The organism is Methanofollis sp. UBA420, assembly GCF_002498315.1.
Classification (GTDB): domain Archaea; phylum Halobacteriota; class Methanomicrobia; order Methanomicrobiales; family Methanofollaceae; genus Methanofollis.
On record NZ_DAGX01000003.1, the window covers coordinates 46786 to 157176 of the forward strand.

General features: G+C 61.5%; 121 protein-coding genes and 2 tRNA genes (1 of these 123 only partly in view). 64 read left to right on the forward strand and 59 right to left on the reverse strand.

Annotated elements, in window-relative coordinates:
• Positions 1–173: 173 nt before the first annotated feature.
• Positions 174–1166, reverse strand: a complete 993-nt coding sequence (ilvC, locus tag BP869_RS05090) for a ketol-acid reductoisomerase (RefSeq protein WP_342677527.1) — start codon at positions 1164–1166, stop codon at positions 174–176.
• Between the two features lie 138 nt (positions 1167–1304).
• Here ilvC and mptA point away from each other — a divergent pair, with 138 nt between their 5' ends.
• The 6 genes from mptA (at position 1305) to BP869_RS05120 (ending at position 7131) form a co-directional block, all read left to right on the forward strand.
• Positions 1305–2240 (forward strand): GTP cyclohydrolase MptA, encoded by a 936-nt coding sequence (mptA, locus tag BP869_RS05095; protein WP_342677529.1) that lies wholly within the window; start codon positions 1305–1307, stop codon positions 2238–2240.
• A gap of 384 nt (positions 2241–2624) precedes the next feature.
• Positions 2625–3992, forward strand: a complete 1368-nt coding sequence (gene frhA / locus BP869_RS05100) for a coenzyme F420 hydrogenase subunit alpha (protein WP_342677531.1) — start codon at positions 2625–2627, stop codon at positions 3990–3992.
• Positions 3993–4000: 8 nt separating this feature from the next.
• Positions 4001–4522: a coenzyme F420-reducing hydrogenase, FrhD protein gene (gene frhD / locus BP869_RS05105; RefSeq protein ID WP_342677533.1), complete on the forward strand. Its 522-nt coding sequence runs from the start codon at positions 4001–4003 to the stop codon at positions 4520–4522.
• 283 nt (positions 4523–4805) lie between these two features.
• Entirely contained in the window at positions 4806–5585 is a 780-nt protein-coding gene (gene frhG / locus BP869_RS05110; RefSeq protein ID WP_342677535.1) for a coenzyme F420 hydrogenase subunit gamma, read from the forward strand.
• Between the two features lie 11 nt (positions 5586–5596).
• On the forward strand, positions 5597–6460 hold the full coding sequence (frhB, locus tag BP869_RS05115) for a coenzyme F420 hydrogenase subunit beta (RefSeq protein ID WP_342677537.1): 864 nt from the start codon (positions 5597–5599) through the stop codon (positions 6458–6460).
• 470 nt (positions 6461–6930) lie between these two features.
• Positions 6931–7131: a hypothetical protein gene (locus BP869_RS05120; RefSeq protein WP_342677539.1), complete on the forward strand. Its 201-nt coding sequence runs from the start codon at positions 6931–6933 to the stop codon at positions 7129–7131.
• Here BP869_RS05120 and BP869_RS05125 read toward each other — a convergent pair.
• Positions 7122–7604, reverse strand: coding sequence for a DUF2124 domain-containing protein (locus tag BP869_RS05125; RefSeq protein ID WP_342677541.1), 483 nt, complete (start codon positions 7602–7604; stop codon positions 7122–7124). The genes BP869_RS05120 and BP869_RS05125 overlap by 10 nt on opposite strands.
• 254 nt (positions 7605–7858) lie before the next feature.
• Here BP869_RS05125 and BP869_RS05130 point away from each other — a divergent pair, with 254 nt between their 5' ends.
• A complete protein-coding gene (locus BP869_RS05130) occupies positions 7859–8101 on the forward strand; it encodes a PspC domain-containing protein (RefSeq protein WP_342677543.1) in 243 nt (80 codons plus the stop codon).
• Positions 8102–8167: 66 nt separating this feature from the next.
• Complete coding sequence (locus BP869_RS05135; RefSeq protein ID WP_342677545.1) at positions 8168–9316, forward strand: PLP-dependent aminotransferase family protein; 1149 nt, start codon at positions 8168–8170, stop codon at positions 9314–9316.
• Between the two features lies 1 nt (position 9317).
• Here the strand turns inward: BP869_RS05135 and BP869_RS05140 are convergent, their stop codons facing one another.
• From BP869_RS05140 to BP869_RS05150, 3 genes are read right to left on the reverse strand one after another with little or no spacing between them, the layout of a single operon-like run.
• A complete protein-coding gene (locus tag BP869_RS05140; protein WP_342677547.1) occupies positions 9318–10508 on the reverse strand; it encodes a cation:proton antiporter in 1191 nt (396 codons plus the stop codon).
• Positions 10509–10550: 42 nt separating this feature from the next.
• On the reverse strand, positions 10551–10793 hold the full coding sequence (locus BP869_RS05145) for a hypothetical protein (RefSeq protein WP_342677549.1): 243 nt from the start codon (positions 10791–10793) through the stop codon (positions 10551–10553).
• 20 nt (positions 10794–10813) lie between these two features.
• Entirely contained in the window at positions 10814–11413 is a 600-nt protein-coding gene (locus tag BP869_RS05150) for a hypothetical protein (protein WP_342677551.1), read from the reverse strand.
• 90 nt (positions 11414–11503) lie between these two features.
• Between BP869_RS05150 and BP869_RS05155 the strand changes: the two genes are divergently transcribed.
• A complete protein-coding gene (locus BP869_RS05155) occupies positions 11504–11764 on the forward strand; it encodes an RNA recognition motif domain-containing protein (protein ID WP_067046921.1) in 261 nt (86 codons plus the stop codon).
• 231 nt (positions 11765–11995) lie between these two features.
• Here the strand turns inward: BP869_RS05155 and BP869_RS05160 are convergent, their stop codons facing one another.
• The gene (locus tag BP869_RS05160) at positions 11996–14644 is read right to left on the reverse strand and encodes an HAD-IC family P-type ATPase (RefSeq protein WP_342677554.1); all 2649 of its coding nucleotides are present in this window, start codon (positions 14642–14644) and stop codon (positions 11996–11998) included.
• Positions 14645–14712: 68 nt separating this feature from the next.
• On the opposite strand from BP869_RS05160, the gene BP869_RS05165 reads away from it, so the two are divergent.
• The 5 genes from BP869_RS05165 to BP869_RS05185 are packed head-to-tail and all read left to right on the forward strand — an operon-like array spanning position 14713 to position 22052.
• A complete protein-coding gene (locus BP869_RS05165; protein ID WP_342677556.1) occupies positions 14713–15435 on the forward strand; it encodes a DUF432 domain-containing protein in 723 nt (240 codons plus the stop codon).
• A 3-nt stretch (positions 15436–15438) separates the two neighbouring features.
• Positions 15439–16320, forward strand: coding sequence for a mechanosensitive ion channel family protein (locus tag BP869_RS05170; protein WP_342677557.1), 882 nt, complete (start codon positions 15439–15441; stop codon positions 16318–16320).
• An 8-nt stretch (positions 16321–16328) separates the two neighbouring features.
• Entirely contained in the window at positions 16329–16838 is a 510-nt protein-coding gene (locus BP869_RS05175) for a HEAT repeat domain-containing protein (RefSeq protein WP_342677559.1), read from the forward strand.
• A 31-nt stretch (positions 16839–16869) separates the two neighbouring features.
• Positions 16870–18135, forward strand: a complete 1266-nt coding sequence (locus BP869_RS05180; RefSeq protein WP_342677561.1) for a HEAT repeat domain-containing protein — start codon at positions 16870–16872, stop codon at positions 18133–18135.
• Between the two features lie 47 nt (positions 18136–18182).
• Positions 18183–22052, forward strand: a complete 3870-nt coding sequence (locus tag BP869_RS05185; protein WP_342677563.1) for a DNA-directed DNA polymerase II large subunit — start codon at positions 18183–18185, stop codon at positions 22050–22052.
• A 329-nt stretch (positions 22053–22381) separates the two neighbouring features.
• On the opposite strand, the gene BP869_RS05190 is transcribed toward BP869_RS05185, so the two are convergent.
• The gene (locus BP869_RS05190; RefSeq protein WP_342677565.1) at positions 22382–22645 is read right to left on the reverse strand and encodes a hypothetical protein; all 264 of its coding nucleotides are present in this window, start codon (positions 22643–22645) and stop codon (positions 22382–22384) included.
• On the opposite strand from BP869_RS05190, the gene BP869_RS05195 reads away from it, so the two are divergent.
• Positions 22644–22847, forward strand: coding sequence for a hypothetical protein (locus BP869_RS05195; protein WP_300166082.1), 204 nt, complete (start codon positions 22644–22646; stop codon positions 22845–22847). The two genes, BP869_RS05190 and BP869_RS05195, sit on opposite strands and share 2 nt — an antisense overlap.
• Positions 22848–23026: 179 nt before the next feature.
• Positions 23027–23182, forward strand: a complete 156-nt coding sequence (locus tag BP869_RS05200) for a DUF1328 family protein (protein WP_300166080.1) — start codon at positions 23027–23029, stop codon at positions 23180–23182.
• 61 nt (positions 23183–23243) lie between these two features.
• Here the strand turns inward: BP869_RS05200 and BP869_RS05205 are convergent, their stop codons facing one another.
• Entirely contained in the window at positions 23244–23366 is a 123-nt protein-coding gene (locus BP869_RS05205) for a hypothetical protein (protein ID WP_300166078.1), read from the reverse strand.
• Positions 23367–23376: 10 nt separating this feature from the next.
• Between BP869_RS05205 and BP869_RS05210 the strand changes: the two genes are divergently transcribed.
• The 13 genes from BP869_RS05210 (at position 23377) to BP869_RS05270 (ending at position 28796) form a co-directional block, all read left to right on the forward strand.
• Positions 23377–23610 (forward strand): hypothetical protein, encoded by a 234-nt coding sequence (locus BP869_RS05210; RefSeq protein ID WP_342677568.1) that lies wholly within the window; start codon positions 23377–23379, stop codon positions 23608–23610.
• 36 nt (positions 23611–23646) lie between these two features.
• Positions 23647–24009, forward strand: coding sequence for a hypothetical protein (locus BP869_RS05215; RefSeq protein ID WP_342677570.1), 363 nt, complete (start codon positions 23647–23649; stop codon positions 24007–24009).
• A 312-nt stretch (positions 24010–24321) separates the two neighbouring features.
• A tRNA-Pro gene (locus tag BP869_RS05220) sits at positions 24322–24396 on the forward strand.
• A gap of 247 nt (positions 24397–24643) precedes the next feature.
• Positions 24644–25468, forward strand: a complete 825-nt coding sequence (locus BP869_RS05225; protein WP_342677572.1) for a MerR family transcriptional regulator — start codon at positions 24644–24646, stop codon at positions 25466–25468.
• A gap of 63 nt (positions 25469–25531) precedes the next feature.
• Complete coding sequence (locus tag BP869_RS05230; protein ID WP_342677573.1) at positions 25532–25753, forward strand: hypothetical protein; 222 nt, start codon at positions 25532–25534, stop codon at positions 25751–25753.
• 53 nt (positions 25754–25806) lie between these two features.
• The gene (locus tag BP869_RS05235) at positions 25807–26262 is read left to right on the forward strand and encodes a GNAT family N-acetyltransferase (protein WP_342677575.1); all 456 of its coding nucleotides are present in this window, start codon (positions 25807–25809) and stop codon (positions 26260–26262) included.
• 66 nt (positions 26263–26328) lie between these two features.
• The gene (locus BP869_RS05240) at positions 26329–26664 is read left to right on the forward strand and encodes a cupin domain-containing protein (RefSeq protein WP_342677577.1); all 336 of its coding nucleotides are present in this window, start codon (positions 26329–26331) and stop codon (positions 26662–26664) included.
• Between the two features lie 5 nt (positions 26665–26669).
• Entirely contained in the window at positions 26670–26948 is a 279-nt protein-coding gene (locus tag BP869_RS05245; protein ID WP_342677579.1) for an NAC family transcription factor, read from the forward strand.
• Between the two features lie 9 nt (positions 26949–26957).
• Entirely contained in the window at positions 26958–27404 is a 447-nt protein-coding gene (locus BP869_RS05250) for a C-GCAxxG-C-C family protein (protein ID WP_342677581.1), read from the forward strand.
• 124 nt (positions 27405–27528) lie between these two features.
• A complete protein-coding gene (locus BP869_RS05255) occupies positions 27529–27999 on the forward strand; it encodes a GyrI-like domain-containing protein (RefSeq protein ID WP_342677583.1) in 471 nt (156 codons plus the stop codon).
• Positions 28000–28072: 73 nt separating this feature from the next.
• Positions 28073–28237 carry a hypothetical protein gene (locus BP869_RS05260; protein WP_342677584.1) on the forward strand — a complete coding sequence of 55 codons (165 nt, stop codon included), beginning with the start codon at positions 28073–28075 and terminating at the stop codon, positions 28235–28237.
• A complete protein-coding gene (locus tag BP869_RS05265) occupies positions 28228–28674 on the forward strand; it encodes a protein-S-isoprenylcysteine O-methyltransferase (RefSeq protein WP_342677586.1) in 447 nt (148 codons plus the stop codon). Before BP869_RS05260 ends, BP869_RS05265 begins: the two co-directional genes overlap by 10 nt.
• 38 nt (positions 28675–28712) lie before the next feature.
• Positions 28713–28796 (forward strand) — tRNA-Leu (locus BP869_RS05270).
• Between the two features lie 32 nt (positions 28797–28828).
• Here the strand turns inward: BP869_RS05270 and BP869_RS05275 are convergent.
• Complete coding sequence (locus tag BP869_RS05275) at positions 28829–29632, reverse strand: 4Fe-4S binding protein (RefSeq protein WP_342677588.1); 804 nt, start codon at positions 29630–29632, stop codon at positions 28829–28831.
• Between the two features lie 146 nt (positions 29633–29778).
• Between BP869_RS05275 and BP869_RS05280 the strand changes: the two genes are divergently transcribed.
• A complete protein-coding gene (locus tag BP869_RS05280) occupies positions 29779–30675 on the forward strand; it encodes a hypothetical protein (RefSeq protein WP_342677590.1) in 897 nt (298 codons plus the stop codon).
• Between the two features lie 44 nt (positions 30676–30719).
• On the opposite strand, the gene BP869_RS05285 is transcribed toward BP869_RS05280, so the two are convergent.
• The 6 genes from BP869_RS05285 to BP869_RS05310 form a co-directional block, all read right to left on the reverse strand.
• On the reverse strand, positions 30720–31715 hold the full coding sequence (locus BP869_RS05285; RefSeq protein WP_342677592.1) for a hypothetical protein: 996 nt from the start codon (positions 31713–31715) through the stop codon (positions 30720–30722).
• 68 nt (positions 31716–31783) lie between these two features.
• Positions 31784–32374, reverse strand: coding sequence for a GNAT family protein (locus BP869_RS05290; protein ID WP_342677832.1), 591 nt, complete (start codon positions 32372–32374; stop codon positions 31784–31786).
• A gap of 195 nt (positions 32375–32569) precedes the next feature.
• Positions 32570–33199, reverse strand: coding sequence for a uracil phosphoribosyltransferase (gene upp / locus BP869_RS05295; RefSeq protein ID WP_342677594.1), 630 nt, complete (start codon positions 33197–33199; stop codon positions 32570–32572).
• Positions 33199–34434, reverse strand: coding sequence for a uracil-xanthine permease family protein (locus BP869_RS05300; protein WP_342677596.1), 1236 nt, complete (start codon positions 34432–34434; stop codon positions 33199–33201). The genes upp and BP869_RS05300 overlap by 1 nt, the downstream gene beginning before the upstream one ends.
• A 231-nt stretch (positions 34435–34665) precedes the next feature.
• Positions 34666–35067, reverse strand: a complete 402-nt coding sequence (locus BP869_RS05305; RefSeq protein WP_342677598.1) for a hypothetical protein — start codon at positions 35065–35067, stop codon at positions 34666–34668.
• A 391-nt stretch (positions 35068–35458) separates the two neighbouring features.
• A complete protein-coding gene (locus tag BP869_RS05310) occupies positions 35459–36178 on the reverse strand; it encodes a head GIN domain-containing protein (RefSeq protein WP_342677600.1) in 720 nt (239 codons plus the stop codon).
• A gap of 196 nt (positions 36179–36374) precedes the next feature.
• On the opposite strand from BP869_RS05310, the gene BP869_RS05315 reads away from it, so the two are divergent.
• Both BP869_RS05315 and eif1A read left to right on the forward strand, forming a co-directional pair.
• A complete protein-coding gene (locus BP869_RS05315; RefSeq protein WP_342677602.1) occupies positions 36375–37466 on the forward strand; it encodes a DMT family transporter in 1092 nt (363 codons plus the stop codon).
• 124 nt (positions 37467–37590) lie between these two features.
• Positions 37591–37902, forward strand: a complete 312-nt coding sequence (gene eif1A / locus BP869_RS05320; RefSeq protein WP_067052807.1) for a translation initiation factor eIF-1A — start codon at positions 37591–37593, stop codon at positions 37900–37902.
• Positions 37903–37923: 21 nt separating this feature from the next.
• Here eif1A and BP869_RS05325 read toward each other — a convergent pair whose 3' ends face one another.
• Genes BP869_RS05325 through BP869_RS05350 form a run of 6 tightly spaced genes read right to left on the reverse strand, consistent with a single transcriptional unit; the run spans position 37924 to position 41369 of the window.
• Positions 37924–38721, reverse strand: a complete 798-nt coding sequence (locus BP869_RS05325) for a DUF7289 family protein (protein WP_342677604.1) — start codon at positions 38719–38721, stop codon at positions 37924–37926.
• Between the two features lies 1 nt (position 38722).
• Positions 38723–39172: a hypothetical protein gene (locus BP869_RS05330; protein WP_342677606.1), complete on the reverse strand. Its 450-nt coding sequence runs from the start codon at positions 39170–39172 to the stop codon at positions 38723–38725.
• Positions 39150–39521: a hypothetical protein gene (locus BP869_RS05335; protein ID WP_342677608.1), complete on the reverse strand. Its 372-nt coding sequence runs from the start codon at positions 39519–39521 to the stop codon at positions 39150–39152. Before BP869_RS05335 ends, BP869_RS05330 begins: the two co-directional genes overlap by 23 nt.
• The gene (locus BP869_RS05340) at positions 39509–40012 is read right to left on the reverse strand and encodes a DUF7288 family protein (protein WP_342677610.1); all 504 of its coding nucleotides are present in this window, start codon (positions 40010–40012) and stop codon (positions 39509–39511) included. Before BP869_RS05340 ends, BP869_RS05335 begins: the two co-directional genes overlap by 13 nt.
• Entirely contained in the window at positions 40006–40926 is a 921-nt protein-coding gene (locus tag BP869_RS05345) for a hypothetical protein (protein WP_342677612.1), read from the reverse strand. Before BP869_RS05345 ends, BP869_RS05340 begins: the two co-directional genes overlap by 7 nt.
• A gap of 23 nt (positions 40927–40949) precedes the next feature.
• The gene (locus tag BP869_RS05350) at positions 40950–41369 is read right to left on the reverse strand and encodes a hypothetical protein (protein ID WP_342677613.1); all 420 of its coding nucleotides are present in this window, start codon (positions 41367–41369) and stop codon (positions 40950–40952) included.
• Between the two features lie 374 nt (positions 41370–41743).
• Between BP869_RS05350 and BP869_RS05355 the strand changes: the two genes are divergently transcribed.
• Positions 41744–42352 (forward strand): FmdE family protein, encoded by a 609-nt coding sequence (locus tag BP869_RS05355; protein WP_342677615.1) that lies wholly within the window; start codon positions 41744–41746, stop codon positions 42350–42352.
• 18 nt (positions 42353–42370) lie between these two features.
• Here the strand turns inward: BP869_RS05355 and BP869_RS05360 are convergent, their stop codons facing one another.
• Positions 42371–43642 (reverse strand): DUF1015 domain-containing protein, encoded by a 1272-nt coding sequence (locus tag BP869_RS05360; RefSeq protein ID WP_342677617.1) that lies wholly within the window; start codon positions 43640–43642, stop codon positions 42371–42373.
• 78 nt (positions 43643–43720) lie between these two features.
• On the opposite strand from BP869_RS05360, the gene rimI reads away from it, so the two are divergent.
• A complete protein-coding gene (gene rimI / locus BP869_RS05365; RefSeq protein ID WP_342677619.1) occupies positions 43721–44182 on the forward strand; it encodes a ribosomal protein S18-alanine N-acetyltransferase in 462 nt (153 codons plus the stop codon).
• A gap of 166 nt (positions 44183–44348) precedes the next feature.
• Here rimI and hmgA read toward each other — a convergent pair whose 3' ends face one another.
• Entirely contained in the window at positions 44349–45557 is a 1209-nt protein-coding gene (gene hmgA, locus BP869_RS05370; RefSeq protein WP_342677621.1) for a hydroxymethylglutaryl-CoA reductase (NADPH), read from the reverse strand.
• Between the two features lie 31 nt (positions 45558–45588).
• Here hmgA and BP869_RS05375 point away from each other — a divergent pair, with 31 nt between their 5' ends.
• On the forward strand, positions 45589–46515 hold the full coding sequence (locus BP869_RS05375; RefSeq protein ID WP_342677623.1) for a methyltransferase: 927 nt from the start codon (positions 45589–45591) through the stop codon (positions 46513–46515).
• A 166-nt stretch (positions 46516–46681) separates the two neighbouring features.
• Here BP869_RS05375 and BP869_RS05380 read toward each other — a convergent pair whose 3' ends face one another.
• From BP869_RS05380 to BP869_RS05395, 4 genes are read right to left on the reverse strand one after another with little or no spacing between them, the layout of a single operon-like run.
• A complete protein-coding gene (locus BP869_RS05380; protein WP_342677625.1) occupies positions 46682–47071 on the reverse strand; it encodes a Zn-ribbon domain-containing OB-fold protein in 390 nt (129 codons plus the stop codon).
• Position 47072: 1 nt separating this feature from the next.
• A complete protein-coding gene (locus tag BP869_RS05385) occupies positions 47073–48239 on the reverse strand; it encodes a thiolase domain-containing protein (protein WP_342677627.1) in 1167 nt (388 codons plus the stop codon).
• Positions 48236–49291, reverse strand: a complete 1056-nt coding sequence (locus BP869_RS05390) for a hydroxymethylglutaryl-CoA synthase (protein ID WP_342677629.1) — start codon at positions 49289–49291, stop codon at positions 48236–48238. The genes BP869_RS05385 and BP869_RS05390 overlap by 4 nt, the downstream gene beginning before the upstream one ends.
• Positions 49285–49995 (reverse strand): helix-turn-helix domain-containing protein, encoded by a 711-nt coding sequence (locus BP869_RS05395; RefSeq protein ID WP_342677631.1) that lies wholly within the window; start codon positions 49993–49995, stop codon positions 49285–49287. The genes BP869_RS05390 and BP869_RS05395 overlap by 7 nt, the downstream gene beginning before the upstream one ends.
• A 112-nt stretch (positions 49996–50107) precedes the next feature.
• On the opposite strand from BP869_RS05395, the gene BP869_RS05400 reads away from it, so the two are divergent.
• The 3 genes from BP869_RS05400 to BP869_RS05410 all read left to right on the forward strand — a co-directional run bounded on the left by BP869_RS05400 (position 50108) and on the right by BP869_RS05410 (position 52233).
• Positions 50108–50776, forward strand: coding sequence for a DUF120 domain-containing protein (locus BP869_RS05400; RefSeq protein WP_342677632.1), 669 nt, complete (start codon positions 50108–50110; stop codon positions 50774–50776).
• Positions 50769–51440 (forward strand): 3,4-dihydroxy-2-butanone-4-phosphate synthase, encoded by a 672-nt coding sequence (gene ribB, locus BP869_RS05405; protein ID WP_342677634.1) that lies wholly within the window; start codon positions 50769–50771, stop codon positions 51438–51440. Before BP869_RS05400 ends, ribB begins: the two co-directional genes overlap by 8 nt.
• Before the next feature lie 142 nt (positions 51441–51582).
• Complete coding sequence (locus tag BP869_RS05410; protein WP_342677636.1) at positions 51583–52233, forward strand: helix-turn-helix domain-containing protein; 651 nt, start codon at positions 51583–51585, stop codon at positions 52231–52233.
• A 553-nt stretch (positions 52234–52786) separates the two neighbouring features.
• Here BP869_RS05410 and BP869_RS05415 read toward each other — a convergent pair.
• Together BP869_RS05415 and BP869_RS05420 are read right to left on the reverse strand one after the other, a co-directional pair.
• The gene (locus BP869_RS05415) at positions 52787–53365 is read right to left on the reverse strand and encodes a nucleic acid-binding protein (RefSeq protein ID WP_342677637.1); all 579 of its coding nucleotides are present in this window, start codon (positions 53363–53365) and stop codon (positions 52787–52789) included.
• A complete protein-coding gene (locus BP869_RS05420) occupies positions 53355–54590 on the reverse strand; it encodes a nucleotide-binding protein (RefSeq protein ID WP_342677639.1) in 1236 nt (411 codons plus the stop codon). Before BP869_RS05420 ends, BP869_RS05415 begins: the two co-directional genes overlap by 11 nt.
• 116 nt (positions 54591–54706) lie before the next feature.
• Between BP869_RS05420 and BP869_RS05425 the strand changes: the two genes are divergently transcribed.
• Entirely contained in the window at positions 54707–54898 is a 192-nt protein-coding gene (locus BP869_RS05425; protein WP_067046820.1) for a DUF1858 domain-containing protein, read from the forward strand.
• Positions 54899–54901: 3 nt separating this feature from the next.
• On the opposite strand, the gene BP869_RS05430 is transcribed toward BP869_RS05425, so the two are convergent.
• On the reverse strand, positions 54902–55807 hold the full coding sequence (locus tag BP869_RS05430; protein ID WP_342677641.1) for an adenosylcobinamide amidohydrolase: 906 nt from the start codon (positions 55805–55807) through the stop codon (positions 54902–54904).
• Positions 55804–56166, reverse strand: a complete 363-nt coding sequence (gene nrdD / locus BP869_RS05435; protein ID WP_342677643.1) for an anaerobic ribonucleoside-triphosphate reductase — start codon at positions 56164–56166, stop codon at positions 55804–55806. The genes BP869_RS05430 and nrdD overlap by 4 nt, the downstream gene beginning before the upstream one ends.
• A 137-nt stretch (positions 56167–56303) precedes the next feature.
• Here nrdD and BP869_RS05440 point away from each other — a divergent pair, with 137 nt between their 5' ends.
• Positions 56304–57929, forward strand: coding sequence for a hypothetical protein (locus tag BP869_RS05440; RefSeq protein WP_342677645.1), 1626 nt, complete (start codon positions 56304–56306; stop codon positions 57927–57929).
• Between the two features lie 210 nt (positions 57930–58139).
• Here BP869_RS05440 and pyrF read toward each other — a convergent pair whose 3' ends face one another.
• The 4 genes from pyrF to npdG all read right to left on the reverse strand — a co-directional run bounded on the left by pyrF (position 58140) and on the right by npdG (position 62280).
• The gene (gene pyrF / locus BP869_RS05445; RefSeq protein WP_342677647.1) at positions 58140–58775 is read right to left on the reverse strand and encodes an orotidine-5'-phosphate decarboxylase; all 636 of its coding nucleotides are present in this window, start codon (positions 58773–58775) and stop codon (positions 58140–58142) included.
• A complete protein-coding gene (locus BP869_RS05450) occupies positions 58768–59715 on the reverse strand; it encodes a deoxyhypusine synthase (protein ID WP_342677649.1) in 948 nt (315 codons plus the stop codon). The genes pyrF and BP869_RS05450 overlap by 8 nt, the downstream gene beginning before the upstream one ends.
• A gap of 316 nt (positions 59716–60031) precedes the next feature.
• The gene (locus BP869_RS05455) at positions 60032–61180 is read right to left on the reverse strand and encodes an iron-containing alcohol dehydrogenase (RefSeq protein ID WP_342677651.1); all 1149 of its coding nucleotides are present in this window, start codon (positions 61178–61180) and stop codon (positions 60032–60034) included.
• Positions 61181–61632: 452 nt separating this feature from the next.
• Complete coding sequence (gene npdG / locus BP869_RS05460) at positions 61633–62280, reverse strand: NADPH-dependent F420 reductase (protein ID WP_342677653.1); 648 nt, start codon at positions 62278–62280, stop codon at positions 61633–61635.
• A 434-nt stretch (positions 62281–62714) separates the two neighbouring features.
• Between npdG and nuoE the strand changes: the two genes are divergently transcribed.
• From nuoE to BP869_RS05485, 5 genes are all read left to right on the forward strand, one after another.
• Positions 62715–63248: an NADH-quinone oxidoreductase subunit NuoE gene (gene nuoE, locus BP869_RS05465; protein WP_342677655.1), complete on the forward strand. Its 534-nt coding sequence runs from the start codon at positions 62715–62717 to the stop codon at positions 63246–63248.
• A complete protein-coding gene (locus BP869_RS05470; RefSeq protein WP_342677657.1) occupies positions 63229–65103 on the forward strand; it encodes an NADH-ubiquinone oxidoreductase-F iron-sulfur binding region domain-containing protein in 1875 nt (624 codons plus the stop codon). Before nuoE ends, BP869_RS05470 begins: the two co-directional genes overlap by 20 nt.
• Positions 65104–65105: 2 nt before the next feature.
• Positions 65106–65873 carry a 2Fe-2S iron-sulfur cluster-binding protein gene (locus BP869_RS05475; RefSeq protein WP_342677659.1) on the forward strand — a complete coding sequence of 256 codons (768 nt, stop codon included), beginning with the start codon at positions 65106–65108 and terminating at the stop codon, positions 65871–65873.
• A 168-nt stretch (positions 65874–66041) separates the two neighbouring features.
• The gene (locus BP869_RS05480; protein WP_342677662.1) at positions 66042–66530 is read left to right on the forward strand and encodes a 4Fe-4S dicluster domain-containing protein; all 489 of its coding nucleotides are present in this window, start codon (positions 66042–66044) and stop codon (positions 66528–66530) included.
• The gene (locus tag BP869_RS05485) at positions 66531–68342 is read left to right on the forward strand and encodes an aldehyde ferredoxin oxidoreductase family protein (protein WP_342677664.1); all 1812 of its coding nucleotides are present in this window, start codon (positions 66531–66533) and stop codon (positions 68340–68342) included.
• Positions 68343–68458: 116 nt separating this feature from the next.
• Here BP869_RS05485 and BP869_RS05490 read toward each other — a convergent pair whose 3' ends face one another.
• Entirely contained in the window at positions 68459–69853 is a 1395-nt protein-coding gene (locus tag BP869_RS05490) for an MFS transporter (protein ID WP_342677666.1), read from the reverse strand.
• A gap of 120 nt (positions 69854–69973) precedes the next feature.
• Complete coding sequence (locus BP869_RS05495) at positions 69974–71197, reverse strand: tRNA(Ile)(2)-agmatinylcytidine synthase (protein WP_342677668.1); 1224 nt, start codon at positions 71195–71197, stop codon at positions 69974–69976.
• Between the two features lie 52 nt (positions 71198–71249).
• On the opposite strand from BP869_RS05495, the gene BP869_RS05500 reads away from it, so the two are divergent.
• Entirely contained in the window at positions 71250–72161 is a 912-nt protein-coding gene (locus BP869_RS05500) for a transcriptional regulator (protein ID WP_342677670.1), read from the forward strand.
• 59 nt (positions 72162–72220) lie between these two features.
• On the forward strand, positions 72221–73870 hold the full coding sequence (gene thsA / locus BP869_RS05505; protein WP_342677672.1) for a thermosome subunit alpha: 1650 nt from the start codon (positions 72221–72223) through the stop codon (positions 73868–73870).
• Between the two features lie 516 nt (positions 73871–74386).
• On the opposite strand, the gene BP869_RS05510 is transcribed toward thsA, so the two are convergent.
• Positions 74387–74857, reverse strand: a complete 471-nt coding sequence (locus tag BP869_RS05510; protein WP_342677674.1) for a chemotaxis protein CheW — start codon at positions 74855–74857, stop codon at positions 74387–74389.
• 11 nt (positions 74858–74868) lie between these two features.
• Positions 74869–76479, reverse strand: coding sequence for a methyl-accepting chemotaxis protein (locus BP869_RS05515; RefSeq protein ID WP_342677676.1), 1611 nt, complete (start codon positions 76477–76479; stop codon positions 74869–74871).
• A gap of 214 nt (positions 76480–76693) precedes the next feature.
• Between BP869_RS05515 and BP869_RS05520 the strand changes: the two genes are divergently transcribed.
• Positions 76694–77065, forward strand: coding sequence for a hypothetical protein (locus BP869_RS05520; protein WP_342677678.1), 372 nt, complete (start codon positions 76694–76696; stop codon positions 77063–77065).
• A 3-nt stretch (positions 77066–77068) separates the two neighbouring features.
• Here BP869_RS05520 and BP869_RS05525 read toward each other — a convergent pair whose 3' ends face one another.
• Positions 77069–78493, reverse strand: coding sequence for an MFS transporter (locus BP869_RS05525; protein ID WP_342677680.1), 1425 nt, complete (start codon positions 78491–78493; stop codon positions 77069–77071).
• 454 nt (positions 78494–78947) lie between these two features.
• Between BP869_RS05525 and BP869_RS05530 the strand changes: the two genes are divergently transcribed.
• From BP869_RS05530 to BP869_RS05570, 9 genes are all read left to right on the forward strand, one after another.
• Positions 78948–79739: a 2-amino-3,7-dideoxy-D-threo-hept-6-ulosonate synthase gene (locus BP869_RS05530; protein ID WP_342677682.1), complete on the forward strand. Its 792-nt coding sequence runs from the start codon at positions 78948–78950 to the stop codon at positions 79737–79739.
• A complete protein-coding gene (locus BP869_RS05535) occupies positions 79736–80518 on the forward strand; it encodes a 2-amino-3,7-dideoxy-D-threo-hept-6-ulosonate synthase (protein WP_067046740.1) in 783 nt (260 codons plus the stop codon). The genes BP869_RS05530 and BP869_RS05535 overlap by 4 nt, the downstream gene beginning before the upstream one ends.
• Entirely contained in the window at positions 80515–81489 is a 975-nt protein-coding gene (locus tag BP869_RS05540; protein WP_342677686.1) for a 3-dehydroquinate synthase II, read from the forward strand. The genes BP869_RS05535 and BP869_RS05540 overlap by 4 nt, the downstream gene beginning before the upstream one ends.
• 1 nt (position 81490) lies before the next feature.
• The gene (locus BP869_RS05545; RefSeq protein WP_342677688.1) at positions 81491–82315 is read left to right on the forward strand and encodes a prephenate dehydrogenase/arogenate dehydrogenase family protein; all 825 of its coding nucleotides are present in this window, start codon (positions 81491–81493) and stop codon (positions 82313–82315) included.
• The gene (locus BP869_RS05550) at positions 82297–83106 is read left to right on the forward strand and encodes a prephenate dehydratase (protein WP_342677690.1); all 810 of its coding nucleotides are present in this window, start codon (positions 82297–82299) and stop codon (positions 83104–83106) included. The genes BP869_RS05545 and BP869_RS05550 overlap by 19 nt, the downstream gene beginning before the upstream one ends.
• Positions 83097–84362: a 3-phosphoshikimate 1-carboxyvinyltransferase gene (gene aroA, locus BP869_RS05555; protein WP_342677692.1), complete on the forward strand. Its 1266-nt coding sequence runs from the start codon at positions 83097–83099 to the stop codon at positions 84360–84362. The genes BP869_RS05550 and aroA overlap by 10 nt, the downstream gene beginning before the upstream one ends.
• Positions 84359–85708 carry a shikimate kinase gene (locus BP869_RS05560; protein WP_342677694.1) on the forward strand — a complete coding sequence of 450 codons (1350 nt, stop codon included), beginning with the start codon at positions 84359–84361 and terminating at the stop codon, positions 85706–85708. The genes aroA and BP869_RS05560 overlap by 4 nt, the downstream gene beginning before the upstream one ends.
• Complete coding sequence (locus BP869_RS05565) at positions 85705–86703, forward strand: chorismate synthase (RefSeq protein WP_342677696.1); 999 nt, start codon at positions 85705–85707, stop codon at positions 86701–86703. Before BP869_RS05560 ends, BP869_RS05565 begins: the two co-directional genes overlap by 4 nt.
• 206 nt (positions 86704–86909) lie before the next feature.
• A complete protein-coding gene (locus BP869_RS05570; protein WP_342677698.1) occupies positions 86910–87869 on the forward strand; it encodes a hypothetical protein in 960 nt (319 codons plus the stop codon).
• 153 nt (positions 87870–88022) lie between these two features.
• On the opposite strand, the gene BP869_RS05575 is transcribed toward BP869_RS05570, so the two are convergent.
• The 3 genes from BP869_RS05575 to BP869_RS05585 form a co-directional block, all read right to left on the reverse strand.
• Positions 88023–88322 carry a type I 3-dehydroquinate dehydratase gene (locus tag BP869_RS05575; RefSeq protein ID WP_342677699.1) on the reverse strand — a complete coding sequence of 100 codons (300 nt, stop codon included), beginning with the start codon at positions 88320–88322 and terminating at the stop codon, positions 88023–88025.
• Positions 88323–88472: 150 nt separating this feature from the next.
• Positions 88473–89243 carry a winged helix-turn-helix transcriptional regulator gene (locus BP869_RS05580; RefSeq protein WP_342677701.1) on the reverse strand — a complete coding sequence of 257 codons (771 nt, stop codon included), beginning with the start codon at positions 89241–89243 and terminating at the stop codon, positions 88473–88475.
• Positions 89244–89277: 34 nt separating this feature from the next.
• Positions 89278–89760: a hypothetical protein gene (locus BP869_RS05585; RefSeq protein ID WP_342677703.1), complete on the reverse strand. Its 483-nt coding sequence runs from the start codon at positions 89758–89760 to the stop codon at positions 89278–89280.
• A 268-nt stretch (positions 89761–90028) separates the two neighbouring features.
• Here BP869_RS05585 and BP869_RS05590 point away from each other — a divergent pair, with 268 nt between their 5' ends.
• Both BP869_RS05590 and BP869_RS05595 read left to right on the forward strand, forming a co-directional pair.
• Positions 90029–90517: a hypothetical protein gene (locus tag BP869_RS05590; RefSeq protein ID WP_342677705.1), complete on the forward strand. Its 489-nt coding sequence runs from the start codon at positions 90029–90031 to the stop codon at positions 90515–90517.
• 55 nt (positions 90518–90572) lie between these two features.
• Entirely contained in the window at positions 90573–91067 is a 495-nt protein-coding gene (locus BP869_RS05595) for a hypothetical protein (protein WP_342677707.1), read from the forward strand.
• Between the two features lie 80 nt (positions 91068–91147).
• On the opposite strand, the gene BP869_RS05600 is transcribed toward BP869_RS05595, so the two are convergent.
• The 3 genes from BP869_RS05600 to BP869_RS05610 all read right to left on the reverse strand — a co-directional run bounded on the left by BP869_RS05600 (position 91148) and on the right by BP869_RS05610 (position 92695).
• Positions 91148–91783: a type I 3-dehydroquinate dehydratase gene (locus BP869_RS05600; RefSeq protein ID WP_342677709.1), complete on the reverse strand. Its 636-nt coding sequence runs from the start codon at positions 91781–91783 to the stop codon at positions 91148–91150.
• Positions 91784–91879: 96 nt separating this feature from the next.
• The gene (locus tag BP869_RS05605; protein ID WP_300164599.1) at positions 91880–92221 is read right to left on the reverse strand and encodes a carboxymuconolactone decarboxylase family protein; all 342 of its coding nucleotides are present in this window, start codon (positions 92219–92221) and stop codon (positions 91880–91882) included.
• 132 nt (positions 92222–92353) lie between these two features.
• Entirely contained in the window at positions 92354–92695 is a 342-nt protein-coding gene (locus BP869_RS05610) for a carboxymuconolactone decarboxylase family protein (protein ID WP_342677712.1), read from the reverse strand.
• A 182-nt stretch (positions 92696–92877) separates the two neighbouring features.
• Here BP869_RS05610 and BP869_RS05615 point away from each other — a divergent pair, with 182 nt between their 5' ends.
• The gene (locus tag BP869_RS05615; protein WP_342677714.1) at positions 92878–95385 is read left to right on the forward strand and encodes a U32 family peptidase; all 2508 of its coding nucleotides are present in this window, start codon (positions 92878–92880) and stop codon (positions 95383–95385) included.
• Here BP869_RS05615 and BP869_RS05620 read toward each other — a convergent pair whose 3' ends face one another.
• Positions 95386–95670: a chorismate mutase gene (locus BP869_RS05620; RefSeq protein WP_342677716.1), complete on the reverse strand. Its 285-nt coding sequence runs from the start codon at positions 95668–95670 to the stop codon at positions 95386–95388.
• Positions 95671–95746: 76 nt separating this feature from the next.
• Here BP869_RS05620 and BP869_RS05625 point away from each other — a divergent pair, with 76 nt between their 5' ends.
• Positions 95747–96349 (forward strand): peptidase M50, encoded by a 603-nt coding sequence (locus BP869_RS05625; protein ID WP_342677718.1) that lies wholly within the window; start codon positions 95747–95749, stop codon positions 96347–96349.
• Here the strand turns inward: BP869_RS05625 and BP869_RS05630 are convergent.
• The 7 genes from BP869_RS05630 to BP869_RS05660 all read right to left on the reverse strand — a co-directional run bounded on the left by BP869_RS05630 (position 96324) and on the right by BP869_RS05660 (position 101202).
• Positions 96324–96947, reverse strand: coding sequence for a flavodoxin family protein (locus BP869_RS05630; protein ID WP_342677720.1), 624 nt, complete (start codon positions 96945–96947; stop codon positions 96324–96326). The two genes, BP869_RS05625 and BP869_RS05630, sit on opposite strands and share 26 nt — an antisense overlap.
• A complete protein-coding gene (locus BP869_RS05635; RefSeq protein WP_342677721.1) occupies positions 96937–97554 on the reverse strand; it encodes a flavodoxin family protein in 618 nt (205 codons plus the stop codon). Before BP869_RS05635 ends, BP869_RS05630 begins: the two co-directional genes overlap by 11 nt.
• An 8-nt stretch (positions 97555–97562) precedes the next feature.
• Positions 97563–99716 carry a PAS domain S-box protein gene (locus BP869_RS05640; RefSeq protein ID WP_342677723.1) on the reverse strand — a complete coding sequence of 718 codons (2154 nt, stop codon included), beginning with the start codon at positions 99714–99716 and terminating at the stop codon, positions 97563–97565.
• 107 nt (positions 99717–99823) lie between these two features.
• Entirely contained in the window at positions 99824–100462 is a 639-nt protein-coding gene (locus BP869_RS05645; RefSeq protein WP_342677725.1) for a peroxiredoxin, read from the reverse strand.
• Between the two features lie 21 nt (positions 100463–100483).
• Positions 100484–100825 (reverse strand): carboxymuconolactone decarboxylase family protein, encoded by a 342-nt coding sequence (locus BP869_RS05650; RefSeq protein WP_342677727.1) that lies wholly within the window; start codon positions 100823–100825, stop codon positions 100484–100486.
• 4 nt (positions 100826–100829) lie between these two features.
• Positions 100830–100955, reverse strand: coding sequence for a desulfoferrodoxin FeS4 iron-binding domain-containing protein (locus BP869_RS05655; protein WP_300167229.1), 126 nt, complete (start codon positions 100953–100955; stop codon positions 100830–100832).
• 22 nt (positions 100956–100977) lie between these two features.
• Complete coding sequence (locus tag BP869_RS05660; protein ID WP_342677729.1) at positions 100978–101202, reverse strand: zinc ribbon-containing protein; 225 nt, start codon at positions 101200–101202, stop codon at positions 100978–100980.
• A 116-nt stretch (positions 101203–101318) separates the two neighbouring features.
• Between BP869_RS05660 and BP869_RS05665 the strand changes: the two genes are divergently transcribed.
• Entirely contained in the window at positions 101319–101921 is a 603-nt protein-coding gene (locus BP869_RS05665) for a flavodoxin family protein (RefSeq protein ID WP_342677731.1), read from the forward strand.
• Positions 101922–102274: 353 nt separating this feature from the next.
• On the opposite strand, the gene BP869_RS05670 is transcribed toward BP869_RS05665, so the two are convergent.
• On the reverse strand, positions 102275–103153 hold the full coding sequence (locus tag BP869_RS05670) for a cation diffusion facilitator family transporter (protein WP_342677732.1): 879 nt from the start codon (positions 103151–103153) through the stop codon (positions 102275–102277).
• A gap of 11 nt (positions 103154–103164) precedes the next feature.
• Positions 103165–103821, reverse strand: coding sequence for a RadC family protein (gene radC / locus BP869_RS05675; RefSeq protein WP_342677734.1), 657 nt, complete (start codon positions 103819–103821; stop codon positions 103165–103167).
• 161 nt (positions 103822–103982) lie between these two features.
• On the opposite strand from radC, the gene BP869_RS05680 reads away from it, so the two are divergent.
• On the forward strand, positions 103983–104483 hold the full coding sequence (locus BP869_RS05680; protein WP_342677736.1) for a rubrerythrin family protein: 501 nt from the start codon (positions 103983–103985) through the stop codon (positions 104481–104483).
• A gap of 504 nt (positions 104484–104987) precedes the next feature.
• The gene (locus tag BP869_RS05685) at positions 104988–106139 is read left to right on the forward strand and encodes an FAD-dependent oxidoreductase (RefSeq protein ID WP_342677738.1); all 1152 of its coding nucleotides are present in this window, start codon (positions 104988–104990) and stop codon (positions 106137–106139) included.
• Between the two features lie 3 nt (positions 106140–106142).
• Here the strand turns inward: BP869_RS05685 and BP869_RS05690 are convergent, their stop codons facing one another.
• The 3 genes from BP869_RS05690 to tfrA all read right to left on the reverse strand — a co-directional run.
• A complete protein-coding gene (locus BP869_RS05690) occupies positions 106143–108134 on the reverse strand; it encodes a cation:proton antiporter (protein ID WP_342677740.1) in 1992 nt (663 codons plus the stop codon).
• Positions 108135–108250: 116 nt separating this feature from the next.
• On the reverse strand, positions 108251–109711 hold the full coding sequence (gene tfrB / locus BP869_RS05695) for a fumarate reductase (CoM/CoB) subunit TfrB (RefSeq protein WP_342677742.1): 1461 nt from the start codon (positions 109709–109711) through the stop codon (positions 108251–108253).
• A protein-coding gene (tfrA, locus tag BP869_RS05700; protein ID WP_342677745.1) for a fumarate reductase (CoM/CoB) subunit TfrA crosses the window boundary here: on the reverse strand, positions 109708–110391 show its final stretch. The gene runs 939 nt beyond the window's last position; only the last 684 of its 1623 coding nucleotides appear in the window; its start codon lies beyond the right edge, outside the window; the stop codon is at positions 109708–109710. The genes tfrB and tfrA overlap by 4 nt, the downstream gene beginning before the upstream one ends.

Below are 110391 nucleotides of genomic sequence, written 5' to 3' on the forward strand. Positions count from 1 at the left end.
GTCCCCCTGCCATTAGGATAGGGAGGTGGAGGGCAGTCTCCTCTTCAAAATGCAAGTTTGCCCCTTTGAGGTCCAATCCTGAGCGGGGGTTCGGGGGCGTAGTCCCCCGACTAGATTGTGAGGAATCGTTCCCCGGCACAGGCGGTAGAACAGGATTTTCCCAGATCCTGAAATTATTTTTTCTGGAACTGCGGCATCAGGGCCCTGATCTCCTTCCCCACACACTCGATCTCGTGCCCCTCGTCGGCACGGGTGAGGGCGGTGAAGACGGGCCTGCCTGTCATGTTCTCCAGGATCCACTCCTTTGCAAAGCGGCCGTCCTGGATCTCGTCCAGGATCTCCTGCATCGCCTCATAGGTTTCCGGGCCGACGACCCGCGGCCCCCGCGTCAGGTCGCCGTACTTCGCGGTGTTCGAGATCGAGTCCCGCATCCCCGAGAACCCGCCCTCGTAGATGAGGTCGACGATCAGTTTCAGCTCATGGAGGACCTCGAGGTATGCCATCTCCGGGGCATATCCGTTGGCGACCAGGGTCTCGAACCCGGCCTTGATCAAGGACGTGCACCCGCCGCAGAGCACCGCCTGCTCGCCGAAAAGGTCGGTCTCCGTCTCCTCCCTGAATGTCGTCTCAAAGACCGCGGCCCGCGTCGCCCCGATACCCTTCGCGTACGCCAGGGCGATCGCCTTCGCATCGCCTGTTGCGTCCTGCTCGACGGCGATGAGCGCCGGGACGCCCTTCCCCTCCTCGTACATCCGCCTCACCATGTGACCGGGCCCTTTCGGCGCGACCATCACGACGTTCACGTCTGGCGGCGGGACGATCTGGCCGTAGTGGATGTTGAACCCATGGGAGAACATCAGGGTCTTGCCCGCGGTGAGCCCCTGTCTGACTGCGCTCCGGTAGACTGCCGCCTGGTCCTCGTCAGGGAGGAGGACCTGGATGACGTCTGCCTCCCGCGCTGCGTCGGCGACCTGGAAAACCTCCAGGCCATCTTTGATCGCAATTTCCCAGCTTTTTCCCGGCCTGACTCCGATGACCACATCGAGGCCCGAGTCCTTCAGGTTGAGGGCCTGCCCGCGCCCCTGCGACCCGTACCCGATGACGGCAATCTTTTTCCCTGCCAGCACGCCCATATCGGCATCGGCATCAAAATATTTCTCGACCATACTCTACCGTTTCTTAGTGATAACGAAGTTCATAAATAACTATAGGGGGTACCTTTCACCACTACATCATGGCGCTCGTCGATATATTTCCCCTTGCGCCACGCTTCGTAGATCAGTTTCCAATTGAGGTTTACGAGAATGGAACTGCCAGACGTACAGTCGACCACCCCTGATGTCCGCATCAATCTGACAAGGGTCGGCGTAAAAAACGTTAAAAAACTGGTTGAAGTCTCCCGTCCGGGCAAGCGCCCTGTGATCTTCATTTCGAACTTCGACGTTTTCGTCGACCTCCCCGGCAGCCTGAAGGGGGCCAACCTCTCCAGGAACTTCGAGGTTATAGATGAGGTTCTCCAGGAGGCCATTGATGGAAAGGTTTCCGAGATCGAGGAACTCTGCAGCGTTGTTGCGCGCAAACTCCTCGACCACCATGAATATGCCGAAAGGACCGAGGTCCTGATGCGTAGCGAGTTCATGGTCCGCCGCGAGACTCCGGTCTCGAAGACGAGCTGTCACGAGGTCGTGAAAGTTCACGCCCGTGCGGTCGCCAGGCGGAACGGTCACCACCCCATCATCAGGAAGAGCATCGGCGCTGAAGTCACCGGAATGACTGCCTGCCCCTGTGCCCAGGACATCATGAAGGACCATGCGGTCCATGTGATGCAGGACCTGGGTATCGAGCAGGAGAAGATCACTGCCTTCTTTGAGGAGGTGCCGATGGCCACCCATAACCAGCGGGGCCGCGGCTTCCTCTGCATCGAGACCGACGACGACCAGCATGTCTCCCTGGAGACGATCATCAAGGTCCTGAAGGACTCGATGAGCGCTTCGATCTTCGAGCTTCTCAAGCGTGGCGACGAGAACTATGTCGTGATGCAGGCCCACCGCAACCCCCGCTTTGTCGAGGACTGCGTCAGGGAGATGGCACGGCATGTCGTCGCTCGTTTCAGCGACCTCCCCGGCGACTCGATGATCCTCATCCGGCAGACGAATGAGGAGAGCATCCACCAGCACGACGCCTACGCGGAGCGGAAGGCGACGCTTGCCGAGTTGATCGCAGAGCTGAACGGAGACTAAATCCCCCAACACCCCCCTTTTATCCAATATCCTTCGGGACGCCTTCGATGGCGGTGCCGATGCCGTTCTGGCTGCCGAAAACTGTGGAGCATATCGCTCTGTGGGGTCAGGGTTTCGTATTCCTCCGGGTCTGTTCTGGAAACTGTCCTTTCATGCTATCCCCCGGGTCTATTCTCCTGTCCTGATTGATCTCGCTATTTTATCCGGTATTATCGTATCCCTGAGTTAATCCACCTTGATTGATCGGTACCGAATCGAAAGATATAACTAAAACGGCGAAGTAATTGCTTCTGACGTACTTCTGTGGTACGTGTCACACCTATTGCACAGGTTCGAAACACGGTATCGCTGTTTGAACAACTCAACTAAAATGAGGCGATATATTTGTCGAAAGTTGTAGAGATTTCCCCAACCACGAGGCACGAGGGCCACTCCAAACTCGTCCTGAAGGTAAATGACGAGGGTATCGTCGAGCGTGGTGACTGGCTTTCCATCACCCCGGTGAGGGGTGTCGAGAAGCTCGCCGTCGGCAAGACGATGGAGCAGGTGCCCAAGATTGCCTCCCGTGTGTGCGGTATCTGTCCGATCGCCCACACGCTTGCAGCGACTGAGGCCATGGAAGCATCCGTCGGGTGTTACATCCCCGAGGACGCGATGCTTCTGCGGTACATCCTCCAGTGCGCAAACAGGCTGCACAGCATCGCCCTGCACGACATCCTTGTCCTGCCGGACATGTACCTGCCGGGTACAGACACGAAGATCAACCCGTTCACCCCCGAGGAACCGGTGAGGTCTGTCGCTCTCCGGATCCAGAGGCTCCGTGAGATCGGCCAGACCATCGGCGAGATCGTCGGCGGCGAAGCGGTTCACCCGTCGAACCCGCGTGTCGGCGGTATGTACAAGAACATCTCCCCGCGGGCGAAACAGAAGATCTACGACCTCGCGAAGGAGGGCAGGATGCTCGCCCACGCGCAGCAGGAGTTCATGGTCTCGATCTTCCGGAACTACCAGAAGCGTGACTGGGCAGAGGTTGCCGGCCGCCAGATCCCGATCCCGAAGAACCTCGGCTACCACAACCAGGGCTACATGGCCGCGGCTCCGATCTACGGCAGCAGCAGCCTTGACGACAACCCGACCTGGTTCCCCGAGCGCTGGACCGAAGTCCGGCCCTGGGACTGGTACATGGGCGAGGAAGAGATCTCCCTCGAAGACAAGGACTATCCCGTAGGCGGCACCACCCCGGCAGGCGAGAAGGCCTGGCCGCAGATGCAGGCCTGCACCGGCGTGCCCCTGTACGACGGCCAGCCTGTCGAAGTCGGTCCGCGTGCCCGTCTCGTCCAGTTCAAGAACTACGACGAGAAGGGTGCCATGGGCCTGAACATCGCCCGTGAGATGGAATACGAGGGATGCCTGTACGGCATTCTTGAGGCTGTCGACGCCCTCAACACCTCCGGCAAGGTCCTTGCCGACGAGATCCCCGGCGGCGACGGAAGCCTCGGCTGGGCTGCCAACGAGGCCCCGCGTGGCTGCGACGTCCACCTGGCAAAGGTCAAGGACGGCAAGGTCCGCTGGTTCTCCATGCTTGTCCCGACCACCTGGAACTTCCCGACCTGCAGCCGCGCCCTGACCGGCGCTCCGTGGGAACTCGCAGAAGTCATTGTCCGGGCCTATGACCCGTGCGTCTCCTGCGCCACCCACATGCTGGTCGTGGACGAGAACAAGAAGATAGTGGCCCAGAAGCTCCTCGAGTGAGATAATACATGTTATACCCGGAAATCGTGATTGTGGGATGCGGTAACCCTCTCTTCGCCGACGACGGCCTCGGGCCCGAGGTGATCGAGGAGCTGAACCGCATGCAACTTCCCGACAATGTCAAGGCCGTCGACGCAGGGCTTGGAGCCCCGCACTTTATTTTTACGCTGATCGACCCTGAGGTCACGAAAAAGATCATCATCGTCGATATAGCGGATTTCGGTGCGGAGCCGGGCACGCTTGCGAAGTTGTCCCTTGAAGACCTGCCGCCAGGGAGCTACCGGGACGCCCATTCATGGGACCTTACCGAGCCGCTCCAGAGGCTGAAGGACAGAGTCGAGATCACGATCCTCGGCGTCCAGCCGAAACGGGTAACATCACCCGAGATGGAAATCGGGCTCACCGAAGAGGTTCAGAAGGCCATACCCAAGGTAGTACGTCACGTACTTGCCGAGATTGGGGTGGATTATGGGGCTACTAGCGAAGCTAAAAGGGATCATCTTTGGAAGGAAGGAGCCACCCAGACCTGAGACGGCCCCGAAGGTAGAGCCTGCGCCGGTAACGGCGCCGGTCCAGCCCGAGGCAAAGCCATCTGAGGATAAGGGGACAGTAAAATGGGTGAAAAAGCCCGTGCCAACTCCGGCGCCAAGGCCTGCACCCGTCAAAGAGGCCCGGCAGGCACCCGCTGCCGGAGAGCCAGCCAAAGCGGTTGTGGCCAAAAAAGAGGCCGCACAACCGGCACCCAGACCTGTAGCGAAGCCTTCTGAGATCGAAGTGGAAAAATCATCTGAGATAATTAAGGAGGAAAAGCCTGTGGTAGAGAAGATTACCGTGGGGCACGTGCACATGAGCGGCTGTACCGGATGCCTTGTGTCCTTTGCAGACAACTACGAAGGACTCTTCAAGATTCTGGACAACTATGCAGACCTCGTCTATGCACTGACCCTTGTGGATGTCAGGCATGTCCCTGAGATGGACGTCGCCCTCGTCGAGGGTTCCGTCTGCCTCCAGGACAAGTGCTCTGTTGAAGAGATCAAGGAGACCAGGGAGAGGGCGAAGATCGTCGTCGCCCTTGGTGGCTGTGCGGCATACGGGAACATCACCCGGTTCTGCCGTGGTGGCCAGTGGAACCAGCCGCAGATGGAATCGTTCGTCCCGATCGGAGACCTGATCGACGTCGATGTCTACATCCCCGGCTGTGCGCCGACCCCGCAGCAGATCAGGAACGTCTGTCTCATGGCGTACCTGCTCCTGAAGGGTACCGACGAGCAGAAGGAGCTTGCCGGTGCATACCTCAAGCCCCTCATGGCCCTTGCAAAGCGCGGCTCGAACGCCGAGTTCAGCAGCGAGGCCTGCGGCTGCGACCTGATGGTCGGTGTCGTGAACCAGGGCCTGTGCATGGGCTGCGGTTCCTGTGCCGCCGCCTGTCCGGTCCGTGCGGTCAGCATGGAATACGGCAAGCCGCAGATCGAGCGCGACCTGTGCATCAAGTGCGGCGCCTGCTATGCCCAGTGCCCGAGGAGCTTCTTCAACTTCGATGTGATGAATGAGTTCGAGGGTATCAGCGAACTCATCAAAGAGGTCATGCAGTGAGGTGAAGAGAAATGGTACTCGGTAACTACAAGACCTGTGTCGCTGCACGCAGCACCGACAAGGAAATTCTGAAGGGAGCCCAGGACGGCGGTATCGTCACCCAGCTCTTTGCGTATGCGCTCGAAGAGGGCATCATCGACGGTGCCATCGTAGCAGGGCCGTCTGACGAGCCCTGGAAGCCCGAGCCGATGGTTGCAACCACGAGGGCGGAACTCCTTGCAGCCCGCGGCACGAAGTACAACCTCTCCCCGAACCTCTCCCTCCTCAAGGAGGCGACCCGGAGCTATGGCCTTGACAAGGTCGGCATCGTCGGCACCCCGTGCCAGATGCAGGCTGTCAGAAAGGCCCAGCTCTACCCGATCGGGATGCGCGACGTCCCTGACAAGATCGCCCTGGCCATCGGGATCTTCTGCATGGAGAACTTCCCGTACCAGTCGATTGAGGCGATCGTCGAGGACCACTGCAACCAGAAACTCGAGTCCGTCACCAAGATGGACATCGGCAAGGGCAAGTTCTGGGCCTACACCGAGCGCGGTGCGGTCTCCCAGATCCCGCTGAAGGTCACCCACAAGTACGAGCAGCCCGGCTGCCACGTCTGCCTGGACTATGTCTCCAACCTCGCCGATGTCTCGACCGGATCGGTCGGCACCCCCGACGGCTGGAGCACTGTCTTTGTCAGGACGAAGAACGGCGAAGATGTCTGGGCCAAGGCCATCACCGCCGGTTGCTTCGAGACCCAGGACATCGCCGGTGTCAAGCCCGGCCTTGACCTCGTGACCAAGCTCGCCACCGACAAGATCACGAAGAACCAGAAGACGCTCGACGCCCGTGCATCCTTCGGCGTCGGCAAGGGTCTGCGCAACCCTTACCTCTAAATATTTTTTGCACGTTTCTCTCGGGCCGGAAGACTGCACTCCTGCACTCTTCCGATTTCCGGGTATTCGGTTCTGTGAAAATCCTTTTCTGAAGTGCCTGCTCTGAGGGACCACCTTGATTTCATGCTCGCTATCGCTCGCACCTCGAAGACCCTCTTCTCGACCCCCTCCGGCTGTCTCCACATTCGGATTGGGGGTGGGATTGTTTTCTCCGCTCAGGATATTCTGTTCGCTCTTCCCCGGTCCAATCCTGAGTGGGGGTTCTGGGAATGTGACCAAGGTCTAAATTGTGGGGAAGGCATCGGATCCGCGCTTCCTTCCAGGGGTTCGGGAGGATACATCGGCCCGGGCATGAGGGTTTCTCCAGAGCCCGGCGATCAGTTCTTTTATTCCTCAAAATTCGTGATCCGCTCACGGACCGTACCGGAAATATTTATATCTTGAAGGCCGGTATGGAGGGTGGGGGGACCATGAAAACAAAGATCACCTTTGAAGAGCTGGCGCAGTTGCCTTTTTTCGAGGGAGTTGCGACGCTCTCACTTGTGAGGGGGGGCGAGATCGAGCTTTTCCTCGGCGAGGTGCCGCTGACCGTGTGGCAGGTCGAAAAAGTTGTGGGGGAAGTGGTCAGGGCCCTGCAGGGAGCGCCGCAGCTCGCGGAGATCTACCGGTAGATGGTGACCGGGTCGAGGGTGGCGTCGATCAGGAGGTCGAAGGCGACCTGATCGAGCCAGCCCGCCTTCTCGAACATGCTCATAAAACAGACTCCGACTCTCTTTGCCTGCGGGTGGCGTGCGAGGAGTGCCGCCGCATCTTTTGCTTCCACCGGGACATTCGGCATCGCAAGCCCGCCCATCAGGACGATGACCGCAGGGTCTGGGCCGGCAGGCGATCCGCCGACCTGCATGCCGACGCCGGGGACAGCATGGATCGCCTGCGCCTTCCCCTCGTCGAGGTACGGCACGAAGACGTGCTCGAAGGGGAGATCGCGGACGGCGAAGGCGAGCAGTTCGATGAAAGGCGTGCAGGTTCCGGGAACGCCGCAATATATGATGCGGGCGCCGTCAGGCAGGCCGGCGCCGGCAAGGTACTGTTTGAAAGGCCTGAGCATGCCAGGGACACCGGAGAGAGTCTCGATTTTTTCCATACTTTCCGATGGATCCGGTCCTATAAATGTGTGGCGGCGCATTCTCCCGGCCCCTGGCCCTCCTATGCCGGAACAGTCCCGCCGAGCATACCGACGGTGAAAACGATGAGGACTAGCAGCATGGCGGCACCGACGGCAAACAATGCACGGTCGAGATTACGCGTATCCATATTCTCATAATCCTGTCATGGATAGATAACCCTTCCCATTTTTTGTCCGCAAGGTCTATCCCGAAAAGCGTCTAGATATGATCGATGGCAGAGAAGAGACTTGTCCGTCCGAAGAATGACCGCATGATTGCCGGGGTCTGCAGCGGAATAGCCAGGTATCTGGGCATCGACCCGGCGATCGTGCGCATTGCGTGGGTTATCCTCTCCTTCTTCGGCTATATCGTCTTCGGGGTCCTTGCCTATATCATCGCCGTGATCATCATCCCCGAGGAAGAGGAAGGTGTTCTCGACGCGGATTTCACGGTGAAAGAGGAAGGGAAGGCCTGATCCTTCCCAAAATTATTTCTGCGGCGACCCGTATGGTTCAGTGTGACGCGTCGGTATGCTGCAAGAATGGCGAAGACACCCCGGTCCTTTATCAGGGAGATCCTGAAGGTTACCGGGAACCCTGAGGTCATCTCTTTTGCCGGAGGCCTCCCGAACCCCGCTCTTATCAGGGTTGAAGAGATTGCGGAGGCGTCCCGATCTGTTTTTGAAGACGGAGGTGCCGCCGCCCTTCAGTATTCTACGACCGAGGGCTACCTGCCTCTCAGGGAGTTCATCGCCGACCGGTACAGGCAGAGGCTCGGCCTTGAAGTTGGGCCCGACGAGATTCTCATCACCAGTGGTTCGCAACAGGCCCTCGACCTTATCGGCAAGGTCTTCCTCGACCCCGGTTCTGCCGTGGCGATCGAGCGCCCCGGTTATCTTGGTGCGATCCAGGCCTTCTCCCTGTACGAACCCCGTTTCTGTCCTGTCACTCTCGAAAAGGACGGGCCCGATATCGCGGCCCTGGAGAGGGTGCTCGAAGAGCGGGATGTCCGGTTCTTCTATGGTGTCCCGAACTCGCAGAACCCGTCGGGGATCACCTGGTCGCGGGAAAAAAGGGAGGATGTGGCCTCTCTCCTCGAAGGGACCGGCACTGTCTTTATCGAGGACGACGCCTACGGCGAACTGCGGTTCTCGGGCCGGCCTCTGCCGCCGGTGAAATCATATCTCCCCGAATCGACAGTCCTGACCGGGTCCTTCTCGAAGATCGCGGCGCCGGGACTGCGCATCGGCTGGATCTGTGCGGAACCCGGGATCCTCGACCGCCTCGTCGTCGCGAAGCAGGCATCAGACCTCCATTCCAGCACCCTCGACCAGCGGATTCTCGCCCGGTACCTTCGGGATACTGATCTCGATGCGCATGTCGGGGAGATCTGCCGGGTGTACGGCCGGCACTGCAGCCTGATGGCCTCCCTGATAGACGAACTCTTCCCTGATGGTGTCGCCCGCACCAATCCGGAGGGTGGGATGTTCCTCTGGGCGACCCTCCCTCCCGGCCTCTCCTCGATGGCCCTCTTCGAGCGGGCCCTTGCGGAGCATGTTGCCATCCTGCCCGGCCTGCCCTTCTACGTGGACGGTGGCGGGGAGAACACGGTCCGCCTCAGCTTCTCGAATGCCGATGAGGAGAGAATCGCCGAGGGGATGCACCGCCTTGCGCGGGCCCTCGGCGCATAGTTCAGGCGGTTTCCCCGATCCTTTCGCCCCTGTATAACCAGTTCCGGTAGACGATCGGTGTCACCACCGTTGTCAGAAGGCTCATCAGCACGATCGCCAGATAGATGCCCTGGTCGATGAGGTTCAGGTTGAGGCCGATGAGGGCGACGATCATCGCCACTTCGCCCCGGGGCACCATGCCGAAGCCGAGGATCAGGCTGTCCTGCCACCCTATTCCCATGAAGCGGGCGGGAATGCCGCAGCCGACGATCTTGGTGATCACAGCCATCACCGTCAGGGCGGTGAGGAGGACGAGGATGTCCGGCGTGAGAGCCGAGAAATCGGCGAGGATTCCCAGGGATACGAAGAAGATCGAGGCGAAGATGACATGGAGATACTCGGCCCCCTCCTTCAGGTCGCGGGAGTTGACGATATTGACCCCGTGGAAGGAGACGCCTGCGATGAATGCCCCGATGATCGCCGATATTCCGACGGCCTCCGCGCCGAGGGCGTAGAGAAAGGCGAACATCATCGCTGTGATGAAGAGGAACTCCGGGTACTTCCGGGAGAAGGGGGTCCGGTCGATCCATTCGAGGAGAGGGGCGACGATCTTGATGCCGGCAAATCCGGCAAGAACGATGAAGACAACGTCCTTCATGACGACCGCGGTGACCGAGAGGGGTGTGAATGTCCCGGCGACGACGTCGATGGTCATCGAGAGGGCCATCAGGGAGAGAACATCGTCGATGACCGCCGTGCCTATGATCGCCCGCGCCACGCCGGTGTCGAGTTTTCCCATCTCCCGCAGGACATTGGCGGTGATCGCAATGCTCGTCGCCGTCATCGCCGTCCCGACAAAGACGGCGCTCTCGAAGCCGTAGCCGAGTGCGGCGGTGAGCCAGTAGCCGCCAATCCAGGGGACGATGACCCCGAAAAGTCCGATCACGGCGTAGCGCAGATCAAGGATGTCCCGGAGATCGAACTCCAGGCCGATGACAAAGAGAAGGATGACGGCGCCGAGAGCGGCGAGACTCCGCACGAAATCAGTGTACGTGATCAGGCCGAGGATGCTCGGCCCCACGATGATCCCGACCAGGATCTCCCCGATCACCGCGGACTGGTTGATCCTGGACGCCACCAGGTAGCCCGCGAGGGCGACGAAGAGGAGGAGGCTCATCTGGAACTCGATGGTCGAGGCGATTTCTGCGGACATGGGATCGATCTCGTCGTCGGCGTTTTTAACCCCGCCGGCTGTTCACCCCTCCTGCCATCCCGGGTTTTCCGCGAGGAATGCCCTCTCTTTCTCTTCCATCTGCTCTGCCGTGAAGGACGCGGGCATATGGATGCACCGGTGTTCCCTGAAGACGCCGCAGAGGAATGCCCCCTGCCTCTCGTCAGCCGGACAGGCCCCGTAAGTGCCGGCGTCGAAGTCGTGGTAGACATATTCGAGGCCCTCGCGTTCTGCGATCTCCTTCGCCTCTCTCCATGACCCTGCCATACCCTTCCCGTGCGCGGGTATTATATGTACATTTCCCGGAGCACCTGCCGGCAGGCGCCGCCAGTGCCGACGCGGCAGAGGACTGCGCCCTCTGCTGTGAAACGGTATGGCAGGGGGAGGGCGGTGTCCCTTTCAGAGGCTTCGCCCCTGCCGAGGGTGATATGGGGGGAGTACCGGGCGCGCAGGAAATCGCGGGCATACGCGGCCATGGACGGTTCGTCCTCCTCTCCGTCCCTGAGGAGGAGGGCAGGTTGTTCGTCAACGGCGACTTCCCCGAGGGCCTTTGCCGCCGCGCGGTGGAGAGCGAGGAGCGGTCCGTCGGTGGCGAGGTCGAATCCTGCGACCCTCTGCCCCGACCCGGTTGTCACCGTGGAGATGCCGGTGACAGTGATATCGAGGGGAAAGTGAGGCACGAGGCTCTCCAGAGAGATCCCTGCAAGGTCTCCCTCCGGCACCGCGGCCATCGCGAGGGTGATGTGGGGGACGGCGTCAGGCCCGAAACAGATGGTTCTGGTGTTTGAATGCCCGACGAGGAGACGGTTGATCCGGGCCGCCTCGTCCCTGATCCCGGCAGGGAGGACGACCGCGATATCGACGGCGAGGGGATGCGCATGGTGCATGAAGAAGGGTGGATCGCAGGGGTGATATGCCTGTCTCAGTCGGCAGAAAGATAACCATGTCCAGCATATAGCTAACCACAGGAGTTACCCATGGAAAGCAATACTCTCTATGTCGGGAATCTCAACTACGAGACAACCGAAGAACAGCTCACCGAACTCTTCTCTGAATACAGCGAACCCACCTCCGTCAGGATCATCCCGCGCAAGGGCTTTGGTTTTGTTGAGTTCTCCTCCCCTGAGGAAGCCGAGAAGGTAATGACCGCCCTGAACGGCACCGAGTTCATGGGCCGTGCCCTGCGTATGGATGAGGCGAGGCCGCGCGAGCCCCGTACCGATTCCCGCAGATACTAAGAATACTCCTTGCCGGGGACACCCCGGTCTTTTTTTCCGGGGATAATCCCCCGGAAAAGTTATTCCTGCAGACCTTCAGGTTTCGACTCCTTTGCGATCATGGTCTTCTTCGCTCATGGCAGGAGACGTATCTTTCATTCTCCGCTCTCTTCTGATCAGACACGGGAAGGCAGAAGAGAAGGTCGTGAAGGGCGAGTCTGCCGTTCCTCTCCGTCCTCACCGATTGTGTTCTCACCCGCTTTTTTCCCGCCGCTTCACCGCCCATTTCCAGCCCTCCCCTGCAGCGAGGAGGGGCAGGCTGATGAGGACGAGGAGGGCCCAGTCTCCTACACTGAGGGGGACGGTCCTGAAGGCCGCCTGGAGGATGGGGTGGTAGACGGCCGCCACCTGGAGGGCAAGGCTCCCGGCGACCGCTGCGACGAGGTACCTGTTTGAGAAAGGCCCTATCTCGCGGAGGGTCGATGAGAATGACCTGAAGTTGAAGACATTGATCAGTTCGAAGACCACGAAACCGGTGAAGGCGAGGGTTCGGGCTCTGTCGAGGTCGGCCTCCTGGAGGAGGGCGAAGATGAGGAGGACGACCGCACCGATCCAGCCGCCGATCAGGAGGACCGCGGTCATGGCGCGGGAGGAGAGGATCTCTGCACCCGGGTCTGCAGGCGGCCGGCGCATGATCCCCCTCTCTGCCGGTTCGACCCCGAGGACGAGGGCGGTCGCACCATCGGTCACCAGGTTCACCCAGAGGATCTGGGCCGGCAGGAGGACGAGGGGCAGGCCGACGACGAGTCCGCCCGCGACGGCGACGATCTCACCGACGTTCGAGGAGAGGAGGTACCGCGTGAACTTCGCGATGTTGTCCGCCTCCCGTCGCCCCTCTTCGACTCCGGCGACGATGCTTGCGAAGTTGTCGTCCACGAGGACGATGTCGCTCGCCTCTCTGGCGACGTCCGTCCCCTTGACGCCCATCGCGATCCCGACATGCGCCTTTTTCAGGGCGGGGGCGTCGTTCACTCCGTCGCCGGTCATGGCGACGATATGGCCGTCCCCGGTGAGGAGGCCGATCACCCTGAGTTTATGTTCAGCGGTGACCCGTGCAAGGATATTCGCAGATTTCAGTGCGGCAAGGAGACTGGTGTCGTCCATCCCGTCGATATCTGCGCCGGTCAGGGCTTCACCCTGCCCGAGCCCGACAGCCCGGCCGACCGCCGCCGCCGTAAGGGATGCGTCTCCGGTGATCATGATCACGTTTATCCCCGCCTTTCTTGCCCGTTCCACTGCTTCTCTCGCCTCTTCACGCGGCGGGTCCTGGATGCCCGCGGCCCCCAGATAGACGAGCCCCTCCTCCGGGTCTTCGCCGTCGTCGAAAGGGCGGTATGCCGCCGCGATCACCCTGAGGCCCTCTCCTGCCATCCCCTCGACCCCGGCCGCCAGCACCTCCAGTGTCTCCGTGTCGAGAGACCTGGCCGCCCCGTCAGCGAGCACCGCAGTGCAGCGGGCAAGGACGATCTCTGGCCCTCCCTTCATGTATGCGATCCGTCTCTCTCCTTTCCCCACAATGACGGTCATCCGTTTCCTCGCCGAGGAGAAGGAGAGTTCCTCTTCGATCCCCGGGAGACCGTCGCGCCCGATCCCGGCCTTTGCCGCGGCGACGACGAGCGCTCCCTCGGTCGGACTCCCGATGATCCCGCCGTCTGGCGTGAGTGAGGCGTGGCTGCAGATGACGGCGGCCCGGAGGAAAGCTGAAAGCCCGGGCACTTCTGCAGGATCGACGGCCCTCTCCCCCACGAAAAATCCTCCCATCGGGGCGTAGCCGGTGCCACTCACCCTGATATCCCGGCCTGGCAGGGCGATCGCCGTCACCGTCATCTCGTTCTTCGTGAGAGTGCCGGTCTTGTCCGTGCCGATCACCGAGACCGCCCCAAGGGTCTCCGAGGCCGGCAGGTGACGGATGAGGCAGTTTCTCCTGAGCATCGCCCGCACCCCGATCGCCAGGGTAAGGGTCACCACCGCGGGCAGACCCTCCGGGATCACGGCGACGGCCAGGGACACCCCGATCAGGACGAGCTCATAGGCCCCGCGCCCCTGGAGGAGGCCGGCGAGCACGACTGCCGCAGCGACGAAAAGCGCGATCTGGCCGATACGTGTCGAGAGGACGGCGAGCCGCCGGGCAAGAGGTGTCTCGATATCCCTGACCGTGCGGGAAAGCCCTGCGATCCGCCCGAACTCGGTCGCCATCCCGGTGGCGACGGCAACCCCCCTCCCCCGCCCGTTCACGACCGCCGTCCCCATGTAGGCCATGTTCGCCCGCTCCATCAGAGGGGTCTCCTCCGGGAGGGGAAGGACGGCCTTGCCCACCGGCACCGACTCCCCGGTGAGCGGTGCCTCGTCGACCTGGAGACTTGTCGCCGAGATAAGGCGGAGGTCGGCCGGCACCTTCATCCCTGTATCGAGGACGACGATGTCCCCGGGTACGACCGCCGCCGCATCGATCCCGGTCTCTGCCCCGCCCCTCACCACGACGGCCTGCAGGCCGAGCATCCGCCTGAGCGCTTCCATCGCCTTCTCTGCCTGCCACTCCTGGGCCGCGCCGAAGGCTGCGTTCATGAGAACGATGATCAGGATTGCGACGGCATCGACAGTCTCTCCGATAATGAGGGAAAAGACCGCGGCGGCGATGAGAACGGCGACGAGGGTGCTCCTGAACTGGCGGATGATGATCGCCCCCGGGCCAGGCGCCTCCTCCCTGTCGAGGCGGTTCTCGCCGTAGCGTTCCAGCCGTACACCTGCCTCTGCCGGGGACAGACCCTCCTCGCACGACCCGAGGGTCAGGAGGGCCTCGGCCTGATCGCGGGCATGCCAGGGGGCAGAAGAGTCCGCCATTGCACCGCGATTCTCTCCCCCGCTATATAGAGGGATCGACCGTACCCCTTAGATACCCTTAATACCGCATGCCCGAGACATTTACCGTGTACGGCACTTACGACCTTTCCTTCAGGTACGAGAAGGACGGCCTCGATCTCTCGATCGAGCCAGAGGATGGGAAGTATCTCTACCGCCGCACCCTGAACGGGCAGACGAAGACGCGGACCATCCTTTCCTCTGGCGGTCGGCTGATCATCAACCCGGTCGAGCCCCTCAACCTCCCCAAGGAGATCTGCCGGAATCTCCTGGTTGAATTCGAACCCCTCTCGATCGAACCGGGCGCCGAGCAGACTGTCTACCTCACCTTCCCTGTCGAGATCGGCGTTTTTGTCGCCGGCCGGGGAAATCTCGAACTCCTGGATATCTTCTCCTGGAATAGCCAGAAGTACACTCTGTACGGCTCGTCAGAGAAAGGGGTGATCGCTCGGTGGTGGCCGAGCACCGCCCGCTCTGCCCCTCCTGATCTCGATCCCCTGAATGAGGGTCTCCTGTCCCTTGAGATCTCCAATACGACGCGGGAATGGGTCGAAGTCTCGAAGATCGTCCTGGACGGTTTCGGCATGAAGATCTACTATGGCGACCTTGTTTCCGTACAGGCGTGGATGCGTGTCCTCAGCACGATGGTGGCGGAGACCGGTTTTTACGACCGGTCTGCCCGTGAGGGGCAGAAGAAGGCGGTCGAACTCTTCACGGTGCATCGACTTGCGGGGGTCGAGCGCCAGCGTTTCCTGATGGACCGGGGGCTGTGAGCAGTGTTTGGCTTCGACTTTGGCCTTGACGACCCCATCTTCTTCTACCCCTCCCTCAGCTGGGGGCACCTCGTCTACATCGTCCTCGTCATCCTCATTGCGGCGACGGTAGCGAAGGCGGCGACCCTCTACCTCAGGAAAACCCTCACCGACAAGATCAAACTGAGCCAGCTCGACCTCCTCCTCAAGGCCGTCAACTACTCGGTGCTCATTATCACCGTCCTGATCATCGTCCCCTTCTTCAAGATTGACCTCGGCGGCCTCCTCGTGGCCGGCGGGTTCGCTTCGATCGTCATCGGTATCGCCAGCCAGAGCGTGCTCGGGAACCTGATCTCGGGTCTCTTCCTCATTCTTGAGCGGCCAATCACCATCGGTGACAACATCAATATCGGGAGCGTGAGCGGGAACATCACCGACATCAACATCTTCTCGACGATCGTGAAGACCTATGACGGCGTCTATGTGCGGATCCCGAATGAAAAGGTCTTCACCTCTGAGATCACAAATTATGTGGCCCACGAGGCGCGGCGGTTCGAGTACGTCATCGGGATCCCGTACGACGACGACGCGAACGAGGCGATCAGGATCATCAGGGAGGTCGTCTGGAGCCACCCCTTCGCCCTGAAGGATCCGTCGCCCTCCGTCTATGTCGACGAACTCGCCGACAGTTCGGTGAATATCAAGGTGCGGATCTGGGCGCCTGCCACCGAGTGGTGGGACGTCCGGACCGATCTCCTCTGGAAGATCAAGGAGGAACTCTCGAAGAACGGTATCGAGATGCCCTTCCCGCAACAGGCGATCTGGTTCCAGAACGAGCTGCAGGGGCGGGTCGCGTTGAGTTCGGGCGATGGTCGGTCGCGGGCCGGCCCTGACGAGGATACCTGAGGTGCATGATGGCAGACGAGATGACAGATCTGATCCTGGCGCTTTCTTCGCAGGATCTCGATAAAAGGCACGAAGCAGAGGAACGCCTTGTGGCGATCGGGGAGGATGCGGTCCTCCCCCTGATCGAGGTGCTGATCGATGAGGACGCCGGCGCCCGCTGGTACGCCGGCCGGGTCCTCGCCAGGATCGGCGCACCCGTGATCAGGCCCCTGATCCTCACGATGATCGTGGAGCAGGACACGCAGTTCAGGCGCTACGCGGCGGCGGCCCTGGGTTCGATGGGTGAGACTGCGGTAGAGCCTCTCATCGAGGCATTTTCAAGCGAAGACCGCGAACTCCGCGGCTTTATCGCCCTCGCCCTCTGCCGGATCGGCGAACCAGCGCGGGGGCCGCTGAAGCGGCTTGCCAGCGAGGGTGATGAGGTGCAGCGGTCCTGCGCCCGCCTCACCCTCTGGAAAATGGGGGAGGAGGGGATCAACGACCTGGTTGGTTCCCTCGATGCCGGGAAGGCCACATAATTTTTTACGTCCTGCAGGCGACTCCGGTGTGATGACAGAGATCACCGGGATACGCCCTGTCCTTCTTGCCCTGGCATGTGCCGGGTCATTCGCCCTCGACGGCATCCTTCATGCAGACCCGGTAGCCGGTGCCGTGTACCCCCACCTCTTCTATCTCCCTATCGTGCTTGCAGCCCTCTGGTACGGGCGTGTCTCCGTCCCTGTCGCGGGCGCCCTCGGCCTTGTGCACGTCCTTGTCTGGTCTTTTGCGCCTGCTGCCGTCCTGCGGGCCGGGATATTCCTTGCCGTCGGTCTTCTCGCCGCCCTCATTGCCATAAGGGCCGCGGCGCCTGTCCCGGCACCTGAGGGCGGCGCCCGTGACCTTGCTCCTCTCCTCCGGAGCCGGAGTCCTGAGAGGCGGTATGGGGCTGCGGTCTCCCTCGGACGGACCGGCGACCCCGCGGCTGTCCCTGCCCTGGAAAAGGCCCTTTCCGACCCTGATCCCGGTGTCCGCTGGATGGCGCTCGAAGCCCTCGGTGCCATCGGCAACCCGGCCCTCCCTGTCCTCGTCGGCCTCCTCGGTTCCGACGACATCGACCTCCGCTGGGGCGCTGCGGTTGCCCTCGGCGATATCAGCGATCCCGTGGCAGTCGAACCCCTTGCTCACGCTCTTGAGGACGGAGACAGGTACGTGCGGACGCGGGCCGCCCTTGCCCTTGCGGCGATCGGGGCCGCGGCCCTGCCATCGCTTGCAGCCGCGGCAGGACACCGGGACGCCGGGGTGCGGTGGGCGTCTGCCCTCGCCCTCGGAAAGATCGGGTCTCCCGACGGTATCCCGGCCCTTTCTAATCTTGTCGCCGATCCCGATGCCGGCGTCCGCTGGAAGGCGGTCGAGGCCCTCGGCGCCATTGGCGGGGAGGACGCGGTCGGCCCCCTTGTCATGGCCCTTGATGACAGGGACGAAGAGGTCTGCGGGGTGGCGACCGCGGCCCTGACGGCGATCGGGGATCCTGCGGTCACCTCCCTCATCGACGCCTTGCGGACAAAGGGGCGTTGGTTCTGTGCGGTGTCGGCCCTCAGGGAGATGGGGACGGCGGCGGCCCCGGCCCTCCACTCGGCCCTCTCCCGGAAGAACAGGTGGGTGCGGATCGGAGCGGCGATGATTCTGGCGGAGGAAGGGGACAGGCAGGGGACGGACGCCCTTGTCGCCGCCCTCTCCGATGCCGACCCCGACGTGCGGGAGGCGGCGAGAGAGATCCTGGAGGTGGGGCTGAAAAAAGGCCCAGAAGGGGGGAAAAACCAGAATTCATCCGTTTAACCGGCCAGACAAAAACCTCTATGTCTCACCCCGCCCATTGTATCCTCATGGTTGCGGTCTCCCCGGCAATGGCCGAGTACTTCAAAAGACTCGAGGTGAACCTCAACGCGGCCCTGGCGGTAGCGGAGGCGGCGCGTGCGGAGGGGTACGACCCCACCACCGAGGTCGAGATCCCGCGGGCGAACGACATCGGCGACCGTGTCGAGGCCCTGATCGGGATCAAGGGCGTCGCCCAGAGGATCCGGGACCTTGAGGCGGGGATGTCCCGGGAAGAGGCCGCCCTCAAGATAGGCGACGATTTCGTGGCTAAAATGTTCGGGGAGACGACACGCGAGGAGATCGCCGACCACGCCATCAGGACGTCGATGGGCCTCCTGACCGAGGGCGTGGTGGCGGCGCCGACCGAGGGGATCGCGAAGGTCGGGATCGGTAAGAACGACGACGGCACCGAGTACCTGAAGATCTATTATGCCGGGCCGATCCGCTCTGCAGGCGGCACGGCGCAGGCCCTCTCCGTGCTCGTCGGGGACTATGTCCGCCGGGGTATCGGGATCGACCGGTACAGGCCCAGGCCCGAGGAGGTGGACAGGTACGTCGAGGAACTCCAGCAGTACAACAACATCCAGTCGATGCAGTACATGCCGAGTGAGGCCGAGATCAGGCTGATCATCGAGAACTGCCCGGTCTGCATCGACGGCGAACCGACAGAGAGGGAGGAGGTCTCAGGACACCGGAACCTGGAGAGGGTGGAGACGAACACGGTGCGGGGCGGCATGTGCCTGGTGGTCGCCGAGGGACTGGCCCTTAAGGCCCCGAAGGTGATGAAGAACGTCAAAAAGATGAAGATGGAAGGCTGGGACTGGATCCAGCAGATCATCGACGGTGCCGCCTCGAAGTCGTCCGACGAGGAGGAGGAACCCGGCGTCCACCCGAAGGACAAATACATCCGCGACCTCATCGGCGGCCGCCCGGTCTTCTCGTACCCCATGAGGGCCGGGGGATTCCGCCTGCGGTACGGCCGGTCCAGGAACACCGGCTTTGCGGCCGCGGGCTTCAACCCGGCGACCCTCCATATCCTCGGCGACTATCTCGCGGTCGGCACCCAGATGAAGACCGAGAGGCCGGGGAAGGCCGCGGGCGTCGTGCCCGTGGACACGATCGAGGGCCCGACCGTCCTCCTTGCCTCGGGCGAGGTGAAGCGCATCGACGACGCAGCGGAGGCAAAAAAGATCGCCCCCCGCGAGATCGCCCGTATCCTGGACATCGGCGAGATCCTGATCAGTTACGGCGAGTTCCTGGAGAACAACCACCCTCTCATCCCCTCTGCCTACTGCGAGGAGTGGTGGCGGCTGGAGGGCGGCACGAAGACGCCGGAAAACGAGATGGAGGCGATCGAGATGGCCCTCTCCGGCGTGCCCCTCCACCCGGCGTACACCTGGATCTGGGACGACCTCGACCCTGCGGAGGTCAGGGCCCTCGCGGAGCACGTCTCTGCCCGGGGCAGGATCGCGGACGGCGCTCTCAGGGTGAAGAACGACCCCGCGATCAAGCACTCCCTTGAGATCCTCCTCATCCCCCAGACAGTGGAGGGCGACGAGGTGGTCCTGCCGACCTACCTTGTCCTCCTTGCCTGCCTGGGCCTGGGCCTCAACCTGAAGATGCGCCCGGCATGGGAGGACGCCCCCGCGGGCCCGTCCCTCCCCCTCGTCTCCCACCTCTCCGGCTTCACGATCCGGTCGAAGGCCGGGACAAGGATAGGCGGACGGATGGGCAGGCCAGGCAAGTCGAAGCCCAGGGAGATGAAGCCCGCACCCCACGTCCTCTTCCCTGTCGGCGAAAACGGCGGTTCCCGGCGGTCTATCCTGGAGGCCGGGGCCTACAAGGCGCGGAGCAATGCAGACGGCGGCACCATTCGTGCCGAGGTCGGGGAGAGACGCTGCCCGCAGTGCGGTGCGGTGACCTTCAAGAACAAGTGCGAGGCCTGCGGCACCCACACGAACCCTGTCTACCGCTGCCCCCGCTGTAACAGGGAGGTCGCCGGCGCCGTCTGTCCCCAGTGCGAGGGGCCGACGGTCTGCCTTCAGGAACTGGACCTGAAGATCAGGGACGAGTACGCCGCCGCATGCGCCCGCCTCCAGATGCGGGAGAACAGCCTCAAACTCGTGAAGGGCGTGAAGGGCATGATCTCGCGCGACAGGACGATCGAGCCCATGGAAAAGGGGCTTATCCGGGCCACCCACGGCCTGTACGTCTTCAAGGACGGGACGGTCAGGTACGACATGATCGACCTGCCGGTGACCCATTTCCGCCCGCGCGAGGTCGGCGCCACGGTTGAAAAGTTGCGGGAGATCGGCTACACCCTTGACTACAATGGCGAGGAACTCGTCTCCCCCGACCAGGTGCTGGAACTGCGCTGCCAGGACATCATGGTCTCGGCCCTCTGCGGCGACTGGCTCCTGAAGGTCTCCCGGTATATGGACGACCTGCTGGAGAAGTTCTACGGCCTGCCCCGTTTCTACAACGCGGAGAAGCCCGCAGACCTCATCGGCCAGATGCTCATCGGGCTTGCCCCCCACACCTCGGCCGGGGTGCTCTGCCGCTTGATCGGGTTCACGAAGGCGAGCGTCGGCTACGGCCACCCCTTCTTCCACGCGGCGAAGAGGCGGAACTGCTTTGCCGGCGACACCCTGATCCGGATACTCGCGGACGGGCGGTGGCAGGAGGTAGCTGTCAGGCAGTTTGTCCTCGAAAACTTCGACATATCTCAACCTGGCCTGGACCATGCCGGCACCCACTGGTCCGAACCGAGATGCCCCTCTGCCGTGCAGGCCGTGGACACGCGGGGCGAGGTCCATCTCCGCCGGGTGACCGCGGTCTCCGTCCACCGGGCGCCCGACCACCTGCTCAGGATCGAGACCTCCCGTGGCAGGGCCCTGGAGGTGACGCCCGACCACACGATGCTCGTCTGGGAGACCGACTACCTCAGGAAGATCATGGCGATGGAGGTGCGTGTCGGCGACCGTGTGCCTGTGGCAGAGGGGGGACAGGTGATCGCGGACACGATCTGTGCGGTGACCCATATCAGGTGCCCTGACGAGGCCGTCTACTGCCTCACCGTCGCCGACGACCACACCCTCGCCGCAAACGGGATCTTCTGCGGCCAGTGCGACGGCGACGAGGACTGCGTGATGCTCCTCCTGGACGGGCTCATCAACTTCTCCCGCTCCTTCCTCCCCGAGACCCGCGGCGGCTCGATGGACGCCCCCCTTGTCCTCACCTCCCGCCTCGACCCCAAAGAGGTGGACAAGGAGAGTCACAACGTCGATGTCGTCGACCACTATCCCCTCGAACTCTATGAGGCGGCGCAGCGCTTTGCCCCGCCGAAGGAGCTTGAGAAACTGATCGACCACGTGGACCTCCGCCTGGGCAAACCCTCCCAGTACGAAGGTTTCCGCTTCACCCACGACACCGCCGACATCTCCGCGGGGCCCCTGGAGTCAACCTACACCGTCCTCGGCACGATGTTCGACAAGATGGAGGCCGAACTCGAACTCGGCGACAAGATCAGAGCTGTGGACGTCGACGACGTAGCCGAGCGCGTCCTGAACACCCACTTCATCCGCGACCTGATGGGCAATCTCCGGGCCTTCGCCTCCCAGACAGTGCGGTGCACGAAGTGTACCACCAAGTACCGCCGCATGCCCCTCGCGGGCAAGTGCCCGAAGTGCGGCGGCAAGGTGAACCCGACTGTCCACGAGGCCTCGGTGAAGAAATACCTCGAAATGTCCCGGAGGATGTGCGAGAAGTACGCCATCTCCGAGTACACGAAGCAGCGTGTCGAGGTGCTGGACAAGGCGATCCTCTCGACATTCGGGGAGGAGAAGGAGAAGCAGTTGGGGCTCGCGGATTTTATGTGAAATTCCGGCAATCCATCTGGGCGACCGGGGGGCACCCTTAAAAATATGGGGTTCTTCGCTGTTTCATGTGGGTAACCTCCCGGCACCGGCATGTCCTCCCCTCACGCTATAGGCCGCGAAGAAACGATTCCTCCCTATCATTCCGATGCCTTCGCGTCTTTGCGTGAGATTCTCCCGGAAAACCCTGCGATCGTCCTGAAACGCTCCCCCCATTTTCACGGCCTGTTGTGTACGATCATCCCCAATGTGCCCTGAGTCATCCAGAGAAGGTAGACGAAGGTGTCCTGGCCACCCACACACAGGAGCGAAGAGCCAAAGATGGGGGCCCTTCAGGAGGATTCTTCGCCGACCGCTGCTTTCTCTCTGGTCGGCATATATTTTAAAAACCGTTTGTGGAAGGGCATGAGTGCGCTGGCAAGAGCGATCGCCCAGACAAACACGGTCATGAGCGGCCAGAATGCGACGGTGGCGATAAGGAAAATTGTACCTATGAGCAGCAACAGTTTCTGATCTTCACTGATCGTCAAAAACCCCGTAGAGATAAAACTGGATTCGGGTAAATATAAATAATGTGCCGGGAGATCAGCCCGCATGGCATCAGAGGACAGTCTCCGTGTCAAGGCCCATAAGACCGTTGACGACGCCAAGGTGGCCGCTCATGAAGTGGTGGACGATGCGAAGGTTGCAGTGAGCAACGCAATCGACGACGTGAAGATCGAAGCCCACAAAACCGGTGCGGACGCGAAGATCAAAGCGCACGAGGCGCAGGCGGAGGCGAAGAAGAAGAAGATCTGAACAGAAAAAAACTTCAGAGCGCCTCATACGCCCGTCGGGGGGTTCTACGGGGCGGCAGGCGAGACCGGGGCGCCGCCTTCCCTGCGTATCCCACCGGGTATTTCCCGCTCGAAGCCCTGCCGGGACAATACTATTATCATCTCCGCCCCCTATCTGCCGATTACCGGAGGGATTGAATCATGGCAGACCTGATCGGACTTGCGATCATATTTCTCATCCTGGCGCTGGTCGCCTACGTGCTGGGAGCAAAGGGCGTTGCAGGGCTTTCGATGACCATCGCGAAGTGGCTTGTGATCATCTTCATCATACTCGCCATTATAGCGTTCTTCCTGTAGTGGCACCCTCTCTTTTTTGAGCGAAAGGGGGGAAATTACGAGCGAGAGGCGGGGCGCCGCCTCACTCCCTGTACAGAAACGCAAACTCCTTTCCCATCAACCTCTTCTCCACGTAACCGGCCGCGGCCAGCCGCAGCAGGTCGCCCCTCGCCGTCCCGTAGGCCACGCCGAATACCTCCTTCACCTCTTGTTAAATGAACAAAATTGTGGTCTTCTTCGCGGCCCTGGCACTGTGCATCCTGGCAGTGCCGGCGATGGCCTCGGAAGAGGGATCCGGCGATCCGAATGCCTTCGCTTCGCCCGGAGACAACATCCGGATCTCCATCTCGCCGATGGAGGCCCATCCGATGTACATCGACAGGCTAGCACCTGTCATCCCGACGATACCGGGCTACCCGATCCGGGTGGCAGTGTACAGCAATCCGTAAAAATACACGACATTCGATGATGACGGCAACGCGATCGTGGTAGAGATCTACGACGAGGAGGCACCGAACTTCACGGTCTCTTCACTGGACGATGTCCCGAAAGAGGACATCACTTTCGGGCTTCCTGACCCTGATGACCCTGCATCCCCTGCAGCGGATGGTGCGGTCTATGGCAAGGTGCACACAGAGAGCGACTATAAGTACGAGTATGTCTTCTATGTCAGAGACCTGGCATACCTCGATACAAGCGTCGAACGGTTATTATTCGTTGCTGAAGGCGACGATGGAACGTACCCGGGACTCGGCCTGATTAAAGTGACTCAGACCCGCGGCGGCGGCGGTCGTCCTGACAACACGGGCGGTGGAGGATCGGGTCACAAGGGAGGGAGGGGGAAATAACCCCTCTTTCCAATTCTGCACCGGAAATTGTCATTCTCCCTGATCTGTGCGCCTCCGGTGCCCGAGATTTAGACGCGATAACTGGAGTGGTCGGTGTGTACAGGGGGGTATGCGCCCCCCTCCCCTGCACGCCCGCGCCCATTCCCGGGAGGAGGGTGCGGTGCCTCTCTCCCTGCCCTGAATATCCCCCTGATCCCGGCCAGACCGGCCCCTCACCTCACTCACGAACAGAATCCCTCAAATACTGTGAGCACACACCTATGATGCACTCTTTGAGGTGTACGGATGTGTCCTGCACCGCGGGGAGGATATGGGATCGTAGGGTAGCCTGGTCCATCCTAGGGCGTTCGGGACGCTCTGACCTGAGTTCAAATCTCAGCGATCCCATCCATTCTCATTGATGCCTTCTCTTCTCTGGTTTCCTCTGTCGGTAGCCGTGCCCGGGCCTGCAGCGATCTGTTCTTATATCCTCGTGCCGACGATACGCGGGAGCAGCGGTGCCGCCCTGACCTTTCCCCGGGGCAGACTGCGGCATATGATGACAGACGGCCGCCTACTCTCAGGTGAATCGCCCATGAAATGAAACTTCAAGCGGTTCTTTGAAAACTACCTCAGTGGTTTTCATGGTAACACCATGACCATCGACCAGATCCCCATCGGGACATTCTCAAGGACCGTGCACCTCACCCAGAAGGCCCTCCGCCTCTACGACAGGAAGGGCATCCTGGTACCCGGGGCAAAGGACCCGATCACCGGCTACCGCAACTACACCATCGGCCAACTCGAGGCAGCGGTGCGGATCAGGACCCTTGCCAGACTTGGCTTCTCTCTCGAAGAGATGCAGGCGGTCCTCGATGGCGACGACGGCGTGGACGTGGTGGAGAGGCGCCTTGCCGCGGTGCGGCAGGAGATGGCGCATCTCAAGAAGATCGAGGAGGTTCTGCGTGCCAGGCCCTCCCTTCAGGAGTTGTTTGCAATGTCGCTGTCCGAACCAGTCATCAAGGAGATTCCCGCAATGCGGGTGATCAGCAAGCGGGAGAGAGGGAGTTATGAAGACGTCTGTCGCCGGCTCATCGAGGAACTGATGGCCGCCGTGTTCAGCCCGGAAAACCGGCGGAACGGTGTGCGGATCACCGGCCCGGTGATGATGCTCTGTCACGACGGGGAGTACAGGGAGACCGACGCCGACATCGAGGTTGCGGTCCCGGTCGCCGGCCGGGTCAGCGTCGGTGAAGAGGTGGAAGTGAAAACTCTCCCGCCGGTTCAGGTCGTTTCCGTCCTCTCTACCGGGCCGTATTACAGTCTCAACCTGGCCTACGGCAGGATCCTGAAGTACGCCGGGGCGCACAGTCTCGCCCTCCGTGGGCCAGACCGTGAACTCTACTACAACAGCCCGCACGAGGTTCCGCCTGAAGAACTCAGGACCGAGGTGCAGTACCCGGTCGTGCGGGCCGACTGAAAAACTCTCTTTTTACCCCTGCCCCGCGAAGAATTGATATGCCGCGGCCGCATGGGATGGGCCATGGAAGAGATTACCGGCGCAAGAAAGATGGCGAACGGCGTTCTCGTCGAGTACAGGCGGGGCGGCGTCTCCCAGATGGTGGGATTCACCTACGAAGACCTCATCGCCATGGAGATCAATGTCCTCGACCTCGTCGAAAATCCGCGGGACTATGAGGTCGACCCCGAGGGGAAGGCGATCTTCGCAAACCCGGCGAAGTGCGAACAGCCGCCAGCAGGGTAGCGGAAAGGGCCTTCCCATGCTACGCCCCACGCGTGGGCATGGTGGACGGAGAAATGGCTGGCGCCAGCCTCCGCAGGGCGGTCCTGACCGATGCCGGCATCATCGCCGCATATAACATCGCCATGGCAGAGGAGACCGAAGGGAAGGCCCTCGGCCCGACGACAGTCCGGACGGGTGTCGAGGCACTGCTCGCCGACCCGGCAAAGGGCTTCTACCTCGTCGCCGAGATGGGGGGCCGGGTCGTCGGGCAGGCAATGATCACGTATGAATGGAGCGACTGGCGGAACGGCTCTTTCTGGTGGGTCCAGAGCGTCTATGTCCATCCCGACGTCAGGCGTCAGGGGATCTTCGCCGGGATCTTCCGGGAGATCGAGAGGGAGGCGCGGGAACTATCCGGCGTGGTCGGCCTCCGCCTGTACGTCGATGCGGAAAACCTGCGGGCGCAGGAGACCTACCGGAACCTCGGGATGGACGAGTCGAACTACCTGATGTTCGAAAGGGAGTTTTGACGATCCTGTCCCCGGACCGGTGACGGCAGTATTTTATCTGCAGGCGTGAAAGTGCCTGATATGACCATGGCCGACGAAAAACGTGCTGAACTGAAAGGGAAGGTTCTCCACCTCAAGGGCCTCGTCGAGTACCAGGACGGGACAGTGGCAAGCCGGATGCTCGTCAACAGGCCTGCAGGGAGCATCACTCTCTTCTCCTTCGATGAGGACGAGGGCCTCTCCGAGCACACGGCGCCGTACGACGCGGTGGTGACGATCCTGGACGGCGAGTGCGAGGTCTGGCTCGCGGGCGAGACCCACCAGATGAAGGAGGGCGAGACGATCATCTTCCCGGCGAACGCCCCCCATGCCCTCTCCGCGGTGACGCGGTTCAAGATGATGCTGACCATGATCAGGGAGTGAGAGAGATGCCGGACGAAGGGAGATACTGCACCATCTGCGGCGGCGTCGTGCCCGAGGGGCCGGAGATCAGGACGGTCCTGGTCGACGGCAAGGCGACCGGCATCGACCAGCTCTACCGCATCCTCTGCGATGTGATTGCTCTCGACCTGACGCGGGAGGACGAGATCCGGGAGGAACTCCTCAAGAGGGTGAAGGCCTTCAACTATGTCCCGACGAAGAAGACCGACGCCTATGCCGACGCCCTGATGGCTGAATACAGAAAATTATCTGCCGAAAAGAAATAACAGGTCCGCATGTCTGATCGATCTGAATGTGCTGCACGGGCGTTCTCCGGCGGCCTGAACTGTGCCCAGGCGGTCGCCGGTGCTTTTGCCGGGGATTATGGCATGGACGAGGCCGTGGTCAGGAAACTGGCCTGCGGATTCGGCGGCGGTCTCGCCCACACGGACCGGACCTGCGGGGCGGTGAGCGGCGCTGTCCTTGTCCTCGGCCTGGCCCGCGGCACCGCCGTGCCCGGTGACAGGGAGGGGAAGGAGCGATGCTACGCACTGGTGCGGGAGTTTCTCCGCCGTTTCGGCGACCGCCACGGCTCGGTGGACTGCACCGCTCTTCTGGGCTACGACCTCTCGGATCCACGGAGCCTTGACGCGGCCAGGGAGGTCGGAGTCTTTTCCGTGCGGTGCACCCTCTATGTCCGGGATGCGGTGGAGATCCTGGAAGATATCCTGCAGGGATCCTGATCTCGGGAGTCTGTGGCTGTCTGCGGCCGTGTCAATGGTGCCCTCGACAGATCCTCCATCCTGCACCTTCGCCCCATCCGGCGCATGTTTATCTCTCCCCTCCTCCCTTTTCCGCGCGAAGACCATGGAAGAGATCGCTCTTGTCGATGTCGAACCACAGCATGTCGTCGGCATACGGAAACGCGGGAAGTACGAAGAGATTCCCGACATGATCAGGACCGTGTACGAATATGTCCTCTCGCAGGGCGCCGCATCCCCGGGTTGCCCGATCTTTGTCATGCATGAGACGAGCGAAGAGGAGGCGGTGAAGGCCGATCTCGAAGGTGCCGCCGATATCGAGATCACCGTGCCTGTTACGGAACGACTTGCCCCCGCTGGCGGCATCGCCTGCTACGAGCTTCCGGGAGGCAGGATGGTGCGTGTCGTCCACAGGGGACCGTACCAGGAGTGCGGGCCGACCTATGAGAGACTCTTTGCATGGCTTGCCGAAAATGGGCTGGAGATCGCCGGCCCTATCAGGGAAGTCTACCTGAACGACCCGCGTGAGGTTCCCGAAGCGGAGATCCTCACCGAGATCTTTGTGCCGGTGGCCTGAAGGCTCGGGTGCGGAAGGGTTATACCCCGGCCCTGCATGATGCCGGTGCGACGATGGTCGGGGTGTGTGCAGGATGACCGGGATGTCTGTCTGGACGGCGTGCTATCTTGGAGGCCTTGGCATCGGCACTCTCATCAGGGCCGCGTACGGCCGGGGCCTGCGGGAGAGGGGGGCCTGCGGGAGAGGGGGGCCCCCGACCTCGGGTCAGACCCCCTCGATACGGCCCTCATGGCCCTGAGCGGCCTCGGCCTCCTCATCTTCCCCCTTCTGTACGCCTTCACCCCCCTCCTCTCCTTTGCCGACTACCGCCTCCCTGACACCGCAGGCATCGCCGGCGTCATCATCTTTGCCGCCGCACTCTTGCTTTTCTGGCGCTCCCACGTCGACCTCGGGGAGAACTGGTCGCCGGTCATGACCGTCGCCGGCGGGCAGAGGCTCGTCACCGCCGGAGTCTATGGACACATCCGCCACCCGATGTACCTGGCGCATCTCCTCTGGGCGCTCGCCCTCCCCCTCATCCTCTGGAACGGCGTGGCCGGGTGGACGATGCTCGTCGCCCTCGTCCTCCGCCGGATGCCGCGGGAGGAGGCGATGATGCTCGACCATTTCGGCGAGGATTACGGGGCATACATGGCGAGGACAGGGCGTCTCGTCCCCCGACTGTGGCGGCGATAGATATTCAAGGAGGCCGAGCGAAAAATCATCTGCACCGTGCGAGAGTAGCCAAGCTGGCCAACGGCGACAGACTCAAGATCTGTTCCCGCAGGGGTTCGTCGGTTCGAATCCGGCCTCTCGCATCTGTTTTTAGGGGGATGTCCCTTCCCACCTGTTACTTCGTCCCGTACGACTGCACGTGCTCCCATGCCTGCCCAAGGTCTGGCCGCAGCGAGGGATCGCTGTAGATCCCGATATTCTTCCTGCCATAGCGTGTGCGGTCCCTCCCTATCGGGCAGACCCTGACGCATATGCCGCAGGGTGCGAGACGGCGCTTCTCAAGTCTGGCACTGTTTTCGGCACAGGCCCTTTTGTCGGTGAGACCCGCAGGGTACCCCTCGTCATTGAGGGCCGAGACCGGGCACATCCGCACGCATGCCATGCAGCGGGTGCAGAGTTCCTCCTCCATGAGAGGATCGGGCGGGAGTTCGGCGGCGGTGATGACAGAACCGAAACGCACCCTCGGCCCGTACTCCGGAGTCAGGAGCATGTTGTTAACCCCGAAGGTTCCGAGTCCTGCAAGGAAGGCGGCGTGGCGGTGGGAGAAGAAGGCGACCGGCTTTTCGAGGAGGACTTCGATGCCTGTGTAACCGTCCCGAGGCACAAAAACGGACGGATACCCCTGCTCGGTGAGGTGTGCGGCGATCCGGTAGGTGTACTGGTCGAGGAGGGTGTTCATTGTTCGGTAGAGTTCCCTGTACCAGATCGACGGTGCGGTTTCGATGACAGGCAGGGGGACGGGCAGGCCGATCACAATCACCGACCTAGCCTCCGGAAAGATCGATTGCGGGTAAAAGGCCTCTGACATCCAGGGCTGGAAAGGTGGGTTCTCCCACCGCCCGACATCTGCCACCCCCACAAGGGGGATCTCCATCGCCGTGCACCTCTCCAGTATCGCCTGTTTCAGTTCCTCTGTCATAGGTCTCTGGATCTCTTGGTCGGCACCTGGTATGAATAACCCCGGTTTTGCACAGGTGACGGACTCCAGAATAGGAATTCTCATGAACCATAAGATAGACCCTTTACAGGACTGTGCGGATATCGCACAGGCGGAAGCATGAGATCGTGGCCCAACTGGATGATTTTCTGGATCCCCTGAACGGCGGTGTATGGGAGGTCGCCGTCCCGAAGGAGGCGGTGACAGAAGCGCTGGACAGCGGGTGGAAACGGTCTCCGATCAATGTTCCGTCCCCGGGCACCCTCGCCAGCTACCGGAAGGGGAACTATCACCTCCACGAGACCGCCACCGAGTGGCGGGTGCATTATGACCGCTATGACCCCAAAATGCACCCTCTCCTCCACCTGGTGGACGACGCCCCCCTCATCCTGATGATCGGGGACACCTTCCTCGCCCTGGTCATGGACGCCCGAGCCGCCAGGAAGGATGAGGCCCGCCTCATCCTCAAAGGGCAGAGGACGACCTGGCAACTCCTTGTCTTCATCGGGTGTGCGGTCATCCTGGCCGGCACCGCCATCATCGCCAACCCGATTGTTTTCTATGCAGGGATCATATCTGTCCTGATCCCCCTGCTCATTGCCGGGCTCGGCCTCCTTGTTGTTCTGAAGGGGTTGTCTATCGAGCCCTTTGCCGTCACCTCGAAGGGGAGCGTCTTTCTCGGCCTGTGCGTGCTTGCGCTGGGCATCTCACCCTCGTTCCTCCCGGTCGGCCTCTGGACAGTGGTCATCTTTGTCGTGCTGGCTGTCTGGATGTTTGCCAGCGCCCTGGTCTCCTTCAGACACGTCTCTCGGGGGAGGGCGGCAGTCCCCGAAGGTTTTGCCAGACGTCTCTACCTTGGGCTATTCTCGCTCTTTCTGGGGTCTCTCATCTTTCTGGCGCCGAGGGCCTTCCTGACCATCGTGCTGGACGCCCTGGGTATGATCCTCCTCGTGCTCGGCGTCCTTCTGATCGAGAACGGCACGATACTTCGTCAGAGGATGACAGGATCCCTCCGGACGTCCTGATGCCAGGCAAACAACTGCTATCCTGTTTCTCCCGGATGCTGTCTTTATATCGCCGAGCCCTTTCCCCGACTCGATAGGTAATAGAGCATCACCATCTCGATCCCTTCGAGATATCTATCGATATCGACGGAGCGGATCTCTTTCCCGACCTCGATGATCCTCTGTCTGTTCTGCTCCCAGTCCCGGAAAAGGTTCTCTTCGACACGGTTTTCCGTAAGAAGGGCGATGATCTCCCTCTTCTTCTCCGCCCGACCGATCTCCCTGAGATCTGCCGGCCTGATCACACCTGTGCTCATCCCATACCCGACGACACCTGACGTCACGTCCTCGTCCCTGACCTCTCTTTCCCAGGTGCTGACGCAATTCCCGATCCTGCTCATCTGCTGGGCATGCCAGATCGCCTCACGCAGCTTCGGGGCCTCTTCGATGTCGAGAGAAGGGGAGAAAATCGCGTCGATATCGGCGAAGATATAGAACATCATGGTATGTGAGGTGTAGATCCTACTCTCCGTGATGTTCATGAGTTCAGGGTGTGTGTTGACAAGATAGGCATAGACAAAAGAGTTCCTGGTCTGCCCGAGGTCGTAGTACAGCGCGGTCCTGAACTCCTCCCACCGCGGCCCGGCGGCGAGAACTTCGTGGGCGGTAAGGAGTGTGTCCCTGACCAGCATCGCCCGGAGATATCCTCTCTCCCCGAGATCATCAGGGAGGGTGCACTCGCCGTCAAAGGGGATCATGAGGATGGCATCCAGCAGGTTTTTATCCTTCAGGGTGTCGGAAACGTCGTCGATGAAGGTTGCCGCCATGCCGAGCAAGGATTTTGCCAGTGCAGCGTCTCTCCGGTACTTTTCAGGCACCGATGAAAGCATGAAGCCTGGATTTCGGGCATACTGGAGGTCCCAGCACCATTTCCAGAGGTAGACGTCTCTTTTCCCTCCCATGTCCTCGTATCTCCTGGCAAAACCGGCGAGTTCAGGGGGAAGATCGACTGCATAGATTTTTTCGGCGAACGAAGCCATTTCGATCATGCTGCGTGCCATCAGGTCTTCTATAGGGGGGCGTGTGCTGTTCATAGCGCTCACAAGGATCCGATGGACGTCAAAATATATTACTCTTTACAATTATTATTTTTGTATATTTTTACTTGTTTTTTCCATCCGATATGCTCTTCAAGCCCAGTGAGATGCCTTTTCTCTAGGTCTTCCCTCAAAAGTCCGAAAAGAAGGCGGTCGTGATAACCTCCGCGGGCATGCCAGTACCGGCGCTGTCGCCCCTCTCTGACAAAGCCGCACTTCTCCATCACCCGCACAGAACTGGTGTTCCCGGCGGCGCAGTCCCCGTTCAGCCTGAAGGCCCCGAGGATGGTGAACGCATAATAGACAAGAAACTCGCAGGCCTCCGTCCCATAGCCCCCCCGCCACCAGGGCTCGTCGATCTGGTACCCGACCAGGTAGGCCCCAGGGCTGAAGTCCACAGGGAGGAGGGCGCACTGCCCGACAAATGCCTCGCTCTCCTTCTCTCTTATGGTAAAGACCGGACTCTCCGGCACCTGTCCCTCCTGACATGCCTTTTCGATGGCTTCGATGAGGGGAGGGAAGTACTCCCTCGTGATCTCATCGGTGTTCGGGCCGAAAAAAAGCCATTCGCAGACAGACTCACGCGCAAGCATCCGGCAGATCGCCGGGAGCCATGAGTGCAGGGTTCATCCTTCCCCCGTCCTATCGCAATCCCGGGGGCCGCGAGCGTGCGGGAAGGCACGTCGACCAGATGAACTCCTCAGAACAATTTTCATGCGATATGCTTGAGTCTCCCTCCGGGGCTCATGCCAGATTCTACAGATCTAAAATATGACTGTGTACTATCGGCACCCTGTTCTCAGTGTGGCAAAAAAAGGTTATCTGGTGCCGAAGAGACGGTCCCCGGCATCGCCGAGGCCGGGCATGATATAGCCCTTCTCGTTCAGGCACTCGTCGATCACTGCGGGGATGATCTCCACGTCGGGATGGTCCCTCTCCATCTTTGCAAGGCCTTCTGGCGCTGCAAGGATGCAGAGGACCTTGATGCTCTTGACTCCTGCCTTCTTCAGCAGGGAGCAGACGGCGGACGTGGTCCCGCCTGTGGCAAGCATCGGGTCCAGGACATAGTTCCTCCTGTTCTGAACGTTCTCCGCCAGTTTTGCATAGTACTGTTTCGGCCTGAGGGTCTCCTCGTCCCTGTAATAGCCGATGTAACTGATCTTGGCATTCGGGATGATGCTCAGGAACCCCTCCTGCATGCCGATGCCGGCACGGAAGATCGGGACGATGGAGGGATCCTCCTCCAGGAACATCTCAACCTCCATCTGTCCCCCCTGCCACTCGTTGATGGTGGTTTTTTCGAGCGTCAGGTCGCGGGTCGCCTCGTACGTCAGCAGAGAGGTGACTTCTGTCACGATCTGTCTGAAGTCCTTGGGCTTTGTCCCGATGTCCCGCAGCATATTGATCTTATGGGTGATGACCGGGTGCGACACAGGCCGTACCGTCATTACGCCTTCACCTCCTGTGTCTCCGGGATCGCCAGGTTCAGGAGGACACCGATGATCGCCGCAAGGCCGATCCCTGCTAACTTAAAGTCCCCGATCGGGATGAACAGTCCGCCGATACCGGTGACCAGGATGATAGAGACGATGACGATGTTCTTCTGTGCCGAGAGGTCGACCCTGTTCCGCACCAGCTGGTTGATGCCCAGGCTTGCGATCAGGCCGAAGAGCAGGATCATGACACCGCCCATCACGGGGACGGGGATGCTGTGGAGTGCGGCGCCGATCTTGCCGATAAATGCAAATATGATCGCACAGACGGCTGCCGCGGTCATGATGAGCGGGTTGTACTCTCTGGTCAGCGCCACCGCACCCGTGACCTCAGAATAGGTCGTGTTCGGCGGCCCGCCGATGAAGGACGCCACAAAGGTGGCGATACCGTCCCCGAGCATCGTCCTGTGCACGCCGGGATCTTCCAGGTAGTTCTTCCCGGTAACAGATCCGATGGCGAGAATGTCGCCGAAGTGCTCGATGGCCGGCGCGATGGCGACCGGGACGATGAACAGGATCGCCGCGAGGTTCCATTCTGGCAGGGTAAATGCCGGGATAGAGAACCATGCCTCCTCGACGATCTTCGTATAGTTGATGATCCCGAGCGCGGCCGAGAGGGCGTACCCCACTGCAATGCCGCAGAGGATCGGAATGAGTTTGAGCCATCCCTTCCCGAAGGTAAAGATCACGAGCGTCGTCAGGAGAGATACCCCTGCAAGGATGAGGGCTGTCTCGACAGGCACCACCTGGACGCCCCCGTCCATGCCGAGCGCCATGCCGACCGCCACCGGCGCCAGGGACAGGCCGATGATGCAGATCACCGGGCCGACCACAACCGGCGGGAAGATCCTGGTGACCACCTCTATGCCGAACACCCTGATGACAACGCTCAACACCACATAGAGCAGACCTGCCGCGGCAAGACCGCAGAGGGTGCTCGGGATGCCCCATGTCGCCACGCCGTAACTGATCGCAGGGATGAACGCGAAGGACGATGCAAGAAAGATCGGCACCTTCATCCGCGTTACCACCTGGAAGATCAGGGTTCCGATCCCTGCCGTAAACAGTGCGACATTCGGGTCCAGCCCCGTGAGGAGGGGGACGATGACAAGCGCACCGAAAGCGACGAAAAGGATCTGAACGCCCTGGAACATTCGTTTAATACCAGTAGTCACTCGTTCGATGTCCATAGATAGACCTCTTAATGAATGGAAATGTGTGAATGAGGAACGAGTATGCACCGGCACGACCCGTCGGACGCGGTGCTCCTAACTTCCGTCAAAAATTTTTCTGATTAACGATGAATATACCTATCCATCCTCTCTCTGAAAATTGGCCGGATTCACCGCCGTGCCGGCGTATCCGGGCTGAAGACGCAGGGCGGCATCGTCTCTCAAATGATGGAATGTAACAAAAGGGTGTTATGGGGGCGGCACTCTTTTCAGCCAGGCCTCCCTCCAGTAGCAGAAGCAGGAGCGGTCGCACCCGCCATATGCCGTGCCGTCACAGAGGGCCCCTTCAAGGAAGACGGTCGGTGTCATGATCCTCCTCATCTCGCCTGTCGTCTCCAGCATGATCCTCTCGACCCTTTTGAATACCCTGAACCGCTGTCCACAGAACTTATCCATGCCGCGCATGAAAAAAAGCCCTTTGTGCCTCCCGTTCTCGTCGAGTGTGGCCGATATCTCTTCAAGTGGCCTGACCTCAACCCACTCGCCGGGCTGGAGGTTCAGGTTCTCGTTCTGGTATGGGACTGTTCCGGCTCTTTTCGGGCCGGTCAGGGCGAGTGTCACCCCATGGCACATATAGGGCATGTTCTTCATGAAAGGCGCCAGGAACGGATACCTGTGCGTTGCCGTAAGGATCGAATGGTTCCATCTCCGTACCAATCTTTTTTTCGTGCCTGGCTCTTCGACGGAAACGGTTGCCGGGATTACGCTCCAATAGGAAAAATGACAATTTACCCCCCTTCTGGTCATTGTATCTGCTCCTCCGTAATTTTTAACGGTGAGATTGAACCGTCCAATAGTTCTGGCGCTGAATAGACGTTACTAATATATTACTCTTTTTATCGCGCAGGGAGATGACGTCACGAATGCATGAATTCTCGCATGTTCGTGCGGTCTCCTGGCAGATGGGGGGTGTCCTTCTCTGCAACGGGAGGAGAGGTACGCCGTGAGGCGAGGGATTACCCCCTTCCCTGTACTCTTTTCTCTATCCGGCATGCACCAGGCTCCCTGATCCCGTGACCTCCTGGACCAACCGTTCCGGGTTGCCCTGGTAGATGACCGTCCCGCTGCCTGAGATGACTACGTCCAGCGCCTCGGTCGCAAGGACTTCAGCTGTCCCTGACCCGTCTATCGTAACCTTCGAACGTCTGGTCTCAAGGTCGAATGCCGTTACCTTTCCCGATCCGCTGACGACCGCCGTATGATTTGTCGCCGTTCCCTGCAGGGTTGTGCTCCCCGAACCGGCGATGTTCGATGCAAGGTCGGTCACATTCACCTGGAGGTCGATGGCCCCTGACCCGCTGACCCCGGTTTCCAGGTTCTCTGACCTGATCTCGTTCTCCCCGATGACAGTCCCCGACCCACTCACCGAGACCCTCCTGACCCCATCTGTCGTGACCCTGAAGACGACCGGTTGCGTATTCCTGAAGCACTGTCCGTTGTGGTCTATGGTTAACACGCCGTCCGTGACCCGTGTCCTCAGGAGGGGAAGGATGTTATCCTCGGCCTCGATCCGTACAGAGGCCGGTGTACCCTGTGTCAGGTAGACCGTGCCGAAGGCAGCAAGGTCCACGCCATGGAAAGGCTCGACTGTTCTCGTCTCGGAAACAACATTTCCCGACCCATCGATGCAGGGTGCAAACTGTGTACACCCTGCGATCAGTGCTGCCGAGAGGATAAGGATGCCTGCACAATACCTGTTCACATGCCATGCCTCCACGTAACTTTCCCGGTCTATCTCCTCTCCTATGAATAATGTTGCCCGTCTGCCCGGCGCCGGTGCGCCCTGCCGGGGTTGGAGTCTCTATGAAGAGGATATTTCGCCTATTTTGACACTTTGGGGCCGTATCGCCCACCATCTATATGTCCCTCCCGGACAATGTATGATGATACTATTCCCTATGGTTGCCCCATCACGTCTGCCCTATCTCTATGCCCTCCTTGCCGCCCTGCTCTTCGGCTGCGGCGCCCCTGTCGCGAAGGTTCTCCTTGGCGACATCGGGCCTGTCACCCTGGCCGGACTCTTCTATGTCGGCAGCGGGAGCGGAGTCGCCGCCTATCTCCTTGCCTGCAGGGTTCTGGGCCGTGACAGGAACGGGTCAGAGGCGGCTCTCACGCCGGGTGATCTCCCCTGGATTATCGGGATCGTCCTCTGCGGCGGGTTTCTCGCCCCTGTCACCCTGATGCTCAGCCTGCAGTCGACGCCGGCGGCGACCGCTTCCCTCCTCCTCAATTTCGAGGCCGTGGCAACCGCGGTCATCGCGGCGATCATCTTTGGCGAAGCGGTCGGGAGACGGACCTGGGCCGCGCTCGGACTGATCACCGCCTCCTGCATCATCCTGTCCTGGGAGTCCGGCGACGTCGCGGGTTTCTCCCTTGCAGCTCTCGGCATCCTCCTTGCCTGCACCTTCTGGGGGATGGACAACAATTTCAGCAGGAATGTCTCGGCAAAGGATCCTGTCCCGACCGTGGCGGTGAAGGGCCTCGGGGCCGGTCTCCTCTCCCTGCTCCTCGCCCATCTCCTCGGCGAGGCGCTGCCGTCACCGGGCACCTGCTTCCTCGCCATGCTGGCCGGTTTCCTCAGCTATGGCGGCCTTGTCAGCGTCCTCTTCCTCCTCTCACTCAGGAGTGTCGGGACGGCAAGGACCGGTTCGATCCTTGCTGTCGCACCGTTTTTCGGGGTTGCAGCGGCGGTCGTCCTCTTCGCCGCCCCGCCCGATGCCGCGTTCTACCTCGCCCTGCCGGTGATGGTCGGGGGGGCGTATCTCCTGGTCACCGAGCGCCACTCCCATCTCCACCATCACGAGGCCCTTGTCCACGAGCACCGCCACAGGCACGACGACCTCCACCACGACCACGAGCACCCGCCCGGCACGCCCCCTCTGGACCGGGCCGGGTACCACTCCCATCTCCACGCGCATGTCGAGGTCCGGCACGACCACCCCCATGTTCCCGACATCCACCACCGCCACCGCCATGGAGGTGAAGAATAATGGCTTTTCCGGTTTTTCCGCTTTCATGGGCGGGAAAACCGGTTTGTAGATCCTGAAAGATACTCTTATATCCTCTCAGCAGAAAAGGTTGCAGAACACACAGGAAAAGTATGGAGTTGATTCCCTGAGTTATTTCAAAGATAAGGATAGTGGACCGGATGGGGAGATCATACGGGTCCGTCTCCCGAACAAGAGAAACAAAGAGATGTTTGCAAACGCGGAGTTGATGCTCGGCGCAAATCATATCAGAGTCAGGTGCTATGACGGCACGACGCGTGTCGGCCGGATCAAGGGCAAGATCAAGAAGCGGGTCTGGATCCGCGAGGGCGATATCCTGATCGTCACCCCCTGGGATTTCCAGGCGGACAAGTGCGATATCATCTACCGCTACACCCGGCCGCAGGTCGACTGGCTCCGCGGTCACGGATATCTCTGAAAAAAGATACTTTTCTGGTGCTCAGATTGAGAGCACCTGGATCTCGTATTTTTTGATGATCAGGCGGTTCACACCGCTCTTTGTGTACGTGCCGCCGCTACCGGTCATTTCCAGTTCCTGTCCGGTGAGATAGTTCTCCCAGGCCTTCGAGAAGTCTCTGGCCGGGTCGGGGGTATAGGTGATCTCCACTGTCTCGGCTGATGCGAAGGATTCTATGTGCGGCGGATCTGTCTGCACGAGTTGCAACCGCACTTCCCCCATGCCTGTCCTCGCCATGGGTGTGGTCGTATCGAGGGCGACAAGGTTGATCACCAGTGTCTTCTTTCCGTTGGCGTCGTCGGTGTACCACCGCGGTTCCGCGATCATCGCCGAGCCGCCTGCCTGCGCCCTGATCACCCCGCCGTTCTCCAGGGCGATGGTGGCGTCCTGCCCGTCTGAGGTGTAGGCGAGCATGCCGGGGGAGAAGGGGGATAGGCCAGCGGTATGGATTCTATCCGTTGCCATTGCATTATTCTGGACGCTGATGTTGAAGGTCTGCACGGTGCCGCTGGCGCTCTCCATCGCAAGCGACCCGCCGCTCACCTGCAGGGAGGTCTCCTTGTACGGGACGCTCTTGAAGCAGAGGGCTTTCATGTCGTTCTGCAGCACCACCATCGTCTGCTCCATGTTCCGTACGTCTGCGTTGCTCTGCTGCTGCATGAGCATCGGGTAGCCGTACAGGGTGATCAGGGCGATCCCGGTCAGCACCAGTCCGAAGATGAGGATGAACCCTATCGCCTCGGATACACCCTCGTTGTTCTCGATTCCGAATCTTTTCATCTTACACCCCGCTTGAGTTATAGGTGAGCCTGTTGATCCCGCTGCCCATCGTGCTCCCTGTCACGCCCATCGTCGCCCCGATGCCGGCGATGGAGATGGTGCTCATGACGCCGCCCCGCGAGACCACGACCTTCTGGTCGCTGCCGCTCACCCCCCTATTCATCTCCACGAAATAGTCAGCCCCGGCGACGTCGTCAGGGATGTCGAAGTCGGTGGTGATCGTCCCGTTGTCGGGAGCGATCACGTAGATGTCCACGATCCTGGTCGAGATGCCGTTCCCGACGTCGACGAAGGAGTGGTAGGCGAGCCTGTCCGAGGGCCCCTGCATGAAGATAGCATTTGTCGCGAAGATCGTGACGATCAGGAGGATCATCAGGATGCCGGTGATGGTGACGTACTCCACCAGGTTCGCCACGCCGCTCTCGTCGTCAGATATATGTCGTCGCGTCATAGGTGGTCACCCCGTTGTTGAAATGGATTCTCGTCCTGTTGTACTTCCCGTCAGGCACCGGGTCGTCGATCTGCACGATCGCATTCTTTCTGGCGCGTTCGAGTGCTTCGATGTCCTTTTCGAGATCTTTCCAGGTATCTCCATGGTTGAGTGTCGTATTGTGGACTATGTACTGGACCTCGGACGTGACGTCCCTGATGTCGCTCTTCGGGAACTCCAGAACACCTTCGGCCGTCGTCTGCCCGACCAGGGTCGCCTGGTTGACCACCAGGGCGAGGAAGAAGAAACCGACCGCGACGATGAAGCCCATCATCACGACCCACTGTCCGTCGTCGTCTAACCTCTCCATATGAGCACCTCCACCATCACGACCTGCGGGACGTCCCTGACATCAGCAGGTGAACCGTCGGGTTTGCCGGTGATGGTCACGAGCCTCGTCACCCGCACTGCCTGCTCGTAACCGCTCCGTGTCGCCGATGTTCCAAAGTCCTCCGTCGTGACGACTCCGGTGGTGTTCCGGTATGAAACCTCTGCGGCGAACTGGAGTCTGTCAGTCCCGTCGGTCTTTTTATTCAAGAGGCCTCCGAACTCGGCGTTGAATGCACTGTCGTCCCATGCCGCGATGTACTTCGTGAGGTTGCTCTCGGCATCGGCGCTGACCGGCGTGTCCATCACGGCCAGCACGTCGTTGCCGAGGACTTCAAGCTGCATGTCGGTGATGTGCGAGTCGCCGGGCGTGTACACGCTCGTCGTGCCGGCGACGAGGTACGCCGTCGCCAGGACGATGAATGCCGCCGCAATCCCCTCCATCGTGTAGAGTTGCGCTGAATCGTCTACCATACCGCCACCTCCAGCACGGCCGGTTTCAGGTGGGGAGGCGGGGCCGTGGTGTCGTCGTACGCGAATGTCCTGCTGGCCCATGTTTCCGAACTATCGAAGAGGAATCTGATCTCCATCTGGCTCGTCTCTGATGCCTTCCCGCTGAAGAATCCCGGTTCGAGGGAGAGGGTGATATTCGTGTCTTTCCGGATATTCTCTGCCGGTACCGCCGGAGGCACCCAGGTGTTGCCGCGGTATATCCGCACCCCGGTCAGGTTCCCACTGGGTATGTTCAAATTTGTGAGTGTGATATTTATCCGGTCTCCGAAGGGGTCGACCCGGTAGGCCGCCGGCTGACCAAGGAGTTTAGAGAAGTTCATCGCGACTGCGAAAGTGCCGTTGGTGGGAGGTGAGGTCGTGGTCCCTGTGTCGACGTCAAAGATCGCCTCGGCCGGTTCCTTCACCATCACCGTCCGCCTGATATACCCGTGGTCGCCCTGAGGCCGCGGGTCGCCGAGTGTAAGGGTCTCATCCTCCATCTTCAGGCTGATATTGAAGGAGTACGGATAGTCCGAGAAAAAGACCGTTTCCCGGTAAACATCGGGGTTGTTTTGATAGTGTGTCTCGTTGAAGAACGCGTCTATCTTCCCCATGGAGAGGACGTTCGGCGTCTCCTTTGAGACCGCAAGCCCCATTCTCTTCACGCGATCCATCGCCGTCTTTTCTCCTTCCCAGCGACTGTTCCCGGTCATGGTGAACTCGTCGAACCACCACCCCGGATCTTCGGCAAGGATCACCGAGGTCCGGTAGGCGACGCCGTCGTTGTCGATGGTGGCGCTCTGGAGGCCGGCGAGCATCCCCGGCACCATCCCTGCCGCGACTATCAGGGCGAGGAGGAAGATGGTGAATCCTGCCAGGAAGTCGATGGAGAGCATGGCGGAGTCGTTGTCGAGGGCCGTCAGATCACCTCCCCTGTCTGTGCGTCAAAACTGAGTGTCTCGGGGGCGGGAGCGTGCGACCTGAGGGTGTACGTGCCGTTCTCCAGGGTGAGGTCTGTCAGAGGCCCGAGCCCTTTGATCGCGTCGGCATGCATCTCATAGAGGTCGCGGGGCATGAGGATCATGTCCATGGAGATCTCCCCGCCGTCCAGCGGGTGGTTCCAGTTCAGTCTCGACCAGGTGCCGTGCGAGTAGACAAGGAACGAAGGGTTTCCGTCCTGCCGTATGCCAAGGGCCCAGGTGCTCGCGTTGCCTGCGGTTGCGACATCGGTGCCGCTCACCGTGACGACCTCCATCCCGGTGATATTCTCGAAGCCTTCCCCTGCAAGCACCTCCAGGTCCGTGAGGGCGGTATCGAGGTGTGTCTTCTCCTCTGCCATGGAGGGTGTCACATCCCTGATACCGCCGCCTGAGGCTCCGTCTGCGGATGTAGTGGTGCAGCCAGAGGCCCCGGAGAATGCGAGTATGCAGAAGATGAGGAGGGCAATGGTATGCGAGGGCTTCATAGCACGGATCCATTTTAGGGAGATTAGTATAAATAGTGTTTGAATCTGTATTGGCGCATTATATCTTTTTGATCCGTGTTTGGGGTCTTTTTGTCCCTGATGTGGCCGCCCGCCCCCTGTACGATTCCGTGGGATGGCTTTCTGGAATGGATGTGCTGTTTCCTCTTCTGGTCAGGACACGGATAACACTATTCTGTCGTGTTCTCCGATAGTAATACTTTTCCGGTAAAAAGTGTCACATCCTTCTCATGCAGAACCCCACCTTCGAGGAGGCCGTCCGCTTCCACGGCCACCGCTGCCCTGGCCTTGCCTTCGGGTACCGCGCTGCGGAGATCGCGATGGAAAAGATCGGTGCCGTCCGTGCTCCCGACGAGGAACTTGTGGCGATCGTCGAGAATGACGCCTGCGGTGTGGACGGCATTCAGGTCGTCACCGGATGTACCGTTGGGAAAGGGAACCTCATCCTCCGTGACCTCGGCAAGGGTGCATGGACCCTCATCAACCGCACGAGCGGGAAGGCGGTGCGGATCATGACCCGCCCCGACTTTTCCGTGGATGTCGTCGACCCCGCGTTCCACCCCCTGCGGGCGAAGGTCCATGGCGGTTCGGCAACGCCGGGGGAGAGAAAGGCGTACAGGGAGCACCTCGACGCCGTCTGTGCCGCCATCCTGACGCACCCTGCCGACGAAGTCTTTGCGGTCAGGGAAGTGGCGCCCGACGTGCCCGAGAAGGCCAGGATCTTTGCGTCGTACACCTGTGCCGTCTGCGGGGAACAGGTCGCCGAATCGCGGGCGCGGGTCAAGGACGGGAAGATCGTCTGCATCCCGTGCGCCGGAAAATATACGAGAGGGTGGTGACCCCCCTCAAAAACTGTTTTACTCTTTCTTCCCTTCGCCGAGCGTGTGGATCACAAGCCCGGAGAGGAGTTTCGGTTCGAACCAGGTCGACTTCGGGGGCATGACCATCCCTGCGTCCGCGATCTCCATCACGGTCTCGACATTGACAGGCTGCATCGAGAAGGCGACGGCAAACTCGCCTGAGTCAACCCTCTCTTCGAGGTCGGCAAGGGGCCTGGCACCGCCGAGGTACTGGAGACGGGCGTCGCCGCGGGGGTCGGTGATCCCGAGCATCCCCTCGAGCACCCTCTTCTGGATGACGGAGACGTCGAGGGAACCGATCAGGTCGTCGGGGTTCTCGACAGGGCAGGTGATCTCGTACCAGACGCCGCCCAGGTACATGTGGAAGACATGGTGGCCGTCGGCCCCCCTGAGGGGCGGGACACGGAAGACGGTGTCGTCTATCTCGCCGTACGCCTTCACCTCGAAGCCTTTCTTCAGGGCGGCGAGGAAGGACTCGGGCGTGTACGTGCCGAGGTCGGTGACGAGCCTAGAGTAGCCGTGGATCTTCACCCTCTTATGGGCGAGGAGGATCGCCATGAACCGGCCGTCCTCGGCCTCATAGGTTCCGGCCTGCCGGCGGTCCCCGGCGATCGTCACCGCGGATTTGGCGCGGTGGTGACCATCGGCGATATAGGTGGCCGGCACGCGGGCGAAGAGGCTCTCGATGTGCGCGAGGCGGACAGGGTCGCTGATCCTGAAGAGCTCGTGGACATTCCCCTGCTCGGTCTTGACGACCGCATCGGGCTCGCCCTCCTGGAGGATGGACTCGATGTACCCGAAGATGTCACCCTCGTCAGGGTAGAGGACGACCACGAGGCCGGTGTTGGCGTTCGTGGCGTCGATGTGTCTGGTCCGATCCCTTTCCTTGTCATAGCGGGTGTGCTCGTGTTTCTTGATGACGTCCTGGATGTAGTCGTCGACGTCGAGGCAGGCGACGAGCCCGAGATAGAGGTTGCCCCCCTGCTTCACCCGGTAGAGGTACATCGACGGGGCGTCGTCCCGGCGGAAGATCCCCTTCTCCTGCATCTCCTGGAAGGTCTCCCTCGCCTTCTCGTAGATCTGCTCGTCGTCGGCAGGGATGTCCCTGAGGATGGCGTCTGTCCTGCTCACGCTGAGAAAAGAGAGCGGGTTTTTCCTGATGACCTCTGCGGCCTCGTCTGTCGTCACCACGTCGTATGGCACCGAGGCAATCTTCGCGGCATATGCGCGCTCGGGCCGCAGCCCTGAAAAACGGTATACCTTTACCATGGGGATCACGTATCTTGAAGCTGCTAATACTTTCCCCCGGGTCAATATATTTCCTTGCGCACGAGGTAGATATGAACAATGTCAGAGCCCGGGTTTTTCCTGCGAAAGGCGACAGCGGCAGACCTCCCGGCCATTGTCGCCATCGAGCATGAGTCCTTCGTGGACCCCTGGAACGAGGAGACGTTCCTCCAGGCGCTTGAGTGCTGGGCCGAGACCTTCTTTGTGGCGGTCGTGGACAGGGAGGTCGCGGGCTTCATCGTCGGGGGGATCGAGGATACCGGCGAGGCGGTGTACGGCCACATCTGCAACTTTGCGGTGGCAGAGAGGTTCAGGCACCGCGGGATCGGGAGGGCGCTCGTCCGCAGTGCCGAACAGCAGTTTGCCATCGCCCTCGCCGAGGGTGTCCAGCTGGAGGTGAGATACTCCAACACCGCGGCCCAGAGGTTCTACCGGAGACGGGGATATGAACCGGTCTTCACCGTCGCCGGCTATTACTCCAATGGAGAGGATGCCATCGTGATGATGAAGTGGTTCTTCTGAGGGGCATGGCCGGGGGGCAAAGCCCCCCGGACCCCCCACTATCAGGATAGGAGTGGGGACGGCGGTGGATCCACACCCATTCAATGAAATTCTGGGGGCGACATCAACCTGAACATGAGGGTTTCTACAGATCCCTCAGGACCCTCTTTTCTCCCCGAAAAAAAGATTATCCCCGGCCGAGTTGCTTGTGGGCCCGGGCCAGGTGGTTGGCGGCGAGGGCGCCGAGGAGGGAGAGTTCGCCTGCAAGGACGCCTGCGCCGATGATCTCGGCGAAAGCCTTTGCATGCGTCCCTTCTGGCTCGCCGCCGCCTCTGACGCCGAGGAGGTTGAGGCAGGCGCTCTGGGTGTCGATCCCGGTGCCGCCGCCGACGGTACCCACCTGCACGGCCAGCAGGGTGACGGCCACATAGGCCCCGCCCTCTGTCTCCTCGACGGTGGTGATGGCGCTGCTCCCCTCGACCACATGGGCGGCGTCCTGGCCGCAGGCGAGGTACAGGGCGGCGATGATATTGGCGGCATGGGCGTTGAAACCGAGAGCACCGGCCCGTGCCGACCCGACGAGGTTCTTGCGGTAGTTCACCGCGGCGAGAGTCTTTGCGTCGGTCTTGAGGACCGTCTGGATCAACTCGTCGGAGAGGTGCACCCCGGCGACGACGGTCTTGCCCCTCCCCTCGATGAGGTTCATGGCCGCGGGTTTCTTGTCGACGTCCATGTTGCCGGAGAGGGCGACAAGGTGGGCCCCTGTCTCTGCCTCGACGAGGTCCGCGATCTCCGCCGTGGCGATCGTCGCCATGTTCATGCCCATCGCGTCCTTGGTGTCATAGGCGCAGCGGAGGAAGACGTTCGTGCCGACAACGTACGGCGTCACGGAGAGGAGTTTCCCGCGGGAGGTGGTCTTTTCGGCTGCAGCGGCGAGGTCGGCGAGATGGGCCCCGGCCCAGTCCGCGACCTCCTTGGCATGCACGATATCGCGGGCGGCAAAGACAGGGGCCCGGGTCATGGCGTCGGAGAGGACTCTCACATCGGCCCCTCCCGCCTTCGTGATCGCGGAGGCGCCCCTGTTGGCCGAGGCGACGAGCGCGCCCTCTGTCGTCGCGAGGGGGAGCCAGTAGGTGCCTTCCGCGTACTCGCCGTTGATCTTCAGGGGTCCGGCGACACCGACCGGCACCTGGACGGCGCCGATCATGTTCTCGATGTTTCTCTTCACCACCCTGTCGATGCCGATGGAGAAAGTGCCGAGCGCACCGAGATCGGCCCCGCTCTCCCCCTCGATATACTCGCGCCTCACCCTGACGGCCTCTTCGGGCGGGAGTTCGGCCTCCAGGGCGTAGAGTTTGAGAGTTCCATTTTTTAGTCTTGCGAGAGCATCATCCATGAGATCAGTATCGGGAGTTTCGGGGATAAAGATGCACGGTGAGGACGGCGACGAGATCTGGTGCCTGCGAGTGGCAAAGAAGCATGCGGAAGAGGCGAGACGGGACCTGATTGCACGTGAACTCCTGGACAGGGCCCACAGGCCGCGGGCCGAGGGGGACGACCTCCTCCTGCCCCTCCTGGAAGAGACGGCCGGGGCTGAAAAGGCGGCCTTCGCCGCCTTCCCCAGGCGGGAGGAACTTCCCCGCCACGAACTCGTCGGCGGGATCGCGATCCTCCTTGAGGAGGACAATGAGGGGGCCGAACGGGTGCTCCATTCCCGCCCGTCTCTCCATACTGTCCTGTACCCGACAAGTCCGGTGGAGGGGGAGTTCCGGACGCGGGAGTTTGCGGTCCTTGCCGGTGAGGAGACGACGCGGACCGTCGTCACCGAGCACGGCCACCGCTTTGCGGTGGACCTTGCGCACGCCTACTTCTCGGCCCGCCTCTCCACAGAGAGGCAGCGTGTACAGTCCGCGATGCGGGAGGGCGAGCGGGTTGTCGACATGTTCGCGGGCGTCGGGCCTTTCGCGATCTCCCTTGCCGACCAGGCCTCCCTGGTCGTCGCCGCGGACCTCAACCCCGCGGCAGTCTCCCTGCTCTGCGAGAACATCGCGATGAACAGGAAGAAGAACGTCCTGCCCATGCTCGCCGACGCTGCCCACCTGCCCGGCATCTTCGGCCGGACCTTCGACAGGGTCATCATGAACCTCCCGATGGAGTCTTCCCACTTCCTCTCCGCCGCCTTCGCCCTCTGCAGGCCTGGCGGCACCATCCACTTCTACGCTCTCCAGGACGAGGAAGGGAAGTACCTCGACGCGATCCGCGCCTTCCCGGTTGCCGAGGTCGTCGAGAGGCGGGTGCGGAGTTATTCGCCTGCTGAGTGGCACGCGGTGTACGATATCGTGATCGGGGAATAATCCCCTGTTTCTGGAAAAAGGGCTTTTTAGAACCGCCTGAAACGTCGTTTCATGAATGTTTCATCACAGCTGAAAAAATACACGTATCTATTGGCGCCGTCGCATCCGTGACGGCGCCGACTTTTTCGGATCGGAGTTTTTTCAAAAGAAAAGGAGGAATCGGGTCTCACATCGGCACGAACTTCGTGCCGTAGTAGATGACGCCGCTCTCGCCCTCGGTGCCGAGCTTGCGGAAGACCGACGTGACCGGCATGCCGATATAGGCCTCCTCAGGGGAGCAGACGATCTGCGCCGTCATCCTCGGCCCCTCGTCAAGTTCGACGATGGCGAGGACATATGGGGTGAGTTTCGCAAACTGGTCGCTTGCCGACCTGATCACCGAGAAGGTGACGACCTTCCCTGTGCCCTTGAAGGTGTGCTCGACGATCTTCCCCTCGCGCCGGCAGGTCGGGCAGAGGTTCCGCGGCGGGAAGAAATACCTGCCGCAGGTCTCGCAGTGTGTCCCCTCAAGGTTGTAGCGCTGCGGGATCTTTCTCCAGAAACGTGGTACCGACATTTCAGTCCCTCCCGAAGATGTGGACGGCGACCGTTGCACCCGTGCCGCCGACATTGTGCGTCATGCCGATCTCGGCACCGTCGATCTGTCTCTTCCCGGCCTCACCGCGAAGCTGAAGAACCGACTCACAGACCTGCTTGATACCGGTCGCACCGACCGGGTGGCCGCAGGCCTTCAGCCCGCCGCTCGTGTTCACCGGCAGTTTGCCGCCGAGGGCGGTGACCCCTTCCTCGGTGAGCTTCCCGGCCTCGCCCTTCTTGCAGAACCCGAGGTCTTCGATGGCGCAGATCTCGGCGATGGTGAAGCAGTCATGGACCTCGACGAAGTCGATGGCCTTTCTTTCGAGCCCTGCCATCTTGAAGGCCCTGTTGCCTGCAGCCACCGTGGCGTCGAGGGTGGAGATGTCGCGGCGGTCATGGAGGGCGATGGTGTCGCTCGCCTGCGCCGTCGCCAGCACCTTGATCGGCGTATCGGTGAACTTCTTCGCCATCTCCAGAGGTGCGACGACAACGGCCGCGGCGCCGTCGGAGATCGGCGAGCAGTCGAAGAGCCGCAGCGGATCCGCGACAAGGGTCGAGTTCAGCACGGTGTCGAGGGTGATCTCCTTCTGGAACTGTGCGATCGGGTTCCTTGCGCCGTTGTAGTGGTTCTTCACCGCAACCTGCGCCAGCTGCTCGCGGGTCAGGGGGTAGCGGTGCATGTAGTCGTTTGCGATCATCGCATACAGGCCCGGGAAGGTCGCCCCGACAAAGCCCTCCCACTCGCGGTCTGCGGCGCCGGCAAGGGCGTCTGTGGAGAGGCTCGTGTCCACGTCCGTCATCTTTTCGACGCCCGCGGCGACGACGATGTCTGACATCCCGCTTGCAACCGCGGTCACGGCGTCACGGAAGGCGAGCCCGCCCGATGCACAGGCGGCCTCGACCCGCGTCGCCGGGATATGTTCGGCGGCAAGACCGGAATAGTCGGCGATCAAGGCGCCGATGTGTTCCTGCTCGATGAACCGGCCAGCACTCATGTTCCCGACGTACATTGCGTCGATCTGTTCGCCTGCAAGGTTGGCGTCCTCGATCGCCTGAACGCCTGCCTCGACAATGAGGTTCCTGAAGGAACGGTCCCACCATTCGCCGAATTTGGTGCATCCGATCCCGATAACTGCTACGTCTCTCATTTCTGCACCATGATCTTACCCTTGTGTTTGGCGTACTGTGCGTAATCGAGATAGATCGGGTTGGCCAAGAGTTGCTCCACAGAGGGGGCCGCCGCCCTGTCAAAGACATCTGTGTCCGCGATCCTGTCGGTGACCGTGATATCGAAGGCGTCGCTCCCTGCGCCCGAGCCGAAGGAGGTCACGAAGACGTGGTCGCCGGGTTTTGCGATATCGAGGGTGGCGGCAAGGCCGACCATCGAGGCACCCGAGTAGGTGTTGCCGAGACGCGGCACCACAAGGCCGGGTGCGATCTGCTCCCTGGTGAAGCCGAGCATGCCGGCGACGCGCTGGGGGAACTTCGCGTTCGGCTGGTGGAAGACGGCATAGTCGTAGTCGGAGGGCTTCGTCCCCATCTGTTCGAGCATCATCCTGGCCGCGCCCTGCACATGCTTGAAGTAGCCGGGGTCGCCGGTGAACCGCCCGCCATGGCGGGGGTACGCCTGTCCCTCGCGCCGCCAGAAGTCTGGCGTATCGGTCGTGTACGAGCAGGTGTGGTTGATCTCGGCGATGGGTTCGTCTTTCCCGATGATCATTGTGGCCCCGCCCGCGGCCGCCGTGTACTCCAGGGCGTCGCCGGGCGCGCCCTGCGCCACGTCGGCGCCGACAGCGACGCCGTACGTGACCATGTCACTCCCGACAAGGCCCATGCAGGTCTGCACGCCTGCCGTGCCGGCCTTGCACGCGAACTCGTAGTCGGCCGCAGTCATCACGGGTGTTGCCTGGATGGCCGCCCCGACCGTTGCCGCCGTTGGCTTGACGGCATAGGGGTGGGACTCTGACCCGACGTAGATGGCGCCGATGGCGTCGCGGTCGACGTCTCTCCTGCGGAGTGCGTTGCGTGTCGCCTCGACGGCGATAGTGGCGGTGTCCTCGTCCATGTCAGGGACCGATTTTTCCCTGACCCCGAGGCCACCGGAGATGTCTTTGGGGTTGTCGCCCCAGACCCGGGCGATCTCCTCGACTTTGATCCGGAAGCGGGGGATATATGCCCCGTACGTAATGATGCCTACCATTCCTTTTCCCTCAAGGTGTTGACAATAGATTCGACGTCCATCGATGTGCACAGGACGGTTATCCGGTCCCGTTCAGCAAGGCGGGGAACGAGCGGGTGAACCTGCTCCACCTCCAGTCCCTGGAGGATGACGCAGCGCGGCTTGAAGGGGGTCACCCGGATCGCCACGAAGGGAGATTTCCCGGTCGAGACATTCGTGAAAATGAGTGCGCGCTCCGTGCTCCACCCGTAGATCCTGTTGAACTCGTTTGCAGAGAGTTGCAGGATCGCATTGAGGCTGTTGACCACGGTATACCCGAAGATCGAGAGGTCGAGGGTGCCGCAGAGCGTGCGGGCGCCGATGGCCTTCGCGAGGTCGGTCAGCTGGACTGAGGACGCGTAGTCGTGGATGTCGTAGATGACATCCTCGTCGATGTTGGTGAAGAGAATTCTCGAAAACCGCTGGATATGTCTGCCGCCGTTCTCCTCGTCGATTGCGAGGATTGTGTCGACGATTTTGCCGACGACGGCGGTTCCGGGGCTTTTCCGCCTTCCTCCCTCATAGTCGGAGATGACTGAGGGAGAGACGCCGAGCCTCTCTGAGAGCACCCCCTGGGGGATGTCGAAGCTCATGCGCCATTTTTTCAGCGCTTTCCCCGGTGAGTCCGAGAGCGTAATCTCACCTGCCATCTTCTCAGCAAGCTGCTTACGCAGTTCGGAGTTCATGGTTGTAGATATCAATCACGCACATTAAAAAATTAACGAATCGCACATCGACAATCTACGACATTTTCCGATTGGCAATCCATATATAGGATGCATCTCAATTGTGGTATGTATGATGGATGCAGGAGATCTCCAGTGCCTGAAGGTCGTTGCGCTCATGGGCGGCCTGCGGAGCTCAGCCTGGATGTCCTCGCAGTCTCTGGCGAATGCCCTGAACATCAGTCCGCAGACGGCCTCCCGTCGCCTGAAGTCACTCGAAGCAACCGGACTGATCACGCGCACCGTCAGGCCTGACGGCCAGTATGTCGCCGTCGCCCCTGCCGGGGAGGAGGAACTGCGGCATGAGTTCTCGGCGTACACGCGGATATTTTCGCCGGAGGGAGGCTACTATATCCTCAAAGGGACGGTGATCAGCGGCCTTGGCGAGGGACGGTACTATATCGACCACCCCCAGTACCGTGAGCAGTTCCTGGAAAGACTTGGATTTGATGCCTATCCCGGCACGCTCAATGTTCGCCTGGACCCGGAAAGCGTCCGGGTGAAGCGCCGCCTGGAAGGTCTGATCTGGATCGGGATCGAAGGCTTCGAAGCCGACGGTCGGTCTTTCGGAAGTGCTCGATGTCTTCCGTGTAGAATCGGAGACTGCCCGGGTGCGATCATCGAGCCCGGACGGAGTCACTACCCGGAAGAGATTATCGAGATCATCTCGCCGGCCCCTTTGCGCGAGACATTTGGACTGCATGACAACGATAGTGTACAGGTAGAGGTTACCCATGATTGAAGATGCATGTGCCGCCCTGAAGGCGGGCAAATTTATCCTTCTCTATGACTTTGACGACCGTGAACGTGAGACCGACCTTGTTATCTGCGCCGAGGCCGTCACCCCGCACGACGTGCTGACGATGCGGAAAGACGGCGGTGGCCTCATCTGTACTGCCGTTCACCCGGAAGCTGCAAAGAGGCTCGGCCTCCCCTTCGCTTCCGATCTGCTTCACGATTTCGAGGCCGTCGAGCACCTCGGCGACATCCCGTACGACCGTAAGAACCACTCGTCCTTCTCGATCTGGGTGAACCACCGGAGCACCTATACCGGCATCCCTGACCGTGACCGGGCGACGACTATCAACGCCATCGCCGACCAGGTACACAAGTCCCTCAACGGCGGCGGGCACGACTTCAAGGCAGAGTTCAGGACCCCTGGCCATGTGGCGCTCCTCCGGGCCGCCGAAGGGTTGCTCGACGTCCGCAGGGGCCAGACCGAACTCTCGATCGCCCTCGCCGCCATGGCCGGGGTGACCCCGGCCCTTGTTGTCTGTGAGATGCTTGACGACGAGACCGGCCTCGCCCTTTCCAAGGAGGATGCACAGGCCTATGCCCGTGATCACGGTCTGGTGTTCATCGAGGGAAAAGAGGTTCTCGAACAGTGGGAAAAGAGATCTGCCTGATCGCCGCGTTTTTGCTTGTTTGCTTGATTGGGCCTGAAAATGGGGGCGCTCCCCTCTCACCATTTTGAAATTGTTCCAAAGTTGTGGCAGGTCTTGATCAAAAAACGTAAAAACTATATGTTCTCGAATTTGAATATTTCATATGAAAAAGGATGCCGTAGCCTACCTTACCACGCGGAAAAGGGGCGACCCGGAGCATCAAAAAGAGATCATTGATGAATTTTGCAAATATCGGTTTACCGTTAATAAATTCTTCAGTGATCATCGAATGACCAACACCGCTCCCAGGATGCGCGAGGGCTATCAGCAGATGCTTGAATATGCACGGGAAAACAGGGTTGAACACCTTCTTTTTCCTGATCTCCCCGCTCTTGCAAAAAGTCTGGAATTCGAGGTTGAGGAGTTGAGGGCCCTTGTCGAGGAAGGTTTTGTCCCCTACTTTGCGAAGGATGACTTTTTCGGCTACCCCGATGACCCCGCACTCAGGATCCTGGCTGTCAGGAATTTTGTCGAGTACATGGCCCCCTGCATGGAGACGATGAAGAAGGCGGCCCGCACTCCGGCACGTCCGGAGTCCGGATCCCGGGGCACCATCGGGCGGCCACGCGCCCTGAACGACGGGCAGATCGAGGCACTGATCACCGTCCGTCGTTCCGGAACCAGCATCTCCCAGATCTGCCGGATGTTCAGCGTGAGCAGGAGCACGGTGTCAAAAATCCTCGCAGAATATCCCGAACTCAAGGGCGAGTGGAAGGGGAAGCGTTCTCCGGCCGAAAGTGCCGAGAGCGAGTAATACTTTTTTTCGAGCGTCACCCTGTCCACGACAGGGGGAGGACAATTTCCCTTCGTCGGATCTTAGATCCTGTCTTCTCCGATCCCCATCCTGTCGGGACGACCGAAGGAAATTGAGAAAATCGGCTCTGTAGAATCACTGATGAAACGAAGTTTCAGGCGGTTCTTTGAAAAATTCTACAGGGGTTTTCATGGTAAACCATCATATTGAGGGTATTCCCGGAGTCCTGATCAGGGCAATTTCCAACCCCGCTCCCTCCCCCTCCCCGGCAGCAGGGGTGGCCGGGAGAGGGAGCATTACCTGCAATCATACCGGGGCTCTGGGGGCGTTGAGTCCTGCCGGATTTCATTCTGTTCTGCCCACGGCCCCTGCTATGCCCGGATCATCGGATCTCTTCGATATGGCCCCGAACAGTAGGTCGGATCCCCTGATTGGAGGCAAATCCGGGCGTATTCGACCCGGGCCATGTCCCGCGGGGTCACACCCTCCTGACATGCAGGTACCACAGGGATAGGATCTGGGGTCTTCCTGAGTGAAAAGGGCCAAAAAAGGTTCAGATGGTGATCTGGGCAAGCGCCTCATAGACCATCCGGCGGTACACGTCGAGATTTGTGGCGTAGTGCTCCCCGGCAAGCTTCGAGTCCTCGGTCGTCCCGAAGGCTTCGAGCCTCTTCAGGGTTCTTTCGGCAGCGTCAAGAACCCAACAGTTCCGCATATCCTTGTCGACGACCGTCACCGACTCGGCCCGCACCGAGACGAAGACCCGGCCGTCTGGCGCCTCGTAGACACTCGGTTTTCCGACGACTGCGACGAATGCCGGGGGCTCGATCTTCGAGACCTGCGTCATCGCCTCCTGCTGGAAGGAACTGGCGGAGACAAAGAAGGTCCCTGTCGGGTCGGAGACGCGGATCTGGTAGAAGATGTTCTGATCGCCCCGCTTTTCCTTCTGGGTCATCGACCCGATGATCAAGACCCTGTTGCACCTCTCCCCTGTCGGGAGGAGGACATAGGTCGGGCTCTTCTCGTCCTCTCCGTCCTTGAAATGGTAATGTGCCTCGCGCAGTTCGGCCGCGAAGACCCTGCGTGCCGGCTCGCGCTGGTAGCGCGGCGTGAAACGACTTTCACTCTGCATGTGACTCGCCTCCGATCTGGTTGAGAAGTTCTGTATGCCGGTCTGTATCAAAGGAGAGGGGCCTGCACTCCCTTACAAGGAGAGTGTCGCCGAGGTCGCTCCCTGAACAGGCGAAGTAGCGGCCCATCACGGCATCCCTGATCTTGTAGAAAACGTCGTCCAGTCCGAGGGGGCTTTCCTGGGCGATCGTTACCGCCTCGTCGAGAGAAAGCCCGGTGACCGCCTCGACGACATCCTTCTGCATGAGGATATTGTGTGCCGTCGTCCCGTCGTCGAGCACCCCCTTGATCCTGATATCATATCTGAAGTTGTCCTGGACCTCGTGGACAGGGCAGTAATTCCGCTTCGAGAGGACGCGGTTGCACCCCTCCACAGGGCAGCGCTTGACAAGGCCCGATCCCGGGCCGACATTCACGATAGCCCCTGTGACGGTGGCCGCGCCGGTCCCGACGGTGATCTCGGCCTCTTCGTCAGGGAAACACTTCGCGCCGTTGAGGGTGATGGAAAGCCGCCCCTGGTATTCGTCCACAGCCGCGTAGAAGATGTTATAGACCATCCCCGGCTCGAGCCGCTCCATGCCCTCCTCTTTCCAGATGGTGAACTTGATCGTGCCCGACTCGTCGCCGACGATGCCGGTCTGGAGGATCCGCTCGTGCCTCGCCTCCCATTCCTGGACCATCTTCACCTTCACGCTGGCGACGCCCGGCCGTAAGTCGGCGATCCTGGCCATCTGCGGCATGATCGGGATCTCCTTCTCGATCGCCGTGATCGTCGTCCCGCTGTGGAAGTTCAGCTTCGGCGTGCCGCGGTACTCGTCCACGACCGCGGACTCGATCCTGTACCACTGCCCCTCTTCCATCAGGGGTGCCTTTGCCCTCTCCCAGGCCGTGAACTGGATCGCGCCTGTAGCGTCGGCGATGGTCCCGCTCTGGCTGATCGCGGTCGAGGCTGGTTTTGCGATGCCGACGATCTTCCCCTCGACAGTCGCCCATTCGCCAGGAAGGAGAGACCCGATCTCGCGCATCTCTGAGGACGGGCCAGGCATGGACGCGAGGTTGTGATCGCGTGCGAGGTTCTCGGATACGGTCTTTTCGGCCTCGGTGAGGTTGACGCCGAAGTCCTCAACGAGGGTTCGGAGTTTCTTTTCCACCTCTGCGGGGTCGATTTTGACCTTCTGCGACTCGAACTTTCGGGAGATTCTTTGTGCTGCTTCGGATAGATCCATCTACATCTCCAGATGAGCATCGTCACCGCTCGATATAAAATGTGAGGGGCGGAGGGTGAAAGTTGGTACAGGCCCCCTGTTGCACTTTTAAGTATTGGAGCGACCAACCTCTGGGTATGGCGATCACCGCTGACAGTACGATCCTGGAACTCCTCCAGGCAAAGCCCGAAGCTGCGGAAGTCCTGATGCGTTTCGGCATGGGGTGCCTTGGCTGTGCCATCGGCAGAGGCGAGAGTATCCGGCAGGCCGCGGATGCCCATGGCATCCCGCTCGAAGAACTTGTTGCCGCGCTCGGCATCCAGGAGTAAAAACTATTTTTCCGGCTTCCCTCTGAGGGAAGTCCGGTATTTTTTCAGCTCTCCGAGCGAAGCCTCGGGGTTTCGCCGCAGGTATGCGGCGACCGCGGGCTCGTGGAGGAGGGTGCAGCGGCTGCAACTCCAGACCGTCCCGCATGACGAACTTTCGACCTCTTCGCCGAGATCCCTATCCCCGCAGGGGTAGAACGGACAGTAACAGAAGTCGCAGGCCTGCCCCGGGAAATGACAGGGATAGTAGGGACACCCTTCAGGCCGCCACTCGACCCAGTGGTCGCCCCCGTACCGGGAAAAAATGAAAAATGATGGTTTGTCCCGGATGATCCTCCCCTGCTGGCGGGCAAGCGCCTCCTGGACTCCCTGGAGAACGGCGGCATAGACCCGCCTGCCGATCCCGGTAAAAGTGCCTGCATAGGTGTGGGCCACATCCCCCTCGCAGGCGACCGCCACCGCATCGGTGGTCGTGCCGGTGAAGTCGTACCCCATCAACCTGAGCGCCTGCGCCTTTGCCTCCGTGGCGGTGATGATCGTCTCCAGGAGGGCGCCGTCGGAGAGGCCCTCCCGAGAGGTGACGATGATATTGATCGTGTGGGGATGCCCGGGGTCAGGGTCGGGGTTCGGGTTCGTGACGCCTGCCGTGACGAAAGCCGTGATATAGTCGTACTGCAGGACACAGAGGTACTGCATCGGGACAGCGGTCAGGAGGCCGAAAAAGTCGCCGCCGATCCCGGCCGAGGCCGCGATCTCCCGGAGATAACGGGGGGGATCGGCATGGTCGAAATTTTCCGGGACCGTGTGATTGAATATCGTCGACACTCCCCTGACCCCGCCGCCGATCCCGGTGCTCCCGGCCCTGAAGGTACCCCGCACAAAGAGGGTGTCACGGGTGTGGTAATATCTCATGCAACGGTGTACCTGACCCTGTCTTTGAGTTCCTGCTGTTTTCCGGCATTCCAGCCGGAGACATCCTGAAGGTATCCGGTGACCCGGCTGATCTGGGTGACGTCGTGGGTGCCGCATTCCGGGCAGACCGGGGCACCGCATAGGGGGCAGTACTCGATCCCCGAGACGATCTCGTGAGCACAGTGGGTGTGGTCGAGGGGGCACATGATCTCAAGCTGGGTTTCGCCGCAGACCGGGCAGGGATCGGTCCCGACCACATGGTTGCAGGTGTGGCACTTGTACCTGCGCTCTTCGACCGGGATGTCAGATAACTTCCTGTATTTTTTTGCCAGCGCCAGTTGCTCGTCGCTCCACTGCATGCTTAATCCTTCCTGCTGAAATTATTAAAGGGTACTTCTTTCGGCCGGTTGCCGGTGGGAACCCATGAAAAGACCCGTCTTACTTCCCTTATCCCGAATCGTAAGATATTATAATCTAATCCTGTTACCTTATACCAATGCATTCAATAAATTCCCTTGTCTCCCATTTTTCAGGGGAGAAATGGGGTGGCAGGAGTTGTACACGATATTTCCTGCTCGCCGCCCTCCTTTTTCTCATGGGGTGTGGTGTCCCGGCCTCTGCCGCCGTATTTTCTCATGAGGAGAACGGATCGGGCGTCCCTGGTCTGCCACCCCTGCTGGGGCCGGCTTCAGGAAACGAGCAACCCGCCCCTGTGATGGCCGCGGCCGTTGAAGAGATGGATCCCCTCTCCCTGTATGCCGCACAGGCCCGGGAGGCCGTGGACGAGATCTCGGGTTCTCTTGCGTCTGCCGGGAATAATACGGGCGTGACCGACGTTACGGCCTTTCCCCTCATCACCGACCCTGACCTTGCCAATACCGGCTATCTAGGGCGTCCTATGGGTGTGAAAATTGTGGTCGTCTGCCCGGCCGAAGGCGACCGTCTCCAGAATACCCTCTGGTGGTATGAGAAGGACGCGACGGCGATTGCCAGGGCTCTCTATTCGGGGGAGATAAAGGACAGACTCGGCTTTGTCACCGTCGTCTTCAGGAAAGCTGACGGGAAGGCAACTTCTCTCAAACTTGTCCTGAATGCGGCCGAATCTTCTCTGGCTATCTCAGGTAATGATACCGCCTATATCCGGAATATTGACTGGTCAGGTGTGGAGATAGCGAAAGGTGTGTCGATCGCCGGCTATGAACCGCCGGGATCTGCGGTACGGGGGCCTGTGAAGGCCGGGAATGGTGGATCGACACGGGCCATTCCTCTGGATGTCCTGAAGGCTGAGGTTGCCGACGGCACGAATATGATGAACGTGAAGATAGATGAGATATCCCGTGCAGAAGACAGGAAAGACTATGCCGCCGTTGCCCGGCTCTCCGATGAACTTATTGGCATTGCCCGGACGCGGGAAAAGGATCTTCGGTCCTGCACCGTCCCTTCTGGATGTGCTCCTGCCCTCAATGAATACGGTGCCGGGCTCGGGAAGTATCAGGAGGCGGGGTCTCTCCTCTGGTATGGTGCGACCTTTGTTGATGACGACGCGTTTGCCCGCGGGAATGAGTGCCTTGTCCAGGGCCAGGCCAGGATCGGCAGTGCCCTGGAAAAACTTTCCCTGTCTGCCCCGGTACTCGGAGTCCAGGTGATCGCCGCGCAGTCTCTATACCCTGATGCCCTCGCTCCCCTGGGCCGGTACAAGTTCAAGGACGCTCCCGAGGGGAACACGATCTCGGTGAAGGTCGGCCCGGTCACGCGGCTGGACCGGTACACCACAGAGAAGGGTGATACAGTGACCGAACACCTGCCGCCGTACGGGAAGGAGTTCCTCTGTGTGCTCGTGGAGATCAACCACCTTGGATACGGTGGAAAGGGGAGCCAGACATTCAGGACGCCGAAAGCATCAGGTTTTACTCTCCTTCTCGGTGGCGACAAGTACGTCCCGAAACAGCCTGAAGCATATATCGAGTGTGTCGGTTCTGTTTACTCTGATGTGACTCTCAAAAGGAAGGACCGTACCATCGGCTATCTCGTCTATGAGATCCCGATCGCCTCTGACCCTGCGTCTGGATATCTTCAGGCAAACTTCGGCAAGGGCGGTTCTCCCATCTGGAGACTGGGCTGACCCTTTCCTCAAAAAATACTATTCTTTTTTGACATATTTCGCACACCCGGCCGTCGCCGGGTGCCGGAGCGGGAGAGGTGTTCTGCCCGTGCGGTACGAATTGATGAGAAAAGTGATGGTGGTCAGGCAGGGTCAGACCCTGCCTGCCGCCTCAGAGGACTCATAGGGTTCGTCAGCGCCGGATGGTCCGGCTCGGAACGGTCGTTCTCATCATCGGCGGTAGGGTGCGTAGGCCCGGGCGGCCGCCGCCGGGTCTGCCGCCCCGTAGATGGCCCGGCCGACGATCATGCCGTCGACGAGGGGTGCGACCTCCGCGGGATCGCCGCCCTGCGCCCCGATGCCCGGGGAGAGGATCTTCTTTTTACCGATGAGGGTGCGGAGGGCCTTCACTCTTTCTGGCCGCGTCGCCGGGGCGATGATGCCGTCGGCGCCGGTCTGTGCGACGACCTCGCAGAGATGCTCCGGCACGCCCTCGGAGAAGAAGGTGAGCGCGCCGGGGTGGCTCATCTCGGCGACGACATAGCACTCCCCGTCGTGGGCATGGGCGGCGTCGACACAGGCGGCGACAGAGTCCGGGCCCGGGAAGCCCTGAGCGATCACCGCGGAGAAACCGGCCGCGAAGACCTGGTCACAGATGAGGGTGTTGGTATTCGGGATGTCTGCGACCTTGAAGTCAGCGATGAGGGGCAGCCCGAGGCCCGCGAGGTCGCGGGCGATCCCGAGGCCGGCCGCGAGGACGAGGGGGTAACCGATCTTGATCGCATCGACTTCCCTTGCGCAGGCCGCTGCGATGGTGAGCGCAGATGCCCGGTTGGTGACGTCGAGGGAGAGGACGAGGTCAGTCATGTTCCAGCCTCTCCAGGACCGCCGCGGCGATGAGGGGGAGGTTGATCGTCGCATCGCCATAGACGGTGATTGCGGCCGCGTCTTCGTTGATCTTGCCCCAGGACTGCGCTTCAGAGAGTGTGGCGCCGGAGAGGCCGCCGAGGTCCGGGCGATCCCCGGTGAGCTGGATCGCGTAGTCGAAGCCTGAGGGGGTGATCATCTTGTTCTGGAAGATGAAGTTCTTCGGGACGCCGCCACCGACAAGGAAGGCACCGGCGTGTTCGGCTGCATAGCAGCGGTCGATGATGTCGTGCATGTCGCCGAATGTGTCGACGACGATGTGGTGGGTCTGGTTGTAGAACCAGAACTGCATGCCGAGCATCGAGTCCTGGACTGCGGGGCAGAAGACAGGGACGTCGTTCTTTGCCGCGGTTGCGAGGATGCCGTGGTCGAGGTGCTCGCCGATGTGGCGGAGGAGACCTGAGATGGTGATCACGGATTTATCGGGGATATCAGAGAGGCAGTCCTGCATGAACTCCTCGAATCGGATGAAGGCCTCGTCGGGGAGGAAGATGTCGTAGATGCGGTTGATCTCCTCTTCCCTCAGCCTGACGTCGTCGCAGGTCAAGTTGCCGTGGTAGTGATGGCAACCGATCGCCTCGATGGTATCGTGGGTGAGGTTTGCCCCGGTCGAAACGAGGATGTCGATGTGCCCCTTCTCGATGAGCTCGCTGACGATCCCCCCCATGCCGGCAGGGACCATCGCCCCGGCGAGCCCGAAGTATTTTGTCGCCTTCTCGTCCCGGAGCATTTTTTCGTATATGTCGACCGCTTTTGCGAGTGCTCCGCCGTTATAAGCTCCTGCTCCGCCGATTGCGCGGACAAGTTCGTTTGCCGTCATACCTGCCGAAAGCCTGACCTGTCTGACAGGATCGCCGCATTCATCCCTGTTGCATTCCATAGGACACCAGATTCCTTATGATCTTGTCCTGCAATCCATTAACAGTTTTGACCCGGGACAATGTCATGAAAAGAGGCTGTGAGGTGGATTCAAAAAAATATGTGGTTATATTTCAGATCCCCGCGGTTCTGCGGTGTCGGGCGGTGACGTCCCGCATTGTGCAGTATCTATATGGGAAGTCCGGGGACGTGAAGCCCCTTTCTCCCCTATGATGTATGTCCTTCCTGTACAGGGCCGGGTCCGTGCCAGCCCCTGGTGTCCATGCTGGTGCCTCTCAGGTACGAACTGAAGATGGTGGTGTTGAGGCGTGCGTGCCTTACATCGCAGACCTGTAGATCGCCATGATCTCATCTTTTGTGGCCCGGCGCGGGTTGGTCAGGCCGCAGATGTCCTTCATGGCATTGTCTGCCAGGGTCGGGATGTCCTCCTCCTTGGCGCCGAGTTCCTTCACGCCTGCCGGGATACCGATGTCGACTGAAAGCGTCTTGATGGCGTCGATGGCCTTGTTTGCTGCCTCAATGGTGGAGAATCCTTCGACGTTCTCACCGAGTGCCTTGGCGATGTCGACGAAGCGGTCGGGTGCTGCGATGAGGTTGAACTTCTCGACGTGCGGCAGGAGAACGGCGTTGCAGACACCATGCGGCAGGTTGTAGAAGCCGCCGAGCTGGTGGGCCATTGCGTGGACGTATCCGAGGCTTGCGTTGTTGAAGGCGATGCCTGCGAGGTACTCGGCATGGGCCATCATGTCGCGGGCGACCATGTCGTCGCCGTTTGCGACGGCCGGGCGGAGCCACTTGCCGATGAGCTGGATGGCCATCAGGGCTGCGGCGTCTGTGGTCGGTGTTGCGATGGTGGAGACATAGGCCTCGACCGCGTGGGTGAGGGCGTCCATGCCGGTGGCGGCGGTGAGCGCGGGCGGCATGCTCTTCATCAGTTCGGGGTCGTTGATCGCGACGTTGGCAGTGTATTTCCAGTCAACGAGTGCCATCTTGACGTGGCGGCGGGTGTCGGTGATGACGGCGAAGCTTGTCATCTCAGATGCCGTGCCCGCGGTGGTGTTGACGGTGATAAAGGGCGGCAGGGCGTTCTTGGTCTTCCCGGCGCCTTCGTAGTCGTAGATCTGCCCGCCGTTGGTGGCGATGATCCCGATGCCCTTGGCACAGTCCATCGGGGACCCACCGCCGACAGCGACGATCATGTCGCAGCTCTCTTTTGCGTACATCGCCGCACCCTCGTGGACAGAGATGTCGGTCGGGTTCGGTTCGGCACCGGCGAAGACAGCATAGTCAACGCCAGACCCCTTGAGGAGGGTACCGACGTCCTCGGCGAGGGCCTTGCCGTGTCGACCCTTTCCTGAGACGATCAGGGCCTTCTTGGCGTTGAGCATCTTTGCCCAGGTACCGATCTCTTTCACTGCTCCTGCGCCCATCAGGGCGACTGCCGGGTTCAGGTATGTGTAAACCATATTTACCACTCCATGGGGGCCCTCCTTCCGGAGTGCCCTATGCATGAACCCTTATGTTCGGTTGATATAAAGGGGGAAGATTTAATTCCAGGTCTATACGCTTTTATATTGTTTATTTATAATTATTAATCCTTTATTTTTCAATATAATTGTATAATGGGGTCTGATTATTGATGTTGTGCCGGATATGCCAGATTTAAATCATCATGGATGTTCATGAAAATATCTCGTGTACGGTCATATATCCCATGATAAATCATTATGGATGCCCCATTTCGGCCTGAAAATGTCAGAATTATGGCGGGTGTGTGGGTGCTGTCCCTGCGCTCTCCCTGTCCCTACTCTGCCCTTCCCTGAACTGGGGGAGAGGATCCGGTACATGGCTGGCTTTTCCCTGCCAGGAAAAAAGATCTTTTTCCGCTGTGCAGCCGAGAGCGATAAAAAAGAGGGTTTTATTTGAAGTAGACGCCGACATCCCGCTTTTTGCTGAAACGGGCGATGTTGATGACGAGAGGTGTGATCGCCTCAACGTACGGGGAGACGGCGAGGGGCCCGGCATCCAGTGCCTTCAACTCGGAGATCGAGTTGACGAGCTCCATGACCTCTGTCTTGGCATCGGCATGGTCGGAACAGACACAGACCGTGTAGTCGAGGGGTTCGGAGAGTTTCTGCCACTTCCCGGCCGGGATGTTGTTGAAGGCGGCGACCACCTTTGACTGCGGCAGGAGTTTCTGGAGTTGCTGGGCGGCCGAACCCTCTGCTGGCGGGTTGTACTTGAAGAAGTCGGCCCTGACCATCGGATTCATCAGGCTGATGATCGTCTTGCCCTCGAGGCCCTGGAGGGACTCGATCGTCCTCTCCAGGTTCTCTGCCGGGATCGAGAACACGACGACATCGGCCTGGTCGACGACGCCCTGGTTCGTGGTCGGGATGAGATCGAAGGGGAGACCGAGCACTTTGAGCGCGTAACTGCACATCTCGCAGGCCGCCTGAGCCTTCTCCTCAAGCCTGGATCCGATATAGACCGTATGGTTCTGGGAGAGCCGCAATGCCATGCCCTGTCCGATGCCACCGGTACCACCGATGATTCCTACTTTCATGGTCGGTGCGTATCCCATCGTTTGTAATTAATATTTTCTATCAGTAATTTTTCCAATATGGCTAAATATATCGTAAAAATTGTGAAGGATTCATTTGAAATCGAATCGGGTCTTTTATCGGCAATCAGGAGTGAAATATCTCTGCGATTCAATCCGAATTACTTATATCTCCGTACTCCTGGTCCCCGCTCGCCTGACCCTCTCTGTCAGGCCATGTCCCTGGAATTGCGCCTATATTGGGCTTGAATCCGCTGCGCTCCCCCGTCCGGGGGTGTTTGTATGGTCCCTCCTTGGAAGTCTCGGCGAAAAAACTCTTTTCGTTGTTTTAATTTTTTTATTTATTAAATAAATGTAATATTTCATTCTTACTGTTTAATCATGAAAAATGCTGGAATCTGGGGTTAAATCAACAGGCCTAAATACTTGGGCATTTTTTGAGTAATTATACCCATTTCATACTGATACACGGAGGGTTTGAAACGACAGAGACACAGGAACATATACCGACGGTGCAGCAGATCGTCGGGGCCTACCCCCGGGAACCCAGGTATCTGCTTGCGGCGTTGCAGGATATTCAGGCTCACTACAGTTATATCTCGGTCGAATCGATGCGGTCGGTTGCTGAACATCTCGGTGTCCCTGAAAGCCGTGTTTTCAGCGTCGCCACATTCTACAAGGCCCTGAGCCTCGTTCCCCAGGGGAAGAAGGTCGTCAAGGTCTGCAACGGGACCGCGTGCCATCTGCGTGGGGCTCCCGGCCTTGTCGGGGCACTGGAAAAGGCGCTTGGTATCAAGAACGGTGAGACGACCCCTGACGGGATCTTTACCATCCAGACCGTGAACTGCCTTGGCGCGTGTGCGATGGCACCGGTCATCATGATCAACGACCGGGTCTACGGGAAGGTGACCATCTCCCGGATCCCGGAAATTCTTGAGGAGGAGAGGCAAGATGCACTTCACAACGATTAAAGACCTTGAAGATCATCGTGTCCACCTCGTCGCCGGGGAACCTGACATCCCCCATGTCTGGGTCTGTGCCGGCCCGGGTTGCCTTGCGAACGGGAGCATGAACGTCTACCGCGCCTTCCTCGCCTGTGCAGAGGAGAAGGGGCTGAAGGTGGATGTGGACCTGAAGGCTGAGGCGACCGGATGCCAGGGCTTCTGCGAACGCGGGCCGCTGGTCATCCTGAGGCTGAAAAAGGATGGCGACGATATCTTCTACCAGCATGTCAGGGAGAAAGACGTCCCTGAGATCCTGGAAAAAACCGTGCTGAGCGGGGAACTCGTCCAGAAACTCCTGTACCGCGACCCCGCAAAGAAGCAGACCGTCGTTTCGCCCGGCGGCATTCCGTTCTACTCCCACCAGAGGCATGTCGTCCTCAAAAACCTTGGGCGGACCAACCCGCTCTCCCTCGACGACGCGATCATGGCCGGTGCCTATGCAGGTCTTGCAAAGGCCCTCTCGATGGCACCGGTCGATGTTGTGCAGATCGTGAAGGACTCGGGCCTCCGCGGCCGGGGCGGCGGTGGCTTCCCGACTGGAGCGAAGTGGGAGTCGGCGGCCGTCGTTGACGCTCCGCAGAAGTTCGTCGTCGTGAATGGCGACGAGGGTGATCCCGGCGCCTTCATGGACCGTGCAGTCATGGAGGGCGACCCCCACACGATGCTCGAAGGCCTTGCCATCGGCGGTTATGCGATTGGCGCCACACGGGGCATAATCTATGTGAGGAACGAGTACCCCATCGCCGTCGACCACCTGCGCCTTGCCATTGAGCAGGCACACGAAGCTGGTCTCCTCGGGAAAGACATTCTCGGCAGCGGTTTTGACTTCGATATCGAGATTGTACGGGGCGGGGGGGCCTTCGTCTGCGGCGAGTCCACGGCCCTGATGACCTCGATCGAGGGGCGTGCCGGCGTGCCGCGGGTGAAGTACATCCGCTCGACAGAGAAGGGCCTCTGGGACCTCCCCGCAGTCCTCAACAATGTCGAGACCTGGGCAAATATCCCGCAGATCATCGTCAACGGTGCAGACTGGTTCAAGAGCATGGGCACGCCGAAGAGCACGGGCACGAAGGTCTTCTCCCTTGTCGGCAAGGTGAAGAACTCTGGCCTTGTCGAGGTCCCGATGGGCACGACCCTGCGCACCATGATCTTCGATATCGGCGGCGGCGTCATGAACGACCGCGAGTTCAAGGCCGTCCAGACAGGCGGCCCCTCGGGCGGTTGTCTGCCGCCAGGCGAACTCGACCGCCCGGTGGACTTTGACCAGCTCAAAGCTGCAGGCTCGATGATGGGGTCTGGCGGCATGATCGTGATGGACGACCACACCTGCATGGTGAATGTCGCCCAGTACTTCGTCGATTTCCTGGTCGAGGAGTCGTGCGGCAAGTGCACGCCCTGCCGCGAGGGCCTGAAGGAGATGCAAACCCTCCTCCACGGCCTCACCTCGGGGACGGCAAAAACCGGAGATGTCGCTCTTCTGAAGGAGATCGCGGAGAATGTGCGGGACACGGCGCTCTGCGGCCTCGGGAAGACCGCGGCAAACCCGGTCATCTCGACGATGCACTGGTTCCCCGAAGAGTACGAAGAGCACGAGAAAGAAGGGTTCTGCCGTGCCGGGGTCTGCAGCGGCCTTTATGCGCTGGAGATCGACCCTGAGGTCTGCACCGGCTGCACCCTCTGCGAGAAGGTCTGCCCTGTCGGGGCAGCCTCAGGCGAGAAGAAACAGCCTCATGTCATCGACAAAAAGGCCTGTGTCACCTGTGGTTCGTGCCTGGACGTGTGTCGTTTCAAGGCGATCAAAGTTGTGCGGAGGAGTGAGTAATCATGGTTGAAGTGACGATCGACGGGCAGAAAATCGAGGTTGAGAAGGGGACGACCGCCCTTGAAGCGGCGAAGGCCCTCGGGATCGAGATCCCGACTCTCTGCTACCATCCGGGCCTGTCGGCTGACGGTAACTGCCGCCTCTGCCAGGTCGAGGTTATTGACAGGGGGAGGAAGAGCCTTGCCATTTCGTGCATGTACCCGATCAGAGGGCCGGTCGAAATTCTCACCGACACCCCCGAGGTCAGGAAAGCGAGGAACTTCGTCATCCGCCTCCTCCTTGCCCGTTCACCCCGGTCTCCGATCATGCAGAAACTTGCGAAGGAGTACGGCGTCGAACTTCCTGACGAGCGTTTCGTGCAGAACGGAGAGGTCGACCTCTGCATCAGGTGCGGCCGCTGCGTCCGCGCCTGTGCCGAACTCGGTAACGAGTGCATCGACTTCGTCTCCCGCGGCTGGGAGAAAGAGGTAAAGCCACCTTTCGGAGAACCTTCGAAGACCTGTATTGGCTGTGGTGCCTGTGCTGAGGTCTGCCCGACGGGTGCGGTCCTGGTGACAGAGAAGGAGGGCACACGCACGATCTGGGGGCGGACCTTCGATCTCGTCGCCTGCGAGATCTGCGGGGCGCGTTTTGCAACGAAGGAGCAGATTGTGGCGGCAAAACCAGAGGTGGAGTCGGTGGATGCAAGACTTCTCTGCCCCGCGTGTCGGCGCCGTGTTGAGGCACAGGCAATTGCCGGCACGGCGGGAGCGCATGGGGATGGCCGGTGAGGGGTTAATGAAACTCCCTCACCTATTCGGGTAATCCGAGCATACCCGTTTAACCCAATCAACACTATTTATCATTAAAAATTGAAAATCCCTCTTAAAATACTGTTTTTAATGTCGGAATGTTTAAGTATCATATAATTATATGGTCAATCGAAGGAGTGTACAAGAATGGAAACAAATGAGAACCTGCTCCTGATCACCCCGGAGAGGTGCATCAGTTGCGGGACCTGTGAACTGGCCTGTTCTTTTGGGCATGAAGGGGAGTTCCGCCCTTCATCCTCCCGAATATCCGTCCTCAGGTTTGAGGCCGGCGTGACCGTCCCCATGACCTGCCTGCAGTGCGACAAACCTGCCTGTGTCGCCGCCTGCAAGACTGCCGCCCTCCAGAAGGACACGAAGACCGGGCTCGTCGGCGTTAATGCTGCGAAGTGCATCGGCTGCCGGATGTGCGTGATGGCCTGTCCCTTCGGTAACATCACGTACAGCGCCACGGCCAAGCAGCCGCTGAAGTGCGACCAGTGTGGCGGCACGCCGATGTGCGCCGAGTTCTGCCCGGCAAAGGCGATCGAGTACCTGCCTGCCGACACGGCGACGGTCCAGAGGAAGAAGGCCTTCTCGGCGAAGATCGCCGCGGGCATCTCGGAGGTGAAGGTGTAAATGTACGGCTGGACTGGAAGAGTGCTCAGGGTCAACCTGGCCGAGGGCACCATCACAAAGGAGGACCTGAAGAAGGACGCCGCCGAGAACTACATCGGTGGCCGGGGCCTTGGCGAGAAGTACTTCATGGACGAAGTCGACCCCAAGGTGGACGCCCTCTCGCCCGCGAACAAACTGATCTTTGCGACCGGACCCCTGACCGGCACGATGGGCATCTCGACAGGGCGCTACGATGTCGTCGCCAAGGGCCCGCTGAACGACACCCTCGCCTCCTCGAACTCGGGCGGCTACTTTGGCCCGCAGATCAAATATGCCGGATACGACCTGATCATCTTCGAGGGCAAGGCCGAAAAACCGGTCTATCTCTGGATCAACAACGACCACGTCGAACTCCGCGACGCCTCGCACCTCTGGGGGAAGACTGTCTACGAGACTGACGACGCCGTGAAGGCCGAAACCGACCCCGACGCGGAGGTCGCCTGTATCGGCCCGGCAGGCGAGAAACTCGTCCTCTACTCCTGTATCATGAACGACAAGCACCGTGCGGCCGGGCGGACCGGCATCGGTGCGGTGATGGGCTCGAAGAACCTGAAGGCGATCGCCGTCCGCGGCACAGGCGGGATCAAGGTCGCCGACAAAGAAGGCTTCCTTGCGGCGGTGCGTGCCGCACGGAAGAAGATCAACGACAACCCGGTCACATCCGCGGGCCTGCCGACCTACGGTTCGAACATCCTGGTCAATATCATCAACGAGTCCGGGGCGCTCCCGACCCGGAACTGGCGCGAGGCCTATGATCCCAATGCCGACAGGATCTCCGGCGAGACCCTCACCAAGAACCATCTCCTCCACAACAAGGGTTGTTCGGCCTGTGTCATCGGGTGCGGACGTGTTGCCAGAGCCCGGGGCAAATACAAGGAGATTGGTGAAGGACCTGAATACGAATCAGCCTGGTGTTTCGGATCCGACTGTGGCATCACCGACATGGACGCCGTGCTGAAGGCGAACTTCCTCTGCAATGAACTCGGCATGGACACCATTACGATGGGCTCGACGATCGCCTGTGCGATGGAACTCGTCGACATCGGTGCCCTGGACCCGGCAAAGACCGGCTACGATCTCAAATTTGGCAATGCCGATGCGATGGTCGAGCTGACCCGCGCTACCGCCTATCGTGAGGGCTTCGGCGACGAACTCGCCGCGGGCTCATTCAGGCTGGCCACGAAGTACGGCCACCCCGAACTCTCGATGACCGTCAAGAAGCAGGAGATGCCGGCCTACGACCCGCGTGCGATTCAGGGCATCGGCCTGGAATACGCCACCTCGAACCGCGGCGGCTGCCATGTGCGGGGCTACACCATATCGCCCGAGATCCTCGGCCTCCCGATGAAGATGGACCCCTCTGTCATCGAAGGGAAGCCCGAGATCCTCAAGATCTTTCAGGACCTCACCGGTGCGCTCTCCGCCTCAGGCACCTGTCTCTTTGCCTCCTTTGCGATCGGCGCCGACGAGATCGCCGCAGAACTGAAGGCGGCGACAGGCATCGACTACACCACAGAGAAGGTGATGCAGATCGGGGAGAGGATCTGGAATATGGAGAGGATGTTCATCATTAAAAACGGCTATTCGGAGAAGGACGACACCCTGCCGCCGAGGCTCCTCAACGACCCGATCCCGACCGGGCCGGCCAAGGGGCAGGTCAGCAGGCTTCCCGAGATGCTCCCGAAGTACTATGATATCCGCGGCTGGGACAAGCACGGCGTGCCGAAAAAGGAGAAACTCACCGAACTGGGGCTGAGCCACCTGGCCTCCTGATCTTTTTCTTTTTTTGGACCGGCGAACCGCCCCTGATGGGAGCTCTCTGAGCTCTCTGAATATCTTGCAGTTTTTTTGATGAGGTGGACTGGCAGTTGCCTTTTTCTGCATCCTCTTCAATCCCTGCCTGAACAGGAGAAGAGTGCCGGCTTTTCCCGGATACTTCTCTCAGTACCCCGTGATTCCACGACCGTTCCCTGGACAATGGCTGCCTGGACGAGGACAAGCACCGCAATAACTCCGCTTATGGCAAATATTGTGGCGAAAGCCGTCCCTGCAGGCGCACCACTATGGCTGGCAAGGGCGATGCCGGTGATCAGGGGGCCAAGGGTGCCGCCGACGCTCTGGAGGGTGTGGATGAGGGCAGATGCCGTCGTCAACTTATCCCGCGGAGCGGCGGCGACGACGACGATATTGTCGACAGTCAGGAGGACCGACATCCCTGCATAGATGGCAATCCACACCAGGACCAGGACGGGCACCGAGAGGGGGAAGACAATGAGTGCGCCGCACCCGATAGCGATCTCCAGGGCGCCGATGGCGAACGCGAACTGAAAACCCTTCTTCTGCACGATTTTGCCTGCAAACGCACCGGAGATCATGTCGGCCACTGTCCCCGGGACCATGATGAGACCGACCGAGAAGGCGGTGAGGCCGAGTCCTGCCGGACTCTCGATGATGTAGGGCATCGACTGGAGAAGGAGGAAGAAGAGGAGCATCACGACCATGTCGTTGATGCAGACAGTCCTGACAGGTGATTTGAGGAAGAACCCGGCATTGAAGACGGGGTCGTCGGCCTGCCCCTCCCTGTGCAGGAAGAGGATGAGGGCGCCGAGAGCAAGGGCGAAGAGTGCCGCCACCATCGGTCCCGGGAGTCCGGAGGGATCCCAGAGGGAGAGGGCGATCATCCCGCCGAGGATGGCAAGAGAGAAGAGGGCCGTGCCTGCAAGGTCAACGCCGCGCCCCCCTCTCACAGGAGAAGGTCTGACAATAATCGCGGCCGCGAGGACGAGGAGCACGGCCACCGGTACCATCCCGTGGTAGCAGGTCTGCCAGCTGTACTGCTCGACGATATAGGCGCCGGCGAGCACACCGGCAAAAGTCCCGGCGCCGTCTGTCGCAGCGACAAGCCCGATCGCGGACGGGACCAGGCGTTCGGGAACCTGTTCGGCGATGAGAGCACAGGCGATGGGGCCGACTGCGAGTCCGGCACCCTGAAGGGCCCTGCAACAGAGAAGAGAGAGCATGTCCTGTGCAAAGCCGCCACAGATTACCCCTATGGCATAGATCGAGAGGCATATGATAAGGAGGCGCTTTTTTCCGTACCTGTCGCCGAGGACGCCGATGGCAGGGATTGTCATCGCCCCGACGATCATCATGGCCGGGAGTATCCAGGCGGTGAAGACAGAAGATACGCCGAATTCAGCTTCAATAACCGGAAATGCGGCGATAAGCACTGCTTCGCCCGCCATGACCACCATGGCGGCGGTACAGAGGAGGGCGAGGAGCATCCATGGATAAGGGGGTATATTCTTGTTTTTATGGTTAAATAGCATGTTTTGCGGGGTTTTAGTGTTCAACAGTCCCTTTATACTGGGACCTGAAACCACATAGTGCTTCCCCGCGCCGCCCTATGCCTGCACGTCCCCCCGCGCGAGCGGTCTGGAGAGGTGCCTCCGCGCCGTCGGCGGCACTTCGAACCAGCCTGTCTGTATGGCCCGCGGTCTCGTGGAGATCTCCGGTTCCTTTGATCTCGCCCCGCAGGTCCGGCACTTATATCCCTTTTCTTTCCCGGCAGATGTCATCCGCGTGCCGCAGACCGGGCAGACCGGTGACCTGACCATCGTGTCCTCTGCAAGGGCGTCGATGTGAATTTTTTCGAGGTTGAGGGTCCCGTTCTTGTAACTCCCGCAGACGAGGAGAGTGTCACCGGGCACAAGTGCCCGCACGATATCCCTGAACCCCTTCGTCGGTTCAAAGGCCATGCAGGTGAGACGCCGGTCCCCCTCCTCCAGGACGAGCATGACATGCCCGCCTTCGCCGGTCACCGGCCTTTCCACAACTCTCCCGGGGACGCGGTACGACCTCCCCTCCAGCAGGGACCCGATCCTTCCGTCGACCAGGTGGGCGTCCGTGCCCTGGTTCGTCACCCACACCTGCTCGATTTCGGTCTCTTCCGCCTTGATCAGGGCCCGCGCCCGCGTCACCCATTCCGGGCTCTCGCCGCGGATACCGAAGAGGACCGGGTCAGGAGTGTGGGGAACGCAGACGACGACATCCTGTGTCCGGTCCACCGAGTCCCAGGTGTGTGGCCAGGTCGCTGCCTCGGCAGCAAAGACCGACGCCCTCTCAACGTCACGCGGCGTCCCCCAGGACGCCGCGCGCCGGTACGCCAGGAGTTCCCATGTCCTGTCGGGAAGGACACTTGCGACCGCCGCGGTCGCCCCGATGAGGCCCCGCCCGTTTTTCCAGCCGCGGTACAGCGCTCCTTCCCTGTCGAGGATGGCCCGCGCCTCCTCGATAGTGCAGAAGTCCTGCGCCGCCTTCCAGTAAAAAGCCGGGTCGGGTCGGCGCTCTGCCACCACAAGGCCGGGGTTGGTGTTTGTGCAGGAGAAATCCGCAAGCTCCTCGATAAGAGCCGCCGCGATGGCGAATGCCTCGTCCCTGTCGCCTTCGACCTCAATGCAGACCGCCGCGTTCCCCCGCGTTTTGAAGGGTGCGTTCGGGTTGAGCCTGACCAGCCTTGTCTCGAAGACCCTCATTCCGGCCTGATCGAGAACCCTGATCAGCCGCGCCCCCAGGTAGGTGGTGCACATGCCTGCAGGCGAGTCGGTGTCGTCAATCCCTATGAACATGAAGCGATTATTTATTAGGATGTCGTACTATATCCACCTTTAACGAGTGTCTATGTCACAGGAACGTCTCCTCGATATGGTCATCAGCGTCATGCTGACGGCAGGCTATGAGGTCTCCGAGCGGTGCAGCCTCCGCCCTCGCTCTTTCGATCTCATTGCAGGAAAAAGGGGCGTCCTTCTTGTCATCAAAGTCGTCTCCCACATCGATTCCGTGTCAGAAGAGATCTCCTGTGATCTCGACGCCATCGCCCGGCACCTCGGCGCCTCTCCCCTCATTATCGGCGAAAGGGCACGGGACGCCGACCTTGAACGCGGCACTGTCTATGTGCGCTATGGCATCTACGCGATCAGCCCGGCGACCCTGTACGACTTCCTGGTCGAGGCCGTGCCCCCCCTGATCTATGCCCAGCCTGGCGGGCTGTACGTGAACATCAACGGGGACATGCTCAAGGGACTCAGGGAGAGGAGCCAGCTCTCCCTCGGCGACCTCGCCCGCCACCTCGGCGTCTCCCGCCGGACGATCAGCAAGTACGAGGATGGTATGTCCACGACCCTGGACGTCGCGATCCAGCTTGAGGAACTCTTCGACGAGGCCGTGGTCGAGGCGATCGATCTTCTCTCCTATATCCCTGCTCCACCGGAGGCCCGGGACCCGGCAACCGCATCGGTTCCTGCTGATTTCGAGCGGATGGGCATCGAGATCCACCAGATGCGCCGCGCCCCTTTCCAGGCGCTCGCCGTCATCCAGGAAGAGCGGATCCTGACCTGTTTCGGCACGGCGCAGAAGACGGTCAAGCGCGCTGCCCTCATCGGGAACATATCCCAGGTCGCCGGAGCCTATGCGATGTGCGTCATTTCAGACTATACGAAGAAAAAGAGGATCGGTAGAACCCTTGTTATCGGAGAAGAGCAACTGCGCACTCTTGAAGACGGTTCTGACCTCATCGAGATGATCCATCAGTAATAAGATATATATAGAACTACAAACCAACTATTCTAGCGCTACACTATATGGTGATTCACATGTCGCAGCAGATGGGAGGACAACCAATCCTTATTCTTAAAGAGGGAAGTTCCCGCACCCGCGGGAGGGACGCGCAGAGCATCAACATCGCCGCAGCCAAGGCCGTTGCCGGCGCTGTCAGGACGACTCTTGGTCCGAAGGGCATGGATAAGATGCTCGTCGACACCATCGGCGATGTCGTCATCACGAACGATGGCGTGACCATCCTCAAGGAAATGGACATCGAGCACCCGGCCGCCAAGATGATGGTCGAGGTCGCGAAGACTCAGGACGACGAGGTCGGCGACGGTACCACCACCGCAGTCGTCGTGGCCGGCGAGCTTCTCAAGCGCGCCGAGGACCTCCTCGAGCAGGACGTCCACCCGACAGTCATCGCCCACGGCTACCGGATGGCGGCCGAGAAGGCGATCGAGATCGTCAGAGAACTTGCCATCGACGTCAAGCCCGGCGACTCCGAGATCCTCATGAAGATCGCGGGTACCGCCATGACGGGCAAGGGCGCAGAGGCCGCAAAGGACAAGCTCTGTGACCTCGTTGTCAGGGCCGTCACCATGGTCGCCGACGAAGACGGCACCATCGACACCGACTACGTGAAGATCGAGAAGAAGGTCGGCGGTTCCATCGAGGACTCCGCAATTGTCGAAGGCATGCTCATCGACAAGGAGCGTGTCCACCCGGCAATGCCGAAGAAGGTCGAAGACGCAAAGATCCTCCTCCTCAACGCCGCAGTCGAGTTCAAGAAGACCGAAGTCGACGCCGAGATCAACATCACGAGCCCCGACCAGCTCCAGATGTTCCTCGACGAGGAAGAGCGGATGATCCGGAACATCGTCGACAAGATCGTTGCCTCCGGTGCAAACGTCCTCTTCTGCCAGAAGGGCATTGACGACATCGCCCAGCACTACCTTGCGAAGGCCGGTGTCTTTGCCGCTCGCCGCGTGAAGAAGTCCGACATGGAGAAGCTCTCCCGTGCAACCGGTGCGAACCTTGTCTCCTCCGTCGACGCCATCACCCCCGAGGAACTTGGCTTTGCCGGTATCGTCGAGGAGAGGAAGGTCTCTGGCGAAGACATGACCTTCGTCGAGAAGTGCAAGAACCCGAAGGCGGTCTCCATCATCATCAAGGGCGGCACCGAGCACGTCGTCGACGAGCTTGACCGCGCTATGGAGGACGCCCTCCGTGTCGTCGAAGTCGCTCTCCGCGACAAGAAGTTCGTCGCCGGCGGCGGCTCCCCCGAGGTCGAACTCTCCCTGCGGCTCCGCGAGTACGCTGCAACTGTCGGTGGCCGGGCTCAGCTCGCCATTGAGTCCTTCGCGAATGCCCTCGAGATCATCCCGAGGACCCTCGCCGAGAACGCCGGTCTCGACCCGATCGACACCCTTGTCGAACTCCGTGCGGCCCATGAGAAGGGCCAGAAGACCGCGGGCCTCGATGTCTACTCCGGCAAGGCCGGCGACATGCTCGAGAAGGGCGTCGTCGAGCCCCTGCGCGTGAAGACCCAGGCACTCAACTCGGCCGCCGAGGCTGCCATCATGATCCTCAGGATCGACGACGTCATCGCCTCCTCCAAGTCTGCCGGCCCCTCACCCGAGGAAATGGCAGCCATGGGCGGCGGCATGGGTGGCATGGGCGGCATGCCCCCGATGTAAACCTGAATTTTTATCCCTGGCCAAAAAAGGCCACCTTTTTTTCGTGTACATAGATCGTTGAAATAGCCGTTCCGGGTAGTCGGAACGAGCCCACCCGGACCTCCGGGGGCTTTTGCCAGACGTTTCTGTGATCTCTGTCTGACCTCTGTCTGAAGGGTTGACGCAGACGTGTCCTGAAGATCTCCGGGATTTCCAGATCCCGGGACTCCTGTCCCGGAAGAGTCCGAACCCGGAGGAACCCGTCGGAAAAAAGGCCTGGATCACGCAGGGCTATGGTGTTGTCGATGGTATGACGATTTCGGGGGTCGCTCTGGCAGGTACGGTGGACCAGAAAGAAGATGTGTCTTTACCTCATGGGTGATACGAGAGGATGCAATGTGCAGCCTCTATCGGCGAGGACATGTGAAGGCTTCCTGTTTTTCGAGATGCAATCTTTCTGGAGAGTTCCCGCTCTCCCTATCGCTCCATTCGGGATGTTCCGCCGCCGGGCATGGTCCGGTTTTAAAAAAGTGAGGGTCAGGCCCCGTGCCCGTTTATCTGTTCGAGCACCTTTGCCATGTCGACCCAGATGATCAGGTTCTTGATGGCCTCGTCCTCTGCCGTCCTGTCTGTCACCTTGATGATCCCCTTCACGTAGGCATCGCGTGCAAGGGACTCGTCCATCTTCTCGACCTCATCCTCGGAGACCTGCATCACTGCGAGGACATCGTCGACGATGATCCCGACATTTGACCCGCCTGCGGCCTCGGCGACGAGGATGATGATCTTCTGGTGTTCCCGCCTCTCCCCCTCGGGGATGCCGAGGATGGTCGAGAGGTTCAGAACGGTCGTGATCTCTCCCCTCAGGTTGATGATCCCGGCGATGTGCGGGGGGGCCCGCGGCACCGGTGTGATCGGCACCATCTCGACGATCTCGCGGGCGAGCGCGATGTCGAGGGCATAGCGCTCCCCGGTAAATTCGAATTCCACTACATCTACGTTTGCCACGTTTTTTCACCTTATGCCAGCTTGAAGTGGTCGAGAGCGCCTTTCATCTCCGTCGCCATGGTGGCGACCTCCTGTGCGCCGCTGCCGACCTCCTCGGCCGAGGCCGAGACCTCCTCGGCAAGCGCGGCCATGTCTTCGATCCGGGACATCGTCTCCTTGGTCATGCCGGTCGTCCTGTCCATCCTCTCCATCACCTTGTTCGTGGATGTCGCCTGGTCTTCGGTCGCCTTGGCGATCTCGGAGACACTTCCGTGCGCCTCCTTGGAGGCGGAGACGATACGGTTCAGGGCCCCGATCGTCCGGTCCACGCTCTCAATCCCACCCTGGATCTCGTCGAAGGCTGCCTGGAGATCTTTTGCGGTCTTCTCGCTCTTTGTCTGGATGGAGGAGATGAGGTCTTCGATGTGGTTGGTAGCGGTCTTCGACTCGCCGGCGAGGTTCCTGACCTCGCCTGCGACGACGGCAAAGCCCCGTCCATGTTCGCCTGCCCGTGCCGCTTCGATCGCGGCGTTGAGGGCGAGAAGGTTCGTCTGGTTGGATATGTCGTTGATGAGCTTCACGATCTTGGAGATCTCGCGCATCTCCTCGTTCAGCCGCGAGAACTCTTCGACTCCCTCCTTTGTGATCCTCTCGACCGCCTGCATCTTGGTGGTCGCCTCACGGCCGAGGCCCTCTGCCTCGTCGCCGATCTGCACTGCGGACTCGGTCGTTGCGAGTACCTCCTGGGAGGTGCTTGCGATCTCCTCGATCGAGGCGGAGAGGTCTGACATCGCCCTGGCGACCTCTTCGAGATTTTCGAGCTGAGTTTTTGCGCCCTCTGAGGTCTGCTGGCTCTTGGAGGCCACCTGCTCGATTGCCCGTGCAATCTCCTCGGCACTCCTGCTTGTCTCCTCGGTGTTGGCCGTGACCTTCTCGCCGACACCGGCGATCTGCTGCAGGACTGCCCTGACTCCCTCGCGGGAGTTCCGGTAGTTGAGTTTGAGGTCGCGGATCGGGTCGTTCTCCTCGATCGAGACCCTGGCCGTGAGGTCGCCCTTCGCCATCTCGTTCATTGCATGCTTCAGTTCCTCGGCACTTCCGGCAAGGAGGCGTGCCCTCTCCTTGGCCTCCAGTTCCTTGTTGACAAGCTGCGTGTTGTCCTGGTAGATGTAATAGTTGACATCGATCTCCCCGTTCTCGTCGAGGATGGGTACCTGGAAGAGGCGGAGATATGATTTTGTATTGTCTTCCCAGGTGATCTCCATGTCAGAGATGGCGAGTTTCCTGGTCTCGAAGGAGGCGTAGAAGTCGTCTCCCGTGGTCTTGATATTAAAGTCGTAGAGTTTCTTCGCCATCAGTTCGTCGTAGGTGCCGTGCCAGGCCTTCTCGTACTGCTTGTTGAGGTCGAGGCGGTGCTTGTCGCCGGCAAGGACGGCGATCGCCTGCGGGTTGTCTTTCACGAAGGCGTCGGCCCGTTTCTTCAGTTTTTCTGCCTCTTCCATCTTTACGATGGCACGGTTCACCATTTTTCCCAGAGGTTTGAACTCGTCAGGCACCTGGTCGATGTCGACGCGGGTCGAAAAATCCCCGTCGAGTGCGCGTTCCAGGATTGCCTCAATCTTGTCCTGTTTTCCGTTTGCCATTCTCTGAATCCCTCTTCTGTTATAATTCTGATGTATAGTTGCTTTAATGAATTAATTTATATTCCTTTCTCTTTTAGTTTTCAGAACCATTATTGATATTTTTATATTGCCCTGTTTAAAATTTGCTATATTTAATATTGGGCAATTATGAATGGTCATTTTTCAAAATGGGGTGGCCGGTAAGTATTATAGGTTCGTCCCCCGAGGGGAAGGCATGGGCGAGCGGTTCATCTTCACAACACACCGGACCACCTGCTACCACTGCCACGAGGACGCCGACCAGGTGATCAAGGCGGTCTCTTCGCAGGCACAGGTGGCGTGCGCACACTGCGGTGCGACCCGGATATTTCTCCCGCGTCTGGAGGACGTCAGTGCCGAGGGCACGTACACTCCGATCAGTTGCTATGACATCTGGCACCTGGAGGCGATCGCTCCCTGCAAGCACTGCGGTGCAGAGGGGCCGCACGACCTGATCGTCGGCTGCAACCAGTTCACCACCCGGTGCCACGCCTGCGGGTATACGCACTTCTACAAATTCAATCTCGAATACATTGCTCAGTGTCCGATCGGGGAAAAAGAGGAGTGACTTTCATACTCTCTGCCTGTCCCTCGCCATGAGGGAGAGGGCGGCGGCGATTGCGCAGACCACCGCCCCGGCAAGGAAGGCGGCATGGAAACCCGGGATGAGCGTTGCGGCCGCGATCTCCGTGTGCGGGGTCTCAGGGTTGTGGGCGAAGGCGCTGACGATCGCCTGGATGAAGACGGTCCCAAAGACTGCGACCCCGAGAACGTCGCCGATGTTCTTCGCGGTCTGCATGACGCTCGAAGCGACACCCTCCTCCCCTTTCGGGCTCTGGCCAAGGACCTGGTTCATGTTCGGCGGGAAGTACAGGCCGCTCGTCACCCCGAGGAGGGCGAGGCCGAGGACGATGACGAAGAGACTGCTCTCCATCGTGAGGGAGGCGTACAGGAGGAAGACCGCGGCGGTCAGGGCCGCCGCCCCGGTGGTGAGGCCCCGTGTCCCCCGCCGGTCTGAGATCTTGCCGGCAAGGGGGCCGAAGATCATCAGGGTGACCGCAGGAACGGTGAGGACGATGCCGGCAACGGCGGTGGAGAGACCTTTCACCCCTTCGAGATAGAAGGGGAAGATGAAGGTTGCGCCCGCGAAGGCGAGCATCACCAGGGCGCCGGCGATAGTCCCTGCCGAAAAGGCGCTGTTCCTGAAGAGGGCGAGGTTGAGGAGGGGTTCCTCGCAGGAGCACTCCCGCCGGACGAAGGCGGCCCAGAAGATGACCGAGAGGAGGAAGGAACCGAGGATGAACGGCGAGGTCCACCCCATCTTCAGTCCCATGTTGAGAGGATAGATGAGGAAGAAGAGGGCGGCGACGATGAAGGCGGTGCCCGGGATGTCGAAAGAACCACCGGTCCCGCAGGGTTCGGTTTCAGGAAGGAGTTTTCTGCCGAGGGCGATTGCCATGACCCCGACCGGGATGTTCACGAAGAAGATCCAGTGCCAGGAGATGAACTCTGTCAGCAGGCCGCCGAGCACCGGGCCGATCGCGATGGCGACCGAGACGGCGGTGGCCAGGGTGCCGAGGGCCCGCCCGCGGACTGTCTGCGGGAGGTACAGGGCGATCATCGCCGGGCCGACGGCTTCGAGTGCGGCGGCTCCGAGGCCTTGAAGAAGGCGGAAGCCGATGAGATGGCCGAGGGTCATGGAGAGGCCGCAGAGAAGGGATCCTATGGTGAAAACGGCGAAGCCTCCGATGTACACCTTCTTGAACCCGTGTGTATCGCCGAGTTTCCCGAAGACCAGGAGGAGGCAGGCGATGACGAGGCCGTAGCCCATCACCACCCAGGAGACGTCGCCGATGTCCTCGTGGAAGTAGGCGGCGATGGACGGGAGGGAGATGTTCACGATGCTGGTGTCGAGGGCGCCCATGAATGCTGCAAGGGCGATGATGAAAATGATCAGGCGTTGCTGGTGGGCGGTGGGGGCCGGCGGGGTCTGCATGTGCGATCATCAGAAAATCGAAGGGAGATTATTTGAATCGGTCGATTTTTTCGTGCGCCAGACCCTGTTGTCGCCGGGACTTCCTTTCTGCCCCGGTGGGGATGTCATCGGTGGTGTGGTGTGTACGTGAAGGAGTATGGTGACTCTTCTCCCGACAAAAACCCGTCCGATCTGGCATTGCGGCCGAAAGAATCTGTCTGGTCCTGCTGTCTGCTCCCCCCCCCGGCCCCACCTACATTATTAAATACCGTCGATGACTACTCTAGAGACAATGTGTGGTGAATGTTTTTTCGCCAGTGAATGTCTTTATCTTCACTAGCCCTCGCGAAACCACGCACACAGACATTTCTCTGACCGTCTCCCCCGGAGCGGCGGCGCTGCACGGCGTCTCTTTTAGCTATTTTTATCTCTTCTAAAACCCCGCAGTCACAGGAATCTGCGGAGGTGCGTGTTCATGAGAGGAAAACAGATTAGGTTGGAACGTATTATGGATCGTAACACCGGCAGGACGATCATCGTCCCGATGGACCATGGTGTTACGGCCGGGCCCATGCCAGGGCTCATCGATATGGGACGGACCGTCGACCTCGTCGCCGAAGGCGGCGCAAACGCAGTGCTCGGCCACCTCGGCCTTCCCCTGTACGGCCACCGCCGGTGGGGGAGGGACATCGGGTTGATCCTCCACCTCTCGGCCTCGACGTCTGCAGGGCCGGACCCGAACGAGAAGGTGATCGTCAACACGGTCACGAACGCCCTGAAGATGGGTGCGGACGCGGTCTCGGTACACATCAATATCGGGGCTGCCTCTGAGGCAAAGATGCTCGCCGACCTCGGGAGGGTCGCGGTCGAGTGCATGGAGTGGGGGATGCCTCTCCTCGCGATGATGTACCCCCGCGGGCCGAAGATAGACGACGAGAAGAGCGTCGAGATGGTGAGTCTTGCCGCCCGCGCCGGCGCCGAACTCGGGGCCGACATCATCAAGACGGTGTACACCGGCGACCCCGACACCTTCAAGGAGGTGACCCTGGGGTGCCCGGTGCCGGTCGTCGTGGCCGGCGGGTCGAAGACGGACGACGCCGCGACTCTCGCCCTCATCGAGGGGGCGATGGAGGGCGGGGCCGCCGGGATATCGATCGGGAGGAATGCCTTCCAGCACCCGCACCCCGACCGCTTTGTCAGGGCGGCGGCGGCGATCGTGCACGGCGGCAGGAGTGCGGAAGAAGCGATGGAGATGATGAAGGAATGATTGGAAAGGCGATCAGGCTGGAGAGGATCATGGACCGGAACACCGGGAGGACTGTCATCGTCCCGATGGACCACGGTTTCACGATGGGGCAGATCGAGGGGCTGAAGAAGATGCCCGAGGCGGTCTCCGCCGTCTCCGAGGGCGGGGCGAACGCGATCGTGATGCACAAGGGGATGGTGAAGGCCGGTCACCGCGGCAAGGGCCGGGACATCGGGCTCATCGTCCACCTCTCTGCCTCGACCTCCCTGAACCCTGACCCCGACGACAAGGTGCTCGTCTGCACTGTCGAGGAGGCGGTCGCCCTCGGGGCCGACGCCGTCTCCATCCACATCAACCTCGGGGCGGTGCACGAGTCCAGGATGATCGAGGCCGCGGGCATGGTCTCGAAGGAGTGCATCCGCTGGGGTATGCCCCTCCTGGTGATGATCTACCCGCGGGGCAAGGGGATAGACCCGCGGTCGCCGTCGGCCGTCGGCCACTGCGTGCGTGTCGCCGAGGAGATCGGCGCCGACCTGATCAAGACGAGTTACACCGGCGACCCCGCCTCCTTCGCGGAGATCTGCGCCGCCTGCTCTGTCCCTGTCCTCATCGCGGGCGGTGAGAAGGCCGGCGACCTCGCCACCCTGACGGCGATCAGGGACGCGGTCGGTGCCGGGGCGGCAGGCGTCGCCATCGGGAGGAACGCTTTCCAGCGCGACGACCCGGCAGCCTTTGTCAGGGCGCTCTGCAAGGTCGTCCACGGCGGCGCCGATCCGAAGGACGCCCTGGAGGGGAGATGAAACGGTTCTGGGTTGACGTGCGGCCGTGGCGAAAGGAGATCGCCACGGCGGCGATCGAGGCCGGGGCCGATGCCCTGGTGGTGGAGAAGGCCGGCGATGCCCGCGCCCTCGGGCGGATCGCCGCGGTCGCCCCTGACGGCGACCTGGTGCCGGGCGCGGACGTCGTCTTCGCTGCGGTGACGCCCGACACACCGCTCCCGCAGGCAAAAGGCGCCCTCCTTGTCGTCTCCACCTCTGACTGGACGGTGATCCCCCTCGAAAACCTGGTCGCCGCATCCGAGGAGGTCTTCGCCGTGGTCAGGAATGCCGACGAGGCGAAACTCGCCCTCGGCATCCTGGAAAAGGGGGTCGCCGGCGTCGTGCTCAAGACCGACGAACCCGCGGAGGTCGGCAGGGTGGCGGCCGTCGTGCAGGCGGCGATGCCGGCCCTCGCCCTCTCTCCCTTCACGGTCACGCGGGTCCGCCCCGTCGGGATGGGCGACCGCGCCTGTATCGACACCTGCTCCCTCCTTGCCGAGGGGCAGGGGATGCTCGTCGGCAATACCTCGTCGGGATTCCTCCTCGTCCTTGCCGAGACGGCCGAGAACCCGTACGTCTCGCCGCGGCCCTTCCGGGTGAACGCGGGCGCTGTCCATGCCTACCTCCTCGGCCCTGACGGGAAGACCGCCTACCTCTCCGAGGTGCGTGCCGGGGACGCCGTCCTCGTCGCCGACGGTGCCGGCGCCACGGCCGGGGCCGCGGTCGGCCGGGTGAAGATCGAGCGCCGCCCCCTCCTCCTCGTCGAGGCGGAGGGAAAGAGCGGGGAGAAGGCCGGTCTCGTCCTCCAGAACGCGGAGACGGTCCGGCTGATGGGGCCCGACGGCCCCGTCTCTGTCGCCGCCCTGAAGGAGGGCGACCGCGTCCTCGGCCTCTCCCTCTCCGGCGGCCGGCACTTCGGCATGGCCGTCGAAGAGACGATCACGGAGACCTGAGATGCGCATCGGGATCATCGGCGGGAGGGGCGGGATGGGCACTCTCTTCTCCCGGATCTTCTCAGACGCCGGCCACGAGGTGCTCGTCTCGGGCCGGGCGACTCCTCTCTCGAATGCCGACCTTGTACGAGCCTGTGAGGTCGTCATCGTCTCCGTCCCGATCCGGAGCACGGTCCCGGTGATCAGGGAGATCGCCCCTCTCCTCTCCGGGGACCAGCTCCTCTGCGACTTCACCTCCCTCAAGGCGGCGTCCGTGGCGGCGATGCTGGAGACGAGGGCCGACGTCCTCGGCCTCCACCCGATGTTCGGGCCGTCTGTGGCCTCCCTGCAGAACCAGACGGTCGTCGCCTGCCCGGTGCGGGTCGCCCCGGCGCGTGCCGACGAGGTCCTTGCGGTCTTCAGGGAGGCAGGGGCGAAGGTGACGACGATGGACCCCCTGGAGCACGACAGGCTGATGGCTGTGGTCCAGGGCCTCACCCACTTCACCACTCTCTCCCTTGCCGGGGCGATGCGACGCCTCTCGGTGGACCTCCCGGCCCTTCTCTCTGTCACGAGTCCTGTCTACCAGATCGAGATGGCGGTGATCGGGCGGATACTCGGGCAGGACCCCGGACTGTACGGCCCGATCCTGGGGGAGAACCCTGCCGTCCCCGAAGTCCTCGACGCCTTCGCGGCCGCCGCGGCCGAGGTCCGTAGGGCGGTGGAGAGCGGAGACGACGACGCGTTCGCCCGCCTCTTCAACAAGGACGCCGCCTTCTTTGCCGACTACATCCCGCATGCGACCGAAGACTCGGAGGCTCTGATACGATGCCTGGCAGAAAAGTGAGGCTTGCGGCCCTCGGGCCGGAGGGCACCTTCTCCCATGCCCTTGCCCGGCACCTCGCCGACGAGGTCGTGCTCCTCCCGACCATCGGCGCCGTCTTCGCGCATGTCGCCGCGGGAAAGGGCGACGGCCTCGTCCCTATCGAGAACAGCGAGGCGGGGGGCGTCGGCCCCGCCCTCGACGGCCTGCTGCGCAATCCCGTCTTCATCACCGCGGAGGTGTACGTGCCGATCAGGTTCCACCTCGCCTCTTTCGTGAAAATCACGGAGATCGACACCATCTACGCCCACCCGCAGGCCCATGAGCAGTGTTCGGGCCGTGTCGACGCCCTCGGCGTGCCTGTGGTCCACACACCCTCGAACGCGGCGAGCGCCCGGGCTGTACGGCCGGGCACGGCAGCGGCGGCGGTCACCACAGCAGAGGCCGCCGCACTGTGCGGGATCCCCGTCGTCGCCGGCAATGTCCAGGACGCGGAGGAGAACACGACACGCTTCGTCGTCATCTCGACAGAGCCGTACCAGGGCCGTGATGCCGGGAAGTGCTCCGTCCTCCTCGACCCGAAGGCCGACCGGGCCGGCCTCCTCGCCGACCTGCTTGCGGTCTTCGCGCGTCTGGGGATCAACCTGACCCGGATTGAGTCCAGGCCCGCAAAGAGGGGGATGGGGCGGTACGTCTTCTTCATCGACGGGGAAGCCGGGCCTGCATGGGTCGGGGCCGTTGCCGACCTCTCCTCTCTCGCGGTCGTGAAGGAGTTCGGGTGCTACCCGCGCCTGGAGGCGGCAGGATGGAGGTGACCCTCTCCCGCCGCCGGGGCGTCGACGTCACCGTCACGGCCCCACCCTCGAAGAGCCTCACCCACCGCGCCCTCGTCGCCGCCGCCCTCGCGGAGGGGGAGTCCCGCATCCTCCGTCCCCTCAGGTCAGGGGACACGGCCAGGACGCGGGAGGGCCTCGCCGCCCTCGGCATCAGGACAACAGACGACGGCGACGCCGTCCTCGTCCGCGGCTGTGGAGGCGTCCTCCCCCTTGCAGGCCCCGCCACAGTGGACGCCGGCGACTCGGGGACGAGTCTCCGTTTCCTCGCCGGCCTGGCCACCCTATCCCCCTGGCCTGTCACCCTCACCGGGAGTCTGCGTATGCAGGAGAGGCCTGTCGGCCCCCTCGGCGACGCCATCGCCGCCCTCGGCGGGAGTGTCGCCTATGAGAAGACGCCGGGTTGTCCCCCGGTGACGGTCACGGGGCCTGTTCGGGGCGGCGCCGCCGCGATGCGGGGCGACGTCTCCAGCCAGTTCATCTCGGCCCTCCTGATCGCCGCCCCCTGCTATGCGGAGGGCCTCGACCTCTCTCTCACCACCCCGCCGGTCTCGGCGTCGTACCTCGACCTGACGGCCGCGGTGATGGGGGCCTTCGGCGTTCCCGTGGAGAGGGAGGGGGAGGACCGTTTCATCGTGAGGCCGGGCCTGTACAGGGGCCGTCCCTATTCGGTCGAGGGCGACTGGTCCTCGGCCTCGTACTTCTTTGCCATCGCCGCCGTCTGCGGCGGGCGGGTGGCGGTGCGGAACCTCGACCTCGCCTCTCTCCAGGGCGACCGCCTCTTCCTCGACGCCCTTGTGAGGATGGGCTGCCGAGTCCATGCCGACGGAGACGCTGTCGTCCTCGAGTCGGACGGCGACCTCGACGGGATCGCGATCGACATGGCCGCCTCGCCGGACACCGTCCAGACCCTCGCGGCGGTGGCGGCCTTTGCCCGCGGGCCGACGACGATCACCGGCATCGCCCACCTCAGGTACAAGGAGAGCGACCGGGTCGCGGCGGTCGTTCGGGTATTGCGTGGCCTCGGCAGCCGCGTGGCCGTCGAGGAGGACGCACTGACCATCACCCCCGCACCGCTGTGGGGCGGCATCGTGGACCCGGCGAACGACCACAGGACGGCGATGAGTGCGGCCGTGATCGGCCTCGGCGCTGGAAACGTGAAGATTCTCCATGCAGAATGCGTGGACAAGTCCTTCCCCGGTTTCTGGGATTCTCTGCAGGGGGCGGGGCTGCTGTGAAGGTCGTCCTGATCGGCTACCGCGGCACGGGCAAGACGACGGTCGGAAAGATGGTGGCGCGACGCCTCTCTCTCCCCTTCCTGGACACCGACGCCCTCGTCGAGGAGATGACCGGGATCTCGATCCCGGCGATCTTCGCCAACGCGGGGGAGGCGGCCTTCCGCTCCCTGGAGAGGGAGGTGATCGCCGGCCTTGCCGATTTTTCCGGCGTCATCGCCACGGGCGGCGGCGCTGTCCTGGACCCGGAGAATGTCCGCGCCCTCCGGAAGGGAGGAACCGTCGTCCTCCTGGAGGCGGACCCGGAGGAGGTCATCACGCGGATCGCGGGCTCGGACCGTCCCTCCCTCACCGGCCTTCAGCCTGAGGAGGAGGTGCGGGCCCTCCTCCGGACGCGGCGGCCCTTCTACCTTGCGGCCGCAGACATCTGTATCAGGAGCGGTGGCCAAAGTCCCGACGTGGTCGCAGACGAGATCATCGCCAACCTTGCTGGGCGGCCAGGCCCCATCTCTCTCCCTGAAGGCTTTGCCCTCCCCTCCGGCGAGACGGAACGCCTCGCCGCCCTCGGCCCGGCGACCGGCCTGTACGGGATAGCCGGTCACCCGGCTCTCCACAGCAGAAGCCCCATCCTGTACAATGCCCTTTTTGCGAGATTCGGCATGGGCGCCGCGTACACCTTCTTCGACCACCCTGACTTCGGGGCGGTCCTCGATACCGCCCGCTCCCTCGGCGTCCGCGGCCTCTCGGTCACCATCCCCCACAAGGAGGCGGCCCTTGCGGCCGCGGACGAGGCCGACAGGCACGCGGCGGCGATCGGCGCCGCCAACACCCTCGTCCTCTGCGGGGATCATGTCAGGGCCTCGAACACCGACTGGATCGGCGTGCGCCGCCCCCTCGAAGGAGTCGCCGCGGAGAGGGCCGTCGTCCTCGGTGCGGGCGGTGCGGCCGCCGCGGCGGTCTATGCCCTCCTGAGTCTGGAGTACGGGGTGACTGTCCTTGCCCGCGACGCCGGGAAGGCAGAGGCCCTTGCCGCCCGCTTCGGCTGCGAGTCAGGGGCGATCCGCGACATCGGCAGCTTCCGCCCCGAGGTCGTCGTCCACGCCACGCCTGTCGGCATGGCGGGCGACCCCCGCTCCCTCCTCGCGCCCGAAGACCTGCGGCCCGGCACGACGGTCTTCGACCTCGTCTACACGCCGAAGGAGACACTCCTCCTCAGGACGGCGGCGGCCCGCGGCTGCCGCACCATCCCGGGGACCGAGATGTTTGTGTACCAGGCCTGCGAACAGTTCCTCCATATGACCGGGATCAGGGTGGAGGACAGGGCCGTGCGGGAGGTGCTCGGGGAATGAACACCTTCGGGCGGTTTTTCAGGGTGACGACCTTCGGTGAGAGCCACGGCCCCGCGATCGGCGCCGTCATCGACGGCGTCCCGCCTGGCCTCCCCCTCTCTGCGGGGGACATTCAGCCGATGCTCGACCGCCGCCGCCCCGGCGGCCCCCTCGCCTCGCCGCGGAAGGAACCCGACGCCGTCGAGATCCTCTCCGGCGTCTTCGAGGGGAGGACCGCCGGCACGCCCCTTGCCCTGCTGATCAGGAACAGGGACGTGCGGAGCGGCGACTACGACGCCCTCCGCGATGCCTTCCGCCCCGGCCACGCAGACTATACGTACCTCCGGAAGTACGGCCTCCGTGACCACCGGGGCGGCGGCCGGAGTTCGGGCCGGGAGACGGCGGCACGGGTCGCGGCCGGCGCGGTGGCGGTGCTCGTCCTGAAGACGCACGGGATCGCGGTCGCCGGGTCTGTCCGCGAGGTGCACGGAAAGACAGACCCCGCCGAGATGGAGGCCGAGGTGCGGTCGGCCGCCGCGGCCGGCGACTCTGTCGGCGGCATCGTGGAGGTCCGGGCCTCGGGCGTCCCGCCCGGCCTCGGGAGTCCGGTCTTTTGCAAACTCGACGCCGCCATCGCCGGGGCGATGATGGGGATCGGGGCGGTGAAGGGCGTCGAGATCGGCGAGGGCTTTGCCGCCGCACGTCTCTATGGCTCGGAGAACAACGACGCCATGGACGCCTCCGGCTTCCTCTCCAACCATGCCGGCGGAGTCCTCGGCGGCATCTCGACAGGCCAGGAGATCGTCGTCTGCCTTGCTGTGAAGCCGACGCCCTCCATCGCCCTCCCCCAGAGGACCGTGGACATCCGTGGCGAGGAAAGGGAGATCGTCATCGCCGGACGGCACGACCCCTGCATCGCCTTCCGTCTCGTCCCGGTCGCGGAGGCGATGCTCGCCCTGGTGCTTGTCGATGCGGTGCTGGAGCAGGCGGCATATGGCGGGCCGGCCCGGGATTAATCTTTTTTTGACCGTCTCCTCTCGCTCCGCCCCCGGATTGAGGTGATGCCCGGTAGAATCGTCTGTTATTCGGCCATATGCTCGGGGAATCCTCTAAATAATCCTAAATTATACGGGTAAATCTCAATATTGGAATTTATAGCCACATTATCTTTAAAACTGTTTAACTAGCATATCTGCGATATGTTTTTGATGGAGTCTGTGGTATGACCCGCCAGAATCTTCTCGTCGGATTGATCGTCGGCGTTCTCGCCCTGATCATCATTGCGGCAGCGCTTGTGAGCCTATTCCCCTCCGGTGAGACGAAATCGGCATCCGGGGAGACGGGCCCTGCGTCCGTGGCATTCTCGCAGGACGACATGAAGGCCCTTGCAGTGGATATTGCGGCCAGGATCGACGGCGACGCCATGGCGGCGCTTCAGCCGGGAGATGAAAACACAACGGCGTTCATCGCCATCCGCGACCAGCTTGATGCCGTCCGGGCGTCCAACCCCAACATTGTCTACATCGGTACGATGCGAAAAACTGTGAATGCCACCGAGTACGTCGTGGATACAAACTACGGCAGCAATAGTTATGCGACTGCGATCGGCGATGTGTACGTCCCGACGGAGAATGACACCGTGTTTCTCGCCGGCTTTGTGGAACCCTCCGCTGAAACGTACACTGGCATCTCCGGGTACGCTCCTGTCAGGAACTCCAGCGGTACCGTCGTCGGGCTGGTGGGTATCGACACGTGGAGCGCGGTCGCGCCGGCCGACATGAAGGCCCTTGCCGCGGATACTGCGGCCAGGATCGACGGCGACGCCATGGCGGCGCTTCAGCCGGGAGATGAAAACACAACGGCGTTCATCGCCATCCGGGACCAGCTCGATGCCGTCCGGGCGTCCAACAACAACATCACCTACGCCTATACGATGCGGAAAGCGGGGGATGCCATCGAGTATGTCGTGGATGTGGAATATGGCAGCAGCAAGTATGCAGCTGCGATCGGCGATCCGTACACCCTGAGTGCTGTGGACGCCGTCATCCTCACCGGCTTCGTGAAGCCCTGCGCCGGGACGTACACCGACACCGTTGCGTACGCGCCCGTCAAAAACTCCAGCGGCGCCTTCGTCGGTCTGGTGGGCGTCGATGCGATGGTCGCCGCCATGCAGGATGTTTGAAGACCATTGCAGCGGTGAGTGCGGCAGGGAGATGAATATTCCCCGGCGTCCTCACCCTCCTCTCTTTTTCTGTCCCGTGGGGGGCCGGGCGAGCGGGAGAAAGTGATGGTGACGGCGATCCCGCCTCCCTTCCTTCTTTCCTCGAAAAAATGTTCACCTGTACGCGAGCAACTCCTGCAGCTGCTCCAGTTCCCTGATGTCGTACTGCCCCTCTGCCGTGGGGGTGCCGATGTGGCAGTAGACCGTCTCCGACCCGAAGAAGGGGAGGAAGGTGCGGGCGTACCTGAACTCCCCGCCCATGACGGTCGTGATGATGGGCTTCTCCGCGTCGAGGGTGAAGGAGAGGAGGTCGAGGAGGTCGTGCGCGGACGCCGGGGTGACGGCGATCTTCGGGATGTCGCCGTACGACCTGAGGTCCCGCTCGATAGCCAGGAGGTCGTCGGGAGAGGGCATGTACCTGATATGCGCCGAGGCGATGCTCGCCCTGGTGCTTGTTGATGCGGTGCTGGAGCAGGAGATGTATGGCGGGCTTTCCGGACGGATCTCCGAATAATCAGATCATCTCATTTTTTGGGGCGTGATCGGCACCCGATCGCAGGAAGGTCAGGCAGATGCCCTGCCAGAATCCCGGCTAATCGCCTGGTCCTTGTTCTCTTTCTTGAGAATGTCCGGGATATCCGGCATGAGGCGGTAATATGTACCCCTGCCGTTTCTGAACGATTCGACAACACCGTCGAAGTCGAGCCGTCTCATATGCCAGGAGACCGCCGGCCGGGAGATGCCGATTGCATCCGCGATCTCGGACTGCGAGAGTTCGGGCGTGTCGAGAAGAAGAAAAAGGATCTCTCTCTCTGTGGAGTTCTGCATATGGAGGAGAGTGTACTCTTTATCTGCGGTGTTATCGTCGGTAGCGATGAAGAAACCGACATTGCCCCTGTTCTGTACTTTTTTGATCATCCCTCCCGCTTGCAGGCGGGAGATATGATATGCGACCGTCCCGCGGCTGATCCCGGTTATCCCTGCTATCCGCGAGGCGGAGATGCCCGGCTGGTCCCTGATGCACGCATGGATCTTTTTCCTGTTCTCGGGGACCGTGGGGGGGGCGATCCGGTAGCCCAGGTATGCCAGGAGACCGGAAGAATAGATCAATTCTGCGGGGAACGCGAGGAGGGGACAATTGATCAGAATAAAATAACTGATGATCTGCAGCGGTGGGCCCTGCCAGATTGGGACGAACTCTTCGTCGTCCACATTGATCATATCGGCAGGCAGTTCTTCCGGCCCCGGCTCGAAGGCAATCTTTGCCGTTGCCGGATTCAGAAAGAGGAGCAGGACGAGTATGCCTGTAAAGAAAATGGTGGATGTCTTTTGCATCACGCAACCCTCGCGGATGATCAGAGGTGTCTCGTCAGGAATATAATACATTCAGGGTGTATGCATCTCCTCCTTCAGGCACAGAGTCGCCGTGGATATAGAATTTCCATATGCCCGCTGGAAGAGACGACGAATCTGATGTTATAAGCGAGATCTTTTCGTTGATCGTCCCGTCGACACCGTCCAAGTGTGGCCCGTACTGATCACCGTCAGGTGTATAGATAGTCAGGGAGACTGAGTCCGTGCTGGAGTGCGGGTGACCGCTCCAGTCGAGATTAACATTGATCCTTTTCGTGCCTGTGGGGATGTTCTTATTTATAACATCAGTCTCGCCGGGGTAGATCCGCCCGCCGATCGACTGGATGACATTGCCGAGTCCGGCGATGTCGTTCCGGTCGTCGTCGGGGGAGACGATGATCCTGTCGGCGTATCCTGCATCGCCGGTTGCTGCCGCACAGGGAACGAAGAGGAGCGCGGCGGTAATCAGGAAGCTGAGGACAATTCTTTCTGCATGCATGTTTGCACCGTGATCGACTCTGCGTCCGGAGACTTAACCTTTGTGAGCAGATCGTTTAACTGTCCGTTCGATTGTTAAATGATCTACTCATAAGCCCAATATATATCATTGAATATACTAATGGCCGTGGATGCCAGAATGGGTGTCCCGCGGGAGACCGGGCACCTGAATCTGCATGCACGCCCGGCCTCTCGCGCATGCTCGGAGGCGATCGGATTGCCCGGTGTCATCAGGGATGGCCGTTACTGTCCGTCGCTCTTCCCGGGAGATGAAAAAAGAGGTGTTGAACATGAAAAAAAACTATGGTTTTGGCTTTGCACTGGCGGCACTGCTGCTTGCAGGCATCATATGTCTGGCGAGCGCTGTGCCTGGAGACTCAGATGACATTGGGATTCTGTCCACAATGTCTCTGGGGAGTATGTATACGGACGGCACCGGCGATACGGCAAGCGTGTCTGTTGTGGGTTCTGTTACTGCTCCGGCCGGACAAAACACCTTCACTGCGACGTACAGAAATGTTAATGACGTAGATAATGATGGACAGGGAGCAATCTATCGTCTGAAAGTCTACGACGCGAATGGTGTGCCGCACACGGCCGAGAAAAAGGTTGACTGGGCAACCAGCGGTACAATCAGTGTGAGTTTCAATTCACAGGGGAGTGGCGATGCTCAGTATGAACTGTGGTGCGAGACGCACGACTGGTTCGATACGACAAAGGCAACAGCAACCGACTACGGTGATCTCGACTACGTCTGAATGGCGGTGCATCCCTTGAGGATGCACTCTTTTTGAAAGAGAGGAGTGATCTTGTGTGAATAAGAAAATCATGTGGTGCAGCATCGCCCTGATTCTCGTCCTTGCCGGTGCCCTGGCATATGTGATGTCGTACGCCCGGGAGGACGTTATCGTGGATACCACTGATTCAGGGGGCAGGGTCGTCTTTCTGGACAATGACTCCCAAGGTACCTTCACCCTCGGCGGTGCGTATGCCGATTTCAGGGGAAATGGAGTTTTTTCGAACTCTGTTTCTTCAATCGATACCGGAATGGGAGGAAGCAGTACCTTCACCACCTCCTGGAAACAGGGTGGGAAAAATGAACTCGGCAGCGCAAAGACAGCCGTCTTCACCCTGACAATCTGGGACCCCGCAGGCGTGCCGCACAGCACCACCCGGGAGTCACGAGAGGTCTCTTCAGGAACACTGAGCGTATCCTTTTCCCCTCATGAACCCGGAGAGGGCCGGTTTTTACTCACATCTACTATCTATGAGAGCAGGATGAATTTCTCGACTCTCTTCTTCAGATGATATGATGGGTCTGTACCTTCGATTCATCCGCTCGTCTATCGCCCTCTCGGGGCTCTTGAAGATATGATCCCCAAACAAGTTCACCTGTACGCGAGCAACTCCTGCAACTGCTCCAGTTCCCTGATGTCGTACTGCCCCTCGGCCGTGGGGGTTCCGATGTGGCAGTAGACCGTCTCCGACCCGAAGAAGGGGAGGAAGGTGCGGGCGTACCTGAACTCCCCGCCCATCACGGTCGTGATGATGGGCTTTTCCGCGTCGAGGGTGAAAGAGAGGAAGTCGAGGAGGTCGTGCGCGGACGCCGGAGTGACGGCGATCTTCGGGATGTCGCCATACGACCTGAGGTCTCTCTCGATGGCCCGGAGGTCGTCGGGAGAGGGCATGTACCTGATATGCGCCGAGGCGATGATCGTGGTGTGCTGGTAGCAAATCATCGGGGCAAACTTTCTGAACTTCCGCTCCACGTCCACGTAATCCACGAGATCGAGGAAGGGCTGGATAGTCGAGAACCATTGTTCCGCGTCGCCGGTGAATTTGCCGCCCTCTTCCCTGCTCCTGAGGGTGGCGATGATGGGGGCCGCGCAGTCGCCGCTGCATCCGGCCATCGCCGACGAAAGGTCCTCTCCCATGAGATCGAGCCTGAGTTCGATGAAATCGGCACCGAGTGCCACCGCTTTCTGGATCTCGTCAGGACTCGTCAGCGAGACGACGATCTTCATACCCTCAGGTATCACATCGTCACCTGTTATATGTCTGTCTCTCCGGCCCTGCGGGGGTACCGACGGTGGCGAAGGCGGAAAAAAAGGTTTTCTGGTTTATTCTGCCCCGTATTCTTCGCAGGCGTCGAGGACGTAGCGCATGAACGCCATGCCCGGTCCGCCGGCCATCGCCGCAGCCATCAGGGCGCCCTCCATGATCTCGGCCTTCGATGCCCCGGCCTCGATCGCCAGTTTCGTGTGGAGGGTGATGCAGAAGGGGGAGTGGTCCGCGACCGCGAGGGCGATGAGGATGATCTCCTTGAACTTTGCCGGCAGGGCGCCGTCCTTGCAGACCTGGTGGACGAAGGCGAGGAAGGTGTGCCAGACCTCGGGGTTAGACTCCTCGATCTCCCGGTTCGTCTGGAGGACCTGCGTCAGATACGTGTTTGCATCGGTCATGTATCCTATGCGTCTGGGCCTCCTCACCGATAAGAATTCGGAAACGTTCCCGCTGGGCTGTCGTGCCCCTCCCCGCCCGTTATCCCTGTATCGGGAGTGATATCAGGAACGAACCGATCACATGGCAGGCGTTCACTCTGCCCCGAACTCGTTGCAGGCGTCGATCACATAGCGCATGAAGGCCATCGAAGGCCCTCCGCCCATTGCGATCGCCATCATGGCCCCCTCCATGATCTCCTGCCTTGTCGCCCCGGCCTCGATGGCCCGCTTCGTGTGAATGGCGATGCAGAACTGGCAGTGGTCTGCGACGCCGAGGGCGACCATGATGATCTCCTTGACCTTTGCCGGGAGAGCCCCATCCTTTGACGTTGTCTGTACAAGAGCGGAGAACGCGTTCCAGGCTTCCGGATCGAAGGCCTCCAGGTCCTTTCTTGTCTGCGCCAACTGGCGCAGGTATGTCTTCGTGTCGGTCATGATACCCTATTCTTTTGGGCCGATCTCCGATAAATGTCTATGAAATGTCTCAGAAGGCCCATATGGTCCTTTGATGTATCTCCAATCCTTTCCTTTGCCTGCTATGATCTCCCGACGCTACCTCTCCTGTGCGGAGTCCTGGTGCCCCCTCTGAAAGGGATTTATCCCCTTCACCCCTATCTATGCACACGAAACCGGTGAAGATCCCCGAACTCCTCGCCCCTGCGGGCTCGATGGAGGCGTTGAAGGCAGCCGTCGCCGCGGGAGCGGACGCCGTGTACCTCGGCGGGACGCGGTTCTCGGCCCGGCGTTTCGCGGCGAACTTCGACGACGCCGCCCTGCAGGAGGCCGTGGACTACGCCCATATCCGCGGCGTTGCCGTGCACGTGACCGTCAACACCCTGGTCCACGACGCCGAACTCCCGGCCCTTGCCGACTATCTCCTCTTTCTCTATGAGATCGGCGTCGACGCCGTCCTGGTCCAGGACGTCGGCCTCCTCCGTCTTGCCCGCGCCCTCGTCCCCGGCCTCGTCATCCATGCCTCGACCCAGATGACGGTCACCACAGCGGAGGGCGTCAGGTGGGCGGCGGAGGCCGGGTGCTCCCGTGTCGTCCTCGCCCGCGAGGTGAGCCTTGCAGAAATCGAGGCGATGCGTCCTGTCCTTGAGGAGACAGGGTGCGAACTGGAGGTCTTCCTCCACGGTGCGCTCTGCTATGCCTACTCCGGGCAGTGCCTCCTCTCCTCGGTGATCGGCGGCCGGAGCGGGAACAGGGGGGCGTGCGCCCAGCCCTGCCGGAAACCCTATGCCCTGATGCAGGGGGAGTACGACCGGTACGGCAGGCCTGTGCGGATGAAACCTGTCCGCCTCCCCCACCGCTACCTCCTCTCGACAAAGGACATCTGCCTGTACCCGGTCCTCGACCGCGTCGTCGCGGCGCCCGTCTCCTCCCTGAAGATCGAGGGGAGGATGAAGGCGCCGGCCTATGTGGCGGTCGTCACCGCCATTTACCGCCGCGCCCTCGACGCCATCGCGGAAGGCCGCTGGACTCCCTCGCCCCGTGACGAAGAGGCCCTCGCCTTTGCCTTCACCCGCGGCTTCACGACCGGGTACCTCTGCGGCGAGAGGCACCGCGGCGTGATCGGCCCGGAGCGCCCTGACAATCGCGGCGTTGCGATCGGCCGGGTCGTCGCCTTCTCGAATGCCAGGATGGAGGCGACGGTCGCCCTTTCCGGGTCGCTTGCCCCGGAGAACGGGGACGGCATCGCCGTCTCCTCCCCTGAAGGAGAGTTCGGCTGCCTGGTGCGGGGGACACCGAAGAGCGGGAGGGACGGCGTGTGGGTCAGGCTGCCGCAGCCTGCGCCGATAGGTGCGGTCGTCTCCATCACCCGCCGCGCCTCCTTCGAGTCATGGGCGGAGGAGATCCTGCGGCAGGAGAGGCAGGCAATCCGGATCGACGCCGCTGTCAACTGGGAGGAGGACGGCACGCCGGTCGTCGAGGCCGTCTGCACGCCCGCCCGGCGCCGGGGGGTGGTGCGGGTCACCGTGCGGGGCGACGAACCGATGGGGAAGGCAAGGACGCGGCCGCTGACGGCAGACCAGATCGCGGAGCAACTCTGCCGCACAGGCGGCACGCCCTATGTCGTCGGCGACCTCGATCTTGCCTATCCCGGTGGACTCTTTGCCCCTCCCTCGTACCTCAACGCCCTGCGGCGGAGCCTCCTTGAGGCGGCCGGAGAGGCCCTCTGCGAGGCGGCACGGCCGCCCGCCGCCGAGATCGCCGCCGCCCGTGTGCGGCTTTCCACCCTCCTCCCCGCGCTGAAGGCCGGAGGGAAGACTGCGGAACAGAAAAAGCCGGTGCTCTCCGTCTACACGGACACGGCCGCAGGCGTCGAGGCCGCCTCGGCCGCCGGTGCAGGACGCATCTACTTCGAGCCAGTGGAGTGCACCGCGGACGCGCTTGCCTCTGCCGTCAGGGCTGCGGCCGGCGTCCCCCTCGTCTGGAAATGGCCGAAGATCGTGCGGCGCACCTTCCTTAACGCCGCCCTCCCCCTCCTCTGCCAGGCCGCGGAGGCAGGCGTCGCCGGCGTCATGGTCGAGGGACACGGCTGCGCCGGGGCGATCAGGACGGCCCTGCCCGGCATGCCCATCTACGGGGCGTCGGGCCTCAACATCTGGAACGCGGATGCCGTCGCCGCCCACGGCGACTTCGCCCTCCTCACCCTCTCCCCCGAACTCTCGGGAGACGATATCAGGTCCCTCGTCGCCCGCCTCCCCGACACGGCCCCTGCGGTCGAGGTCGTCGTGCAGGGCGTCGCCGGGGCGATGGTCACCGAGGACTGCCCCCCCGCCACCGCCCTCGGCTGCCCTGCCGGGTGCGGGGGCGCCGCCTTCGGCATCAGGGACGAGAAAGGCATGACCTTCCCCCTCTGGCCCGTCGGGGAATGCCGGACCTCCATCGGCAACGCCGTCGAGACCTGTCTCATCGACCGCCTCCCCGCCCTCGTCGCCGCCGGGGTCGGCGGCATCGCCATCGACGCCCGCAGGCGCGGCCCGGCCTATGCCCGCGAGATGGCCGGCATCTACCGCGAGGCCCTCGACGGCCGCGTCTTTGCAGACCTGAAGGCGCGGGCGAAGGCCCTCTCCCTTGGCGGGATCACCGCCGGGGCCTTCGTCCACGGCACCGAATGATCAGGGGAGGTTCCCCTCCCCCGTACACTCCCGCTGCCTCTCCTCGCTCATCTCGACGAGGATCTCGAAGATCGTCCGCACCTGCACCGGGTTGATGTTCTTTTCCACCGCCTCGTTGAAGACCCGTTCGAGCAGCGCCCGCCTCCTCCCCTCGTCCCTGACCGGGGCCCCGGCAAGGTACTTCTCATGGGCCATCCGCCCGGCTATCGCCTGCCTTTCGGCGATAAGGGCGATGATCCGGGAATCCACGGCATCCACCTCTCTCCTGATCTCCTCGATTGTCATGCCTGTTGGATTGCTGTCCTGGTTCAAAACCGTGCCGACCCACAGGGATATACCTCCGGAAGGCGCACGATCCTCTATGCTCGAAAGAATCCCGCGGCGGGAACGGCGTGACCTCCTCATCGCCTGGGTCGCCATCGCCGTCGCCTTCAGCCTCCTCTATGTCCGGGGCGGGATCGCGCTCTCAAGCTTCCTGCTCTACTTCGTCGTCTCCCTCCTCACTGTCGGGGTCGGCTTTGTCCTCCACGAACTCGCCCACAAGTTCGCGGCCATGCACTTCGGCTACTGGGCCGAGTTCGAGAAGGACAACACCATGCTCGTCGTTGCAGTGGTCCTCGCGGCCCTCGTCGGCGTCGTCTTCGCCGCACCCGGCGCCACCATGATCTACGGCTCCACCACGAAAAGGGAGAACGGGATCATCTCGGCGGCCGGGCCGGTAACGAACCTCGCCCTCTGCGGCGTCTTCTTCGGCGTCTTCCTTGCCGGCGGGGCTCTCGAAAACATGCTCATCTGGCTGATCGGCATCATGGGCGTCCAGATCAACGCCATGCTCGCCGCCTTCAACATGCTGCCGGTGAGCGTCCTCGACGGAAGAAAAGTTCTGGATTGGGATATGCGGGTCTTTGCGGTGCTCTTCGTCGCCGCCTTCGCCGCACTTATCGCCGCATTGACGTACCTGTAGAGATCAGGGAGAGCACCTCCGCGACGACCTCCTCCCCCTTCTTTTTTGCGTCGTTCAGTGCGGTCGGATGACCCCTGATCCCGCCGTACTCGTCCATGTTGTTTGCGATGATATTGTCGTAGTACTCAAAGCCCGTCCCGTTGAAAAAGGCCGTCATCATCGGGTACGCCGAATCGAAGACATAGTCCCAGCTCTGCCCGGCCGTCGAGATGAAGACCCCCTTGTGCCGCCTGATATGCTCGTCAGGGAAGAACAGGGTCTTCAGGACGAACTTCTGCGCCCAGAGGAATTGCCCGCGGTCGATGAGTCCCTTCATCTCGGCCGTGATCCCCATCGAGTAGATCGGCGAGGCGAGGGCGAGGACGTCGGCCTCCAGGATCTGCTCGAAAAGCCAGGTCAGGTCGTCCTTCACGATGCAGTCCCCTCTCTTGTGGCAGGCATTGCAGCCGCGGCATGCCGTGTACGAGAGTTCTCTCAGCACCACCTTCCTGACATCCGCACCCACCTCCCCGGCCCCGTCGAGGAAGGCGTCGAGGAGTGTCTCGGTGTTCCCGTGCCTGTGCGGGCTTCCCGAGATGCCGAGGACCTTAACTGTCATCGCCGAACCGCTCCTTCAGTTTCTGCACGATCTCCCTGCCCAGGGCCTCCGCGTCGGCCCTCGCCGTCGGGTGGCCCTCGATCTCGCCGGCATAATCGACACCGTTCACCATCAGATAGGAGATGTCGCTGTCCCTGATCTCCATCACGTGGTAGAAACACTTCACGCTCGGGACCGCCGCATCGAAGACATGATCCCATTTCTGCCCGGCCGTCGAGAGGAAGACGCCGAGCCGTTTTCCCTTCCGTTCGGGCGGGACGACCGGGAGTTTGAGGACATATTTCCTCGACCTGAAGACCTGCGCACGGTCGATGAGGGCCTTCACCTGCGAGCAGATCCCCATGCAGTAGATCGGGGCGGCGAGGACGACACAATCGGCGTCGAGGAGTTCCGGGCCGAGCCAGTCGAGGTCGTCCCTCTGGACACATTTATTCAGGGTCTCGCAGGCATTGCAGCCGCGGCAGGGGTTGACGTCCACCTCGTCGAGGGCGACCCTCTCGACCTCCGCCCCCTCCGCCTCCATGGCGGCGACTACCCAGTCGAGGAGGGTTTCTGAGTTCCCGTGCCGGCGCGGGCTTCCGGCGATTGCGAGGACATGGATTGCCATCGCATCTCCTATCGTCCGGCATCACAAAAAGGTTGGCGGTCCGGCGTCGTCTTCGCATATCTGTATCGCCCTTTCGGGACGGCGATCTCAAAGCGCACCCCTTCTCCCGGCACACCCGTCTCCCTGATCGCAAGGCCGGTGAGGGAGAGGATCTCCCGCGAGAGAAAGAGCCCGAGACCACTGTGCTTCCCGGCCCCGCGCCTGAATATCTCCTCCTTATCCGCAGCAGACACGCCGACACCATTGTCCTCGTAGATGAGGGTGATTCCATCTCCCCCGATAGCGACGCCGAAACGGATCCTCGTCGCGTCTTCGCCATGCACGGCAGTGTTGTCCACCAGGTTGTAGAAGACCCGTTCGAGAAGGGGGTCGGCGAGGATATGGAGTGCCGGGTCAATCTCCGCCTCGAAGGCGATCCCCTGGGGGGAGCGCTGGGTAAAGGCACGTCTGATCCCCTCCCCGACCACCTGCCAGGTCGGTCCCCTGACCCCGAGTTCCTGGTAATCGCGCGTGAACTCGGCGAGGCGCCTGAGCCTTTCCGAGGTCTCGACGAGCCTCCCGAGATAGGTAATGTGGGTGTCGTCAAGCCCGGCCAGTTCCAGGTACCCCTGGAGGACGGTGATCTGGTTGAGGAGGTCGTGGCGGATGATGGAGTTGAGGAGGTTGAGTTTCCGGTTCGCCTCCTGTGCGGCGCACTCCATCGCCTTCCTCTCGGTGATGTCGACGCCGTAGAGGTTTGCATATCCGCCCTCGGCCACCGGGACGCAGGTGAGCGTGTAGTCGGTGCCGTCCGCCGCCGCGTCCCTGCTCCTCTTCTGTCCGGTCTCCAGTGTCTCGGCGACGATTTCCTGCCATGATTCCGGGATGATGCCGTCCACCCCGGTCCCCCACGTCTCAAGAAGGCTCTTACTCGCCCCGTTGGCATAGAGGATCCGGCCGGTCCCGCTCACCCTGATGACCGGGCCCGGGTTCTCCTCAGGAAACTTTGCAAGGTTTCTGATCTCCTCTTCGGCCTGCTTCCTGTCGGTGATGTCATAGGCCGCACCCTGGACCCCTGTTGGACGGCCGTCAGGGCCGGGGACAGGCTGGACCTGGAGGTGCATCCACCGGCCCTCTCCGTCCTTTCTGAGGATCCTGATGTCGGCCGTTGCCGGACTGCCGGTTGTGAGGGCGCCCTGAAAACACACCGCATAGGCCTCCCTGTCTGCCGGCTGGATGATGGTGTCTTCCTTCCCTGTCCTGGCAAGGATCTCTCCGGCAGAATACCCGGTGACCCCCTCGACGTTGCCGTGGAGAAAGACCGGGTTCAGGTCGGCGTCTGTCCTGAAGGCGATGCCCGGGAAGTTCTGGAGGAAGAGCCGGTACCGTTCTTCGCTCTCGCGCAGGGCCTCCTCCATCACCTTCCTGTCGGTGATGTCCCGCGAGATCCCGGCGGTCCCGGCCGCCCGGCCGGCGCCGTCCGCGACGGGTGTCTTGATCGTTTCCACCCACCTTTCGGAGCCGTCGGCCCTCCTGAGCGGCTCCACGATAGAGATCCGCCTCCCCGAAGCCATTACCATCTCGTCCTCCGCGTGGTGCTTCGCCGCGATATCGGGCGGCCAGACCGCGGCATCGGTCTGGCCGATGACCTCCCCGGCAGCCCGCCCTGTGGAGGTTTCAAATGCCCGGTTGACAGCGACGAAACGGCCTTCCCTGTCCTTGAGCCAGGCGATGTCGGGTATGTTGTTCAGGATCGCCTTCTGCTGCCGTTCGCGTTGCCTGAGGTCCTCCTGGAGTTCCACCTGCCTGGTGATGTCGGCGATGAACCCTTCCAGGGCGACAAGACGGCCCTCCTCGTCAAATACGCCCCTGCCCTGCTCCCAGACCCATCTTTCCCGCCCGCTGGCCGTCTTCACCCGGTAGGTCGCCCTGAAGGGGCCCCCCTTCCTGATGGCCTCCTGGATCTCTTTCCAGACATGGTCCCTGTCGTCCTTGTGGATCAGGCTGCCGTACATGACGTCGCCGCCTGTGAGGTCGGCGGGAGGGTACCCGAGAAGGTCATACGAGCCTTCGCTCACGAACTCCATCGGGTAGGCGGGATCGTTCCTGCACCGATACACCATGCCGGGGAGGTTGCTCATCAGGGTGGCGAGTTGCCGCCTCGGTTCGGATATGCCCTCCATATCATTCTCAATGACAGGCGCTATCAGGTATTAGTGTTCTGATCCGTTTGCCCGAGGCCGGAGGAGTGGAAGAAGACGGGACGGTTTTTGTCCCGGCCTCAAAAAAGTCAGATCGTTTTGAAGCAGAGGTACCAGTCCTTGCACTCGTAGCCCTCGCCGGCCCGCTTCTCCATCTCCGCGGCGGTCTTTGGCGGGGGAACGACGACTTTTTCGCCCGGCTGCCAGTTCGCCGGTGTCGAGACCTTGTGCCGGTCGGTCGTCTGGAGGGCCTTCACCAGCCTGACGATCTCGGGAATGTACCGGCCGTTCGTGAGCGGGTAGTAGATCATCGCCCGCATCTTTCCCTCGGGGTCGATGAAGAAGACGGTCCTGATCGTCTCCGTGCTGCTCGTGCCCGGGTGGATCATGCCGAACGTCTTTGCGACGCTCATGTCGAGGTCGGCGATGACCGGGAAGGGGATCTTCACGCCCATCTTCTCCTCGATGTTCCTCACCCAGGCGAGGTGCGAGTGGACGCTGTCGATGGACAGTCCGATCAATTTCACGTTCAGGGCTTCGAGTTCGGGATATGCCTGCGCAAGAGCGACGAACTCGGTGGTGCAGACCGGCGTGAAGTCTGCCGGGTGAGAGAAGAGGACGACCCATTTTCCCCGGAGGTCGGAGAGTTTAAGGCGCCCCTGTGTTGTGACCGCCTCGAAATCGGGTGCAGCCTCGCCGATAATGGGAAGGGAGTGTGATTCCTCCATCTCTGTTGCCTCCACCCCTCCCTATCCCATGATTTCTTCGAGGGCCGCCTTGCCGTAGACATAGGCGGGCATGCCGGCAAGAAGGAATGCGACCCTGAGGCCCTCCTCGATCTGCTCCTTCTTGACGCCCAGGCTCTTTGCCCCTGCCATCTGGGCCCGCACCGCGTGGCGGTCCCTGAGTGCGGCGGCGATGGCGATGGCAAGCACTTTCTTTGTCTGTTTGGAGAGTGCGCCGTCGGCCCAGACCATCTGGTCGAGGCCCATCACCTTCTCGTAGAGATCAGGTTCGACCGTCTTCAGTTCGGCGAAGATCTTCGGGACTTTCCCGATCTTCTCTTCCAGTTCTTTCAGTTTCTGCTCCATTTTCTTACTCCCGGAGGACCATCGGTTCGCCGCAGCAAACCAGTTCTCCTCCACCAACTTCTTTCACTTCAACGACGTTGCCGCAGATCTCACAGATGAAGACCTGCCCCACTTCCTCGACATTGACCATCGTCCTCGCCCTCGTGAAGGATCTATTTCTTCCGCTTCGGCGGGTGAATGGCGTCTTCCGGCGTCTTGATGTCGGGCCTGATATGGGTCATCGGGAAGCACTGGTAGTTCTCACAGGCGCAACTCGGGCACTGGACGAGGTCCCTCTCTGCCTCGGTCACATGGAGTTCGCGGCCGCAGTCGATGCAGACATAGGTCCCTGGCCCGACCTTCTGGCCTGCTTTCACGTCCTTGGGTTTTTCTGCCATCACTGTTTCACCAGCGACTGATTATAATTCCTTTTTATATATTCTTTGCTCATTTTTTGGCCCCGCCTTCCCGTGTCGAGAGTAACTATATAGAGCAGCAGACCGAGGTCGATCGTATGCCGAAAAAGATCATCGCCCTGCTTGGAAGCCCGGTGCGGGGGGGCAACACCGCGTACCTCTTCAATAAGGCGGTGGAAGGGGCTGAAGAGGCGGGGTGCGAGGTCGAGAAGGTGATGGTGCCGTACCTCAATTTTCAGCCCTGCATGGAGATCCTCCACTGCATGGCCCATGAGGACTGCCAGATGCAGGACGACCTGACGCCGTACTACCGGAAGTTCAGGGAGATGGACGGCCTGATCATCGCCACGCCGATCATGACGATGGGTATCCCGGGCAAGTTGAAGTCCTTCATGGACCGGTTTCAGGTCTTTTATATGGCGAAGTATATGCGCATGCAGCCTTTCATCTCAAAAGAGCGCCGGAAGGAGAGAAAGACCCTGTTCATCTGCATCTCCGGCATGAACCTTCCCGACAACTTCGACGGCGCCCTCCAGACGACGCGGACCTTCTGCGAGATCATCGACTGCCCGTACTGGGAGGGGGTCTTCCAGAAGGACATGGACCATGTGCGGGACATCAGGACGCGGCCCAAGGTCGTCGAGGCCGCCTACGAGAAGGGGAAGGAGCTCTGCCGGTTGGTCGGGAAAAAAGATCTGTAGAATTCCTTGGGTAAGGGTAATATCTAAAGCGATAACTGGAGAAATCCCGTCTTGCACATGTTCCGGGGGTATTTCATCTGCCGGGCGGCGAAGACCTAACGGTCTTCTTTTCCTCACTTCTTTCGGCTCTCGAAAATGATCTGTCCTTTTTCTCATGCTCGCTAACGCTTGCACTCCCCATTACGATAGGGAGCGGGTGACAGTCCTCTTCGACATGCAGGGTTTATCCTTCCCCTGTTCTATCCTGGATCGGGGGTCCGGGGGCTTGCCCCCGGCGGACTGTAGGGGGAAGGCAACGGATCGGTACGCACGCAGTAAAATCAAAGAGGAGACTCAGCCTCCTGAGTCCCCCCTCAGACCTTCTCCCTCCCGTCCCTCTCCCCCGGTTCGATATGGACGATCACCTCCTTCATGCCGGGGACGCCCCCCGTGATCGCGGCCTCGACCTCCTTTGCGATCCCGTGCGCCTCCTCGACGGTCATGGCGGGATCGACGGTGATATGGATGTCGGCCATCATTTCGCCGGGGGCGCCCCGGCACCTGAACTCGTGCGAACCGAGGACGCCCGGGATCCCGGCGACGATCTCCCTGACATTCTCCTCGCACTGCACGGTGGCGGCGTCGGTGAGGACCATCCCGGCCTCCCGTACGATGGAGAGGCCCATCCTGCCGATGAGCGCCCCGATGGCAAGGGCGATGAGGGGGTCGGCCAGGGGATAACCGAGGTACACGACGACGAAACCCCCGAGGACAGAGAGGGAGACGAAGACGTCGCTCTTCGTGTGTTCGGAATCGGCGATGAGAAAACTGCTCCCGAGTTCCTCGCCCACCCGCCTCTCGTACAGGGCGACGAAGATGTTGATGGCGGTCGTGGCGACCATCACGCCGACGGTCAGGGCGGTGATGTGGGGGACGGCGCCGGTGGTGAGGCGGACGACCCCCTCGCTGATCACCCAGTAGGCGGTCAGGAGGAGCATCCCGCCGACGAGAAGTGTCCCAAAAGTCTCGACCTTCGCGTGGCCGTACGGGTGGTCCCTGTCAGGGGGGCGGGCGGCGATGCCGGTGGCGGCAAGGCCGATGATGTTCGAGGCCGAGTCGAAGGAAGAGTGGAGGGCGTCGGCGACCATGGACATCGAACCGGCCATGAAGCCGAAGACCGCCTTTGCGACGGCTACGATGACGTTGAGGATGAGGATGAGCCAGAGTGTCCGCCTGACCCGGTCGTACTCCATCGCCTCCCCCCTCAGAGGAGCCCTGCCTCCCGCATGGAGAGGTGGCCCTTCTTTGTGATGATGAGGTGGTCGAGCACCCTGATGCCGAGAATGTCCGCCGCGGCCGTGAGTTGTTTCGTCATGGCGATGTCCTCCCTGCTCGGCTGGAGACTCCCCGAGGGGTGGTTGTGCACGAAGACCACCGAGGTCGCCCTGTCGGTGATCACGTCGGCGAAGACCTCCCGCGGGTGGACGGGGCTGTAATTGATGAGCCCTTTCGTGACCTCCCTGTTGCCGACGACCTCGCCGGCGCCGTTCAAGGAGATACAGATAAAGTACTCCTGCTGCCTGTCGGCGAGGTACTTCACGAGGGGGAGGACGTCGGCCGGGCAGGTGACCCGCGTCTCCGCCGGGAGGAAGCGGCGCCGGGCAAGTTCGAAGGCGGCGGTGATCTGGCAGGCCCTGGCCTCCCCGACGCCCGGCACCCTGACAAGGGCGTCGTACGGCGGGACGCACGAGTCCGCGATCACCCCTTCGATCTCGCGGGCGACCTCCAGCACGTCGCGCCCGGCCACGCCGCTCCCGATGATCGCGGCGATGAGTTCGCGGTCGGTGAGGGCCGTCGCACCCTTCGCCGCGATCTTCTCCCGTGGCCGCTCGCGGGCGGGCACCTCCCGCATCTGTTTCATCAGGGGGTGATCTGCCCTCGCAGTATATAAATCTTCGAATACTCTCCTCTTCTGGATCGGTGTCATATGGGTGCTTGAATGGACAGATGTGCTCCTTTATGCCTGGTACGGTGGAGAAGGACGGGAATATTTTTTTATGGATGCCTGCAGAAGAGATGGTCATGGCAACACTGGAGAATATCAAGGCAGCATTTGCCGGCGAGTCGCAGGCGAACCGCAAGTACCTCGCCTTCTCGGAGAAGGCGGACAAGGAAGGCTTCAAGAACGTGGCACGCCTGTACCGCGCCGCATCGCAGGCCGAGGCGATCCACGCAAAGCGCGAACTCTCCGTGATGGGCGGGATCAAAAAGACGGCCGAGAACCTCCAGGGGAGCATCGAGGGCGAGACCGACGAGTTCACCGAGATGTACCCGGCCTTCGTCGAAGAGGCGAAGACAGAGGGCAAGCCCGAGGCCGTCGCTATCTTCACCCACGCGATGAAGGCCGAGCAGGTCCATGCCGGTCTCTATACGAAGGCCCTTGAGGCCGTCCTCGCCGGGAAGGACTTCGAGGGCGCCGAGGTCTTCCTCTGCCCCTGGTGCGGGAACATCGAGATCGGGAAGGCGCCGGAGACGTGCCCGATCTGCGGTGAGGCCGGGAAGAACTTCATCAAGGTTGAATAAACCTCTCCTTTTTTTCTGGAAAACCGCCCATGAAACATTCTTTCCCGGCGGTTTTTGAAAAACGTCGGGAATAGTGGATCGGATACATCATACAGAGATTGTAAAGCGGAGACTGCGGCCCCCTGTCTTTTGCACCGTTGCACCTGTTTTCTCTCCTTCGCGCCGGTATTGCACCGGGGAGATCCGTCGTCGACAGCCGCCGATCCGGCAACAGAGCCGTGCACGCCGGGTGCACGCCGACGTTTACACCAGCCCGCGTATCGCAGCACCATACACCACCCCCGCAGGCGTGCCGTATGTTCTCCGGATCGTGTGTAAATTACCCCGGGTATCTGTACACACTTCTCATACTGTACTCTGTACGCACATACCTCTCAGGAACGGTCCCCTTCTGCCGCCGCCTCGTTTCCACCACCCTGGTGCAAACCCGGCGCGAAGGTGGAAAGGTCGGGGTCGATCCCCGACCTGCACAACCCTTTTATCCCGGCCTTCCAACTCCCCCCTATGCCGGAGGTGAAAGTCTACTCCACGAAGCAGTGCCCGTACTGCCGGATGGTCAAGGCCTTTCTGGAGAAACACGGGATAGAATACGAAAATATCGACGTCGGCGAAGACGAGGAGGCGGCCCGCGAACTCTTCCGGGTCTCGAAGCAGCTCGGCGTTCCGGTGACGGTGGTGGGGGAGGACGTGGTCGTCGGTTTCGACGCACCCCGCCTCAACGCCCTCTTCGGCACTGAGAAGAAGGAAGAACTCTACGACATCGTTATCCTGGGCGCCGGCCCCGCGGGCCTCACCGCCGGGGTGTACACGACGCGGAAACTCCTCTCCACCCTGATCATCACGGAGAACATCGGTGGGCAGGCGATGGAGAGCTGGGCAGTCGAGAACTATATGGGCTACCGGGTGGTCTCGGGCGAGGACCTGATGGCGAAGTTCGAGGAGCAGGCGCGGGGCCTGAATGTCAGCCTCGAACTCGACCGGGCTATCGGCGTCAGGAGGGAGGACAGCACCTTCGTCGTCACGACGTACGGCGACCGGACCTTCAGGGCGAGGAGCGTCATCGTCGCCACCGGCCGCAGCCCCCGCCGCCTCGGTGTCGAGGGCGAGGAGAGGTTCTGGGGCCGGGGCGTCTCGGTCTGCTCAACCTGCGACGGCCCCCTCTTCCGGGGCAAGGACGTCGCCGTCGTCGGCGGCGGCAACTCAGCGGTGACCACGACGCTTGAGATGGCGAAGATCGCGCGGACGGTCCACCTCATCGTCAGGAGCGCCTTGAAGGCCGACGCCGTCTATCTCGACCTCCTGAAGACAAAGGAGAACGTGGCCGTCCACCGGCCCTATGTCGTCTCCGGCCTTGTCGGCGAGACGGTGCTCACCGGCGTGAAGATCCGGCAGAAGGAGACGGGAGCCGAGGAGGAGATCGCCGTCGACGGTGTCTTCGCCGAGATCGGTCACGAACCGAATATCGGGGCCGTCCAGGATCTTGTCAGGATCAATACCGGCAGCGAGATCGTCGTCGACGAAAACTGCTGCACAAGCGTGCCCGGCATCTTTGCGGCCGGTGACGTCACCTCCGTTCATGGCAAGCAGATCATCATCGCGGCAGGTGAGGGAGCGAAGGCGGCCCTGGAGGCGCACGCGTACCTGCTCTCCCGGTGACCCTCACCCTTCCTTTCTCTCCCTGAAGAGGTGGTCGACGTCGGCGATCCTGTCCTCGGGGCCGATGACGACGCAGACGTCGCCGGCGAGGATTGCCGTCTCACCGTCCGGGGCGGCGATCACCCGCGCCCCCCGGCGGACCGCGAGCATGGTGACGCCGTGCTTCCGCCGCAGGTCGGCCTCCGCGAGGGTCATGCCCGCGATGGCCGCCCCTTCCCCGACCCGCAGGCTCTCCACCTCGGCACCAGGCTGGTAGAACCCGATGTCGTGGAGGCCGGGCCGTGCGGCCTCCGCCGACCGGAAGAGTACGTAGCCGTCGGCCCGCACCTCCGCGGTGAAACGCTCGATCTCGTCCCTCGGGACAAGGTAGGCGGTGAGGATGCGGGTGAAGATCTCGATCGAGGTGACATATTCCTCGGGGATCACCTCGTCGGCGCCGAGGCTGGCGAGTTCGTCGATGTCGCCGACATACCGGGTGCGGGCGATGATCCGCAGGTGCGGGTTTGCCCGGCGGGCGGCGGCGATGATCCGCCGTGTCGCCGAGGGGTCGGAGATGACGACGACGAGCACCTTTGCCGTCCTGATGCCGGCATGGCCGAGGACCGCTCTCCGTGTGGCGTCGCCGTAGTGGATCGGTTCTCCTTTCACCCTCTCCAGTCTCACCGTCTCCGGGTTCGTCTCGATGACCACATACGGGATCTTCGCCGCCTGTGCCGCCCTGGCGACGTTCTTCCCGCCGATCCCGAACCCGACGATGATGATGTGGTCGTTCATCTCGGGCTCCTTCGCGAACGTCTCCCTGATCGTGCCCCGCCTGATCCGCTCGGGAAGGTCGAGGCGCATCGCCCTGTCGGCGACCTTCGGCGCCGCGGAGAAGACGAAGGGTGTGGCGATCATCGTGACGACCACCATCGCCAGGAAGGCCTGGTACAGTGCCCCGTCGATGAGCCCTGCGCTGAGGCCGGCACTGGAGAGGACAAAAGAGAACTCTCCGATCTGGCTGATCGCGAATCCGGTGAGGACGGCCGTACGGAGGGAGTGGCCGATGGCGAGGGTGACACCGCCGGCGACGAGGGCTTTGGCGACGATGACGCCCGCGGTGATGATGAGGATGATCACGGGGTTGGCCAGGAAGAAACCGGCGTCGAGGAGCATGCCGACCGAGACGAAGAAGAAACTCGTGAAGACCTCTTTGAAGGGGATGACGGCACCGATGGCGTCCTGGGAGTACTCGGACTCCGAGATGATCAGCCCGGCCAGGAAGGCACCCAGGGCGAGGGAGAGGCCGGCGCTCTGGGTGAGCCAGGCGGTGAAGAGGCAGATGACCAGGACGGAGAGGAGGAAGATCTCCGGGCTCCGCAGGCGGGCGACATGGTAGAGGGCGGCCGGGACAAGCCACTTCGCGGAGACGACGACGAACCCGATGATCCCTGCGGAGGTGGCAAGGAAGAGGGGGACAGACGTCCCTCCCACCCCTTCGGCCCCGGCGAGCATCGGGACGAGGAGCATCATGGGGATGATCGCGAGGTCCTGGAAGATGAGGATCCCGAGGGCGGTCCTCCCGTGCGGGCTTTCGACCTCGGAGCGCCCCTGCAGCAGGGAGAGGACGATCGCCGTCGAGGAGAGGGAGAGGAGAAAACCGAGGAAGACGGCCTGTGCCGGGGGGATGCCGGTGATCCATGCGCCTGCAGCCACCGCCGTGACCGTCAGGAGCACCTGGAGGGTGCCGCCGACAAGCACGGCCCGCCGTATCCGCAGGAGTTCTGTGAACGAGAACTTCATCCCGATGGTGAAGAGGAGGAGGACCACCCCGATCTCGGCGAGGGCCTCGACGGTTTCGGTCTCCTGCACGAGCCCCAGGGCATGGGGGCCGGCGACCATCCCCGCGATGAGGAACCCGACGATGCCGGGCACCTTCAGTCGGGAGGTGACGAAGATGATCGCGATGGAGAGGGCGAAGATGACGACAATGTCGTCGAGGATGGCGGCGTCCATGAGGGTCCCCTGATCCCTCCTGATCGGCGGGTCGTGATAATATAGTGTTGGTCGGGACCTGCCGGGCAATGATCTCCGGCGAAAAAAGATGATATTTTACGGTCCGGGCTGCAGTTTTATGCCTTTTTCTGCTCCTTCCGGTCCTTCTCCTCATACCCTTCGCGCAACAGGGTCATGAGGTCCTTCACCGGGAGTTTCGTGTTTTCCGAGATGTGGAACTCGCAGAAGGGACAGCAGGAGACGACAATATCCGCCCCGCTCTTCTCGAAGGCCTCGCCCCGCATCTTCCCGAGTGCGGCCGCCTCCTCCGGCATGCCGGCGCGGACGCCGCCGCCCGACCCGCAGCACTGGTTCGGCGTCTCGACAAAGCGTTCGACGACCTTCTTGAGGAGTTCCCGCGGCTGGTCGCGGACGTCCTGCCCCCGCAGGAGATGGCAGGGGTCATGATAGGTCGCGGTGAGGTGGAGCTTCGCCGGGTCCGCGATCCCGTACTCTGTCAGCACCTCGGTGGCGTCCATCACCCTGAACGGGGTTTTGTAATCGTGCTTCAGGGTCGACCCGCACCCGGCGCACATCGTCATCACCGTGTCGATGTCCCGGGTCCTGAATGCCTCGATATTCCGCCTCTTCAGGTGGTCGAGGAAGGTGGTCTGGCCTGTCCTGATCAGGGGCGACCCGCAGCAGACCTGTTCGTGCGGGATGACAACCCTGATGCCGTTTCTTCTCATCACTTCGAGCATGTCGAGGGCGGTCTCCGGGAGGCGGCCGTTGTACATGCAACCCACAAAGAACCCGACTGTCGCCCGCACCTCGCCGTACGGCTCGATCACCTGGGGCACCTGTTCGAGGAGGGTCTCCTTCGTCCTGGTGACACTCCGGCCGGTCTGCCTGACAAGTTCGGCCACCTCGGCGTGCCTCGGCAGGGTCAGGCCCTGCCGGTTTGCGATCTCCCGCAGTTTTTCGATCGCCTTTCCCGGGATCTTGATCTCCTTCGGGCAGACCTTCCAGCACTTCTGGCAACTTGTGCAGCAGAAGAGCCCCTTTTCGACGGCCTCAGGGATGCGGTCGCCGGCGTCTCTCGGGTCGAGAGCAAGGCGGAGTTCCTGCCGCATCGCCGTCGGCCCGGCAAAGTCAGTCACCTTCAGCGCCGGACAGACCGAGACACAGGACATGCACTCGATGCACTCCCGCAGGGGCTTGATCGCATTGATCTCCTCCTTTGTCGGGAAACCCGCACACCCGCCCGGGACGATGGAAGGGAGGCGGCCGAGGTACGGCGCGAGGTCCACCTCCAGGTCCTTCACGACCGGGAGGTCGAGGGGTGCGACAACCATCCCGTCGCGTGCCTCGGTAAGGCAGGCAAGGGCAGGTTCGCCGTCGACGCGGACCGCGCAGCTGCCGCACTGGCCCGACCCGCAGCACCAGCGGTAGGCAAGGGAGGGGTCCTGTGCGTGGACGGCATGGAGGGCGTGGAGCACCCGCGCCCCCTCATGCACCTCGACGGAGTATTCTTCGAAATGCGGTTCTTTCTCGGACTCAGGGTCGAAACGCGCGATTGTAAAGGTGATGCTCTTCATCCCCTCATCTCCTCGATGGAAGCGCCGGCACGGCTGATGTGCGTGTGACCGAAAGGAGAGGTCTGTGCGTCCCAGGTCTGGGCGACGTCGGTCCTCCAGTGAGCGCCGCGGCTCTCCGGGCGCAGGAGGGCCGACCCGCAGATGAGCATCGAGGTCGTGCAGAGGTTCTGCACCCCGCAGCACTCGATGAGGTTCCGCGGTGTCGCCGCCCTGAGAGGCAACGCGGCGAGTTCTTCGACGATTCCAAGGGTCCGCTTCAGCCCGGCACTGTCCCGCCTGATCCCGGCGCCGTTCCACATCGCCTGCTGGAGGCGCCCCTTCACGCCGTCAGGGGACTCCGTGCCCTCGAAGAACGCAGCGATACGCCGCTCCTGCGCCTCGACCTGCGCCGGGTCGATCCGTGCGGTGTGTTTCGGCGCCTTCCCCGCGGCTTCGCCTGCCCGCTTCCCGAAGACCTGGGTGTCGGCCAGGGCGTTGCCGCCGAGGCGGTTTGCCCCGTGGACCCCGCCCACCGTTTCGCCGCAGGCGAAGAGGCCGGGGAGGCTTGTCTGCCCCTCCGGCGTGATGCGAAGGCCGCCCATGATGTGGTGGGCGGTCGGGGCGACCTCCATCGGTTCTTTCCTGATGTCCACGCCGAACCTGAGGAACTGCGCCAGCATCACGGGCAGGCGTTCCTCGAT

Coding starts and splice junctions, on each gene's coding strand:
- ilvC (WP_342677527.1), bottom strand. CDS start 1,166: ATGGTCGAGAAATATTTTGATGCCGATGCCGATATGGGCGTGCTGGCA.
- mptA (WP_342677529.1), top strand. CDS start 1,305: ATGGAACTGCCAGACGTACAGTCGACCACCCCTGATGTCCGCATCAAT.
- frhD (WP_342677533.1), top strand. CDS start 4,001: ATGTTATACCCGGAAATCGTGATTGTGGGATGCGGTAACCCTCTCTTC.
- frhB (WP_342677537.1), top strand. CDS start 5,597: ATGGTACTCGGTAACTACAAGACCTGTGTCGCTGCACGCAGCACCGAC.
- BP869_RS05120 (WP_342677539.1), top strand. CDS start 6,931: ATGAAAACAAAGATCACCTTTGAAGAGCTGGCGCAGTTGCCTTTTTTC.
- BP869_RS05125 (WP_342677541.1), bottom strand. CDS start 7,604: ATGGAAAAAATCGAGACTCTCTCCGGTGTCCCTGGCATGCTCAGGCCT.
- BP869_RS05130 (WP_342677543.1), top strand. CDS start 7,859: ATGGCAGAGAAGAGACTTGTCCGTCCGAAGAATGACCGCATGATTGCC.
- BP869_RS05135 (WP_342677545.1), top strand. CDS start 8,168: ATGGCGAAGACACCCCGGTCCTTTATCAGGGAGATCCTGAAGGTTACC.
- BP869_RS05140 (WP_342677547.1), bottom strand. CDS start 10,508: ATGTCCGCAGAAATCGCCTCGACCATCGAGTTCCAGATGAGCCTCCTC.
- BP869_RS05145 (WP_342677549.1), bottom strand. CDS start 10,793: ATGGCAGGGTCATGGAGAGAGGCGAAGGAGATCGCAGAACGCGAGGGC.
- BP869_RS05150 (WP_342677551.1), bottom strand. CDS start 11,413: ATGCACCATGCGCATCCCCTCGCCGTCGATATCGCGGTCGTCCTCCCT.
- BP869_RS05155 (WP_067046921.1), top strand. CDS start 11,504: ATGGAAAGCAATACTCTCTATGTCGGGAATCTCAACTACGAGACAACC.
- BP869_RS05160 (WP_342677554.1), bottom strand. CDS start 14,644: ATGGCGGACTCTTCTGCCCCCTGGCATGCCCGCGATCAGGCCGAGGCC.
- BP869_RS05165 (WP_342677556.1), top strand. CDS start 14,713: ATGCCCGAGACATTTACCGTGTACGGCACTTACGACCTTTCCTTCAGG.
- BP869_RS05175 (WP_342677559.1), top strand. CDS start 16,329: ATGGCAGACGAGATGACAGATCTGATCCTGGCGCTTTCTTCGCAGGAT.
- BP869_RS05180 (WP_342677561.1), top strand. CDS start 16,870: ATGACAGAGATCACCGGGATACGCCCTGTCCTTCTTGCCCTGGCATGT.
- BP869_RS05185 (WP_342677563.1), top strand. CDS start 18,183: ATGGTTGCGGTCTCCCCGGCAATGGCCGAGTACTTCAAAAGACTCGAG.
- BP869_RS05195 (WP_300166082.1), top strand. CDS start 22,644: ATGGCATCAGAGGACAGTCTCCGTGTCAAGGCCCATAAGACCGTTGAC.
- BP869_RS05190 (WP_342677565.1), bottom strand. CDS start 22,645: ATGCGGGCTGATCTCCCGGCACATTATTTATATTTACCCGAATCCAGT.
- BP869_RS05200 (WP_300166080.1), top strand. CDS start 23,027: ATGGCAGACCTGATCGGACTTGCGATCATATTTCTCATCCTGGCGCTG.
- BP869_RS05210 (WP_342677568.1), top strand. CDS start 23,377: ATGAACAAAATTGTGGTCTTCTTCGCGGCCCTGGCACTGTGCATCCTG.
- BP869_RS05225 (WP_342677572.1), top strand. CDS start 24,644: ATGACCATCGACCAGATCCCCATCGGGACATTCTCAAGGACCGTGCAC.
- BP869_RS05230 (WP_342677573.1), top strand. CDS start 25,532: ATGGAAGAGATTACCGGCGCAAGAAAGATGGCGAACGGCGTTCTCGTC.
- BP869_RS05235 (WP_342677575.1), top strand. CDS start 25,807: ATGGCTGGCGCCAGCCTCCGCAGGGCGGTCCTGACCGATGCCGGCATC.
- BP869_RS05240 (WP_342677577.1), top strand. CDS start 26,329: ATGGCCGACGAAAAACGTGCTGAACTGAAAGGGAAGGTTCTCCACCTC.
- BP869_RS05245 (WP_342677579.1), top strand. CDS start 26,670: ATGCCGGACGAAGGGAGATACTGCACCATCTGCGGCGGCGTCGTGCCC.
- BP869_RS05250 (WP_342677581.1), top strand. CDS start 26,958: ATGTCTGATCGATCTGAATGTGCTGCACGGGCGTTCTCCGGCGGCCTG.
- BP869_RS05255 (WP_342677583.1), top strand. CDS start 27,529: ATGGAAGAGATCGCTCTTGTCGATGTCGAACCACAGCATGTCGTCGGC.
- BP869_RS05260 (WP_342677584.1), top strand. CDS start 28,073: ATGACCGGGATGTCTGTCTGGACGGCGTGCTATCTTGGAGGCCTTGGC.
- BP869_RS05265 (WP_342677586.1), top strand. CDS start 28,228: ATGGCCCTGAGCGGCCTCGGCCTCCTCATCTTCCCCCTTCTGTACGCC.
- BP869_RS05275 (WP_342677588.1), bottom strand. CDS start 29,632: ATGACAGAGGAACTGAAACAGGCGATACTGGAGAGGTGCACGGCGATG.
- BP869_RS05285 (WP_342677592.1), bottom strand. CDS start 31,715: ATGGCACGCAGCATGATCGAAATGGCTTCGTTCGCCGAAAAAATCTAT.
- upp (WP_342677594.1), bottom strand. CDS start 33,199: ATGACGGTACGGCCTGTGTCGCACCCGGTCATCACCCATAAGATCAAT.
- BP869_RS05300 (WP_342677596.1), bottom strand. CDS start 34,434: ATGGACATCGAACGAGTGACTACTGGTATTAAACGAATGTTCCAGGGC.
- BP869_RS05305 (WP_342677598.1), bottom strand. CDS start 35,067: ATGAAGAACATGCCCTATATGTGCCATGGGGTGACACTCGCCCTGACC.
- BP869_RS05315 (WP_342677602.1), top strand. CDS start 36,375: ATGGTTGCCCCATCACGTCTGCCCTATCTCTATGCCCTCCTTGCCGCC.
- BP869_RS05325 (WP_342677604.1), bottom strand. CDS start 38,721: ATGAAAAGATTCGGAATCGAGAACAACGAGGGTGTATCCGAGGCGATA.
- BP869_RS05330 (WP_342677606.1), bottom strand. CDS start 39,172: ATGACGCGACGACATATATCTGACGACGAGAGCGGCGTGGCGAACCTG.
- BP869_RS05335 (WP_342677608.1), bottom strand. CDS start 39,521: ATGGAGAGGTTAGACGACGACGGACAGTGGGTCGTGATGATGGGCTTC.
- BP869_RS05340 (WP_342677610.1), bottom strand. CDS start 40,012: ATGGTAGACGATTCAGCGCAACTCTACACGATGGAGGGGATTGCGGCG.
- BP869_RS05345 (WP_342677612.1), bottom strand. CDS start 40,926: ATGCTCTCCATCGACTTCCTGGCAGGATTCACCATCTTCCTCCTCGCC.
- BP869_RS05350 (WP_342677613.1), bottom strand. CDS start 41,369: ATGGCAGAGGAGAAGACACACCTCGATACCGCCCTCACGGACCTGGAG.
- BP869_RS05355 (WP_342677615.1), top strand. CDS start 41,744: ATGCAGAACCCCACCTTCGAGGAGGCCGTCCGCTTCCACGGCCACCGC.
- BP869_RS05360 (WP_342677617.1), bottom strand. CDS start 43,642: ATGGTAAAGGTATACCGTTTTTCAGGGCTGCGGCCCGAGCGCGCATAT.
- rimI (WP_342677619.1), top strand. CDS start 43,721: ATGTCAGAGCCCGGGTTTTTCCTGCGAAAGGCGACAGCGGCAGACCTC.
- hmgA (WP_342677621.1), bottom strand. CDS start 45,557: ATGGATGATGCTCTCGCAAGACTAAAAAATGGAACTCTCAAACTCTAC.
- BP869_RS05375 (WP_342677623.1), top strand. CDS start 45,589: ATGCACGGTGAGGACGGCGACGAGATCTGGTGCCTGCGAGTGGCAAAG.
- BP869_RS05380 (WP_342677625.1), bottom strand. CDS start 47,071: ATGTCGGTACCACGTTTCTGGAGAAAGATCCCGCAGCGCTACAACCTT.
- BP869_RS05385 (WP_342677627.1), bottom strand. CDS start 48,239: ATGAGAGACGTAGCAGTTATCGGGATCGGATGCACCAAATTCGGCGAA.
- BP869_RS05390 (WP_342677629.1), bottom strand. CDS start 49,291: ATGGTAGGCATCATTACGTACGGGGCATATATCCCCCGCTTCCGGATC.
- BP869_RS05395 (WP_342677631.1), bottom strand. CDS start 49,995: ATGAACTCCGAACTGCGTAAGCAGCTTGCTGAGAAGATGGCAGGTGAG.
- BP869_RS05400 (WP_342677632.1), top strand. CDS start 50,108: ATGATGGATGCAGGAGATCTCCAGTGCCTGAAGGTCGTTGCGCTCATG.
- ribB (WP_342677634.1), top strand. CDS start 50,769: ATGATTGAAGATGCATGTGCCGCCCTGAAGGCGGGCAAATTTATCCTT.
- BP869_RS05410 (WP_342677636.1), top strand. CDS start 51,583: ATGAAAAAGGATGCCGTAGCCTACCTTACCACGCGGAAAAGGGGCGAC.
- BP869_RS05415 (WP_342677637.1), bottom strand. CDS start 53,365: ATGCAGAGTGAAAGTCGTTTCACGCCGCGCTACCAGCGCGAGCCGGCA.
- BP869_RS05420 (WP_342677639.1), bottom strand. CDS start 54,590: ATGGATCTATCCGAAGCAGCACAAAGAATCTCCCGAAAGTTCGAGTCG.
- BP869_RS05425 (WP_067046820.1), top strand. CDS start 54,707: ATGGCGATCACCGCTGACAGTACGATCCTGGAACTCCTCCAGGCAAAG.
- BP869_RS05430 (WP_342677641.1), bottom strand. CDS start 55,807: ATGAGATATTACCACACCCGTGACACCCTCTTTGTGCGGGGTACCTTC.
- nrdD (WP_342677643.1), bottom strand. CDS start 56,166: ATGCAGTGGAGCGACGAGCAACTGGCGCTGGCAAAAAAATACAGGAAG.
- BP869_RS05440 (WP_342677645.1), top strand. CDS start 56,304: ATGCATTCAATAAATTCCCTTGTCTCCCATTTTTCAGGGGAGAAATGG.
- pyrF (WP_342677647.1), bottom strand. CDS start 58,775: ATGACTGACCTCGTCCTCTCCCTCGACGTCACCAACCGGGCATCTGCG.
- BP869_RS05450 (WP_342677649.1), bottom strand. CDS start 59,715: ATGGAATGCAACAGGGATGAATGCGGCGATCCTGTCAGACAGGTCAGG.
- BP869_RS05455 (WP_342677651.1), bottom strand. CDS start 61,180: ATGGTTTACACATACCTGAACCCGGCAGTCGCCCTGATGGGCGCAGGA.
- npdG (WP_342677653.1), bottom strand. CDS start 62,280: ATGAAAGTAGGAATCATCGGTGGTACCGGTGGCATCGGACAGGGCATG.
- BP869_RS05470 (WP_342677657.1), top strand. CDS start 63,229: ATGCACTTCACAACGATTAAAGACCTTGAAGATCATCGTGTCCACCTC.
- BP869_RS05475 (WP_342677659.1), top strand. CDS start 65,106: ATGGTTGAAGTGACGATCGACGGGCAGAAAATCGAGGTTGAGAAGGGG.
- BP869_RS05480 (WP_342677662.1), top strand. CDS start 66,042: ATGGAAACAAATGAGAACCTGCTCCTGATCACCCCGGAGAGGTGCATC.
- BP869_RS05485 (WP_342677664.1), top strand. CDS start 66,531: ATGTACGGCTGGACTGGAAGAGTGCTCAGGGTCAACCTGGCCGAGGGC.
- BP869_RS05490 (WP_342677666.1), bottom strand. CDS start 69,853: ATGCTCCTCGCCCTCCTCTGTACCGCCGCCATGGTGGTCATGGCGGGC.
- BP869_RS05495 (WP_342677668.1), bottom strand. CDS start 71,197: ATGTTCATAGGGATTGACGACACCGACTCGCCTGCAGGCATGTGCACC.
- BP869_RS05500 (WP_342677670.1), top strand. CDS start 71,250: ATGTCACAGGAACGTCTCCTCGATATGGTCATCAGCGTCATGCTGACG.
- thsA (WP_342677672.1), top strand. CDS start 72,221: ATGTCGCAGCAGATGGGAGGACAACCAATCCTTATTCTTAAAGAGGGA.
- BP869_RS05515 (WP_342677676.1), bottom strand. CDS start 76,479: ATGGCAAACGGAAAACAGGACAAGATTGAGGCAATCCTGGAACGCGCA.
- BP869_RS05520 (WP_342677678.1), top strand. CDS start 76,694: ATGGGCGAGCGGTTCATCTTCACAACACACCGGACCACCTGCTACCAC.
- BP869_RS05525 (WP_342677680.1), bottom strand. CDS start 78,493: ATGCAGACCCCGCCGGCCCCCACCGCCCACCAGCAACGCCTGATCATT.
- BP869_RS05530 (WP_342677682.1), top strand. CDS start 78,948: ATGAGAGGAAAACAGATTAGGTTGGAACGTATTATGGATCGTAACACC.
- BP869_RS05535 (WP_067046740.1), top strand. CDS start 79,736: ATGATTGGAAAGGCGATCAGGCTGGAGAGGATCATGGACCGGAACACC.
- BP869_RS05540 (WP_342677686.1), top strand. CDS start 80,515: ATGAAACGGTTCTGGGTTGACGTGCGGCCGTGGCGAAAGGAGATCGCC.
- BP869_RS05545 (WP_342677688.1), top strand. CDS start 81,491: ATGCGCATCGGGATCATCGGCGGGAGGGGCGGGATGGGCACTCTCTTC.
- BP869_RS05550 (WP_342677690.1), top strand. CDS start 82,297: ATGCCTGGCAGAAAAGTGAGGCTTGCGGCCCTCGGGCCGGAGGGCACC.
- aroA (WP_342677692.1), top strand. CDS start 83,097: ATGGAGGTGACCCTCTCCCGCCGCCGGGGCGTCGACGTCACCGTCACG.
- BP869_RS05565 (WP_342677696.1), top strand. CDS start 85,705: ATGAACACCTTCGGGCGGTTTTTCAGGGTGACGACCTTCGGTGAGAGC.
- BP869_RS05570 (WP_342677698.1), top strand. CDS start 86,910: ATGACCCGCCAGAATCTTCTCGTCGGATTGATCGTCGGCGTTCTCGCC.
- BP869_RS05575 (WP_342677699.1), bottom strand. CDS start 88,322: ATGCCCTCTCCCGACGACCTCCTGGCTATCGAGCGGGACCTCAGGTCG.
- BP869_RS05580 (WP_342677701.1), bottom strand. CDS start 89,243: ATGCAAAAGACATCCACCATTTTCTTTACAGGCATACTCGTCCTGCTC.
- BP869_RS05585 (WP_342677703.1), bottom strand. CDS start 89,760: ATGCATGCAGAAAGAATTGTCCTCAGCTTCCTGATTACCGCCGCGCTC.
- BP869_RS05590 (WP_342677705.1), top strand. CDS start 90,029: ATGAAAAAAGAGGTGTTGAACATGAAAAAAAACTATGGTTTTGGCTTT.
- BP869_RS05600 (WP_342677709.1), bottom strand. CDS start 91,783: ATGAAGATCGTCGTCTCGCTGACGAGTCCTGACGAGATCCAGAAAGCG.
- BP869_RS05605 (WP_300164599.1), bottom strand. CDS start 92,221: ATGACCGATGCAAACACGTATCTGACGCAGGTCCTCCAGACGAACCGG.
- BP869_RS05610 (WP_342677712.1), bottom strand. CDS start 92,695: ATGACCGACACGAAGACATACCTGCGCCAGTTGGCGCAGACAAGAAAG.
- BP869_RS05615 (WP_342677714.1), top strand. CDS start 92,878: ATGCACACGAAACCGGTGAAGATCCCCGAACTCCTCGCCCCTGCGGGC.
- BP869_RS05620 (WP_342677716.1), bottom strand. CDS start 95,670: ATGACAATCGAGGAGATCAGGAGAGAGGTGGATGCCGTGGATTCCCGG.
- BP869_RS05625 (WP_342677718.1), top strand. CDS start 95,747: ATGCTCGAAAGAATCCCGCGGCGGGAACGGCGTGACCTCCTCATCGCC.
- BP869_RS05630 (WP_342677720.1), bottom strand. CDS start 96,947: ATGACAGTTAAGGTCCTCGGCATCTCGGGAAGCCCGCACAGGCACGGG.
- BP869_RS05635 (WP_342677721.1), bottom strand. CDS start 97,554: ATGGCAATCCATGTCCTCGCAATCGCCGGAAGCCCGCGCCGGCACGGG.
- BP869_RS05640 (WP_342677723.1), bottom strand. CDS start 99,716: ATGGAGGGCATATCCGAACCGAGGCGGCAACTCGCCACCCTGATGAGC.
- BP869_RS05645 (WP_342677725.1), bottom strand. CDS start 100,462: ATGGAGGAATCACACTCCCTTCCCATTATCGGCGAGGCTGCACCCGAT.
- BP869_RS05650 (WP_342677727.1), bottom strand. CDS start 100,825: ATGGAGCAGAAACTGAAAGAACTGGAAGAGAAGATCGGGAAAGTCCCG.
- BP869_RS05655 (WP_300167229.1), bottom strand. CDS start 100,955: ATGGTCAATGTCGAGGAAGTGGGGCAGGTCTTCATCTGTGAGATCTGC.
- BP869_RS05660 (WP_342677729.1), bottom strand. CDS start 101,202: ATGGCAGAAAAACCCAAGGACGTGAAAGCAGGCCAGAAGGTCGGGCCA.
- BP869_RS05665 (WP_342677731.1), top strand. CDS start 101,319: ATGCCGAAAAAGATCATCGCCCTGCTTGGAAGCCCGGTGCGGGGGGGC.
- BP869_RS05670 (WP_342677732.1), bottom strand. CDS start 103,153: ATGGAGTACGACCGGGTCAGGCGGACACTCTGGCTCATCCTCATCCTC.
- radC (WP_342677734.1), bottom strand. CDS start 103,821: ATGAAACAGATGCGGGAGGTGCCCGCCCGCGAGCGGCCACGGGAGAAG.
- BP869_RS05680 (WP_342677736.1), top strand. CDS start 103,983: ATGGCAACACTGGAGAATATCAAGGCAGCATTTGCCGGCGAGTCGCAG.
- BP869_RS05685 (WP_342677738.1), top strand. CDS start 104,988: ATGCCGGAGGTGAAAGTCTACTCCACGAAGCAGTGCCCGTACTGCCGG.
- BP869_RS05690 (WP_342677740.1), bottom strand. CDS start 108,134: ATGGACGCCGCCATCCTCGACGACATTGTCGTCATCTTCGCCCTCTCC.
- tfrB (WP_342677742.1), bottom strand. CDS start 109,711: ATGAAGAGCATCACCTTTACAATCGCGCGTTTCGACCCTGAGTCCGAG.